This is a genomic window from Sulfitobacter sp. SH24 (genome assembly GCF_965641895.1).
In the GTDB taxonomy this organism is placed as follows: domain Bacteria; phylum Pseudomonadota; class Alphaproteobacteria; order Rhodobacterales; family Rhodobacteraceae; genus Sulfitobacter; species Sulfitobacter dubius.
On the sequence record NZ_OZ282575.1, the window covers coordinates 3121988 to 3235390 of the forward strand.

Consider the following 113403-nt stretch of genomic DNA (forward strand, 5'->3'; position numbering starts at 1 on the left):
AGATGGAAGCGACGCTCAAAGGCGCGGGTGGCGATGCCGCGGTGCAGGTAGGTCTTGGCCTCATCCTCATCCGCCTTGCGGGCCGAAACGATCAGCGCCTTCTCACGTACTTCGACGCTCAGGTCGCTGTCAGAGAAACCAGCCACGGCGATGGAGATGCGGTAGGCATCGTTATCGAGCTTTTCGATATTGTAGGGGGGATAGCTGGGGGTGGCCCCATCATTTGTCAGAACCCGGTCCATCATATTGGCGATCTGGTCAAAACCAACGCTGGAGCGGTAAAGGGGTGCGAAATCAAAGCTACGCATGTGTTCATCCTCATCTTTGAGCGATTGACATATCGGGCCTTCCACCATTGGACAGACCCGGTTTTTCAAGCGCCGAAGCCCTATAGAGGCACTTCGGCAAAGCTCATGTGGGAAGGGTTTTGCGCGCTTTCAAGTCTTGGGTCGCAGATTTAGGGCCGGATAAATTTCGCCCCGGTGCCGCGCTCTTCTCCGACCCGGATGCGCTTGCCCGCGGGGTTGGAATCCAGAAACACACCTTTGCCCGCCACCAATTCCGCTTGCAGCAGCGCCAAGGGCGCGCCCAAAGCGGTGCCGAGCGAGACCTGCGTGCCTTCGACCTCCGCCTTGGCCGAAACAACCGAGACGATATGCGCCTCGCCCGCGACAATGCTAAAGATCGGCGCGCCACTGGAGCCGAAATCGACCGCGCAGGAGGTCACCAGAACCCCTTCTTGCTGCGCCAAAACCTTACAAACCTCTTGCAGGGACGGCGCTTCGGCCCGGTCGCGGGCATAGCTAACCACGCCGACGCTGTCGCCGGGACGCGGCCGCGCGGCGGTGCCAAAGGGGCGGATCGTCGTGTTGCGGATGGGGCGGGAGAGTTCCAAGAGCGCCAGATCATTGCGTACCCGACCCGAGGATACCTCTCCGTCATAGACGTAGTCGGGGTGCACCACGGCGCGGCGGATATCGCGGTAGGCCCCCGCGCGGCCATTGCGCCAGCCGGCGAGGAACTGCACTTCGCCATGGTCGATCCGGGCTTTAGTTTCGCGGTCAAAAAGACAATGCGCTGCGGTCAGGACAAGACGCGGCGCGATCAGCGTGCCGGTGCAAAAGCCAGTGCCGCCGATGTCGAGACGGCCCACGGCCTCCCAAGCGGCGGCGTCGACACCGTTGTCGAGCGCTTTGAGCGCGCTGTCTTGGGCCATCGCCGTCGTTGCGAAGGTAAAGACCCCGAGAATAGCCGCCAACAATTGTCGCAAAATGCACCTCAAAACCATGTCCACTTTGGCGGATATAGGGGAGTTGCGGCGAAAATACGGCGCAGGCTTAACGCAAACGCGGCACCTGCGCAGGCGCGTCGGGATCACGGCTGAGTGCAGGCGGTTTCGGCCCGCCGCAGGCCCAATCAAGCAGTTCGACGCTATGCACCACAGGCACCCCGGTGCCCGAGCCGATCTGCATCATGCAACCGATATTGCCCGCCGCGATGACATCCGGCGATTTCGCCTCCAACGTCTTGATCTTGCGCTCTTTAAGCTTGGCCGAAATCTCGGGCTGCATGAGGTTATACGTGCCCGCCGAGCCGCAGCAGAGGTGACTGTCCGCCGGCTCCACAACCGTAAATCCCGCCTGTTTCAGCAGCGTTTTCGGCGTGGCCTTGATCTGCTGCCCATGTTGCAGTGAACAAGCCGCGTGATAGGCGACGACCATGCCTTGCTCCGCAGGTTCAGCGAAAGGCAGGTCCAACTCCGCGAGCAGCTCCGTCACATCCTTTGCCAAGGCCGAAACCCGCGCGGCATCTTCGGCCAGCGGATCATTGCGGAACATATGGCCGTAGTCCTTGACCGTGGTGCCACAGCCCGAGGTGTTGATCACGATGGCATCCAGCCCTTTGCCGTCCATCTCAGCACACCACGCGCTGATGTTGCGGGCGGCGTGGGCGTGGCTTTCATTGGTTTTACCCATGTGATGGGTCAGCGCGCCGCAACAGCCCGCGCCTTCGGCCACCACCACCTCGCAGCCCGCACGGGTCAGCAGCCGGATTGTGGCATCATTGATATCGGTGTTCAGCGCCTTTTGCGCGCAACCGGTCATCAGGGCCACACGCCGCAGCGGTTTGCCCTGAGCCGGGAAGCTTTGCGGATCGTCATTGCGGCTGACCGGGGGGATCGTTTTTGGCGCCATCTCAAGCATGGCGCGCAGCCGGGCGTCGGGCATCAGACGGGCGAAGGGCCGCCCGATCTTGGCCCCTAAAAGCGCCAGTCGAAAGCGTGTCGCATAGGGCAGGATCCGCGCCAGCATCCAACGCAGCGCGCGTTCGCCTATGGGCCGTTTATACCGTTCCTCGATATAAGCACGGGCGTGATCGACCAGATGCATGTAATGCACGCCCGAGGGGCAGGTCGTCATACAGGCAAGGCAAGAGAGGCAACGGTCGATATGCTGAACCGTCTTTGGGTCGGGGTCGCGGTCGTTCTCAAGCATGTCCTTGATCAGGTAGATACGCCCGCGCGGGCTGTCCAACTCATCGCCCAAGACCTGATAGGTCGGGCAGGTCGCCGTGCAGAAGCCGCAGTGTACACAGGCGCGCAGAATGTCGTTGCTGCGCTGCGTGTCAGGATCCTGCAACTGTTCGGGGGTGAATGTAGTTTGCATGGATGCTCCGAAATTATGTGCTGCGCATCAGATTGGCGAGGACGAGACCGAACCAAGGAACGGTCGTGCCCACGGCCCCCAGAACCCCGCTCCATCGGCGCATGGCGGGGCTCGGGTCGGCGCGACGGAGCGCTTGGACCACCAGCGCAATCACCCCGATCCAAGCGGCCCAGAGTGCGAGGGCCACGGCTCCGAGCAACCACAGGCTGTCGCTCCAATAGCGCAAGAAGCCGTAGCGCAGGCCGATGGCGATCAGAAAGGCGGCCAGAACCACGGCCCCCAAGGCACGGATGGCCTGCAGGGAGGGTGGCATGGCGACCAGCGCTTTGAACAGAAACGGGCCGATCAGAAAAACGATGAGAAAGATCAGCAGCAATGTCATGGGGCCAGCGCCAAGGCTTCGGCGTTGAAGATACCGCGCGGGTCGAACTTAGCCCTCAGCCCCGCCGTCAACCGCGCCACGCCCGGCGCTTCAGGTTCCTGCCGGGGCAGTGCCTGCGCTACGTCATTGGCCCGCGATAGGGTCGCGTGACCGTCATACCGCCCCAACCGCGCGCGCAGGTCGGTGCCGGGGGCCATGCGCAACCAGATCAGCCCCCCGGCCCAGTCATAAAGATGTGCCTCGGCCCCGGCCTTTGCCGCCAGCGCGGCGGCCACGGTCGGGCGGCAATGCACCCGCCAGACATCCCCCGCCGCCCCATGAAAGGCCGCTACATCACGCAGGTCGCGCCAGAGGGTCGCGGAGGGATTCGCCGCGAGACTCTCAAGCGCGGCACCGGTTGCCGAGAGCAAATCCTTCAGCCGCCCGATGCGGTAGGTGACTGAGGTCTCAAACCCCTCCAATCGTAGATACGTTCGGCGCTGTGCCGGGTCATGGGCGGCTGCGGTAACCTCGAAAGGGCTGCGCATCGCCTGTGCCATGGCGGCAATGGCTGCGGGGTCGTCCAGATCACAAAGCACAAGCGTCGCGCTGGTTTCCGGTTCGGGCAAAACCTTGAGCGAGACTTCGGTCAGCGCGCCTAATGTTCCGCGCGACCCGGCCAGCAACTTTACCAGATCATAGCCGGTAACGTTTTTCATCACCCGGCCCCCGTTTTTGATGACGTTCCCTTGCCCATCGACAAAGCGCACACCCAACAGGAAATCCCGCGCGGCCCCAACAGCAAGCCGCCGCGGGCCGCTGACATTGGCGGCAAAGACCCCGCCGATGGTCGGCGTGCCACTGCAGCCCATAAGCGCGCGGTGGTCCGACGGTTCAAAGGCCAGCCGCTGCCCTTCGGCGGCCAATGTCGTCTCAATCTCGGAGACCGGCGTGCCTGCCTGCGCCACCAGCGTCAGCGCGCCCGGCTCATAGAGGCTGATGCCCCGCAATCCGGCAAGCGACAGGTCCGCCCCCGGCCCGGCCATGCCGCGCGTATTGCCGCCCCGCAGGGACAAGGGCGCTTGCGCGGCTCGGATCGCATCGACCAATTCTGTCTCTGAGGTTATCGTCACGCAGCCACCGATGCGCCGCTGCCGCGCCGCCCTTCCGTGACATCCAAAGGAAAGACCTTGGCCGGGTTCAACAGCCACGCCGGGTCAAACACATCTTTCACCGCCAACTGCGCCTCCAGATCCGCCGCGGCATATTGCACATGCATCAGATCGCGCTTCTCGATCCCGACGCCATGCTCCCCGGTCAGGCAACCGCCCGCCTCAACACAAAGCCGCAGGATATCCGCACCAAAGGCCTCGCATTTTTCCAGATCGCCGGGTTTGTTGGCGTCAAACAGGATCAGCGGGTGCATATTGCCGTCGCCTGCGTGAAAGACGTTGCCGACTTTAAGGCCATAGCTGTCCGACATCTCGGCAATGCGCCGCAGCACCATCGGCAGTTCGTTCACCGGGATCGTGCCATCAAGACACATGTAATCGTTGATCTGCCCCATCGCGCCAAAAGCCGATTTTCGCCCGAGCCAGATGGCGGCGCTTTCCTCGGCACTGGTGCTTTCGCGCAGTTCGACCGGATTGTGACGCCGCGCGATCTCGGTAATCAGCGCAAGCTGGTGGTGAATCTCCGCATCGGAGCCTTCGACCTCAACGATCAACAAGGCCTCGCACATCGGGTAGCCTGCATGGGCGAAAGCCTCCGTCGCCTCGATGCAGGGGCGGTCCATGAATTCGATCGCCACGGGCAGCACACCCGCCTTGATGATGTCACTGACACAGGCCCCCGCCACGGCGTTATCGTCAAAGCCCATCAGCACAGGCCGCGCGCCTTCGGGTTTGGGCAGAATCCGCAGCGTCGCCTCTGTCACCACGCCCAGCTGTCCTTCGGAGCCGCAGACCAGCCCCAGAAGGTCCAGCCCGCCTGCATCCATATAGCCGCCGCCGATTTCAACCACTTCGCCATCCATCATCACCATCGTGACGCCCAGCAGGTTGTTGGTGGTGACCCCGTATTTCAGACAATGCGCCCCGCCCGAGTTCATTGCGATATTGCCCGCGATGGCGCAGGCCAGCTGGCTGGAGGGATCGGGCGCGTAGAAAAACCCATCCTCCTCAACCGCGCCGGTCACGCTGAGGTTGGTGCGCCCGGTCTGCACCCGCATGAGCCGGTTGTCATAGTCGACCTCAAGCACCTCGGCCATGCGGGCGACCCCCAGCACAACACTATCGGCCGTGGGCAAGGCCCCACCGGCAAGCGAGGTGCCCGACCCGCGCGGCACGACCGGCACGCCTTCCTCATGGCAGATGCGCAGCACGGTCGAGACTTCTTCGGTGCTGGCAGGCAAGGTGACAACGAGGGGCGGACATTTATAGGCGGTTAGCGCGTCGCATTCATAGGCGCGAGTCTCATGCACATCGTCGATCACAGCGGCCTGCGGCAAGGCCGCGCGCAGCCGCGCAACGATCCGCGCCTTGCGCGCAATGATACCGGCATCTGGTTTTGGCATGTCCATCGCGATCCTCCCCCTACCGCGCAGCATAGGTATCGTGGCGCGGGTTTGACCAGTCTGCCGCGTGTTTGGTGCAATTGCACCACGAATTCACGGTATCACAGTGATTTGCGCAGCCCAAGTTCGGCCAAGCTTGGAACCGCGGCCAAATGCTCTATATAAAGCTTGTTATTTTAGGTGGTGTCATATGTTAAATCGCAGCCTCATCTTTGCCATATTGGCTTTTGCCACACCGGCCTTGGCCGATCCTCCCGCCATTTTGAATGTCAGGGTCGATCAACTTGGTGACCTGTGGAAGTTTGACGTAACCATCCGCCATAACGACAGCGGTTGGGATCACTATGCTGACGCTTGGCGCGTTCTTGACCCCGATGGGAAACCTCTGGGCACGCGCAATCTGGCGCATCCACATGTTCAGGAACAGCCCTTTACCCGGTCCCTGTCGGGCGTACGTATCCCCGAGGGTGTGACCGAAGTCAGCATTCAAGCGCGCGACAGTGTAGATGGCTGGGCGTCGGAAATCGTCCGCGTTCCACTGCGCTAAGCCAAGACGGGCCTAGACCCGGTGATAGGGTCCGCCCGATAGGATCGCCGCCGCGCGGTAAAGCTGTTCGGCCAGCATCACTCGCACCAGCATATGCGGCCAGACCATCTTGCCAAATGACAGCGCGTGATCCGCCTGCGCCCGCAGGCTGGGATCAATGCCATCTGCCCCGCCGATGACAAAGGCCAAATCGCCCCGCCCGGCATCACGCCATGTGCCAAGACGTTCGGCGAAAGCGGGGGAAGTTTCGACCTTGCCGCGTTCGTCCAGCACACAGATCACCGCCCCTTGGGGGATCGCGCGCTGCAACAACACCGCCTCGGCGGCCATGCCACCGCCTTTCTTGTCTTCCATCTCGACCACGCGCGCAGGGCCAAGGCCCAGACCGCGCCCGGTCCGGTCAAACCGGGTGAGATAGTCATCGACAAGAGATTTTTCGGGACCGGCGCGAAGCCGGCCCATAGCGCAGATATGTACCCGCATGGCTTAGTCCCGCGAAAGCGGGATCAGTGCGGCATGACCGCGGCCGCGTCTTCGCCGCCCAGCCACATCTTTTCGAGCTGGTAGAACTCACGCACTTCGGGGCGGAAGACATGCACAACAACGTCGCCTGTGTCGATCAAGACCCAGTCGCCGGTTTCGCGGCCTTCCATCTTGGACGTACGTCCGGTGGCGTCTTTGACGGCCTGTGCCAGCTTTTCCGAGATCGCCGAAACCTGCCGCGTGGAGCGGCCCGAGCAGATCACCATATAGTCGCCGATGGCCGTTTTGCCGCGCAGATCGATCTGCACGATGTCTTCGGCCTTGTCGTCATTCAGCGAGGAAAGGATAAGCGCCAGCAGGTCGTCGCTGGTTGCGATTTGCGAGGCAGCAGTCATTGCGGCCCCATGGTCAGCAGCCTGCGCTGCGTCAACGTTAAGAGACAGGACATTGTCCTCCTTCGTAATGCACCGCCAATGCTGAACGCTTGCCCCGGTGCCGAGCCCCCCTAATTTAGCGATATAGGCCAGATTTTTCAATGGACCCTATGCGTTCCGCGCCAACCGTGGCGCAAATCCCCGCTTAGTCAGGCAAATTCTGCGTCGCTGCGGCCCGTGAGAGCGCCAATTCACTGTCTTCGATGATCTTCACCTCGCGCTGCGGGAAGGGGATCGAGATGTCGTTTTCCTTGAACGCATCCCAAAGCGCCAGATAGACATTGCCGCGAATGTTGGTCAGCCCGCCGGTCGGATCCTTGATCCAGAAGCGCAGGATGTAATCCACCGACGAATCGCCAAAGCCTACGATGTGGCAGACCGGCGCCTTATAGCTCAACACCCGGTCGACGCCCTTGGCCGCATCAACGGCCAGTTTGCGCACCACATGCGGATCATCCGAATAGGCCGTGCCAAAATAGATATCGAGGCGCACAAAGTCATTGGAATGCGACCAGTTCACCACTTGTCCGGTGATCAGGTCTTCGTTCGGGATCAGGTATTCTTTGCCGTCGCGCGTGACCACAGACGCATAGCGCGCGCCGAGCGTTTGGATCCAGCCAAAGGTCTCCCCCAGACTGATCACGTCGCCGGGTTTGATCGATTTATCCAACAGGATGATCACGCCCGAGACGAGGTTCGACACCACCTTTTGCAGGCCGAAACCAAGGCCCACACCGATCGCACCTGACAGCACTGCAAGCCCGGTCAGGTCGATCCCCACGGCTCGCACCCCGATGAAGAACGCCAGACCATAGAGTAGGATCTGCACCCCCTTCACGGCCAGCACCTGCATGGAAGGGCTGATGTCTTCGTTCTTGCGGATCGTCGCGGCGGTGGTGGTGCTCACCAGCCGCGCCATGGTCAACAACGCGCCTACCACGACCAGCGCGGTGAGAACGGTCAGCACCGAAAGCCGGAATTCACCGATGGTCAGCGCCACGCCATCCAGAAACACCGCCACATCATCGGCGACATTAAGCATGTAGAGCGTGGCGTAGATCCACAGCCCCCATGTCACCATGCGTCGCAGCGGGCGGTTGCGCACCAGACGCGCGGCAAAGGCGATGCCGACATAGATCGCCGCAAGTGTCGCCGCCAAGCCGATGAGATACGACCGCGATGGCCAAGTGACGTTCTGCATCACCTGATACAAAAGCCCCGCCAGCAGCGCGAACCACATCAGCCCCAGCCGTCGCTTGACCTGCACCACCACCCGCAACTGCCACTTGGACCACCCTTCGCGCGAGCGGACCCAGTTTTGCAGCATCACGCCGGTGACCCGATGCAGGATCCACGCCAGCGCAACCAAGGCCAGCAAGATCAAAATCTGGTTCTGCCGCCAACCGGGGCTCAGGACGCTTTCACCAAAGCCGAGCACCCCATCAAACAAAGCCTGAAGCGATAGAAGGAAGTTCGAGAAAGGGTGGGACTCAGGGATCATGTACGGCCTTTGCAACTCAGGAAGATCACGGTTGCACAGGCTCCTCGCCAGAGCAAGAACCGCCGCGCGACCTGCCCCGCACACCGCCCCACGATGCCACCTTGCGAGACTCGCTCAGGGTCTATATCCAAGGCCCCATGATACTGGTGTTTGATCTTTGCGACCGTGCGCGTCTGCGCGAACGCTTTTTCGGCGCGACGCATAGCGTTCTGGCGCGACTATAAGCCAGCCCTCTCAGCCAGACCCTTAGCCATTCCAAACCACGGGAGAGGACCATCATGTCCCCCAAGACGCTTTACGATAAAATCTGGGACGCCCATGTCGTCCACGAAGCCGATGACGGCACCTGCTTGCTTTATATCGACCGTCACCTCGTCCACGAAGTGACCAGCCCGCAAGCCTTTGAAGGGCTGCGCATGTCGGGCCGCACCGTCCGCGCACCGGACAAGACCATCGCCGTGCCGGATCACAACGTGCCGACCACCGAGGGCCGCGAAGACCCCGCCGCGATGACCGAAGACAGCCGCATTCAGGTCTCTGCGTTGGATAAGAACGCGCGCGAGTTCGGCGTGCACTACTACCCCGTCTCGGACGTCCGCCAAGGCATCGTGCATATCGTCGGCCCCGAACAGGGCTGGACCCTGCCCGGCATGACCGTCGTCTGCGGCGACAGCCACACCGCGACCCACGGCGCTTTCGGCGCGCTGGCGCATGGCATCGGCACATCGGAGGTCGAACATGTTCTCGCCACCCAGACGCTGATCCAGCGCAAGGGCAAGAACATGAAGGTCGAGATCACCGGCAAACTGCGCCCCGGCGTGACCGCCAAGGATATTACCCTATCGGTCATCGGCAAGACCGGCACCGCCGGCGGCACCGGTTATGTCATCGAATATTGCGGCGAAGCGATCCGCGACCTGTCGATGGAAGGCCGCATGACCGTCTGCAACATGGCGATTGAAGGCGGCGCACGCGCGGGCCTCATCGCGCCGGACGAAAAGACATTCGAATACTGTAAAGGCCGTCCCCATGCGCCGAAGGGTGCCCAGTGGGAAGCGGCGATGGACTGGTGGAAGACCCTCTTCTCTGACGAAGACGCCCATTGGGACAAGGTCGTGACGCTGAAAGGCGAAGACATTGCGCCGGTTGTGACTTGGGGCACCTCGCCCGAGGACGTGCTGCCGATCACTTCGGTCGTTCCTGCGCCCGAAGACTTCAAAGGCGGCAAGGTCGACGCGGTGAAACGTGCGCTGGAATATATGGACCTGAAGCCCGGCCAGAAACTGACCGACATCCAGATCGACACGGTCTTTATCGGGTCGTGCACAAATGGCCGCATCGAAGACCTTCGCGCTGCCGCCGCGGTGCTGAAAGGCAAAAAGATCAAAGATGGTTTGCGTGCGATGGTCGTGCCCGGCTCCGGTCTGGTACGTGCACAGGCCGAGGAAGAAGGGCTGGCAGATATTTTCCGCGAGGCCGGTTTCGAATGGCGTCTGGCGGGCTGCTCCATGTGCCTGGCGATGAACCCCGACCAGCTCGCCCCCGGCGAACGCTGCGCGGCCACGTCAAACCGCAACTTTGAGGGGCGTCAGGGCTATAAAGGCCGCACGCACCTCGTATCGCCCGGCATGGCCGCGGCGGCGGCTCTCACTGGTCACCTGACCGACGTGCGCGAATTGGCGTGACCGACCGGGACGTGGATACCGGGCGCGTTGCGCAGGGCTCAGTCGGCCTTGCGCAACTCGCTGCCGGACTTCAGCACTTCGCTGCCGTCGTCCTGTTCGATCTTATAGGCCGGTTCGTCATCGCTCGCTTTGCGGGTCACCTCGCTGCCCTGCAGCTTCAGCGTGATCTTCTGCGTGTATTTCTTGACGATCTTGCCGGTCCCGGTGCCATTGCCCCAGTCCCACTCTACTTTCGTGCCGGTTTGGTACGACATGCCATGCCCTCCTGATACCCATTTGCTTAGAACGCGCCGTTCAGCAGCGCGGTTCCCGCACTCTCCGAAGGATACCCCGATGGAAAAGTTTACAGAAATCACCGGCACCGCAGCCCCCATGCCGCTGGTGAACATCGACACCGACATGATCATCCCCAAGGTCTTTCTCAAAACGATCAAACGCTCCGGCCTTGGCGTGAACCTGTTCGACGAAATGCGCTATGACCGCGAAGGCAACGAAATCCCCGATTTCGTGCTGAACCAACCGCAATACCGCGACGCTCAGATCCTCGTGGCGGGCGACAACTTCGGCTGCGGCTCTTCGCGCGAACACGCCCCTTGGGCGATCAAGGATTTCGGCATTCGCTGCGTCATCGCACCCAGCTTTGCCGATATCTTTCACAACAACTGCTTCAAGAACGGCATCCTGCCGATCGTTCTCCCGCAAGAGCAAGTCGACGTGCTGATGAAAGACGCCGAGAAGGGCTCCAACGCGCGAATGACTATTGATCTGGAAGGCCAGACTGTCACCACTTCGGACGGTGAGAAGTTCCCCTTCGAAGTCGATGCATTTAAAAAGCATTGCCTGCTCAACGGCCTGGACGACATCGGTCTGACGCTTGAGAAGGGCGCGGCGATCGACAGCTATGAGGATTCGCTCGGCCAAAGCCGTCCTTGGGTCTAAGAGCAGCTTCCATACTAAACTTGTGGGCGCCAGTTCAGTGCCCACAAGATGTTGCGACTTGCCATTAAACCGCCATCTAATTGATGCAAGATCGCACCACCCTTTCCCTCAAAATACCCCATAACCCTGCTGTTCTCCACGCGGAGCCTTGAGGCGCGCTCGGAAAGAAGGCAAAAATTGGACAAGAATGAGGCGATCCCCAGAAACCGGGGTCATCAAGTTGGAACAAGCACGCGGCAATGTATCGCGGCTGGCCAGTTTGAAAGGGCAGAGCAGTGATCGGACGTATGACAGGCGCGGCGACGCGTGGCCTATTGGTGGCGCTATTGATAGCCACCCCTGCCCTGCTTTTGCCGGGAGCCGATGCGGAATCGAGCCAGATCACCGTGCTTCTCGCTTTTGTCGCGGCAATCTTAACGTTCTTAGAGTACAACTCGCGCCAGCCTAGCATCGTCGAATTCCGAGATGCGCCGCCGTTCAATCGCTTGCGGTTTATCAGCCTGCTTTTTACCATAGTCGTGCTGTCGCTGATCGCACGGGGCCAAGTCACTCCCACTCTGCTGACAGGCGCGCTGGCCTCACTCGGCACGATCTTGGGCAATGCGCTCGACTTTCCCTATTCTCCGGTACGGCTCGTAGTGCTAATGATGCCCGCCGATGCGCCCTATGAGTCCGTCAATCTGATCCGCACGGCAGCGGGGCTGGCCTATCTCGTTTCGCTCATCGCACTAGCAACCTTCGTGGTCTTGGTGCGCGTCATGGGCTGGCCCGCCCGCCATGGTGCATTTAACGTTTGGGTAAACTTGCCGCTTTTTGATCCGACTGCAGGTGGCGACGTGCTCTACCGCTTGCAACGCGACGCCCGGATCAACATCGCGCTTGGCTTCCTGCTGCCCTTCATCATCCCCGCAGTGGTCAAAGCCACTGCCGATCTGCTAGATCCAATCTCACTGAGCAATCCGCAAACCATGATCTGGACAATAAGCGCATGGGCATTCCTTCCGGCCAGTATGATCATGCGGGGCATCGCCATGGGGCGCGTGGCCGAGATGATCCACGACAAACGCCGCCGCGCTTATGCCGAAGCGCATATGCAGGCCGCCTGATCCGGCTGCTGCTGCCAGCGCTGTTGCTGCTGGCCAGTTTCGCGCAGGCCGAGCCGTTGCGCATCGCCACCTTCAACACCGAACTTTCACGCAAAGGGCCCGGCATTCTGCTGCGCGATATCCTGCGCGATGATGACCCAAGCATCGCATCGGTGGTGCAAACCATCACCGCTGCCAATCCCGATATCATCGCCCTCCAAGGCATCGACTACGATCTCGAACTCAGCGCCCTTAATGCCCTCGCCGATGCCCTCACCGCTGCTGGTGCGCCCTACCCACACCACTTCGCCGCGCCGCCCAATGCAGGCCGTCAAAGCGGTGTCGACCTAGACGGCGATGGCAAGCGCGGCGGCCCCCGCGACGCGCAAGGTTACGGCCGTTTCTTTGGCCAAGGCGCCATGGCCATCCTCTCGCGCTACCCGATCATGACGGCGCAGCTCCAAGACTTCAGCACCCTCCTCTGGCGCGACCTCCCCGGATCACTTTACCCGATCATCGACGGCACCCCCTTCGCCGGAACCGAGGCGCACGCCACGCAGCGCCTGTCGTCCAACAGCCACTGGTCCCTACCTATCCAGACACCCAACGGCCCCATCACCCTGCTGACATACCACGCCACCCCGCCTGTCTTCGACGGCCCCGAAGACCGCAATGGCCGGCGCAACCGTGATGAAACCGCTTTTTGGGTGCACCATCTAGCCGGAGAGATCGGCACCCCGCCCCAAGATGCTTTCATCCTCCTCGGCGATGCCAACCTTGATCCCACCCGCGGCGACGGTCGCGGCAAAGCCATTGCCGCCCTGCTGGCCCACCCCGCCTTGCAAGACCCGCTTCCCGAACACCCCACAGCCAGCTGGTCACAAACCGGCCCGATGCGTGTCGACTATGTCCTGCCCTCCCGCGACTGGCAGGTGCTCGACGCTGGCCTCATCTGGCCTCAGGGTGACGCCGCCAGCCGCCATGCCCTCGTCTGGGTCGACCTCACCCGCTAGGCCCCGCTATCTTGACCCTCCGGAACCCGCAGGCTACCCATCAGCAATCGTATTTTCAGGAGTTCCCCATGGCCAACCCATCCTTGCTCATCCTTCCCGGCGACGGCATCGGCCCCGAGGTCATGGCGCAGGTCACGCGCATCATCGATTGGTTCGGCGAAAAGCGAGATTTGGCCTTCGACGTAGAGCATGATCTGGTCGGCGGTGCCGCCTATGACAAACACGGCACCCCCCTGCACGACGACACGATGGCCCGGGCTCTCGAAGTCGACGCGGTGCTCTTAGGCGCGGTGGGCGGTCCAAAATACGACGACCTCGATTTCTCCGTGAAACCCGAACGTGGCCTTTTGCGTCTGCGCAAAGAGATGGACCTTTTCTCCAACCTGCGCCCAGCACAATGCTTTGACGCGCTGGCCGATTTCTCCTCGCTGAAAAAAGACATCGTCGCGGGCCTCGACATCATGATCGTGCGCGAACTGACCTCAGGCGTCTATTTCGGCGAACCGCGCGGCATCTTCGAGGAAGGCAACGAGCGCGTCGGCATCAACACACAGCGCTACACCGAAAGCGAGATCGAGCGCGTCGCCCGCTCCGCCTTTGAACTCGCCCGCCGCCGGGGCAACAAAGTCTGCTCCATGGAAAAAGCCAACGTCATGGAAAGCGGCATCCTGTGGCGCGAAGTCACCCAACGGGTCCGTGACGCTGAATATCCCGATGTCGAACTTAGCCACATGTATGCCGACAACGGCGCCATGCAGCTGGTCCGCGCGCCGAAGCAGTTCGACGTGATCGTCACCGATAACCTTTTCGGCGACATCCTCAGCGACTGCGCCGCCATGCTTACCGGCAGCCTCGGTATGCTGCCTTCCGCCAGCCTCGGCGCGCCCAATGCCGATGGCCGGCCCAAAGCCCTCTACGAGCCCGTCCACGGCTCCGCCCCCGATATTGCAGGTCAAGGCAAAGCCAACCCGATCGCCTGTATCCTCAGCTTCGCCATGGCACTGCGCTACTCCTTCGACCAAGGCGAAGAAGCCGCACGTCTGGAAAAAGCCGTCGAACAGGCACTGGCCGACGGCGCCCGCACCCCCGATCTGATGGGCCCCGAAGGCGGCACCCCCATCACGACCGAGGAAATGGGCAACGCGATCCTCAAAGCGCTCGACGCGAGCCTCTAAAGAACCGCGGCGGGGTTCACGCCCTGCCCCTTCCCCCTTCATTCTTTCTTAAATACCCTCGGGGGAGCAGCCGAAGGCTGCGGGGGCAGCGCCCCCTGCCCACACATACGGGGCCGCTCGACAATCGCCGCTTACGTCAGGTCTTGATTAGATAATAGTGCGGCGGATCACGGCTGAGACCCATTCGCTCACAACCACAGTCGCAAGGATCAGCAGCAGGATCACCGCCACCTGATCCCAGGCCAAAATCGCCATTGAGGCGTTCAGCTTCAGCCCGATGCCGCCCGCGCCCACCAACCCGAGGATGGCGCTTTCGCGGATGTTGATGTCCCAGCGGAAAACCGAAATACCCCAGAGAGCGGGCATGACCTGCGGAACCACCCCATATGTTAAAACCTGCGCAGGGCCGGCACCCGTGGCCTGGATCGCCTCGATCTGCTTGGGATCGGTTTCCTCAATTGCCTCGTAGAACAGCTTGCCGATGAAGCCGATGGAGCGCAGGGCGATGGCGATGATGCCAGCCAGCAATCCGGGGCCGATAATCGTCACCAGTAACAGCGCCCAGATCAGCGAATTGATTGACCGGGAGGCCACGATGATGAACAGCGCGATAGGCCGCAGGAAGGTCGCCGAAGGCGTGGTGTTGCGGGCCGCCAGCAGGGCGACCGGCACGGCCATGATCACGCCACCAATGGTGCCAAGAGTCGCGATGTTCAGCGTGTCCCAGAGTGGCTGCATCAGCTCGGGCAGGTAGCCCCATTCAGGCGGCAACATGCGCCCGCCAATGTCCTGCGCCTGACGCGGCGCGTCCCAGACAAAGGCCCAGATCGTGGTTTCTGTCATGATCTGCCAGCACCACACAAAAAGTGCAACAAGCGCCAGCCAGCCCATCCAGATCGCGATCCGCTTGGCGCGGCTGCGCAGGCACCAGTCCACCGGAAGCATTGAAATGTCGCTCATTGCAGGAACTTTCTGAGATAGCTGGAGCTATATTCGGCCACCATCACAATCGCGATGATGATAAGCAGGATCGCCCCTGCACTGTCGTACTCGTAGCGGTCAATCGAAGTATTCAGCGTGGCGCCGATGCCGCCCGCGCCAACGATGCCGATCACCGCGCTTTCACGGAAGTTGATGTCGAGCCGATAAAGCGACAGGCCAATCAGTCGCGGCATGATCTGCGGCTTGATGGCGTAGTCCAGCAGTTGAAACCAGGTCCCCCCGGTAGCGCGGATCGCTTCTGCTTGGGTTTCGTCGATCTCTTCGATGTCGTCAGCTAACAGCTTGGCGATAAATCCAATGGTGGCAAAGGTCAGTGTCAGGAAGCCAGCAAAGGGGCCAAAGCCGAACATCGCGACAAGGAAGATCGCCACAATCACTTCTTGCAGGGACCGGCTTACCGCAACGATGGCGCGGCAGACCAGATAGACTGGTCGTGGCACAAGGTTGCGTGCCGCGCCAATCCCGATGGGCACAGAGATCAACACGCCTACGACCGTAGAGGTCAAAGTCATGGTCAGGCTCTCGATCAACCCTTGGCTGATGTCGCGCCAACGGCTGGTGAAATCAGGCTGTAGGAACCCCATGATGAATCGCTGCCCACGTTCCATCCCTTCGGTGACACGCTGCCAGTTTACCTCAACCGTGCTGAAGGCCAGCACAAGGTACACAAGCACCCCGATTTGCAGCGCAATGCGGAGCCGTCGGTCGGGAACGATCTGATGCGGTCGTCGCCAAGTGGTGGGGTACTGCGCGGTCATGCGCCGACCTCGGCAAGCTGGCGCAGGGCGTCGCTTTCGGCTTCGGCCTGCTCATCGTCGCCCTTACGCATGGCGTCCCAATCTTCGGCGCCGTAGATCTCGGTCAGCGCGTCCTCGGTCAAGGCACTGGGGGCGTCATCAAAGACAACCGTGCCGGCCCGCAGCCCGACGATGCGCTGCATGAACTGGCGCGCAAGCGGGACGTCATGGATGTTGACGATGGCGGGTAGGTTACGCTCTGCGCAGATCTCGGTCAGCAGGCGCATAATCTGGCGGCTGGTCTTGGGATCAAGGCTCGCTGTGGGTTCATCCACCAACAGCAAATCAGGGTCTTGGGCCAAGGCGCGGGCGATGCCGACCCGTTGGCGCTGACCACCCGAGAGCGCATCGGCGCGTTTATTGGCATGGGCGAGCAAACCAACCCGATCAAGCAATTGATAAGCGCGCTGAATGTCCGCGCCCTCATAGCGGCGGAGAAAGCTCCGCCAGAAGGGGACATAGCCAAGCCGCCCGGACAGAACGTTCTCCATCACCGTCAGCCGTTCGACCAAAGCGTATTCCTGAAAGATCATGCCGATCCGGCGGCGCTGTCGACGCAAATCGCGCCCACCCAGCGACACGAGGCTCTTGCCGCCAAGAACGATGTCACCCGCGGTCGGCTCCACCAGCCGGTTGATGCAGCGGATAAGCGTCGATTTGCCAGCGCCAGATGGACCGATCAGCCCCACGATCTGGCCTTTGGGCACTTGCAATGAGACATCTGACAAGGCGGCGTCGCCAGTTCGATAGGTCTTGGAGACGGAGCTGAGTTCAAGCATGAATGGGGCTTTCGATAAAGATGGTCAGGCGGCGCACAGGCCGCCTGACTGGTTTTCCGTCAGAAGTGTTTATTGGCAGTCGTATGCGACGCCGTTGGCCTCGTCGATCTTGCGGATCACGGCCCAATCTTCCTTGAAGGTGATGTCGATAAACTGCGCTTCGCCGTTCTTGCCGAACTCTTCTTCAAGGCCGGTGCCGGACCAGTCAAAGGAGAAGAACGCCTCGCGGATGCTCTCCTGCAGGGCCGGTGTGAGGTTGTAGGCGGTGCCGTAACCCGTGGTCGGGAAAGTCTGCGAGGTATAGATCACCTTCATTTGGTCTTCGGTGACAACGTCACGCTCAATCATGCGCGCCTTGACCGAATTGGCGATCGCCGCTGCGGGGTAGTCTTTGTTGGCGACGCCAAGGATCGAGTTATCGTGTTTGCCAGAGAAGACAGGCTCAAAATCGCTGCCCGCTTCCATGCCGAAATCGGCTTTCAAGATCGCGGAGGGCGCTTTGAAGCCTGAGTTCGAAGTCTCGGAAGTGAAGGCCATTTGGCCACCATTGATGTCTTCGACAGCTTCAATCCCAGAACCCGGATGCGTGATGATCTCCATTTCGTAACCGAAAGAGCCGTCTTCCGCCGCCATCATGGCAAAGGGGCGAAAGCCTGCACAGGCCACGGCCAACGGATTGGAGCCGGTGTTGAAGCCCGCAACATGCAAGCGACCTGCGCGCATCGCTTCGATCTGCGCAGCGTTCGACTGAACGGGGAAGAATTGCACTTCTTTGCCGGTAACCTCGCTCATATGCGCAAGGAACTCAGACCAAACATCAGCGTAAACGGCAGGGTCTTCGACCGGGGTATAGGCGAAGATAAGTGTCGAGGGATCGATCTGATCAGCGGCATCTTGTGGGATGTCGGCGATCAAGTCGCCATCCGCGTCAGAATAACGCTCTCCAAGTTGAAATTCAGCCATAGCCGGTACGGCGCAAAAGGCCGCGATGGTTGCGCCTGCGATGCTATTGGAAAGAAGGGACATGATATCTCCGTCGGATGTGCGGTCGGTGCCGCGTAAGGAAAATGGCAGTCTTCCCGCGCCCTGCCGAACAGCGAGGCGCGTGACCACGCCAGATTGGGCGCAGTCATTTTGTTATTTCACGTAGAGTAGATTTATCAAGCTCACCGTAGCGCGAATTCGCCAAAAAACCGTTTTTTTACAAAAACTTCACATTCAGGAACTCTTCCAGCGGCGTTGTATTACGATCAAAGCACAGGTGCCAAAATGAACGGCAATGCATGAAAATGGCGATTTTTCCCTCGGCCAGTTCTGTTTATAAATTTTTCAATTCAATATTTCATGAATTCACAAAACTGAAACAAACTTTCGTTAGCCCGACGCTGAGCTGCAAACATCGACAGGAGAATATCTGCTCATGCGTACTCTATCCCTCACCACCCTTGCCCTTGCTTTGCCGGGTATGGCTTTCGCCCAAGACGCCGTCCAGGTTGACGGCTCTTCCACGGTTTTTCCGGTGTCCGAAGCCTTTGCCGAAGAATACCAAATCGCAACTGGCAACCGCGTGGTGGTCGGTGTTTCCGGCACCGGCGGCGGCTTTAAGAAATTCTGCCGTGGCGAGACCAGCTTCTCGGGTGCCTCGCGCCCAATCAAAACCGAAGAAGCCGACCTTTGCGCGGAAAACGGCATCGAGTTTCTGGAAATGCCGGTCGCGATGGACGCGCTTGCCGTCATCGTAAACCCAGAAAACCCGCTAACCTGTATGAGCATCGAAGAGCTGAAGACAGCCTATGAGACCGAAGCGCAGGGCAAGATCGATAACTGGAACCAGTTGAATACGGAATACCCGGATCAGCCGCTGACCCTATTCGGGGCAGGCACAGACTCAGGCACCTATGACTATTTCACCTTTGCTGTGATCGGTGAAGAAGGTGCTTCGCGCGGGGATTTCACTGCGACCGAGGATGACAACATTACTATTCAAGGTGTGTCGACCGACCCCGATGCCATCGGCTTTCTTGGTCTAGCCTATGTCGAAGAAAACCGCGGCCGCGTGAAGCCTTTGGAAATCTCCTACAACGGCGGCGATTGTGTTGAGCCTTCGACCGAGAATGCAGCATCGGGCACCTACCAGCCGCTGACGCGGCCGCTGTTCATGTATGTGAACAAAGCCCACCTTGATGAGATGCCGAATGTCGAGGATTTCGCCAAGTTCTTCTTCGATCCGGCCCATGCCATCGATTTGGTATCCTCCACCGGCTACCTCGCACTTCCCGAAGCGGCCTTTACCGCAGCGGAAAAAAAGATTGCGGCCCGCAAGACCGGCTCATTCTTTGACGGCGGCTCCAAGGTTGGCGTGACACCTGACGATCTTCTGGCGGCGAACTAAGCATCGCGCCTTTGCGGCGGGCCGCTGGGTCCGCCGCGCATTTCTTCACGACCGAACGAGGACACGCGTGCCTAATTCTTCCATCCCCACCTCTGCCGAGTTGATCCAAAGCGGTTTCGTCCGACGCCGAAAATGGATCGCGCGCGGTATGAAGACCTTTTTGTTCCTTTGCGCGGCCCTGTCTGTCTTTGTGACCACGGCCATTGTCTTTGTTCTGGTCCGCGACTCTTGGGACTTTTTCGCGAATGTCCCGTTGTTTGATTTCCTCTTCGGCACAATGTGGACGCCGGTATTTGCCAACCCTCAATTTGGCGTGCTGCCGCTCTTGGCTGCGACGCTGCAAACCGCAGGGCTGGCAATGGCAATCGCCGTCCCCTTCGGCCTGATCATGGCGATTTACCTCAGCGAATATGCGCGGCCCGCAGTGCGCGAAACGATCAAACCTGCGCTAGAGATGTTGGAGGCCGTGCCAACGGTGGTTTATGGCTATTTCGCCCTTTTGGTCATGACACCTTTCTTGCAGGGCTTCGTTCCTGGGTTGAAAGGCATCAATTTGTTGGTGCCGGGCATCATACTTGGCATCATGATCCTGCCTTACGTCGTTTCTGTCAGCGAAGACGCGATGCGCGCCGTGCCCAACAGCCTGCGCGAAGGCGGCTATGGGCTGGGTATGGCGAAATGGCAGGTGGCCACACGGATCGTCATTCCCGGTGCCTTTTCCGGTATCACTGCGGCCTTCATTCTTGGGATGTCACGCGCGGTGGGCGAAACCATGGTGCTGGCTGTCGCGGCAGGGCAGAACCCGAACCTGACATGGGATCCCCGCGAAGGGGCCGCGACCATCACCGCCTATATTGTGCAGATGAGCCTCGGCGACGTGGCCCATGGTTCGATCGCCTATCAGTCGATCTTTGCCGTCGGATTGCTGCTTTTCGTCATCACGCTGCTTTTCAACATCATCGGCTTCTATCTGCGCCGTAAATTCCGCGAGGCGTATTGAGATGAGCACGACTACCAAAGGCGCGTTGAGCGCCGCAACCACCAACCAAACCGCCTTTGATGCCGTTCGCAAGGCCAAGCAAAAAGACATCCTTTTCGCCACCGGCGGGCTTGTTGTTATGGCGCTGGCCATGACGCTGCTGCTGGCGCTGATTGGGGATTTGGTCATTCGCGGCGCCACGCGCATCGACTATGGTTTCTTAACCAGCTACCCCTCTCGGTTGCCTGAACGGGCGGGCATTCTATCGGCATGGGTCGGCTCATTGCTGGTGATGCTGGTGACCGCATTTCTCGCCATCCCCATCGGCATTGGCGCGGGGCTCTATCTTGAGGAATATGCCCGCAAAGGGTGGCTGTCGAATTTCATTGAGATCAACGTATCAAACCTCGCTGGGGTGCCGTCGATCATCTATGGCCTGCTCGCGTTGGGCCTGTTTGTCTATGGCTTTAGCTTGGGCAAGACGATCCTTGTCGCAGGGATGACATTGGCCCTGTTGATCCTGCCGATCGTCATCGTTTCAACCCGCGAGGCGGTGCGCACGATCCCCCGGATCATCAAAGAGGGCGCCTACGGGCTTGGGGCAGATCAATGGCAGGTGATGTGGAGCTATATCATCCCTGCCGCCCGCCCAGGCATCCTGACGGGTGCCATCGTCGGGCTGAGCCGCGCCATTGGCGAAACAGCACCAATCATTACCATCGGTGCGCTGACCTTCATCGCCTTTCTTCCCCCTGCTCCGGTGACCGGCGAATTCCCATTCATCTCATTCGCTTGGCTAAACGACGGTTTCACCGTGCTGCCGATCCAGATGTTCAACTGGGTCTCGCGCCCACAAGCGGAATTCCACGTCGCTGCCGCAGCTACCGGCGTGGTTCTGATCGCGCTGACTTTCTCGCTCAACGGGATCGCGATCTGGATCCGCTATCGACTGCGCCAAGGCTATAGGAACTGACCCATGACGGATACCACCATGACCATAGACAAGACAAAGACGGATACGCAGCCGGCGGCCCCCACTAAGGCCGAGCCCGACATGCCGCCCGCCATCAAACCCGCGGCAGAGCGCGATCCGCTGCGCGCACGAATTGAGAACTTTAGCTTTTACTACTCGAACGGCTTTCAGGCGATCAAACAGGTCGACATGCCAATTCTTGATCGCAAGATCACCGCAATCATCGGCCCTTCGGGCTGTGGCAAGTCGACCCTGCTGCGCAGCCTCAATCGGATGCATGACCTCTATCCCGGTAACCGCTATGAGGGCAAAGTGATCCTAGAGCCCGAGGGCGAGAACCTGATCGGGCCTGAGGCCGACCCCGTGCTGGTGCGCCTGCGGGTGGGGATGGTGTTTCAAAAGCCCAACCCCTTTCCAAAGTCGATCTATGAAAATGTTGCTGCCGGGCTCCGCGTGCGGGGGATCAAAAAACGCGCCGTGATTGATGAGGCCGTCGAAACCGCCCTCCGCCGTGCCGCCATTTGGGATGAGGTTAAGGACAAACTGCACGGCTCGGCCTATGACCTTTCTGGCGGACAACAACAGCGCCTTTGCATCGCACGCGGGCTGGCACCCAACCCCGAAATCCTGCTGCTGGATGAGCCGACCTCCGCCCTTGATCCGATCGCCACTGCAAAGGTCGAAGACCTTGTACAGGAGCTGTCGGAAACCGTGACCATCGTGATCGTCACCCACAATATGCAACAGGCCGCGCGGATCTCGCATCGGACGGCGTTTATGTATCTGGGCGAGGCGATCGAGTTTGGGGACACAAACCAGATATTCACCAATCCCAAACACCCCCGCACGGAAAGCTACATCACGGGCCGATACGGGTAAGCATCATCATGTCCCAGCATCCGCATTTCTTGAAATCCTTTGATGCCGCGCTTCAGGTGCTCCGTCAGAACTTCCAGCAAATGGGAAATATGACAGCCGAGAACTGCGTTTTGGCAACCTCCGCATATCTTGCCCATGACGAGGCGCGCGCGCTTGAGGCGATCAACCACGACCTTGATATCGACGAAACCTTTGAACAATTGCGATCGGATTGTTTTGACGTGCTGCTACGGTTTCAGCCCGTCGCAAAGGACCTGCGGCTGGTCATGGGGATTGAACACGCGGTCGGCAATCTGGAACGGGCCGGGGATCACGCCAAGACCATCGCCCGACATGTGATTGCCACACCGAGACAAATGCTAGCCCCCGAGGATCGCATCCGGCTTGACGAAATGGCGGCTTTGGTCGCGCGCACGCTGGGCAAAAGCGTGATCGCGATGACAGATCATTCAACCGAAGCCGCAAAACAGGTTCTGGCTGCGGATCTGCGGGTTGATGCTTATCGCGACGCGGTCTTCGACGCGACGATTGTGGACCTTCAACGGAATGCCGCGCAGGCGCGTGACCACATAGGGCGCATCTTGGTTGCCGTGGCGCTTGAACGGATCGGCGATCACGCCACCAACATCGCAGAAGAGGTGCTATTCGTCTCGCGGGGCGTCGCACCCGGCGCGACCAGAACAGGGTCTGGGATTGGATGACTTGGGGCCGAGCATTGATCGCGGATGAACTCGTATTCGAGTTTGACGACATCGTGCTTGATATAGAATGCCTGCGTGTGCGCCGCGCAGGGCGATTGGTACACCTTGGATCGACTGAGTTCGTCATGCTGGTCGCCTTGATCGAAACCCCCGGCAAGGTCTGGACACGGGCTGCCCTTGTTGATCGCGTTTGGGGCTGGGATGCCAGAGTCGAAGCACGAACGGTTGATGTCCATGTGGCCCGGCTGCGCAAGGCGCTTTGCCAAACCGACAGGTCCTATCCGATCCGAACCGTGCACGGCGTTGGCTATGCCCTCGGCTAAGCGACCCATCGCGCTATTGCGGTTGTCTGGCGGGCCGTTGGGATGCTAAATGCGGTTTCTCGGATGGATTTTCCTCCACGCAAAGCCGCCATCCTACTGTTGTTTTAGGTGTTAAGTCCGGTCAGCCATGAGCGAAAAAGAAAACATTGCGGCACTGGCCGCACTGGCCCACCCGGGGCGCATGGCAGTCTTTCGGCTTTTGGCCCGGCGCACCCCGGATACCGTTTCGGCGGGGGAGCTGAACGAAGCACTTTCGTTAAAACCCAGCACGCTATCGGTTTATCTGGGAATTCTAACGCGCGCGGGCCTTATCCAGCAAACTCGCAGGGGCCGCTCGCTCCACTATAGCATTGATCTCGCGTTAACCGGTTCTTTGATCGAATACCTTGTGACCGATTGCTGCCGTGGTCGCCCAGAACTTTTGACGTCTCTGATATCTCAGCCTCGACCAGACGAAATCACCGGCTCGCAAAAAATCTTTAACGTTCTCTTTGTTTGCACCGGGAATTCCACCCGATCGATCTTTGCCGAAGCGATCCTGAAGGCCGAAGGCGGAGGAAAGTTTCGCGCCTTTTCCGCAGGCACCCGCCCCCGCGCGACCCTTAAGCCCCTCGCAAGTGAGGTGCTGCGTGCCAAAGGGCACGAGATATCGCAGTTCTACCCCAAAAGTTATGACGCCTTCTATGAAGTCTCTGCCCCGCGCATGGATTTTGTCTTTACCGTTTGTGACCGCGCAGCGAACGAAGAATGCCCCCCGCTTTTAGGCCAGCCCGTTACGGCCCATTGGGGCATGACCGACCCCAGCAGGACAGAGGGCACTGAGGCCGAACGCGCCTTAGCCTTCAAGCAGTGCTATGCCACGATGGAGCGCCGTCTAAAGGCATTTACGTCATTGCCGTTTTCCTCCCTTTCGAAGATTTCTTTGCAGCAAGAGCTGGATTTCATCGGACAGACGCCGGAAAAAGTAGACGTTGTTTGAGCGTTGTCTGGTGCGGGGCGTATATTTCTACAATTGCCTATGTAGCTGACAATTAATGGCCGGGCGGTGCCCCTAATTCCGTCGTGTCAACTCAATGCAGCTCTTCCAATCTCTGGCCAGACAGCATTTGCCAAACTTACCTAGTTACGCTATGCGCAGCGCATCGGTCGGGCTGTAGCGCAGCCTGGTAGCGCACCTGCTTCGGGAGCAGGGGGTCGGAGGTTCGAATCCTCTCAGCCCGACCAATTTACCTCTCGCATCACAACGCAGTGTCAGTGTTCGCTCCGTGGCAACGGATTTGCTCAACTATAGACCTTGATCAACATCCAAATCCCCATCCCCAACATCATGACATTCTCGGTAAGCGACACAAACCCCAGCGGGACATTGCTGGACCCGCCCACGCAGGCGCATTTAAGTTCGCGTTTATCGACATAGACCGCCTTGATCACCGACACCGCGCCAATCGAGCCGATGACGATCGCGACCGGGGCCGATAGCCAGGTCAATGCACCCGCGGTCATCAAGATACCCGCCAGTGCCTCGTCAAAGGGATAGATCTTTCCATAGGGCACCCAACGCTGCGCCAGCAGGTCGTAGTTCAAAAACATCGTCGAAAAGCTCTCGGACGTCCTGCAGCTTTTGCACGGCTAAGAAACACATAGATATTGAGATGAACCACTCAAAGGCGCGCAAGGTAAGGATAGTGTCAAAAACATACCACGACAGGCCCAACGCCATCAGAAAAGCCACACCAAAAATCGCGATAACAGGCTGATAGCTTGTGCCTGATTGTTCGTCTTTGGGTTTATCCAAGCCAAAATGGACGCGCAGATCATCGTAGCCACCGATCCGCTCGCCGTCGATATAGGTTTGCGAAGTGGTATCGACCCCTTCTTTCGCCATGAAGGCATCCGTCTCTTCACGGGTCGTAAGGTGGTGATCGTCAATGGTATAGCCTTGCCGTTCCAAGAGGTCTTTCGACTTCAATCCGTAAGGGCAGAGATGTTGCTCCATCACCATCCGGTAAAGGGATGCAGTCTTGCTATGTCCATTGGCCATCATATCCTCCAGTTTACGCGCTTAGGGCGCGCTGCTAAGGAGGAAACAAGTTTCCAGCGCAGGAGAGTTCCGCAACCTGTGCAAATAGTTCCGCGGGAAACGGATTGCGCTCAGCCTGTCGCACGCGACAGACACGTCCTTTCCAACGGCTTTCAGCAGGGGCTACTTAGATGCGCAGCCGGGATCGTGACCGTCCATGTCAGTGTGTTTTCACTGGTCACTGTCTCTGCTGACCCGTTGACCATGGCAGGTGCCAGCACCGAAAGGACTTTGCTGCCAAAGCCTGTCGTTTTCTTGAGCGAAGGATCAAGGGTGATCCCCGTCTCAGCCCAATGAAAGTGCAGCCCGCCCTTTTCTGTATGAGACCAATGGCAGAAGATATGCCCGTTTCCGTCGCTCATCACGCCGTATTTTGTGGAATTGGTCGCCAATTCATGCAGCGCCATACCGATCAGTTGCAAAGCTTGCGGGCCCAGCGAAACAGGAGGGCCGGCCACATCGACAACGTCGTCTTGTCCGTGCAAAAATGGATCTAACTGCGCCCGAACCAGCTGATCAAGGTCAACGGACGACCACCCCCCATCGACCAATAGGTCGGTCGAACGGGCAAGCGCTTGAATGCGATCCCCGAAGGATTTGTTAAACTCGGCCAGTGATTTGGCAGATTTGGCCGTTTGACGCTGCATCGCTGTGACCAATGACAGCATGTTCTTTGCGCGATGAATAACTTCGCGCGAGACCAGATCGCGCACCTCCTCAGCCTTCCGCGTGGCCGTCACATCATGGTGAATATTTGAGATCGAAACGATGTCACCAGAGAGCGTGCGAATGGGCGTGCAGGCAATCGTCACATGGCGCTTTGTGCCATCTTTCGCGACACGTACCGCATCGAACTGGCGCAGATTGCCCGCCACGATCTGATCGCGATACTCAAGCACGCTGGTTGGCCAATCCCGCGGATAGAGCAACTCAACCGACTGGCCCAAAGCCTCCTGTTCGGTATAGCCATAAAGCCGCTCTGCCGCCGGGTTCCAACTGATGATGCACCCTTCCAGATCATAGGTCAGAATCGCTTCGCCCGTGGTGGCGACCAGCGCGGCGAAGGTCTCGGCCTGCAGATGGGCGCGTTCAATGTCATCATGGGCCATGCGTCGGGTGGTCACATTGCGGTGCTGAAGCAGCAAACAAGGCACCCCCCGGATCGCCATACGGTTGGCATTCAGTTGAAACCAACGCCGCACACCCGGCCCATCACAGGGGTATTCACCCTCAAAGGGCGCGCCGGTTTTGAGCGCTGTCCGAAGCCCGTCCAAAACGGCCTCGGCCTGCACTACGGCGTCCAACACAGCCAATTTGCAGATGTCGAAGTAATTGGCCCCCACATAATGCGACTTCAGGTCACCGCCGTTTTCTTCGCAAAAGAGTTTCCAAGCCGTATTGGCCGCCACAATCGTTCCCGTGGCGTCAAGGATCACGACCTCATCGGTCATTGCCTCTATCAATTCAAAATGGCTGGCGTCGAGCGCTACGCTCTGAGTGCTTTGCAACATATCAGTACAATAGCCCAGTTCCGGGACTGGCTAAAGTTAACATAGGTATAATCACCAAGCGCAAACCCGTTGTTCTATCGGGCACCAATGGCCTCAGTCGTGCCAAAAACCGTGTGTTTTAGATCACATTTGCTTTAGCAAACACCTTCTTCCTTGAACCTCCAGCGGGGAAAGGCCGTTAGTCCCTCATACACGCATATGCGTCTGCCTCCGGCAGTGGCGCAATTACGGAGCGAATACATGCTAACACGACGACATTTCATTCAAACAACCACCGCGCTGTTTTCCAGTGCCATCGCCACGCCGCTGATGGCCCGCACCCGCCCCACTAGCGCCGAGAAGGCTGCGTGGGACGCGCGGATCACCCCCGCAGGCTTTGACCCCGCGACCAGCAACCCTTGGGGTGTACACCCCCGCTTCTTGCCGCAGCGCGTGGTTGCCAATGATAACCTACGGGTCGGCGACGTTCACGTGGACGCCGTTGCGCGCTATGTTTACCACATCGAAGAAGGTGGCACCGCGATGCGTTACGGCGTGGCGATTGCGCGCGGCAACCTTTACGAGCCCGGTACTTATACGATCAAGCGCAAGGTGGAATGGCCGCATTGGACACCCACCCAAAACATGATTAAGCGCGATCCTGAACTCTATGCTGGCCTTGAAGACGGCGTACCACCCGGCCCGGAAAACCCGCTCGGCTCGCGTGCGCTGTATCTATTCGAAGGCAACCGCGACACCTATCTGCGCATCCACGGCACCCCTCAGCCGCAAAGCATCGGTGGCCGGGCAAGCTCGGGCTGTGTGCGGATGATCATGGCGCATATCAATCAGCTTTACCCGAATGTGCGGACCGGCTCGACCGCCTACCTCTATTCGGCGGAAGAAAGCGTTGTCGCGCGCAGTTAAGCGCTGGCGACAAGCGGGGGGCCACCCAGTAGCGGCCCCCCGTTAGCAATTCAGACCTTAATTCAAGCCGCGCTTTTGGTGCAGATCGGGTTGCCGCCCACCGCACGGAGCGGCACCAGAGTTGTCTCAACCGGGCCGTTATGTTCGTACCAGTAACAACCATCTTCGGGCCGCAAACGCGCCGTCGACAAGTCTTGGTTTGGCGCGGCAAGGTTAACCACCGCCTCTGACACTTTGCCTACGCGGGCAGGTTTGCCCTCTGGCCCTGTCGCGGGTACCGTACAGCCGGCGACGACCAGCAATGCCGCCCCGATCACATATGTTCCTGTCTTCATCGAAGCCTCTGCCATTCATAATTATATCGCGGGCAATCTGACAGACCGGGTGGGGATTTCAAGCAGCAAGGGGCGCTGGCCTGCTGTTTGAGGCACAAGCTCACACCCTTGTTAAGCCTGCGCCCCCTGTTATGCCGCTTGAAGACCGTTGCCGCATCGCAAAACGCCTGCAAAGCACGGGCCCACCCTACCGCCAACCAACAGGCTCCAAGCGCCCTCTACAGCAGATTAGGTCTGTTCCGCCGCGAACCCTTTCCCGATGATCGGTCCCGTCGGACGGCCGGTCGGAGACCCACCAAGGGGTTCAAGCGTGACCTCATAAAGCTGCTCGGCGCTTGGGTCCGGCAGATCGTCAAAGGACAACTGCGCCGCCCCCGCGCCGGTCAATACACCAAGGGATGTGGGGCCCATGTCGGTTGATGGCAGGGTCCAGACTTGCAAACTTCGATCTGCGGGCACGGGCACATCCGCCACGAAGCGGACGGTGGCCGTATCATTCCCGTAATCGTCGACAACCGCCTGCGGCACGCCTTGGGCATCCATCAAAACGGCAACGACCTTGGGCGCTGGCGCCGGCTGCATCCACGCAACCCCAAAGCCCACTGCAATACCCGCCAAGGAGGCGGCCAGCATCCCGGCCAGCCACGGCTTGGGCGCGGCGGGCTGGTTCGCGGGATTTTCTGTCTGAACCCCGGCAAATTGCATCTTGGGCAGTTGGTCTTTGTTGGCCAACTGTTCTGCAACTTGCACGCCAAAGCCTTCTGGCAGGTCCACCGGGGCCGCAGACAGATCAAGCGGCAGCAGACGGTCGCGCAGATCACCGACACGCTGTGCCAGCTCGAGATCGCGGGCCATGATCTCTTCCACCAGCGCGGCTTCGGTAGGCGTCAAAAGGCCCAGAACATATTCGTCTGAAAGGGCGATGATCTCTGCTGATAGATCGGTCATGACAAACACTCCTTCAGAGCCTGTAAACCCCTACGGATCAAAGACTTGATCGTACCAAGAGGCACATCCTGCCTCGTTGAGATTTCGGCGTGACTGTAGCCTGCGACATGGGCCAGTAGAATGGCATGGCGGCTTTGACTGTCTAACCCGCCAAGGCAATCACGAATGCGGCTGGGCCCGGCAAGGATTTCCCAGCCTTCTTCGGGCACGATCTGCTGGCGGCTTTCTTGCAATGTCGCAAGATCGGCCGGAGCCAGCGTGCTGAGCCGCTTGCCCCCCCGCAGAATATTCAGACAACGATTGCGCAATATCGCATAGATCCAGCCCCGTGCAGAGCCGCTACTGGCGTTGAACTGCTTGGCCATACGCCACACTTGCAGCATGGCATCCTGAAGCGCCTCTTCGGCCAGATCGCGACGGGCCAGAATACGCTGCGCGACACCCAAAAGCTGTCTACCCTCGCTCTCAAGAATGGCATCGACACCAGCCTGATTACCCGCAGCACAATCGGCAAGCGCCCGCGAAAGCAGAGTGGACCGCGCGTCTGCGTCCGTATCTTTAGCCAAAATGGACTCCTCCCTGAATTCCCACACCGTAATGGGCAACCCCGCCGGAATGAAAGGGAAAGCCTGTCGTGGCAACGCTAATGCGACCGTTAAATTCTGCATAGATTTAACCTCTCTTACCCCTGAAGACACCCGGCGGAGCGATGCGGATGCAATTTTTTCAAAAAACCTGCATCCAATTTTCGGGCTGGCGTGTCTTCGAGATATGGACGGCGATAACCGCCGTGCTTTTGAAGTCCAAACAAAGGGAATTTAACCATGCTTCGTATCGCAGCTTTCTCCACCACAGCTTTGACCCTGTCGCTTTCGGCCGCCGTCGCGGCACCGGCGGTTGGCCTTGTCGGTGAAAAGACTTTGGTCATGTTCGACACAGAAACCCTAGCCGTTTCGGGCACGATGGATGTAACCGGCGTTGACAGCCTGCTTGGCCTTGACCTGCGCCCTTCCAACAACACATTGGTCGGCGTCACACCTGACATGCAGATCGTGAGCATTGATCCCGCGTCTGGCGAAGCGACAGAAATGTCGATGATGGACACGCCGCTGCCGGTCGAAGATCAGCCCGTCATCGTTGATTTCAATCCAATGGCCGACAAACTGCGCTTTATGACCGGCACGACCAACCACCGCGTTGACGTCGATACCGGTGCCGTGACCGTCGATGGCAGCCTTGATTGGGAAACCGGTGACATGCACGTCGGCGAAACACCCGCAATTGCCGCCGCCGCCTACATCAACAGCTACGGCAAACCCGACAGCACCGCGATGTTTGACATCGACTCGACCATCGTTGCCGTGATCCAACAGGTCTCCCCCAACGACGGGACATTGGGCGCGATCGGCAAGCTGGGCATCGACGCTCCCGAAGCGGCCTATGCATTCGACATCCAAACCACTGCCGAGATGGAAAACATGGCATGGTTGGTCAACGGCAACACGCTTTACTCCGTTGATCTGGAGACAGGTGCCGCCACCGAAACAGGCATGATCGAAGGTGTCGACGGCATGATCCGCGACATCACCATCCTGCCAGCAATGTAATCTGCGGCGATACCATAGTAGCGGGCCCAAACTGGGGCCCGCTACACGAAACGACTTCTGGATACCTACGCGGACCGTGTAGAAGCTTCGCGTTTGGAGCGATCAGCCAGCGTTGCAGCGCCTATGATGTGCCCCCTCCTGCAGCAGACGCCCCTCGCGCCTTGCGACGTAGGCGGAGCTCCAACTCCACCGTTTCAAGACTGGAAAACGCAGGCTGCAAGCTGCTTTTGATAAGCGCGAAGACGGCTCAACTCAGGCAATGGCCCTCATTCAGGACCAGAGCGTAAGCGTCACCATAAAAAATAAGGCTCAAGCTGTTTGCTTGAGCCCCATAGTTTTACAATGGCATCCTGAAAGAAGCTTCGATCAATTATTGCCGATTGCTTCGTTCATGATTTGGGTCGCTTCGTTTACCCATTCCTCACCGCCGATATCAGCGGCAAAGCTTGGCCAAAGCGCTTTGGCGGCTTCTTGCCATTTTTCTTCGTCCTCAGGCGCACCCGTTAAGGTCATACCGAGTTCCACCAGTTTCTCTTTGGCAGCGGCAGTTTCCTTGGCGGAAACCTCACGCTCATAAGAAGCTGCCTCTTCGCCCGCCTTGTCGAGAGCAGCTTGCAGGTCTTCCGGCAGCCCCTGATAGAACCGATCAGATACGATGATGGGTCCTGACCAGATCAGGTAGTGAACCTCGGTGATATACTTCTGAACTTCGTAGAATTTCGAAGAGATCGCCGTGGTATAGGGGTTTTCTTGCCCGTCGATCACACCCTGCTGCAACGCGGGGAAAACTTCGGCCCAAGCCATTGGGATTGGGTCCAGACCCCAAGATTTGAACGTCTCAATGGCGATGTTGTTCTTTGACACGCGAATTTTCAGACCCTTAAGGTCTTCAAGTGTTTTTACTTCGCGTTCTCCATTGGTCAGAACACGAAACCCTTTTTCGAAATAGCCCAGCACACGCACACCAGCCTCTTTCGGCAGACGCTCGTTAAGCGGGCCTTTGAGGGCATCCATCGCGGCATGCGCTTCCTCGTTCGACGTGAAAGCATAGGGCAGCATCATCACGCCAACGGATGGGGCCAGCGGGACGAGGTTACCTGTATAAAGGATCTCAGACTCAATCGACCCCATCCGCAGCGCCTGCGCTACTTCCTGTTCCGAGCCAAGCTGGTTCGAGGGGAAAATCTGCACATCAATCCGACCGTCGGAGTATTTCTCGACAAGCTCTTCAAATTTCAACGCGCCCTTGTGGGTCGGGTTGTTTTCGTTGTCACCATGGCTCAGGCGCATGGTGTACTCGGCTGCTGCCGCTGGTAGTGCGACCAACAGGGCAAGCGCCGCCGTGGATAGTCTCTTGGTTAGGTAGTTCATGGTTCTCTCCTCCAGTAAAAAATCAATTGATGAAGCCCATCAGTCTGGGCAGCCATAGCGTCAGTTCTGGGATGAAAGCGACGAGCACCATCACCAGTATTTCTGCGCAAAGGAATGGAATTGATGCTTTCGATACGCGCTCGACCGTGGTGTTCCCAATCTCTGCCGCAACAAAGAGGTTCACCCCCAATGGCGGTGTGGAGTAACCGATCTCACAAGCGATGACGAAGATGATGCCAAACTGAATCGGATCGATCCCGACATTTGCCACCACGGGCAGAAGCAGCGGAGTGAGGATAATGATCTGCGTGAGCGTCTCCATCCACATCCCGATGAAGACCAGCATCAGCAACACCAGCAGGATCAGCAGGATCGGATTCGAAACGGCATCAATCAGATAGCCAGACACCATCTGCGGCACTTGAAACATCGACAACATCCGCCCGATGATCCGCCCTGTGACCAGCACCAGCATCACCGTCCCAGTGATTCGCACCGCATAGACCACGGCATCAAAGAACAATCCGAGCTTGATTTCACGGTAGACGAATACACCGACCAGCAACGCATAAAGCACGGCCACGACCGATGCTTCGGTCACTGTAAAGACACCGGTATAAATTCCGCCCAAAATGAGGATGGGCGCGGCCAAGGCCCATTTTGCTTCCCATGCGGCCTGCCGGATATGGGACAGGCTGCGCTCATTCACGCCACCCGAGCTATATCCCCGCTTGACCGAGATGAAGCGGCTGGTCATCCAAAGCGCCACGGCCAGCATCAGCCCGGGCACGACGCCCGCCACAAACAACGCGCTGATCGACGTTTCCGAGGTGATGCCATAGATAATCATCGGGATCGAAGGCGGGATGACCACCCCAATCCCCCCCGCCGAAGAGGTGATCGCCGCGCCAAACCCCTTGTCATAGCCATCTTTAATCATAGCGGGGATCATGATTGACCCGATGGCGGCCGTCGTCGCCGGACCAGACCCCGAGATTGCCGCAAAGAAGGTACACGCGACGATTGTCACGGTCGCCAAACCGCCCGGCGCAGGGCCAACGATTGCCCGGCTAAAGCCGATAAGCCTGCTCGTCAGGCCGCCCTTCTCCATCAAGGTGCCCGCCAGAATGAACATCGGCACGGCGATGATGGTGAATTCGTCCACCGCTGAGTAAGCGGTCTGTACGAGGTAAGACATGGGCATATTGGCCGAAGCCATAGTGACCACGGCGGCAAATCCGATGGAGACCGCCACAGGAACGCCCAGCAGCAGCAGAACAACGAAAGAGCCTGCCATCAAGAGTGTCGGATCCATCGTTATTCTCCGATCCGCGAGTCGACGGGCCCTTGCCCGGTTCGCCATCTACGCAGCATGACCTGCACGATGCGGACCGACATAAAGGCAAAGCCCAGCGGCACGATCATCTGAACCCAAACGAGATTGATGCCCGTCGTTTGCGAAATATAGGGGAACTCAAACATTGATACCGTGAAATGGTAACCGTGCCAGATCACCACCGCATTGAAGGCAAGCCAGATCAAATCTGCCAGCGTTAACATGACCAATCGGGCCTTGGGCGGCAGCATTTCAATATGCAGCGACACACGGATGTGCCGGTCACCTGCAGCAGCAATGACAAAACCGAAATAGACAGCCCAGACAAAGGCAAAACGGCTTACTTCTTCAAGCCAGCTAAACGACCGCCCCATGCCGAACCGAGCAATAACCTGAAAGCCGAGCAACACGACCACAAGGGTCATCAGAAGCGCCCCCAACCATTCTTCAGGCGTGCGGCCCCCAAGATACCTACGCATTCATTCTCTCCTTTGAAAACGCGCCTATCTCTGCGCGGCAGGTGGCCGGGTCTGCGCAGGCAAGGGTCTTCACCCATTTAGCGACGTTGGCAGAAAACCCGCTATCCGCCTGCAAGCGCGGAGACCAGATCGGCAGGGCAAGAACTGCCTGCGCAAGATCTGTGGCAGAACCGTTATGGCGCTCTCTTAATTCGGCGACCGTTCGGCCCAGCGGATCTTGAGTGACCACGCCGTCTGCATCGGGGGTCATATTGCCTGCTTGCAAGGCCCACCCTGCCAAGACCATGGCCTGCGGTTCAGCGCAGAGGCCGCGTTCGATCCGCTCGGCGGCTGGCGCCCCAATTCGCTGGGGCAACTTGAAACTCGCGTCGCTGGCGATCTGGTTGAGCGGGTGATGAATGGTCGGGTTTTGCAAGCGCTTTAGGCTGGTGCCCGCATAGTCCGAAAGGTTCTCGCCAGCGGGGCATTCCAATGTGTCAGACTGCGACGGAAAGAAGATTGCGGCCCAATTCTGCAAGACAGGATCCATTGCGGCGCCATGCGAACTCTCGTGTCCACAAAGACGCCCCAGTTCGGCATAGGAAGATTGGATGCCGTTCAGCAGGCGGTGCTTCATATGCTCATAAGGCGCCAGCACATCAACGATCTGTACGCCGACATCCTCAAAGACTGGGCGGTCAGAAGCGAAACGATTTTCAATGACCCACTGCCGGAACGGTTCAGCGACCACGCCAAGCGAACTGCGATGACCACAAGCTGCCTCGAGCCGTGCGCGCCCCGCGTCTGACATAGCCGGAACGATGCGATCCACCATCGACGTGGGGAATGCCACATTCTCTTCAAGCCATTTGGAGAGGTTCGGGAAAACACGTGCTGCATAGTCCCGCAGGACAGAGCCCAGCAAAACCCCGTTGTCGGCGACGTTGTCACAGCTTGCCAAGGTGATTGGGCGCCCGCCACTGCGGCGACGTTGTTCCAGCATCCATGCAAGATAGCCAATCGCTGTAGTGGGCGTTTCCGGATTGGCCAAATCCGCCCCAACGGCATTCAGATCAAGGTCCATGCTACCTGATAAGTGGCAATATCCCTTTTCAGTGATCGTCAGCGTGGCGAATTCAATATCGCTCCAATCGACGCCACGGGCGTCTTGCGCATCCCAAAGCTGAAGCAACGTGCCGATCGGTCGACAAACGGCGCCATCGTCATCTTCTTTAAGAAGTACATAGTTCGCGCCTTCAGCCGCATGGGTGCCTGCGATATCCGGTGGCGTCAGATTGATGCCCACCACGCCCCAGCTTGGGCCGTTCGCTTCACGTGCAAGATCGTCATAGTACTCTTCCTGGTGCGCGCGGTGAAATGCACCAACCCCGATATGCGCGGCGCGCGGGCGCAGTTTTCTGCGATCATAAGGGAAGTTACTACTCATCAGAAATGCACCATGACCTTTAGCGCGTCGGTCTTATCCAAGGCGCGGTCAAAGGCGGCATCCGGATCGTCGAGCGACATATCTGCCGATATCATCGGGCGCAGATCGACCTCTTCCGCAACAATCTGGCGGACGGCCTCTGCAAATTCATCGATAAACCGATATGTGCCAACCAGCTTGATCTCTCGGGTTAGCAGTTTGGCGAAATCTACCGGCGCTTTCGGAGGCAAGAAGCCGACCTGAACCACTGTGCCGCGCGGTTTTGACACCGAGATTGCCATGCTGAGAGCGGGCGCCGCGCCTGACGCCTCGAAAACAGCATCGCAGCGGGGCGTATCGGTTAGGCCAGCCATCGCCGCTGGATCAGCCGCATCAAACAATTCATCTATACCAAGTGCTTTGGCGCGCTTGAGCGCTGCCGGTGCAATATCACTCATTAAAATACGCGCGGCACCCGCTGCGCGTGCAGCGGTGGCACACATTTGCCCTATCACCCCTGCCCCGGTGACCAACACAGTGGCTCCGCGCAAATCGCCCGCCATAGAGACCGCATGCAGGGCGACGGCATAAGGCTCAGCCATCGCCACGTGGCGCATGTCAGTGTCCTCTGGCAGCTTGATGCACTGGCGCGCTTCCACCACCAAGTCGCTGGCGAACCCACCGTCGCAATGCGGAAAACGTGCTGCGCTACCCATAAAAGACATGTCAGTGCACAAGTTGGACAGACCCCGCTGGCAATAATCGCATGTCTGGCAGGGCAGCGCGGGAGTTACCGCGACTTTATCGCCGGGCGCGAAATCTGCCACGCCCTCGCCCACACCGGAAACGACAGCGGAAAACTCATGGCCCAAAACCATCGGGCCGCGCAGGATCGAATCGCCAACTTGCCCGTGCTCGTAATAGTGAAGATCTGACCCGCAGATGCCACCGTAAGCGAATGAAAGTAGAAGCTGACCCGCCATTGGAGAAGGCGTCGGACGCGTTTCTATCGCGATATTTCGCGCCCCGTGAATCACACACGCGTTCATAAATCCCCCTCCTCGTTCATCAAACTTTGCCCTTGATGTGTGACGTCTTAGAACATAAAGTTCACACACAGGTCAATATAGAATACAAATTCTAAAACAGAAAACGGAGGGCCGGGAAGTCAGTGGGAAACAAGATGGCAACCGACGAGGACACCCCTCAACGCGATTTCAAAGCGCTGCGTGAAGATATCGCCGCATCTTACGATGATCTCAGCAACCGACTGAAACTTATCGCGGATTTCACACTGCGCGACCCATCCGGCTTTGCCCTGCGCACGGCTGCGGTATTGGGGGATGAGATCGGCGTCGCACCATCAGCCATTATTCGTTTTGCCAAGCACTTCGGGTTTTCAGGCTTCTCAGAGCTTCAGTCGGTCTTCCGCGACGAGCTTCAAGCCAGCTCCACGCCCTATCAGGACCGGATCAGAAACCTAGAAAAAAGCGGCGCTGCCCGTGATACGGCTGAGATGACCGACCGTTTTGTCGAAGCGGGCATCGCATCTCTGCGGGAGTTGCAGCGCAGCACGCCCATCGACAAGATTGAGACAGCAGCCCGTTTACTGGCAGATGCCCGCATCGTGCATGTTCTGGCACAAAAACGGACATTCACCGCCGCCACTTACCTTGTCTATAATCTGGCACGCCTCGAAGTCCCCGCCAACCTTCTGGATGGCAGCGGGGGGACCTTGGACCAACAGATGATGATGATCAGCCCCGAAGACACCGTGGTGGCCATCTCATTTCATCCAAGTGCCGAAGACACAGTACGGTCTTTCGAGCGCGCCCGCGCCATCGGCGCCCGCACGATTTCGATCACTGATCTGCCTCGCGCTCCATTCACAAATGCCGATAGCTGCTTCCAAATTTCCGAGGCGAGCGTCGACGGCTTTAGATCGCTAAACGCAACGATTTCACTCGCACTCATTCTGGCGATCCGCGCCGGAACGCTTTGCGGCGAAGAACGACCCAAAGAAGATTAAGGACCCACCATGGCCACACAGCCTATGCCCATTTATGATATCATCACAATCGGTCGTTCCTGCGCCGATCTTTATGCTGACCAAATTGGCTGTCGCATGGAAGATGCACGTAGCTTCTCTAAATATGTTGGGGGATGCCCGACCAATATCGCAGTCGGGGGTGCCCGTCTCGGCCTCAAAACCGCGCTTCTAAGCCGGGTCGGTGACGATCAGATCGGTCGGTTCGTCCTTGAAACACTTAAGGCCGAAGGCGTGGAGACCCGCGGTGTGGCCACCGATCCAGAACGGTTGACCGCAATGGCCTTTCTCGGGATCGAAGACGATCGGAATTTCCCCTTGCTCTTCGTTCGCACGGATTGCGCCGACGCTGCATTGTGCGAGGATGACGTCGACCCGGATTTCATCCGGTCCGCCAAAGCCATTGTCGTATCAGGCACACATTTCTCGAAACCTCATTTGGAAGCCGCAAGCTTCAAAGCGATGCGGATAGCCAAAGAGGCTGGCCGCAAGATCATCTTTGACATCGACTATCGCCCCAATCTCTGGGGGCTTTTGGGCGCAGGCGCAGGCGACGTTCGCTTCATCGCCGATGCGAAAGTAACTGCCCGGGTCCAGAGCATCCTGCCTGATTGCGACGTTGTCGTAGGCACTGACGAAGAAGTGCATATCGCAGGCGGCTCGACCGACACGCGCGAGGCCCTTCTCAACATCCGCAAACTTACGAAAGCGACGATCGTACTCAAGACCGGCCCCAAAGGGTGTCTGGTTTTCCCTGATGCAATTCCACAGAACATCGAGGACGGAATATCATCCGAGGGTTTCCCCGTCGAAGTGTTTAACGTGCTGGGGGCCGGAGATGGCTTTATGGCGGGCTTCCTTCGTGGGTACGTCCGTGATCTCCCGCTGGAAGACTGCTGCCGCATTGCAAACGCCTGCGGCGCGCTGGCTGTCTCTCGCCACGGCTGCGCGCCATCCTATCCAAGCTGGGAAGAGCTTGAGTTCTTCCTCGACCGCGGCGTGGTAAATCCGCGCCTGCGCGAGGATGCTGACCTTGAGCACGTCCATTGGGCCACCAACCGACGCGGACAGTGGGACAACATTTGCGCCTTTGCCATCGATCACCGCATGCAACTTGAGACGATGGCTAAGGATGTCGGCGCTGATCCAGAGCGTATTGCGAAATTCAAAGATCTCGCACTCGACACAATGCTGAGTGCGCGGCGTCCGGATATGAACCTCGGCACCCTGCTTGATAGCAAATATGGCCGCCAAGCCCTATTCCGCGCCGAAAAGGAAGGCCTGTGGATCGGTCGCCCGGTCGAACTGCCGGGTTCGCGCCCCCTGCAATTTGAAGGCGCACCGTCCCTGGGGGCCGAGGTGGCGTCATGGCCGGACGATCATGTCATCAAATGTCTTGTCTTTTACAATCCCGACGATCCGGAAGCCTTGCGCCGTCAGCAATTGGATCAATTGCACCGCCTTGCCTCCGCGGCCCGTCTCAGCCGCCATGAGTTCCTTATTGAGGTAATCGGAACAGCAGAGGGCAAGGTAGGAGAGATGGCCACCTCAGAGGCCATGCAGCAGATCTATGACGAAGGAATCCGCCCGGACTGGTGGAAGCTAACCGACCAAACCAAGGCAGGTTGGGCGGCGATCAGCGCAGTAATTGAAAGCAATGACAGGTGGTGCCGAGGCATCCTATTGCTCGGCTTGGATGCACCATTCGACAAGCTTGAAAGCAGTATCGCACGCGCGGCAGACAGCCGACATGTTCGTGGCTTCGCAGTAGGGCGCACGATTTTTGGCGATGCAGCGCGGGCTTGGCTTGCAAACGCTATCGACGATGCGACGGCTCAGAAGATGATGAAAGAACGTTTCGAGCGCCTCATCAACTGCTGGGTAAAGGCACGCCGACAAGAAGCGGCCTAAGCCGGTTGACCAGAAGGCAAACGGAGCTGGCAGAGCTTCAGCAGCAGTTCGCTCGCCCCACGGCAGAATGTAGCGGCGAAGCTTCTTTGCCAGCAATCGTGGTGGCCGCAGTGCACCATGCGTAGGCGTGGCCAAATTGAGGAAGGCGCGGGCTCTGAACCGAAGCAGTACGCGGATCGGCCAAGTGAGATCTCTGCTCCCGAGACCATGGGCTGCACCGGTTTGTACGATTGAAGCTCGAAATGAGGGTCAAATACGGCGCCGCATAGTTTAGGCGAACCGAAGAGATTCAATTTTCAGAAACGTGGTATACTGATTTGTAAACAATTCTTGGCGACCCCGGCAGGATTCGAACCTGCAACCTGCCCCTTAGGAGGGGGCTGCTCTATCCAGTTGAGCCACGGGGCCGACAGGGGCGGTTTATCGCAAGCACGGGCCGATGTCATCGGCAGAATGGCAACCGATTGGACCTGCTTCGCAGTACCGCGGCGGCAATGCTTGATCGCGCCTCCCGCTTCGCGCTAACTATGGCAGAGGCAAACAGGAAAACCAAATTGACCACACCCCCCAAACGCCCGTTGACCCTGCGCGATGTATCCGATGCATGTGGCGTTTCCGAGATGACGGTCAGCCGTGTTCTGCGCAAGCGTGGGGACGTATCCGACGCCACCCGCGACCGCGTGCTTGCTGCTGCCAAGGCACTTGGCTATGTGCCCAACCAGATCGCCGGATCGCTGGCCAGCCAACGGGTGAACCTCGTTGCCGTCGTGATCCCTTCGCTGGGCAATATGGTGTTCCCCGAAGTGCTGAACGGCATTAATCAGGTGCTCGAAGATACACCGCTGCAGCCGGTCGTGGGAGTCACCGACTACCTTCCCGAGAAAGAAGAGCGGGTGCTTTACGAGATGCTGTCGTGGCGGCCCTCGGGGGTGATCATCGCAGGGTTAGAGCATTCGGAGGCCACCCGCGCCATGCTGCGCAATGCGGGCATTCCGGTGGTTGAGATCATGGACACCGATGGCAAACCCATTGACGCGATGGTGGGCATTTCGCACCGCCGCGCGGGGCGCGAGATGGCGCAGGCGATCCTGCGCGAAGGCTATGAGCGGATCGGTTTCATGGGCACGAAAATGCCGCTGGATCACCGCGCGCGAAAACGGTTCGAGGGCTTTACCGAAGGGCTGGCCAAGGCAGGGGTGGAGATCGAAGACCGGGCCTTTTACTCCGGCGGCTCCGCGCTGGCTAAGGGGCGCGAGATGACGCAAGAGATGCTGGAACGCTCGCCCGACCTAGATTTTCTCTATTACTCCAACGATATGATCGGCGCGGGCGGCTTGCTGCACCTGATCGACCGAGGCATCGACATTCCCGGTCAGATTGGCCTTGCCGGGTTTAACAACGTCGAACTGCTACAGGGTCTGCCGCGTCAATTGGCGACGATGGACGCCTGCCGGAACGAGATCGGTCAGGCCGCCGCGCGGATCATCCTCAATCAGACGGTCCCCGAACCCGACCCCGATCTGCAGACCCAGGTCACCCTGACCCCGACGCTGTCGCTGGGCGATACCCTGCGCCGTCGCCGTCGGGGGTGAGCCGCCCGACGCTTGGCAATGCCGCCGCGCGGCGGTTGTTTCTGGCGCGTCACCTGCTGTCTGAGCCGCCACAGGGCCTGGCCAAGGGCACGGCTCTGCTGAAGGTGATCCATGATCTGGGCTTTGTGCAACTCGACAGCATCAACACGGTGGCGCGGGCGCATGATCTGATCCTCTTTGCCCGCCGCCCACGCTACCGCCCTGCTGCACTGAAACGGCTCTATGAAAAAGACCGCGCGCTGTTTGAGCATTGGACCCATGACGCCGCCGTCATCCCGATGGACTTCTACACTCAATGGCACCTGCGCCGGACCCGCGATGCGGCGAAGCTTTTGGGCCGCTGGAAGGATTGGCAGCGCCATGATTTCGAGGCGCAGATGGAAAGCGTGCTGGCGCAGGTCCGCGCAGAGGGCACCGTTACCTCATCGGATGTGGGCCAGGACGAGCCGCGCAGCAGCGGGGGCTGGTGGGAATGGCATCCCTCGAAAACCGCGCTTGAATATCTCTGGCGCAGCGGTGCGCTGGCCGTGGCCGGGCGTGAGGGGTTTCGCAAGCGTTATGATCTGACCGAACGGGTGGTGCCCGCTGTGCTTCACGATCCGGCCAATGCCCCCGATACCGCGCAGACCATCGACTGGTGCTGCGACCAAGCACTGGCGCGTTTGGGCTTTGCCACGGCCGGAGAGTTGGCAGCCTTCTGGGCACATATTTCCCCCGCCGAGGCGCGCGGATGGTGCGCGGCGGAGCTGGCTGCTGGGCGGTTAGAGGAAGTAAATATCGAGGCTGCCGACGGCAGTTTGCGCCCCGCCTTCCTCCGCCCCGGCTGGGCCGATGACCCTGCCCTCACACGCGATCCACCCAAGCGCCTGAGGGTGCTCAGCCCTTTCGACCCCGTCCTGCGGGATCGCAAACGCGCGGCACGGCTCTTCGGTTTTGATTATCGGATCGAGGTCTTCGTGCCAGAGGCGCAGCGCAGATACGGCTACTATGTCTTTCCGCTGCTACAGGGCGACAGGCTGGTGGGCCGCGTCGACATGAAAGCCCATCGTGACGCGGATGAGTTGCGCGTCACCGCGCTTTGGCCCGAGCGTGGCGTCCGCTGGGGCAAGGGACGGCAAGAGGCGTTTGAGGCAGAGTTGCAACGTCTCCTGCCGCTTGCCGGGGTGAGCCAAGTCTGTTTTGCCGACGACTGGTTGCGCGATCCGGTCTAGGCGAAGCTGGGCGGCAGCAACCCTGCGTGAAACCAGTTGAGATAGCTGTGGATCGAATGCACGGGCCGCCCGGTCGCCGCCGCGATGTCGGGGGCATATGGCACCATATTCGTGCATTCCAACAGGATCGCGCCGACATCCGCATAGGCCTCCACCAACCGCTGCGCCGCCTGCACCATCTCAATCCGCGCCTGCGCCACGTCGAGGTCGGGCAGATTGCCAAGAATGGACCGGGCAAAACTGCTGCCTTCCAAACCCATCACCGGGCTCCCCTTGGGCACCCTTGCCGCGCGCAGATGGTTGGGCGAGAGGGAGCTGGCAGAGATCGTCAAAATCCCTACCCTTTGCCCCGGCGGCAGACAGGCCGCGATCTGCCCCGCCTGCTCCAACGCCGAGGCAGCGACGGGCACGCTCAGCGCCTCGGCCAGACGGGGTCGGATCAGCGCCAAGAAGCCGCAGGTGGTCGCGATGCCGGTGCAGCCTTTGGCGGTTAACTCTCGCCCCACGGCGATAAAGGCCTGCACGAAGGGTTCGATGTCATCGCAGACAATCGCCTCAGGCGTGGCCCCCGGCACCACTGCATAGCGCACCGGAAAGGACCAACTGCCCGCGTTGCCCACATCACCCAGAATTCGAGGAAACCGCGTGTCGAGCATAAGTATCCCCAACCGCGCGCCCGTCTCGTTTGTCATATGCCCTCCGTTTAGACGCAGGGTGCCTTTGCGGGCAGGGCGAGACAAGCGAAACCGGAACGATGACATTTTATCAGCATTTTGTTGACGTGGTGATTTTTTGTGTAAAAGATGCCCCAAAGGAACCAAACCATGACCCAACGCAAAATCGAGAGCTGCCACCCATGAGCCAGCATGTCGTCGTTATCGGCGCCGGAATTGTCGGCGTATCTGCCGCGATCTGGCTGCGCCGCGCCGGGGCGCAGGTGACGCTGTTAGACCGGGCCGAGCCGGGCCGTGGCACTTCGCACGGCAATGGCGGCGTGCTGGCGGCTGCCGGGGTGGCCCCGGTGACCGGGCCGGGTCTGCTGCGCAAGGCACCGGGTATGTTGCGCGATCCTGAGTTCCCACTTTTCCTACGCTGGCCCTATGTCCCGCGTTTGCTGTCATGGTTGCGTCGCTACATGAGTCACGCCAATGATGCCGACACGCGCCGCATATCAGCCGGGCTCGCGCCTATCGTCAGCGACAGCGTGGCCCAGCACAAAGCCCTCTGCGCCGATCTGGGGCTGGAGGATTGGGTTCACGACAGTGACTACTGCTTTGCTTATACCAGCCGCGCTGCCTTCGAAGCCGAGAGCTACACTTGGGCGCTGCGCCGCGAGGCGGGCTTTGTGCCAGAGATCATCGAAGGCAGCGCGGTGCAGGAATTCGACCCAGCTTACGGCCCGCAGATCACCTGCGTCGCCCGGCTGGCCGACCACGGCTTCATCGCCGACCCCGGCGGCTATGTGCGCGCTTTGGCAAAGGCGTTTGAGGGGATGAACGGCACAATTAAACGGGCCGAGGTTGAGGACATCACGATCCTTGATGAAGAGGTCACCTCGGTCTTGACCGATCAAGGTCCCCTGCCCTGCGACGACGTGCTGCTGGCCACGGGCGTCTGGTCGAAACCGCTGATGCGCAAGCTGGGGATCAATGTGCCGCTGGAATCCGAACGCGGCTATCATATCGTGTTCAAGGATGCCGAGGGCGGCCCGTCACGCCCCACCATGATGGCGGCAGGCAAATTTGTCGCCACGCCCATGGCCGAGGGGCTGCGCTGCGCCGGGATCGTCGAGTTCGGCGGATTAGAAGCAGGCGCCTCCAAAGCGCCACTGGCGCTGCTGCGCCGTCAGGCCAAAGCCGCGTTTCCCAACCTCACCGCCGAGGAAGAGATCGAATGGCTGGGGCACCGACCCGCCCCCAGCGACTCGCTGCCCCTGATCGGGCAGATCGGGACGAGCCGGGTCTATACCGCCTTCGGGCATCACCACATCGGGTTGACGGGCGGGCCGAAAACGGGCCGACTGATCGCCGGATTGATCACGGGGCAGCCGCCAAACACGGATCTAACCCCGTATCACCCCCAGCGCTTTGACAGATAACGCCAAGCGCGCACGCAAATAAACAAGGGAGAAACCAAATGACACTGACAGCAAGACTGATGGCCGGCGCGGCGATGACCGCCCTGACACTCGGCACCGCCATGCCCGCCTTCGCGGCCGAGAAATGGGATATGCCTATGGCCTATTCGGCCTCGAACTTCCATTCCGAGAACGGCGTGCAATTCGCCGAATGCGTGACCGAAGCCACCGGCGGCGAGATCGAGATCACCGTGCATCCGGGCGGCGCGCTCTTTGCGGGTGCCGACATCAAACGCGCGATCCAGACCGGTCAGGTTCAGATCGGCGAGCGTCTGCTCTCTGGCCACCAAAACGAAAACGCAGTCTTCGGCTTTGACTCCATCCCCTTCCTCGCGCCTTCTTTCGAGGCGAGCGCAAAGCTCTGGGAAGCCGCCAAGCCCAAGGTCGAAGCCGTGCTGGAAGAGCAAAACCTCGTCCTGCTTTATAACGTGCCATGGCCGCCCCAAGGGCTCTACTTCAAGAAGGAAGTCGGCTCGGTCGAGGACATGAAGGGCGTGAAATTCCGCTCCTACAACAACACCACCGCGCGTCTGGCCGAACTGACCGGCATGTCGCCCGTCACCATCGAGGCCGCCGAAGTCAGCCAAGCCTTCGCCACCGGTGTCGCGGAATCGATGATTTCTTCGGGTGCCACCGGCTATGACCAGAAAGTCTGGGAAAGCCTGACGCATTTCTACGAAGTCGACGCATGGCTGCCGCGCAACTATGTGATGGTGAACGCCGATGTCTGGGCCGAAGTCACGGACGCCAACAAAGAAGCGATCACCACCTGCGCGACCGCAGCCGAAGAGCGCGGCCTTCAAGCCGCCAAGGACTACACCCAGTTTACCTATGACGGGTTGCGCGAAGGCGGCATGAATGTGGAGCCAGCCAGCGAGGAGCTGATGTCCGGCCTGCGTGAAGTGGGTGAAACAATGACGCAAGAGTGGCTTGAAGCCGCTGGCGAAGACGGCGCAGCAATCGTCGATGACTATAAGGCGATGCAATAATCGCACAACTTGCGGCGGTCCTGTTTGGGGCCGCCGTTCTCATGCCGGTGCATGATTTAGGGAGGGTCGGATGAAGACGCTGCGCAGACTATTGGACGGGCTTTATACCGGGGCGGGGGCGCTTGCGGCGCTCTGTCTTGTGGCCATCCTTACCTTGATCGTGACCCAGATGGTCGCCCGTTGGACCGGCAATGTCTTTCCGGGCGCTGCCAGCTATGCAGGCTACGCCATGGCCGGGGCCAGTTTCCTTGCCTTCGCCAATGCGCTGAACCGCGGCTCGCATATCCGCGTGTCGATCCTGCTCAACGCGCTGAGCACGGGCGGGAAGCGGCTGCTTAATATCTGGTGCTTCGCCGTGGCGGCGGCGGTCGCGTGGTATTTCACCTATTACGCCTATTGGTTCGTCTATTGGTCTTGGAAGTTCAACGAGGTCAGCCAAGACCAAGACGCCACGGCGCTGTGGATACCGCAATCTGTCATGGTGATCGGCGGCGGCATTCTCGCAATCGCGCTAACGGACAACCTTTTGCACCTCATCTTCAAGGGTGACCACCGCGTCACCCGTGACCTGGTCGACCAAAGCTTCGGGGAATGACGCCATGACCGAGATTTATGCCATTACCCTGTTTCTGATCGTCCTGTTCTTCCTCCTCGGCACCGGTGTCTGGGTTGGCCTAGCCCTGATGGGCGTGGCCTGGGTCGGGATGGAGCTTTTCACCACCCGCCCCGTGGGCGATGCAATGATCACCACGATCTGGGCCAGCTCTTCTAGCTGGACGCTGACCGCCCTGCCGCTTTTTGTCTGGATGGGCGAAATCCTTTACCGCACGCGATTGTCGCAAGACATGTTCCGCGGGCTGTCGCCTTGGCTCGCGAAACTGCCGGGCGGGCTGGTGCATACCAATATCGTCGGCTGCACGGTTTTTGCCGCCGTGTCGGGGTCTTCTGCCGCGACACTGACAACCGTCGGTAAGATGTCGATCCCGGAGCTTCGGGCGCGCAACTATCCCGAGAAGATGATCATCGGCACGCTGGCCGGGGCCGCGACACTGGGCCTGATGATCCCGCCTTCGCTGGCGCTGATTGTCTACGGCGTCACGGTGAACGAAAGCATCACCAAGCTCTTCTTTGCCGGCGTCATGCCCGGCCTGCTGCTGGCGCTGATGTTCATGGGCTATGTCGCGATCACCAGCAAGCTGTCGAAAGACTGGAACCCCGATGTCGAGACCGACATGAGCTTTGCCGACAAGCTGCGCAACTCGCGCTTCCTGCTGCCGGTCTTTGCGCTGATCTCGGTCGTGATTGGGTCGATGTACCTCGGCTTTGCCACGGCGACCGAAGCCGCCGCGATCGGCGTCATCGGTTCGCTGACGCTGGCGCTGTTCCAGGGCTCGCTGAACTGGCACAGCTTCCGCGAGAGCCTGATGGGCGCGATGCGCACCTCCGCCATGATCGCGCTGATCCTTGCCGGTGCGGCCTTCCTGAAACTGTCGATGGGGTTCACCGGCCTGCCCCGCGCCTTGGCCGATGGGATCGCGGCGATGGAACTGTCGCGCTTCGAGCTGCTGATGGCGCTTTTGGTCTTCTACATCGTGCTCGGCATGTTCCTCGATGGTATCTCCTCGGTCGTGCTGACCATGGCGGTAGTGGAACCGATGGTGCGCGGCGCAGGCATCGACCTGATCTGGTTCGGTATCTTCGTAGTCGTGGTCGTCGAAATGGCGCAGATCACCCCGCCGATTGGCTTCAACCTCTTTGTGCTGCAAGGCATGACCAATCACGAGATGGGCTATATCACCAAGGCCGCCCTGCCGATGTTTGCGATCATGGTCTTCATGGTTTTCGTGCTGATCTGGTTCCCCGAAGTGGCCACATGGTTGCCCGAGAACCTGCGCGGCGCACCGGTTTAGCGGTGAAGGGCCATGCGCTATATGCTGAGACTGGCCTCGCGCCATGCGCGGGTCTGCCTGATCCTCGGGCTGCTGGCGGGGCTGGCCCTGCCCAGCCTTGCGGCGGCGCTGGCCGGGTGGCTGCCGCAGATGGTGGCGGCGCTGCTGACAATCACCGCGCTCAGGATCGGGCATCGCGCCGCCCTTGGTGCGGTGCGCGATCTCATCTGGGGGCTGGCTTCGGTGCTGGCCTTGCAGACGCTGCTGCCTTTGCTGCTGTTGGGGGGCTTCGTACTGGCCGGGCTGGGGCAGACCCCTGCGGCACTGGCCGTGACCCTTGCCGCCGCCGCCCCGGCGCTCACGGGCAGCGTGAACCTCGCCCTGTTGATGCGGCTCGATGCGGGGCGGATGATGCAGCTGATGGTGCTGGGCACCGCCGCCTTTCCCTTGACCGTCCTGCCGGTGCTGGCGGCCCTGCCGCAACTCGGCCCGGCCTCGGAAATCGCCCTCGCCGCCCTGCGGCTCTTGGCCGTGATCCTTGGCGCGACGGGGCTGGGCTTTGCCCTGCGCCATGTTTTCCTGCAACATCCCACCCCCCGCCAGACCGAGGCGCTGGATGGCGCATCGGTGCTCGCCTTCTCGGTCATCGTGGTGGGGTTGATGGCCGCGCTGAACCCCGCGCTGCGCAGCGATCCATGGGCGGTGGCGGGCTGGACGCTGCTGGCCTTCGCCCTAAGCTATCTGTTGCAAGCGGGCACGTTGCTGCTGACCCGGCGCGGCCCGCTGCGCGCCGTGGCCGGACCATTGGCGATCGGCGCGGGCAACCGCAATATTGCGCTGTTTCTCGTGGCGCTGCCTGCGGATGTCATCGCGCCGATGATGATCTTTATCGGCTGCTGGCAACTGCCGATGTATCTGACCCCGGTGCTGCTGCCGCGCCTTTACGAAAGGATGCTTCGCAATGACTGACTGGCCCCGCATCCGCAGTGTCGGCCTCTCTGGCCTGTTGATCACCTTCGCCGAGAAGATGTCCGAACCCGCCAACCGCGCCGCGCTGGCATTTCGCGCGGCGGTCGAGGAACAGGACTGGCCCGAGGTGCGCGAGACCAGCTCCTCGCTGGTGTCGACTTTTGTGCAGTTTGAGGTCAGCCAAGAGGCGATCACCACGATGACCGACCGCCTGCGCGACCTGCTCGAAACCCGCGACTGGTTCGCCGAAGCCCTCCCCGCCGGGCGCAGCCTGTGGCATGCGCCCACGGTCTATGGCACCGACCTCGCCCCGCAGTTGGAGGAGGCCGCCGAGGCTGCGGGCCTCGACCCCGACGTGGCGATTGCGGAACTGTCTCAAACGCGGGTGCGGGTGCTGACCATCGGTTTTGCCCCCGGCCAGCCCTATATGGGCGAACTGCCCCCGCATTGGGATATTCCACGTCAACAGGGGCTGACGAAATCGGTGCCGCCGGGGGCGCTGGTCGTGGCAATCCGGCAGTTAATTATCTTCACCAATGCCTCCCCCACCGGCTGGCGGCACATTGGGCAAACTGCTTTCCGCACCTTCCGCCCCGGCAGCGATATGCCCTTTCCGCTGTCGCCGGGCGATGAGCTGATCTTCCCCTCCATCACCCGGCAAGAGTTCGACCGGATCGCCGACGACCCCACCGGCGGGGCCGAGCGGGAGGCGCTGACATGAGCGGCACGCTGACCATCCTCCAAGCTGGTCCGGCCATGACCATCCAAGACCTTGGCCGCCCCGGCTACCGCGCCGTTGGACTGACCCATGGCGGCGCGGCGGACCCGACCGCCCTGCACGAAGGTGCCGCCTTGCTGGGCCAAGACCCGAACTGTGCGGCACTTGAAATGGCGGGCAGCGGCGGCAGTTTCGAGGTCGATGAAGACATCCGCATCGCGCTGACCGGGGCGCAGATGCAAGTGAGCATCGACGGCGAGCCGGTCGCGTGGAACGCCAGCCACCTCCTGCCCGCCGGGGCGAAACTGGCCGTTGGCGGCGCGCGGGACGGGGCTTATGGCTACCTGCATGTGGGCGGCGGTTTTGATATTGAGCCGGTGATGGAGTCCCGTTCCAGCCATCTGGCCGCTGGCATTGGCGCGCTGCTGCAAAGCGGGGAGACCCTGCCGCTGAGGGCGGACAAGGGCCGTGAGACGAACCTCACCCTGCCCCGCGACAACCGCTTTGGCGCGGAGCGTGTGCGCATCGTCGCCTCCATGCAGACCGACGCGTTCGACGAAGCAACCCGCCAGCGGTTCACCGAAACCACCTTCCGCCGCGATGCCCGCGCCAACCGCATGGGCGCGCGGATGGATCACGACGCCGAAGGCTTCACCACCGGCGGGCAGCTGACCATCGTCTCCGAAGTCATCACACCCGGGGACATCCAAATCACCGGCGACGGCGCGCCCTTCGTGCTGATGTGCGAATGTCAGACCACCGGCGGCTACCCTCGCATCGGCACGGTGATCCCCTGCGACCTGCCGATCGTCGCGCAGGCGCAGCCCGGTACCGCGCTGCAATTCGCGTTCATCGACCTCGACGAAGCGCTGGCCGCCGAGACGCGCCACCGCGCCGACCTTGCCGCCCTGCCCAAACGCCGCCAACCGCTTTTGCGCGATCCCGCGCGCATCCGCGACCTCTTAGGCTATCAACTGATCTCTGGCGTGGTCTCGGCCACCGCCGACCCCTTCGAGAAGGACAAGACATGACCACCGTCGATCTTAATGCCGACATGGGTGAAAGCTTTGGCCCTTGGAAGATGGGCGACGACGCGGCGCTTCTGCGCGTCGTGACCTCGGCCAATATCGCTTGCGGTGGCCATGCGGGTGACGCCGATGTCATGGCGGCAACCATGCGGATGGCGCATGAGAACGGCGTCGGCATCGGCGCGCATCCGGGGTTCATGGACCTCGCCGGTTTTGGTCGCAACCGCATGGCGGTGCCGCGCGGCACCTTGCGGAACCAGATCCGCTATCAGGTCGCGGCAAGTGTCGGCATGGCCCGCAGCGTCGGCGCAGAGGTGCGGCACCTGAAGCTGCACGGCGCGCTGGCAAATATGGCGTCCGAAGATGAAGGCTTGGCCCGCGATCTTTATGAGGCGGCGCTAAGCGTGGCCCCCGATCTCATCGTTATGGTGCTGGCCGCCACGGCGCAGGAACGGGCGGTGAAATCACTGGGCTGCAAATGGGCGGGAGAAATCTTTGCCGACCGCCCCTATAACGACGACGCGACGCTGGTCGACCGCAGCAAACCGGGTGCTGTGATCCATGACGCCAGCACCGCCGCGGCGCGGATGGTCGAGATGGTCAAAGCGGGCGCAATCATCACTGAGAGCGGCAAGCATATCCCCACGCGGATCGACACGATCTGCCTGCATGGCGACACCACAGAGGCCGTTCAAATCGCAACCGCCGTCCGCAAGGGTTTGCAGGACGGCGGGGTAACTTTGGCAAAATTCGGCGGCAGCGTTTAGCTGCGCACCAGCTTTTCATAGTCCAAGGCAATCTCACGGGTCAGCGCGCCGACCTCAAATTTCCAGTCGCCGATCTGCCCCACCGGGGTCACTTCGGCGGCGGTGCCGGTCAGCCAGCACTGCTCGAAGCCGTCAAGTTCCTCGGGCATGATGTGGCGCTCGTGGACGGTGATGCCTTTGTCTTTCAACATGCCAATGACCGTCTGGCGGGTGATGCCATTGAGGAAGCAATCAGGCGTCGGCGTGTGCACTTCGCCATCCTTGACGAAGAAGATATTCGCGCCTGTCGCCTCGGCCACATAACCGCGGTAGTCGTACATCATCGCGTCCGAACAGCCCTTCGCCTCGGCCGCATGTTTGGACATGGTGCAAATCATATAGAGACCCGCCGCCTTGGCATGGCTCGGGATCGTCTCTGGCGAGGGGCGCTTCCATTTGGAGATGTCGAGCTTGGCGCCCTTCATCTTGGCGTCACCGTAATAGGCACCCCATTCCCATGCCGCGATGGCCAAGCGGACCGGGTTGCGGGCCGAGGCGACACCCATGTCTTCGCCCACACCGCGCCATGCGACCGCGCGCACATAGGCGTCTTGCAGACCAGAAGCCGCGAGGACTTCGGCCTTGGCGGCTTCGATCTCTTCAATGGTGTAGGGGATCTCGAAGTCGATCATCTCAGCCGAGCGCTTGAGCCGTTCGGAATGCTCCCGGCTTTTGAAGATTTTGCCGTTGTAGGCGCGCTCGCCCTCGAACACCGAAGACGCATAGTGCAGCGCATGGGTCAGGATGTGGACATTGGCCTCGCGCCACTCGACCATTTTGCCATCCATCCAGATGTGCCCGTCCCGGTTGTCATATCCGCCTGCCATGGTGTTTCCTCTCCAAATGACCCGCTATCTTTCCAAAAATTGCGCAAAAATCGGCAGAAGCAGACATTTAATTGCGCAAAACACGAGATTCGATAGCCTTTCACTATTGGAATGTCAACAAGGCTGACGTAAACTGATCCCCAACAGGCCCGAGAGAGAATGAGACATACTATGGCTGACGGGCGGATGATGGCCCCAAGCAGTGGCGACAGCCTGCTGTTTTTGACCGACGAACAACTGCGGCAGGGGATCGAGGCGATGTTCTTTGCCTATCGCGGTTTCACCGCTGATCCCGACCGGATTCTGGCCGATATGGCCTATGGCCGCGCCCATCACCGCGCCATCCACTTTATCAATCGCGCCCCCGGCACGACCGTGAATAACCTGCTCAACATCCTCGGGGTCACGAAACAATCGCTCAACCGTGTCTTGCGCACATTGATCGCCGATGGTCTGGTGCAAAGCAAGGTTGGCCGCAATGACAAGCGCGAGCGGCATCTGTTCCTGACCGACGAGGGTCGCAAGCTGGAACAGGAGCTATCGGACGCTCAGCGCGCGCGCATGCGGCTGGCCTTTCGCACCGCCGGCCCCGAAGCTGTGGCCGGCTTCAGAACGGTATTGGAGGCCATGATGGACCCCGAAATGCGCCAAAGCTTTGACCGGCTGCGCGAAAGCGCCCCATGAACGAACTCGACGCGCACCTGCTGGTTGTCGACGACGATGAGCGCATCCGCAGCCTGTTGAAGAAATTCTTGATGCGGCATGGCTTTCTGGTCAGCACCGCCCGCGATGCCGCCCATGCCCGCCGGGTGCTGGCCGGGTTGGAATTCGACCTCATCGTGCTCGACGTGATGATGCCCGGCGAAGACGGCATGGCGCTGACCCGATCCCTGCGCGAAAGCCTGCAAACGCCGATCTTGCTGCTGACCGCCAAGGGCGAGACCGACAACCGTATCGAAGGGTTGGAGGCCGGGGCGGATGATTACCTGCCCAAACCTTTTGAGCCGAAAGAACTGCTGCTGCGCATCAATGCGATCCTGCGCCGTATGCCCGATACCTCTGCCGCCGATGCTGCGCCGAAGGTGCTGTCGCTCGGTGTGATCCGTTATGACATGGAGCGGGGCGAGATGTGGCAGGGTGACGATCTGGTACGTCTCACCGCGACCGAAGTGCAGCTGATGAAGATCTTTGCCGCGCAACCCGGTGTCGCGCTCAGCCGGTCAAAACTTGTCGAAGAATTGGGCCGCGACCGGGGGCAAGCGCAGGAACGCGCGGTTGATGTTCAGATCACCCGGTTAAGACGCAAGATCGAGAGCGATCCGAAGCAGCCGCAATACCTGCAAACTGTGCGCGGCGCGGGCTATATGCTGGCCCCGGACTGACCCGGCCCTGCGGCGAAACACATAGGTAAAATTCATAAGGCCAGCCCGCTGGCAATGCCCGACGCGAAGCACTATTGTCGCGCGAAATTCCGACCAACGAGGCGCGCAATGTCTGACACACCCGTAGAAGAGATGAACTTTGAGACCGCCATGGCCGAGCTTGAAAAAGTGTTGGGCCAGCTTGAAAACGGCAATGTCGCGCTGGACGAAAGCATCGCGCTTTACGAACGCGGGGCGAAGCTTAAGGCGCGCTGCGAGACCAAGCTGAAAGAGGCCGAAGAAAAGGTTGCCGCGATCACGCTGGATGGCGATGGCAATCCCAATGGGCTGAAACCCGTCGAAGGGCTTTGACCGCCTGCATGACCTTCCAGCCCACCCCCCTTCCCTTTGCAGCGGCGCTTGCCCATGCCCGTGATCTGGCACAGGCGCAGATCGAAGCGGCCTTGGCCGAGCGCACAGGCCCGGTCGCCGAGGCGATGCGCTATGCCTGCGGCGGCGGCAAGGGGCTGCGCGGCTTTCTGGTGATCGAATCCGCCCGGCTGCATGGCATCGCCCCCGGCATGGCCGCCCCGGCAGCGGCAGCCATCGAGGCGCTGCATGCCTATTCTTTGGTGCATGACGATCTGCCCTGCATGGATGACGACGACCTGCGCCGGGGCCAGCCCACGGTACACCGCAAATGGGATGAGGCCACCGCCGTTCTGGCCGGAGATGCGCTGCAAACGCTGGCCTTTGAACTACTCGGGCAGCTTGCCTGCCCTGCAGAAGCGCGTCTGACCTTGATGACCAGCCTCGCCCAAGCGGCGGGCGTCGGCGGCATGGTCGGCGGCCAAGCGCTGGACATCGCCGCCGAAACCGCCCCCGCGCCGCTGTCGTTGGCCGAGATCACGGCGCTTCAGGCAGGCAAGACCGGCGCGCTGATTGAATGGTCGGCCATGGCTGGCCCACGCATGGCCGGAGCCGATGCCACGGCGCTTGGGGCTTACGCCAAACACCTTGGCCTTGCGTTCCAGATCGCCGATGACATCCTTGACGTTGAAGGCGACGCCGAGACCGTGGGCAAAGCCGTGGGCAAAGACGACGCAGCGGGCAAAGCGACCTTTGTGTCCCACCTTGGGCTGGCCGGGGCCAAGACCCGTGCCGCCGAATTGGTGGACATGGCCTGTGACGCCCTATCTGACTATGGATCAGAGGCGCAGAGCTTGCGAGCGGCTGCCGCCTTCGTTATTGCCCGCGACAGCTAGCCGGGCGGCACATGCGCCAATGCGGCACCAGAGAGGCCCCGATGAGTGACAAACCCGCCACCCCCCTGCTTGATCAGGTGACCCGCCCTGCGGACCTGAAACGCCTGTCCGACGCCGAACTGACCCAAGTCGCGCGTGAACTGCGGGCCGAGACGATCTCGGCCGTGTCGGAAACCGGCGGACACTTGGGCGCGGGGCTTGGTGTGGTGGAGCTGACCGTGGCGCTGCATGCGGTCTTTGACACCCCGCGCGACAAGATCATCTGGGATGTCAGCCACCAGTGCTACCCGCATAAAATCCTTACTGAACGCCGCGACCGTATTCGCAGCCTGCGGATGAAGGACGGGCTGTCAGGCTTCACCAAACGCAGCGAATCCCCCTACGACCCCTTCGGCGCGGCGCATAGTTCGACCTCCATCTCGGCAGCGCTCGGCTTTGCCGTCGGCCGCGATCTGGGCGGTGTGATCCCCGAAGGACTGGGCGACGCGATTGCCGTGATCGGTGACGGCGCGATGAGCGCGGGCATGGCCTATGAGGCGCTTAACAACGCGGGCGATCTGAAAAAACGCCTGATCGTAATCCTCAACGACAATGAGATGTCCATCGCCCCGCCCGTGGGCGCGATGTCGAGCTACCTCAGCCGCCTCTACGCCGAAGCGCCGTTTCAAGATTTCAAGGCCGCCGCCAAGGGCGCAGTGAGCCTGCTGCCCGAACCGTTCCGCGAAGGCGCGAAACGCGCAAAGGATATGCTGAAGGGCATGGCGGTCGGCGGCACCCTGTTCGAGAACCTCGGCTTTTCCTACCTCGGCCCGATCAACGGGCACGACATGGACCAGTTGCTGCCCGTGCTGCGCACCGTTCATCAACGCGCGACGGGGCCGATCCTGATCCACATCCAGACGCAAAAGGGCAAAGGCTATGGCCCTGCCGAAGCCGCGCGGGATCGGGGCCACGCCACGGCCAAGTTCAACGTGGTGACGGGCGAGCAAAAGAAAGCCCCCTCAAACGCGCCGAGCTATACCCGCGTTTTCGCCGACAGCCTGCTGGCCGAGGCCGCCGAGGACGACAAGATCTGCGCCGTGACAGCCGCCATGCCCGACGGCACCGGCCTTGATCTTTTCGCCGAACGCTACCCCAGCCGCTGCTTCGACGTGGGCATTGCCGAACAGCATGGGGTGACCTTCTGCGCAGGGCTGGCGGCGGCGGGGATGAAACCCTTCTGCGCGATGTATTCCACCTTCCTGCAACGCGGTTACGATCAGGTCGTGCATGATGTCGCAATTCAGCGTCTGCCCGTGCGCTTCGCCATCGACCGCGCCGGATTGGTCGGCGCTGACGGGCCAACCCACGCAGGCGCATTTGATGTGGCTTTCCTCGCCAATCTGCCGGGTTTCGTGGTGATGGCCGCCGCAGACGAGGCCGAGTTGCGCCATATGGTCGCCACCGCAGCCGCCCATGACGAAGGCCCCATCGCCTTCCGCTATCCGCGCGGCGAGGGGCGCGGGGTCGAGATGCCAGAGCGCGGCACGCCACTGGAAATCGGCAAGGGGCGGATCATTTCTGAGGGCAGCAAGGTCGCGCTTTTGTCCTTTGGCACGCGGCTCGAAGAAGTCGAGAAAGCCGCCGAACAGCTTAGCGCCAAGGGCATCACCCCCACCATCGCCGATGCGCGTTTCGCCAAGCCGCTGGACCGCGATATGATCCTGAAACTGGCCGCCGAGCACGAAGCGCTCATCACCATCGAAGAGGGTGCCGTAGGCGGCTTTGGCAGCCATGTGGCGCAACTGCTTGCCGATGAGGCGGTCTTTGATAAGGGGCTTAAGTTCCGCTCCATGGTGCTGCCCGATACCTTCATCGATCAGGCCAGCCCGGCGGATATGTACGCCGTGGCGGGGATGAACGCTGAACAGATCACTGCCAAGGTGCTCGATGTGCTCGGCGTCGCTGAGTTAGGCGCGCAGCGCGCCTAACTGGTGGCGGTCAGCACCAGCAGACCGCCCGCGACCAGCGTGATCGCCACGCAGAGATAGCCCAAAAGCACGTAGAGCCCGTCGCGGGTGAACAGGCCGAAAACCAGCAGCGCCACGGTGCCAGCGCCTAGCGATGACATCATCGGAAGCACCTCCATAAAGGGCCAGCCGAAGGGGATAATTGTCACCATGACGAGCGTGATAAAACGCATTTTCCCCGTGGTCAGAAACTGAAGCCGAGGCTTGCAACGCCCATCAACAAAGGCGCAGGGACGGCGCAGAAAACGCACGCAGCCGCTCAACCGATGGCCCGCGACCTCTCGCCGCAATAGAAACTGCGGCATCCATAGCCTGCGCCGCCCGGTCACGGCCTGCACGGCCAGCAGAATGATCGTCACCGCCGCAAGGGTTGACACGCCGGGAATGCCCGACAGGGGCGAGACCAGCAGCAAGGCGACGATCAAGATCAACGGCGTAATCGAGCGGTCGCCGATCTCATGCAATACATCGTTGATCGACACCGCTTCCTTCTCGGCCGCGCGCTCCATACTATCGAGTAGATGGGCCAAGGTGTGTTCGTCTTGACGCATGCAGAGCCTCAGGTTCAGTCATCCGACCCCAAAAGCGCGGCCAGACCAGAGCGGTAGTCGGGGTAGATCGGTTGCCAGCTCAACGCCGCCTTGGCATGATCGTTCCTCACCTTCTTGCTCTCCGCATAGAAACTGCGGGCCATGGGGGTCATCTCGGCGTCGTCGAAATCCACCGCCGGGGGTAAGGGCAGGCCCAAGAGGTCGGCGGCATGGCCGATGACATCCTGCGGCGGCGCGGGATCGTCGTCGCACAGGTTATAGACCGCGCCCGGTTGCGGATTGGCCAGCGACAGTTCCAACGCTTGGGCGATATCCTCCACATGGATGCGGGAAAAGACTTGGCCTTGCTTGATGATCCGCCGTGCCGTGCCCTTGCGCACCTTGGCAAATGGCCCGCGTCCGGGGCCGTAGATGCCCGCCAGCCGAAAGATATGCAGCGGCAGGTCTGGGATCGCGCCCCATGCGGCCTCGGCTTGCACCCGCGCTGCACCGCGTCGGGTTGAGGGGGCGAGAGGTGTATTTTCATCCACCCAATCGCCGCCGTGATCGCCGTAGACACCGGTGGTCGACAGATAGCCGACCCATCGCAGATGAGGGGCCGCGGCGGCGATTTCATTGTGCAGGTCCAACAGCACCGGGTCGCCCTCTGGCCCCGGCCCGGCCGAGACCAAGAGGTTAGGAACCTGCTGCAAAAGCGGGATCACATCGTCGCCGGGCCAAAGCATAGACTCCACCCCGGTCGCAGCGATTTCATCCAATTTTTCAGGGCTGCGGGTGGTCCCAATGACGCGCCAGCCTTGCGGGATCAGCCGCGCCGCCAATGCGCGGGCGCTATAGCCGTGGCCAAGTGATAGAAGCGTCTTATCCATGCCGTCAAAGTGGCCCACGCGGGCTCTGGTCACAAGCACCAAGCGGTGAATTTAATCTTTCAAAAGATCAATCGCCATATAGCCAAACTGCGGCCCGGCCCATTGCCGCGAGCGGCGGATTTTGCCTGTGCCAGCCTCTACCCAATAGTCATTGCTGAAGGTGGTCTCGCCATAGGCGCAGTCTTCGCGGAAGTGACGGGCCGACAGGCGCCGATCCACGATCTGGATCGTCTCGGACCCCAGATGTGTCACATCGCAGGCGAAGGGCACCGTCTGCGCCGTGCCATCCAGCCGCGCAAGCGTAATCAGCCGTTCGCCCCCGCCGCCCTGTCCGTCGCGCGCCGCGATCACCGTCTGAGCCTCAGCAGACCGCATGTCACCGCCCAGCCCCTTGGTGCCCACCAGAGCGCCTTCCCGCAGGATGACCTGTATTTGATCGGACGATTGCCAGACTTCGACCGTGCCAGGTGTGCCATCGGATCGCTGAGCAACCCGCTGGAGGAAGTCTTGCAACCCTGTCTTTTCGGGCACCACCTGCAAAACCGCGCCGGGCGTCTTATCGAGCAGCGCACGGGTCACGGTGACCTTGCCTTTGGCGGGTGCCTCTGGCCCCGTGCGGGCCTTGAGAATGGTGAACAGCGTGCTGCCCGCGCTGAACAGCGGGCTGCGTTCCGCTTCGCGCCCGCCACCGGCACAGGCGGTCAAAGCAAGGCTGGCGATCAGAAGAAGGCCGGTTGCAAGATGCTTCATTCCCAGACCCTCGACCATTGATCTTCTAATGCGTTGCGGTGGCCACTGCGCACCTGTTCATACAAACGACCCGGCACTTCAAGCCGCGCCCCGCCATCGCGTTGGATGGGCCGGATCGTGGTCGAAACGCTGCGCTTGTCCGGTTCGCCAAGGAACCAACCGATTGGGATCGTCAGGTTGATCCCTTTGTCAAAGGAGCCTTCGCCGAAGTCATCAGCCGAAACATCCGTGATGGTGAAGAACCCACCGACCTTCCAGCCGTTGGCGAATTCGCGTGTCAGGGTCACCGTCGCGCCGACGTCCCCTGCCAGATAGCGGCCTACGTCCAACTGCCCGTGATAGCCGCCGCCCATCTCGTAATAGGCCGAAACATGGCCCGTCGCGACGCTGTAGTCGAGAAAACCCAAACCGCCATCATAGTCGCGTTGCTTAACGTAGTTTGCTTCAACCCCAAGGGCGAGGTTGCTGCTCACAGGCTTCCACAAAAGCTCAGCCGAGACGCCGCCGAACATCCGCTCTAGATAGCCCGCTGAGACCCGCGCATATAGATCGTTTCCGGCCTTCCATTGCTTGCTTACATAGGCGTTGTCGATGAACGTATCGCCTTCGTTGGCATAGCGCGGCCCATCGGTGCGAACATGTGGCAGAACGGAATTACTTTCTTGGGATTTATCGCCGACATTGCCAAACAAGCGATGCTTTAGTCCGCCCGCGATCGTCCAACCCGGTGCAGGTCGATAGGCCGCCGTGGCCTCTATGCCGCCATCAAGGCGAACCGGCTCTTCCGGGTCGAAATAGCTGGGGGATACATAGGGGCCGATGGACCAAGCAAAATCGGGATAGAGGTCATCATTCTCTAGAGCATCCGGAAGGCGCGGTGCCGCCTCTCCTATGCCGGCCACGGCCAAAAGCGCATCTGCCGCCTGCGGATCATATGCCAAAGCCTCAAGGTCGGAACGCCGCACGGTCACCGCCGATTGCGCCAGCCCCCCTTCGACCAGAACGATACGGAACGTCTCAACCGATGCGGGCAATACCCACGCCAAGGCCCGCGCAGCACGGCCCACCGCGACCGCCGGAGCCTGATACTGATCATTGCGCAGTCGCAGCTCGGCCTGCGCGGAATCAAGCTTTAGCGCCACCAATGACAGATCACTGGCAGCCAAAACCTCTTTGACCTGATCGCGCAGGCTGCGCTGCTGGTTGGTGCTCGCAGCCCATTGCGTATCCCAAGCTGCCGGGGATGCCGCGCGGTTTGGCCGTACTTTCAGCGGTGCAACGGGGGTGATTTTAACGGGATTAAGCGGTTTGCGGGGGTTTAGCTGGTATTGCAGGTTAACCCCAATTTCCGATCCATAAAGGTAATAGGCGCCCAAGCGCAGCCCATCGGAGTATTGGTACTCTGTGCCGAAGTTGAACTGGGATTTGCGCGTAAAAATCTCGCGCGAGCCGTCTTCGGTTTCATAGGCGTCGGAACTGTATTCTGCTTTGACGGTCCAGCGGTCATTCACCGCCCATTCGACCCCAGCGAACGGGGCAGCTTCCCCGCGAAACCACTGATCGAAAGAGGGTTCGCCCCCCGTGTCGCCCGCATCAAATGCCCCGCGGTTGCCACCGAAAGGCGTACCGATGCTGCCATGACTTCCCAGCCGTCCCCAGCCCAAACCGCCGGTCACCTTGATGCTGCCGGGCAACACTGTGTTGTCAAAGCTCTTGGTGGCGACGACATATTCGCCAGCGTAAATGCCGGTGCCTGCAAAATCTTGCAGGCCGACGGTGATCGCGGGCCAAAAATCGTCTTCTTTCTTCAAAAGGTAGCGGACGTCAAAGCTGCGGTCGCGGTAGGTGTCAAAGTTGCTGCGAACAACGTCGTTCCAATCCCGTAGCCCAACATAACGGAAACTCGCCGATAGGCGCGGTGTGGCCTGAAAGGTAATCGTGCTGCGGGTCATGCCTGCAAAGCTTGATACGCCGACCGTAAACTGCCCATCTGGCAGCGCATGAGCAGTGGGCATATCAACCAAGCCCGGCGAGCCATAGAAGTTCAAAGAAGGCCGGTCTGGAGTTTCGAATATGTGGTAGGTCGGGTCGGCCAGCGCGATGCTGGGCAGCGCCACGCCCGCCAAAAGCATAGACACTGCAGGGCCACGGCGCAGCTTGCGCGTTCTCAATTCCGTCCCATGATCCACGAGCCGCCCCTTACCTGCACTATTTGTTGCCCTGATTTGGCACGGACGCGGCCTGCAAATCAATGTCTGTCCCGCCGCTCATTTGTTGCGCCGCAAATGCGCGGCAATATCGCGACATGTACCGCCCGGTCAGGAGGACTTTCTCAGGGCCTCTGGCGCGGCAAAGCCTTCGACCCAGCGATAAACCACCTGACGGGCCAAATCCTCATCGTTAGCGACAAGCGCTTCGCGTAGATCCCGCAGGACCGAGGCGATTTCAAGTTCGTTCAACCCATCTTCCCGAGCCGAGTAGATCTTGGGGTGGGCCGTGTTAAGAAGCACACCGCTGAGCGTCAGTTCCTCGGTCATCTTTTCGCCGGGGCGCAGGCCGGTGATCTCGATCTCAATATCGCCATCTGGGTTATCTTCATCCCGCACAGTGTAACCGGCGGTTTCGATAACCTGACGGGCCAGTTTGAGGATGGGAACAGGCTTGCCCATGTCCAGAACAAAGACCTCCCCCCCCTGAGCCAAGGATCCGGCCTGCAACACCAGGCGCACGGCCTCTTCGACGGTCATGAAATAACGCGCCACGCCACGGTCGGTCACTGTCAACGGTCCGCCCCGGCTGACCTGCTCTTGAAACAGCGGCACGACAGACCCAGATGACCCCAGCACATTACCAAAGCGCACCATGGAAAAGATGACGCCAGCCTCGCCACCATATTTGCGTGCCATGTCTTGAATGACGAGTTCAGCAAGCCGCTTGGACCCGCCCATGATATTCGTCGGGCGCACGGCTTTGTCGGTCGAGATGAGGATAAAACGTTCCACACCCGCGCGGGCGGCCTGTTCGGCCAATGACTGCGTGCCCAGTACATTGTTCACCAACCCAGAAAGCGGGTTCGCCTCGACCAGTGGGACATGCTTATAGGCTGCTGCATGGAGGATCACATTGACCTTATGCTGCGACAATACTTTGCGCAGTTGCCGAGAATCGGTCACTGTGCCCAAGACTGAAACGATCTCGATGTCGCTAACTTCGGCAAGCTGCCGGATTTCCATGTCAGCGTTATAAAGCGCAAGCTCACTCAGTTCAAAAAGAACCAATTTGGTCGGACGGCAAAGCAATACCTGGCGGCAAAGTTCAGACCCGATCGAGCCGCCTGCACCAGAGACAAAAACCACCTTATCTGCATAGCTGCCCACCCCTTCATCAATCCGAGAGGCGATCTCATCCCGGTTGAGAAAACGGCGCGGAGCCACGGGAGAGAGTTTGTCGACCAAGGCTTCTTCGCCGATCAATTGGGCGAATGAAGGAAGGGTCTGCACCTCAAGCCCCAGCTTCTCCAACCGCCGCGCGATCTGCGCCTGCTTCGGCGTGCTCAGCGACGGCACGGCCAACAGCACGCGGTCGATTTGCTTTTCAACGACCAACTCAGCAATGCCCAGCGGAGAGTAAACCGGAAGCTTGGACACGTTGAGCCCTTGCAGGCCGATATTATCATCGACAAAGGCGATAGGTTCGATGATTTCATGTCCACGCAGCGCCGACACCAACTGCGTTCCCGTGGTGCCCGCGCCATAGATCAATACCCGGCAGCGCCCGTCTCCCAAACGATAGATTTTCAGCACGATGTGCAGCAGCACTACGCGCGAAAGCACCACGAGGGAGAAAAAGATCGCCCCGAACATAATGTGCACGCCGAGCGGAAAATCGAGCTCCAGAACAGACGCAGAAAGTAGGGAAACGGCAGACAGGATTGTCGCCAATATCGCCGTGCTTCCGACCGCTGCGGTCTCATAAGCGTTCAACTGGGTGCTACAAACCCCAAGCCGGATCGAGACAAATATACCGACGATTACAGTGACTGGCAGAACCGGGGCATAGCCGCCTAGAGTGTCGAGGAAATGTTCGGGTAGTCCGCGTACTGCCAAGGCAAAAATAGTCGCACAAACGATCAGGAGCGAATCCAGCGTCAGCATAATCATACGCTTTTGCCGTTTGGTCAGCGACTTGATAATGCTCAGCATGCGCCGTTCCCTTACTTGCGACTATTTCTGCGAGCGCACGGCGCTCGGAGCGCGACGTTAATGTCTATCGTCCATGCATCCCCTAGCGCATAGCATCAAGCACGAAATATACTACCTGTGCGCGTTAAATCCTTAAACGAATCTAAAACTGCTTAATTATGCAGCACACAATGCCATGGTTTCCTTGGAAAAACCAATTCTTTAACATTTGTGACCAAAGATGCGCCACATTCTCACCCCGGCGTCACCCCCGCTTGAACAGATTCCCAATCGTTTGGAACACCAAATCAAAATCGTAACAGGTGCTTTGGTGGCGCTGGTAAATCAGATCAAGCTGAGCTTTGCGCGGCACACAGATTAGACTGTATATCCTATCCGTCTCTTCTGGCGTTTCGCAGCGCGAAAGAAGTCGCTCTTCATGTTTGTGAAAGCGGATCGTGGCCAAACCAGTCACGCCGGGGCGGGATTTGAGGACGTCGGCGTAAACTTTGGGGAAACGCTCCACATACTCGCGCAGTGGCGGGCGCGGTCCAACAAAGCTTAGATCGCCGCGAAGAATGTTCCAAAGTTGTGGAAACTCATCCAGACGCCGGGCCCGCAGCCAAGCCCCGGTGGGAGTGATCCGCCCGTTTTTGTTGCCACCTGACACGCCTTGATCCTCGTCGACCACTGTCATCGTGCGCAGCTTCCATAGCTTAAAGCTCTGCTCAGGCGTTTTCATCCGTTCGGCCACGTGAAACAGCGGCCGCCCTTCTTTCAGCAGCAGCCAGACCAGCAACCCCAGCAGGATCGGTCCAAGGATGATGACCAGCAAGCTGGCAAAAAACAGATCGAAGATGCGCTTGCGCCACGTCATAGAAGGGTCTTCATAGTTTTTTCATATCCTGCTGCCATTCACTTACCAATCCGGCGGGCGTTTGGTTTTCTGGCGCAAAATAGACATGGCGTTCAAGTGTATTCGTATCGAGCCGCACCTCTGGAATGGCAGAGGCAGGTGCGGGTTTGGGCTGCCAATCCAGCCCCGCCGCATCCAATAGTGCACCCATCTGTACCGCGCCGGGGGCGGCGATATTAAGAATGCGCGGCAGCCCCTCTACAAAACAGAGATGATGCATCACCCGCGCCGAGGTGATCGGCCCGATATAACTGCGGCTTGGCGTACGTCCATCAGGGAACCGATCAATTCGCATCTCTGGCTGCCAGCCGCCGAGGATCGCATCCGCGCCAGCGACATTTCCGATGCGAAGGATGGTCACCGCTGCGGCGGCGGATGCTTCCAGCAGCGCGCGCTCCATCGCGAGTTTCTGCTTGCCGTAATCTGATACCGGCATGCAGGTCACATCCTCGGTCAATGGTCCTTCCCCCGCGCCGTAAACCGCCGCCGAAGAGGCCGCTAGAAACCGGGGCACGCCGGCGGACTCCGCCAAGTTCAAGGCGCCGAGGGCGAGGCTGATGTTATCATTCAACGATGCCCCGCTTGCCCCCGCCCGCGCCGGGGTTATGCCAGCCAAGCAGATAATCGCCTGTGCCCCGCGAGCGGCAGCGATTGCCGCATCGCTGGGCTGCTCCCCGATTGCGGGCAAGTCAAACTGCACAAAACCGGGCAAAGATTGCCGAGATTGACAGCACAGCGTGTCAGCAGCAGGCCAGTGGCGACGCAGCATGCCCCCCAAACGTCCCGTCGCCCCGATCAGCAGAACCTCGCCAAACCTCTCAGCTCTGCTAGAAACCTTACCACTTTTCGTAATCATTGACGCCATGGGTTCAGTCACTATCCTGCGGGACGAGAATTTCAAATGAGGGCTGGGGGTCACAACATCCTTTGCAACCCGCCAATTAACGCTGCATACAAGCACAAATACTCCGGTCAACCGGCGAAACACCAGAAAGCGATTGCGCATTTTATGAAGTACCTGAGCAAGCTTTTCCTCGCGGCCCTGATGGCACTTTCGCTGGCAGCATGCAGCAACCTACCACGTGGCGCTGCGATCCAAAAAGAAGTCACTCAAGAGGCGACAACGCCGGATGCCGATATAGCCGTCTATCCCGTGACCCGCGCTTTTCTGCCCAGCGTCGCCCAGTGGCCTCGTACCGGGGATGCCCGGCATGGCTGGATTGGGGCAAGCCGGGGGTCAAACGCGCAGGTCATCCGCCCCGGTGATCGGTTGGACGTGCTGGTTTGGGACAGCGGCGACAATTCATTGCTGACCTCCCCGACCCAACAGATGGCCACGCTGCCGGGGATCCGCGTCTCGGAAAGCGGGACGATCTTTATGCCCTACATCGGCAAGGTTCAGGTTTCTGGCCGGACCCCGGATTCGGCGCGGCAATTGCTTCAGCGAAAATTGGAAACAATCATTCCATCCGCGCAGGTACAGCTGGCCATGACCGAAGGCCGTGGCAACTCCATCGACCTTGTGGGCGGCGTGAATAGTCCCGGTAATGTTGTGATGCCAGATAACAACTTCTCGGTTCTTGCGGCCATTTCCGCAGGCGGAGGGGTACAAAGCAGCATCGAAAACCCGCAGGTCAAACTGGTCCGGGGCTCGAACATCTATAGCACCTCCATTGATCGACTGTATGAGAACCCAAGCCTCGACACACGCCTGATCGGCGGTGACAAACTTATCGTCGAGAAAGATCGGCGTTATTTCCTGTCGCTGGGTGCCGCAGGAAGCGAGGCACAGTTTCCCTTTAACCGCGATGATGTCTCGGCGTTGGATGCGCTAGCGATCATTGGGGGCGTGAACGATTCCCGTGCCGACCCCGAAGGCATCTTGATCCTGCGCGAATACCCTGCCAGCGCGGTCAGTGCCGGCGTGCGCGGCCCACGCCGCACGCGGGTTGTTTTCACGCTTGATCTGACAAGTTCTGACGGGCTTTTCTCGGCCCGAAATTTTCATATTCAATCCGGCGATCTGGTACTGGCGACCGAGACACCTCTATCCGATACACGCACCATTCTCGGCATCGTCGGATCGGTCTTTGGCCTTGTGAACACAGCCGGAAACCTCTGAAACCAAGCTCAGCTGATCTGCTTGTCCTCGGGTACCAGCGCGTTAATCTGCGCAAGGTGCTCGGGCAGGCAGCGGGTCAGAAAATCATAATTTTCGACCACATGCGTCCGTGCAGCCGGGCCAAGATGCGCATGGTCCTGAGGATTGGCCAGCACATCGACCACCTGCGCGGCCAAGGCATCAGGATCAAAGAAATCCACCAAAAGCCCGGTCTCTCCATGGGTCACCGCTTCGCGTACCGGGGCCACATCAGCGGCGACGATCGTCGCTTGCATCGACATGGATTCTAGCAGCGACCATGACAGCACAAAGGGCATCGTCAGGTAGATGTGGCAGCGACTGATCTGCACAAGTTTCATGAAATCAGGGTAAGGCACTTTGCCCACGAAATGCACCCGCTCCCAGTCGATGGTATCGCCCAGTTCCGTTGCCATCTCTCCGCGCAGCCCGCCGGGGTGGTCGCTTTGCTTGCCATAGGACACCTCATTGCCGCCGACGATCACCACCCGCGCATTGGGTCGCTCGCGCAGGATACGCGGCAAGGCACGCATCATCGTATGAAAGCCCCGCGTCTTTTCCAGATTGCGCGCCACATAGGTCACAATCTCATCATCGCGCGTCACCGGTTGCGCCAACCGCCCCAGCCTTAGACTGACATCCGGGTTCGGCAGCAACTGATCGGTGCGGATACCATCGTGACAGACATACAGCTTGCGGTGAAAGCTTTCCGGGAAACGATCACGCTGCCAATAGGTCGGGCAATGGCCCAGATCGACGGTTTCTATATTCGCCAGCGGCACAAGGTTGCGCGCGTGATTCAGATAGGGCGCATGGGCCGAGATTTTCTCGGCAGGGTCAAATCCCACCATGCCGCCGGTCATGTTATAGTAATATTCGAAATAGCCAACGATCGGCACATCGTGCCAAAGCTGTTTGAAAAAGCTCAACTCCCCCCAGCCAATATGGCCGATGATAATATCGGGACGAAAGCCTTCTTTCTCTTCGATCTGCTGCGCGGCCATGACGGCCCCAAATCCATTGCCTGCGGCCTCTTCCCAAACGGTTGACAGACCGTAGGCTTTGGCGTCCGGCCGATGATGCGAAGGGTAGACACGGGTTTCGACCCCCGAAAGCTTTGGCGCGTTTTGACGTTGGGTGAGGAAATAAATGCGATGGCCGCCCGCTTGGGCCAACCATTGCAGCAATTCCCGGTACTGACCGGGCATGTTCTGATGCACAAAGAGAAAATTCATCCGACCGTCCCGTCATTACCTTGGCCCACAGTTAGCCCCAAGCGTCGCGCTCTGGCAACATGTCGCGCCTTTTCCTCCTGCCCGCCTGCTTGAACCTCCCTCGCCCCTATGTCACCTTTGGCCATGACAGATAAAACATTCCCCTCTTGGCCCGATGTGGCCGCGCAATTGGTCGAAGTCGCCGCCGGACGGCGCCCTGCTGACACGATCATCACCCGGGGCATCTGGGTAAATGTGCACACCCGCGAATGCCTGCCCGATCATGACATCGCCATTGCCGCCGGGCGCATCGCCTTTGTCGGACCGGATGCCAGCCATTGCCGTGGCGACAACACCCAGATCATCGAAGCAAAGGGCCGCTATTTGGTCCCCGGACTCTGTGACGGGCATATGCATATCGAGAGCACCATGCTCACCCCAGCCGAGTTCGCCCGCGCGGTGATCCCGCATGGCACAACATCGGCCTTCACTGACCCACATGAGATCGCCAATGTGCTAGGCCTGAACGGCGTGCGCATGATGCATGATGAAGCGCTGATGCAGCCGATCAACATCTTCACCCAGATGCCCTCCTGCGCCCCCTCTGCACCGGGGCTTGAGACGACAGGCTTTGAGGTCACCGCCGAGGATGTGGCCGAAGCCATGGCATGGCCCGGTATTATCGGCTTGGGCGAGATGATGAATTTCCCCGGTGTCAGCAATGCCGACCCGCAAATGCTGGCCGAGATTGCAGCGACGCAACGCGCGGGCAAGACCGTCGGCGGGCATTATGCCTCCCCCGACCTCGGCCCCGCCTTTGCCGCCTATGTCGCAGGCGGTCCGGCGGATGACCACGAAGGCACCTGTGAGGCCGATGCGGTGGCGCGGATGCGGCAGGGGATGCGGTCAATGATCCGGTTGGGGAGCGCGTGGTATGACGTCAAAACCCAAATTACCGCGATTACCGAAAAGGGCCTCGACCCGCGCAATATGATCTTGTGCACCGATGACAGCCACTCCGGCACCATCACGAACGAAGGGCATATGAACCGGGTGGTGCGTCATGCCATTGATTGCGGCTGCGACCCGTTGATTGCCTTGCAAATGGCAACGATCAACACCGCCACCCACTTTGGATTAGAACGTGAGATCGGCTCGCTGACACCGGGCCGCCGTGCCGATGTGATCCTGTCGTCGGACCTTAAGACACTGCCCGTCGAAATGGTCATTGCCCGTGGCGAGGTTGTCGCGGAAGACGGCAAATGCCTCGTCGATTGCCCGCATTACGACTGGCCTGACATGGCTCGCAACACTGTGAACATGGCACGCGACCTAAGCGCCGATGACTTCGACATCCCCGCCCCCGAAGGCGCAAACGCCGTCACCGCCAATGTCATCGGTGTAGTCGAAAACCAAGCCCCCACACGCGCGTTGAAGTTTGAACTGCCGGTCACCGAAGGCCGGGTGCAGGCCACAGGCGAGGTCTGCCAGATCGCGCTGGTCGAACGCCACCGCGCTACCGGCACAGTCACCAACGCTTTCGTTTCAGGCTTTGGCTATGAAGGCTGTATGGCCATGGCCTCTACCGTGGCGCATGACAGCCACCATATGATCGTGGTGGGTACCGATGCCGAGCAGATGGCCCTCGCCGCCAACCGGCTGCGCGAGGTTGGCGGCGGCATCACCATTTTCCGAGACGGCGAAGAATTGGCGCTTGTCGCCCTGCCCATCGCCGGGCTCATGTCGGACCGCCCCGCCGCTGAGGTCGCCGCCGATGCCGAAGCACTTGTGCAGGCGATGATCGACTGTGGCTGCAAGCTGAACAACGCCTATATGCAGCACTCGCTCTTGGCCCTTGTGGTGATCCCGGAACTGCGGATCTCGGACCTTGGGCTGATCGATGTGCAGAAGTTTGAAATTATTCCATTGTTAGAGCCGCAAACATGACCACGATCCTGACCCCGGATACCCCGAACCCCGAAGAGTTTCGCGATGCCACCGCCGCCGTGGACCGGCTGACCGAACTGTACACCAACGCCACCCAGTTCCTGCGCGATGGCTTTGCCAAGGCGATGCAAACCACGGCTCCCGAGGCCCGCATTCGCGCCTTTTATCCTGAAGTGCGTTTTCGCACTTCCTCCTATGCCCATGTCGATACGCGGCTGTCTTTTGGCCATGTCTCCTCTCCCGGCAGTTTTTCCGCGACGATCACCCGGCCTGATCTGTTTCGGAATTACCTGATCCAGCAGATTGGGCTGCTTATCGAAAACCACGACCAACCGGTGATTATCGGCCCCTCCAGCACGCCGATCCCGGTGCATTTCGCCATGGGCGGCGATAATGCCATGAATGTGCCGCAAGAGGGTGCCGCCGATTTCACCCTGCGCGATGTCTTTGATGTGCCGGATCTGAGCACCACCAACGACGATATCGTAAACGGCACCTATGTTCCCGAAGATGATGTGCGTCCGCTTGCGCCCTTTACCGCGCAGCGGGTCGACTACTCGCTCGCTCGGCTGGCGCATTACACCGCCACCGATCCAGAGCATTTTCAGACTCACGTACTCTTCACCAACTACCAGTTCTATGTGACCGAGTTCGAGCAATACGCCCGCACCATGCTGCGCGACCCGGAGAGCGGCTACACGTCGTTCGTCTCAACCGGCAATGCAGAGATCAGCGACCCCGACGCGCCACTGCCCGAGACGTTGAAGACCCCGCAAATGCCGACCTATCACCTGAAACGGGCGGATGGCTCTGGGATCACGCTGGTCAACATCGGTGTCGGCCCATCCAATGCCAAAACAGCGACCGATCATATCGCCGTGCTGCGCCCCCATGCGTGGCTGATGGTCGGCCACTGCGCCGGGCTGCGCAACACGCAGGCTTTGGGCGACTTCGTCTTGGCGCATGGCTACCTGCGCGAGGACCACGTTCTGGATGATGACCTGCCCGTCTGGGTGCCGATCCCGGCGCTGGCCGAGATTCAGATCGCGCTAGAGCAGTCGGTGGCGCAGGTCACCCAGCTCGAAGGCTATGAGCTGAAACGCATCATGCGCACCGGCACGGTCGCCACGATCGACAACCGCAACTGGGAATTGCGCGATCAATCCGGCCCGGTGCAACGCCTCAGCCAGTCCCGCGCCGTGGCGCTGGATATGGAAAGTGCGACCATCGCCGCCAATGGCTACCGTTTCCGCGTGCCCTACGGCACGCTGCTATGCGTTTCTGACAAGCCGCTTCATGGCGAGTTGAAACTGCCCGGAATGGCCTCGGACTTCTATAAATCGCAGGTTGCACGGCATTTGATGATCGGCATTCGCGCCATGGAACTGTTGCGCCGCATGCCGCTAGAGAGAATTCACAGCCGAAAATTGCGTTCCTTCGACGAAACTGCGTTCCTGTAAGGCTAAAAACAGCGGAAAATCGCATGTTTTCGCGTTTAGAGCGCCACAATTCGTTGTGTTATCCCACAACATACCGTTACATTCCGGCCATGAGGCCCTAAAAGCGGGCAGTCTAAGGAGAATAAAATGGCAAAACCGATGACCAAGACCCAGCTCGTTGCTGCTCTGGCAGAAGAGATGGACACCGACAAGAAATCCGCAGGCGCAGCGCTCGACGCCGTTTGCAACCTGATCACCCGTGAAGTGTCCGCCGGCGGTGCCGTGACCCTGCCGGGCGTTGGCAAAATCTATTGCCGTGAGCGCCCCGAGCGGATGGTCCGCAACCCCGCCACTGGCGAGCAGTTCAAGAAAGACGCCGACAAAGTGGTCAAGATGACCATCGCGAAGGCGCTGAAGGACAGCGTGAACGAGTAAGCCTTTGGCTGATTGTTTGCGAAAGGGTCGCCCTCGGGCGGCCCTTTTTTGTTGGCCTTGAGGGCCATCGCCTGCCCGCGGGTCGGCGATCCAACGCTAGCTTCGTGCCACTTTATGGCTCAGCCATGATGTGCGGTCGCGAGGTTCTAACCCAGCCTCGCCATATCGCCTACCCGGGGGGCGGGCAGGCGATGGCCCGGCGCCTACGGCTTGCCTCCGGGCCGGGTGGTATACATTAAAACCGGACATTCCTACCCCCCCCTCCACAACATCCCACCAAACCCACCTTGTCCTCCTCCCACAAACCCGCCATTGCTTAGCAAGTTCAGCACAGGAGGCACCTCATGGACATCCGCGCAATTCTCATGGGTCTGGCCTTTGCCGTGATGTGGTCCTCGGCCTTCACCTCTGCGCGGATCATCGTCATGGACGCCTCACCTCTGCTGGCCCTGTCGCTGCGCTATCTGATCTCTGGCCTGATCGGCGTCGGCATCGCGCTGGCCTTGGGGCAAAGCTGGCGGCTCACCCCCGCGCAATGGCGAGCGACGATCATCTTTGGCGTGCTGCAAAACGCGGTCTACCTCGGCCTCAACTTCATCGCCATGCAGACCATTGAGGCCTCCCTCGCCGCGATCATCGCCTCCACCATGCCGCTTCTTGTGGGCTTCGCCGCATGGGCGTTCTTGGGCGAAAAGCTGCGCCCCTTGGGCATTGCGGGACTGTTTGCCGGTGTCATTGGCGTCGCCATCATCATGGGCGCGCGCCTCGGCGGGCAAGTCGACCTCTATGGCCTCATCCTTTGCGCCATCGGCGTGGTGGCCCTCACCGCGGCCACCCTGCTTGTGCGTGGCGCGACCTCGGGCGGCAACTTCCTCATGGTGGTGGGCCTGCAAATGCTTGTCGGCTGCGTGGCCCTCTCCATCGCCACCCTGCTGTTTGAGACCCCCCGCATCGACCCGAGCCTGCGCCTGACTCTCGCCTTTGCCTATACCTGTCTTGTCCCCGGCCTTGCCGCCACCGTGGTCTGGTTCTGGCTGGTCAACCGCATCGGCGCCACGCGGGCGGCGACCTTCCACTTCCTCAACCCGTTCTTCGGCGTGGCCATCGCGGCCCTGCTGCTGGGCGAAACACTGGGACCGCGCGACATCCTTGGCGTTGCGATCATCGCGGGCGGCATCCTTGCGGTGCAGATTTCGCGTCAACGAAAGCGGTGAGCCGCCTCACGCCGCTGTTACCGCGCCCGCGCAAACCCTTTGAATTTCGCCGCCACACCCCATCTAATAGGCCAAGCCCATGAATGGAGGACGCCATGCCCCGCTACGAAAAAACCAACGAAGCGCTTGATGCGCTGAGCCCCGAAGAATTTCACGTCACCCAACGCAGCGGCACCGAACGCCCCGGCACCGGTAAATACCTGAGCAACAAAGAGCCGGGCATCTATGTCGATATCGTCTCGGGCGAGCCCCTGTTCGCCAGCGGTGACAAATACGAGAGCGGCTGCGGCTGGCCGAGCTTTACCAAACCGATCGAGCCCGCCTATGTTGAAGAGCTTCAAGACGCCTCGCTCGGCATGGTCCGCACCGAGGTGCGCAGCAAGCACGGCGATAGCCACCTTGGCCACGTCTTTCCCGATGGCCCGCCTGACCGAGGCGGGCTGCGCTACTGTATCAACTCCGCCTCCCTGCGCTTCATCCACCGCGACGACATGGAAGCCGAAGGCTATGGCGAGTACCTTAACCAAGTGGAGAATGTGACATGACAACCGAACGTGCAGTATTGGCCGGTGGCTGTTTCTGGGGCATGCAGGACCTGATCCGCCGGCGCCCCGGCGTGGTCTCGACACGCGTCGGCTATACCGGCGGCGACGTGCCCAATGCAACCTATCGCAACCACGGCACCCATGCTGAGGGGATCGAAATTAACTTTGACCCCGAAAAGACCTCCTACCGTGAGCTGCTGGAGTTCTTCTTTCAAATCCATGACCCCACCACGGCGAACCGCCAAGGCAATGATGTCGGTATGAGCTATCGCTCTGCGATCTACTACACCAACGACGACCAAAAAGCCATGGCCGAAGACACCATCGCGGATGTGGAAGCCTCCGGCCTCTGGCCGGGCAAAGTGGTGACCGAAGTCGAGCCGATCGGTGATTTCTGGGAAGCGGAGCCGGAGCATCAGGACTATCTTGAACGTCTGCCCAACGGCTACACCTGCCACTTCCCTCGCGCGGATTGGGTGCTACCAAAACGCGAAGCAGCCGAGTAACGCCGCAGCCCCCGGCCCCGCGCCGGGGGTTAGCCTACCGCCACTCGTGGCCGTCCCGAGGCCTCGACCGTAAGCTCTGCCTCCACGAAAACCTCCCGCCCTTCGACTCCCGCCGTGCGAATATCGCGTGTGACTTGGCATTCGATCTCAACCGCCCCTGCGGATTTCGCGCGGGCGCGGGCGGCCTTGGTCAGAACTATCTCTACATGGGCCAAGGCGCTCTCCGCATCTGGGAAATCCTTTGGCCCTTCAGCTAGATGCACCCGGAACTTGCCTTCGCCCGGCGATGTCACAATGCCGCTTTCGCGCGTGATGACCCGCCCCACCACCGCGCCAATGGCGTTGGCGACGGCGGCATGTTCAGGCAAGATCATCTGGGTGCCCAAGGCCTCTCCGACTGCCGGGTAATAGGTCAATGCCGAAGCGCCAAGTCCGACAATCGGCAGGTTCAGACCCGCATCGATCCGCAACACTCCCCGGTGCCCCGCCAGCCCGCGTTGCAATAACACATGGCGCGCCAAGGTTTCCGGGGAAAGGTTAAAATCAGCGTCTTCCTCAGCAAAAGCAGTCTCTAACAACGCCAGATTGGTTTGATATGTCAGACGGGCAACAATGATCTGCGCAAGCGCTTCGGGTTCAGGGCAGAACCGTAGTCCAGACCCACCGCGCTTGCGCCCGAAAAGCTCAAGCGTCTTACGGGCGGCACCGCGATCCCATGCCAAAAGCTGCCCGGTCACATGGCTCGCGTCCGATGGGGTGACCCCGGCGACCTGAACCAGCCCACGCGCCACCAGCCGCGCCAGTGCGCCCTGCTCCATCCGATTGCGCAGCACATCTCCCAACGGGCGCACCGTGTCACCGATCCGATCCAGCAAGGCCAATTCCCGCCCCGCCAGCCCTTCGGTCGCCTGCCCCGGTACGGCGCGGACAAAGCGGCCGTCATGCTCCCCCGGAACGTTGCGGCGCAACTGTGCGTCTAGCGCGGTATGCACCACCTCTGGCGCATCGACAGCGATCAGAGAGACAGGCAGCAAGCGTTTCGGCCCAAGCGTCACCCCTGCCGTCAGCCCTTCGGCTATGAAATGCACTTCGCTGTCACCGCCCAGACCGTGGGTGCGCATCGCCACGGCCTCGACCATGGTGCGGTATGGCCCCACTTGCGCGCCTGCCGGATCAATCGCCGGACGCCCATCACGCAGCAACGCCACATCCGTCGTCGTGCCGCCGATGTCAGAAACCATCGCCGTCTCGGCCCCAGTCAACCAGCGCGCACCCACCAGTGACGCCGCCGGGCCACTGAGGATCGTCTCTATCGGCCTTTGGCGGGCCTGCGCGCTCGACATCAGGGCCCCATCGCCGCGCACCACCATCATCGGAGCGTTGATGCCCAAGGCACGCAATTGGTCTTCGGTGCGCCCGATCAGCTGGTCAATCATGCCGATCAACCGCGCGTTTAACAGGGCAGTTAAGGCACGTTTCGGGCCATTAAGCTTGGCGGAAAGAGTGTGGGAGGCAGAAACCGGGCGGCCCGTCCTCTGCGCCACCAGTTCCACCACCCGCAACTCATGCGCCGGATTGCGCGTGGCGAATTGGCTGGCCACTGCGAAACCGCTTACCTCATGCTTATGTGTCTCTAAAAACGCGATTAGCGCAGTTTCGTCCAGCGCCGCAGCCTCGGCCCCGGCGTGGTCATGGCCCCCGGCCAGCAAGAGGAACGGATCGCCGCGCAGCGCGTCAGATAGGCCATGTGCCTCCAGATCACGCGCGGGAAACCCAACATAAATCAGCGCCACGCGGCCGCCCTGCCCTTCGACCAGCGCGTTGGTGGCAAGGGTCGTCGACAGCGACGCCATTGCGATCTCGGCCGCTGCCACACCGGATTGCGCCAGCACCGCGCTCACCGCTTTGCCAACGCCAATTGCCAAATCTTGACGGGTTGTCAGGGCCTTGGCCGACGCGATCACCTCGACTTCATCCCGGATCAGCACTGCATCCGTATAGGTGCCGCCCGTGTCTACGCCCAATAAAACCGCCAATGGCGCACCCCTATGCCAACCGCTCTACCGCCCAACGCGCTGCATCAGCAACAGTCGGATCAGCATCTTCGGTCAAAGATTGCGCCGCACTGCGCAGCGGTGCCAGCCCCGAATTCCCTATCGCATAAAGCACGTTGCGCACAAAGCGGTCCCGCCCAATCCGCTTGATCGGAGAACCAGAGTAACGCGCACGAAAGGCGGTATCGTCTAGTGCGGCAAGCTCGGCCAGATCGGCGGGCTGCACTGCTAGCCCGTGATAGCGCATATCGCTCGCCGTCACGGCGAACTTGTTCCATGGGCAGGCGGCAAGGCAATCGTCACAGCCATAGATCCTGTTGCCCAGCTTTTCGCGGAGCTCCAGATCAACGGGGCCTTTATGCTCAATCGTCAGATAGGAGATGCAGCGCCGCGCGTCGAGTTGGTAGGGGCCGGGAAAGGCATCTGTCGGGCAGACATCAAGGCAGGCCCGACAAGAGCCGCAGTGATCGACCTCTTGCGCGTCTGGGGCAAGGTCCAGCGTGGTAAAAACAGAGCCTAAAAAGGCCCAGTTGCCGAACTTACGGCTCAGCAGATTGGTGTGTTTGCCCTGCCAGCCCAGCCCCGCCGCCTGCGCTAAGGCTTTTTCGGGCACCGGGGCGGTATCGACAAAAACCTTCACCTCAGGCTCTGCCGCGCGCGCCTCTTCCATCAGCCAACGCGCCAGCCGCTTCAGCCGTTTCTTGACGATATCGTGGTAGTCGCGCCCCTGCGCATAGACCGAGATTGCCCCCTTGTCGGGATGTTCCAACACCGCGCGGGGGTCATGTTCGGGGGTATAGCTTTCGGCCAGCATGATGACCGACCGCGCCTCAGGCCAGAGGGCGGCAGGATTGCCGCGCCAGTGCATCCGGTCCTCCATCCAGCCCATTTGCCCGTGATATCCAGCTTCGACAAAACGGGCGAGGCGTTCGGGCACTTCCGGCACATCCGCAGGGCGGCAAATGCGGCAGGCAACAAAGCCTTCTTCGAACGCTCGCGCGACCAGTCGTACCTTCAGATCTTCGCTGTCCACGGTCACCCTCTTGGCGCCCCGGACGCCATCAGAAATCCAAGTTGTTGTATTGCCTTGGCGGCGGGAAACCCGGCACTTGATCGGCAAGGATCGAGCGGAAAGCCGGGCGGGATTTGATCTTGGCGTACCAGTCTTTGACCACGTCCGACCGATTCCAATCAACATCGGAAATATAGTCCAGCGAGGACAGATGTGCCGCAGCCGCAAAATCGGCCAACGTCATCACGTCGCCCGCCAACCACCGGCGGTGATCCAGCAGCCACGTCATGTAATCCAGATGGTACTTGATCGCCTTGGCCCCGGCTTTGACGTTTTTACTGTCCGGATAGCCCTGTTTGGTGACTTTCTTGTTCACCCGTTCATACAGCAGCTTGGAGGTGACCTCATGGTGGAACTTATCATCGAACCAACTGACCAATCGGCGCACCTCAAGCCGCTGCACCGGGTCGCTGGGCAGCAGCGACGCTTCGGGGCGGGTCTCTTCGATATATTCGCAGATCGCGGCGCTTTCGGACATCATGATCCCGTCGAGCCGCAGAACGGGTACCTTGCCCGCCGGGTTACGGCGCAGAAAATCCGGGTCTTGCTCCCAGTAACGTTCCTCAACCAGTTCCACCTCGATCTTCTTCTCCCCAAGGCTGAGCCGCACCTTGCGACAGAAGGGGGACAAGGGAACGTGAAACAAGCGAGCCGTCATAAGAAGTCCGTGTGATTAAAGGGATTGCACTCTTCCATGCCTGCTGGCGCAGGGATTTTCAACTGTCGAAACAGGCGGCACGACCGTCCGCGCGGATGGTCGCCGCCCCATCCATAATCTGCGCCGTGCGCTTGCGGGTAAAGTCACTAGGGCGCGAGGCAGAGCGGTCTTTGGGCGCGGGTAGAATAGCGGCGAGCCGCGCCGCCTGTGTCGCACTAAGCTCTGCGGCGCTGACCCCAAAGTAATGCGGAGCCGCCGCGCCGACGCCAAACACGCCTTCGTCAAACTCTGCCACGTTCAGGTAAACCTCAATAATCCGCCGCTTGGGCCAAAGCGCTTCGACCAACGGCGTCATCCCCGCCTCCATCGCTTTGCGTATCCACGATCGGCCATGCCAGAGATAGACATTCTTGACCGTCTGCTGGCTGATCGTCGATGCCCCGCGCTCAGAGCCGTTCTCGATCGCGGTGCGGATCGCCTCCATGTCAAAGCCCCAATGGTTGCAGAAATTCGCATCCTCCGCTGCCACGGCAGAGCGGGCCATGACCGGGGCAATCTGGTTCAGCGGCACCCAATCGCGCTGAACCCCGCCCAAACGGCGGCTTTCGGAAAACATGTAGACCCCGGTGGGCGGGTTAACGAACCGAAAAAGCAGCACCAGCAAAACCACCAGCGCGCCAGACACAAGGGCTGCACCAAACAGCCAGCGGGTGACCCGTTTTTTCAACGTGATTTTTGGCGCGGCTTTGCGGCGGGTTTGGCCTTTTGAGGCGGTCTTTTTGCGCGTGGTCATGAATTAGCTATAGGCTGCTCGCAGGGATTTGTGAACTTTTCTCACGCGCGGTGATCTCTTGCGCGAGATAGGCACCGATCCGGGCCGATCCACGGGCGGAGGGATGCACGTTGTCCCCGGCAAAAAGCCCGCGGTCCCCCCGGTCGATCACGTCTTCGGAATCGACGAAATGGATCCCCGGGCGGCCTGCGGCGAAAGTGGCGATGCGGGATTCGATTTCGACCAGATCATCGCGGCATCCGGCAAAGGAGCCCGAGCCGGAGCCTGCGTAATAGCCCATCCACATGACCTGCGCCCTGGTTTGGGCACGAAGGCGTTGCAAGAAGGCGGGGATGCTACCGCTTTGACCGTTCGGTGCGATTAGCGCACTCACCGAGGCCCCGCAGGCCCCGCAGCCGCAATCGGCGCTCAGATCGTTGGCACCGCCATTCACCACCACCCAGTTCCAGCGCCCGCCGGGGAACTGCTGCTGGATGTCAAAGCCAACGGCAGAGGCGATGGTCGAGCCATTGTCGAACTGCGCGCCGGGCACGGCACGGCTGGTGACGCTGCGGCGCGTTTGGTTGGCAATGACATCGGGTATCGAGCGGCCTCCATTCCACGCCATGATGGAATCGCCCAGCACCAGGATATCGCCTCCGCCACGCGGTGCGGTGTCGGTGCAGGCGCTTAGGCCTGTGATTATCAGCAATACCGCTAGAATTCTTCGCATGATCTGCCTCCCGTGGAGAGGCAGAGGTAGCGCAGACACTTTTGAATACCACCCTAGCCCGGAATCAAGCCGCAGGCGCCGGGCCATCGCCTGCCCGTCCCGGCGGGCTGGCGATGGCCCTCCCGCGCGACCGAAGCCGCGCGGGGGATAACTTACTCCGCCGGAACTGCCGCCTCTTCCACCGACAGCGGCGCAGGCAGATGCACCAGCATCTCCTTCGGGCAGACCTGCAAGAAGTTGTGCTTCTCCGTGTCCCAATGCTGGAGGATATCCGCGCCCTTGCGGCTGTTGGTCTCCGCTACATGACGCTCAATCAACCCATGCAACTGATTCAGCCAATGCTCTACAGTGACCGCACAGGTCACAATGGTTTCGGCATTCATCAGCTTCGGTGCAAGCCCTTCGGGATCATACAAATAGGCCATCCCCCCGGTCATCCCGGCGGCAAAGTTTGCGCCGATCTCACCAAGGATCACCGCCACACCGCCGGTCATATATTCACAACCGTTGCTGCCGCAGCCTTCGATCACCACATGGGCGCCTGAGTTGCGCACCGCAAAACGCTCGCCCGCCCGGCCCGCGGCGAACAAATAGCCTGCCGTCGCACCGTAAAGCACCGTGTTGCCGATGATCGTATTCTCTGACGCCACAATCGGGCTCGCCATCGTTGGCCGTACCACAATCGTGCCGCCCGACAGGCCTTTACCGACATAGTCGTTGGCATCGCCCGAGACTTCCAGTTTCAACCCCGGTGCTGCAAAGGCCCCCAAGGACTGCCCGGCGCTGCCGGTCAGCTTCACCGTCAGGTGGTCCGGCTGCAGCGAATTGCGCATCCCGAACCGCTTGACGATATGGCTGCTGACCCGCGTGCCCACGGTCCGATGCGTGTTTTGCACCGCATAGGAGAGTTGCATCTTCTCGCCGTCTTCCAAGAACCGCGCTGCATCGCGCACGATCTGAGAGTCCAGCGTATCGAGCACCACCTGACGCGGCTTGTCGCGGTCGTAGACGTTTTCATGCGCCCCATCGACGGTAATGAGCAACGGGTTCAGGTCCAGATCATCAAGATGCGACGAACCTCGGCTGACCTGCGTCAACAGGTCCGCGCGGCCGATGACTTCATCAAGGCTGCGCGCCCCGATGCTGGCCAGAATCTCGCGCACTTCGGTCGCGTAGAAGGTAATCAGGTTCACCACTTTGTCCGCATTGCCGGTGAACTTGCCGCGCAGCGCTTCGTCTTGGGTACAGACGCCCACGGGGCAGGTGTTCGACTGGCACTGGCGCACCATGATACAGCCCATGGCGATCAGCGCGGCGGTGCCGATGCCGTATTCCTCGGCTCCCATCATCGCCGCCATGACGATGTCGCGCCCGGTGCGCAGCCCGCCATCGGTGCGCAATGTCACCCGGTCGCGCAGGTTGTTCATCGACAGAACCTGATGCGCTTCGGTCAGGCCCATCTCCCACGGCAGACCGGCATATTTGATCGAGGTCGCAGGCGAGGCCCCGGTGCCACCGTTATGGCCCGAGATCAGGATGATATCGGCCTTGGCCTTCGCCACCCCGGCGGCAATCGTGCCAACGCCCGAAGAGGCCACCAGTTTCACCGTCACCTTGCAGCGCGGGTTGATCTGCTTGAGGTCATAGATCAGCTGCGCGAGGTCTTCGATCGAGTAGATGTCATGGTGCGGCGGCGGCGAGATCAGCGTCACGCCTTTGGTCGAATGCCGCAGCCGCGCGATCAGGTCGGTGACCTTCATGCCCGGAAGCTGGCCACCCTCACCGGGCTTGGCGCCCTGCGCGACCTTGATCTCCAACTCTTCGCACTGGTTCAGATATTCCGCCGTCACGCCAAAGCGGCCCGAGGCGACCTGTTTGATCTTGGCCGACGGATTGTCGCCGTTGCTTTCTGGCACGAAATGCGCCGGATCTTCGCCGCCCTCGCCGCTGTCGGACTTCGCACCGATGCGGTTCATCGCCACGTTCAGCGTTTTATGCGCCTCGGGCGACAGCGCTCCCAGCGACATGCCCGGCGTTACGAACCGCTTGCGGATCGAGGTGATGCTTTCCACCTCTTCCAGCGGCACAGGATTGCCGCGCGGCTTGATGTCGAGCAGATCGCGCAGATGGATCGGCGGGTTGCTCTGCATCTTCTTCGAATACTGCTGCCACATCTGATAAGAGGCGCGGTTGCAGGCCATTTGCAACATATGCATGCTGCTGGCTTCCCACGCATGTTTCTCGCCAGTTTTGCGCTGCTTGTAAAAGCCGCCGATAGGCATGACGACGCCATCACCCTGCCAGCCACGCGCGTGGACTTCTTCGGCTTTGCGTTGAATGCCTACGACGCCGATGCCGCTGATGCGGCTGGTCATGCCGGGGAAATACTCCGCGCACATGGCGCGGCTCAGGCCTACGGCTTCAAAGTTCAAACCACCACGGTAGGAGGAGATCACGCTGATCCCCATCTTCGCCATGATCTTGAGCAAGCCTTGGTCAATCGCCTCGCGGTACTTCTGCACCGCTTGCGTCAACGTCATATCCAGCAGGCCGCGCCCGATACGGTCGGCCAAGGAATCCTCGGCCAGATAAGCATTCACGACGGTCGCACCGCAACCCACCAACACGGCAAAGTAATGCGGATCAACACATTCCGCCGCGCGCACGTTCAGCGACGTAAAGGTCCGCAAGCCTTTGCGCACCAAATGGCTGTGCACCGCACTGGTGGCAAGGATCATCGGCATCGCGACTTTGTCTGCGTCGCTGTACTGATCGGTCAGCACCAAATGCCCCGCGCCAGAGCGTACTGCATCCTCGGCCTCGGCCCGAATGCGCGCCAGCCCGGCGCTCAGGTTACTGCTGCCCGCCTCAAAGGTACAATCAATGGTGACGGTATGAACCTTAAACTGCGACATCAGTTCTTCGAACTGAGCGTTGCCGACAAAGGGGCTGTCGAGCACCAGAATCTCGGTCTGGCTGCTGTCTTCGTCCAACACGTTCTTTAGGTTCCCGAACCGTGTCTTAAGGCTCATCACCCGGAATTCGCGCAAGCTATCAATCGGCGGGTTGGTGACTTGGCTAAAGTTCTGGCGGAAGAAGTGACTGAGGGGGCGGTATTGCCCGCTCAGAACAGCCGAGGGCGTGTCATCACCCATCGACGCCAGCGTCTCTTTACCGTCCTCGGCCATCGGCGCGAGGATCTGCTCCAACTCTTCGATGGTATAACCCGCCGCAACCTGACGACGGCGCAGGTCATTGCCCTCAAAGAGCGGCTTTTCAGTGACCGCGCTCAGCACGTCATCCAACTCATGGATTTTGCCAACCCAATCGCCAAAGGGCTGGTTGCCTGAAAGCTTGTTTTTAATTTCAGTATCGTGGAACAGCTTGCCCTCAGTCATATCCACGGCGATCATCTGCCCTGGCCCAAGCGCGCCCTTGGCGACAACCCGCGCCTCGTCCAACGGCACCATACCAGCTTCGGAGCCCGCGATCAGCATACCGTCCGAAGTCACCACATAGCGCATCGGACGCAGACCGTTCCGGTCAAGCCCGGCACAAACCCAACGCCCATCGGTCATCGCCAACGCGGCTGGGCCGTCCCATGGTTCCATCACCGAGTTGCAGTAGGAATACATGTCGCGCCACGCTTGGGGCAGCTCCACAGCCAGCTTGGACCACGACTCAGGCACCAGCATCGTCTTGGCCATCGGCGCAGAGCGGCCTGCGCGTACCAATACCTCAAACACCGAATCCAAGGCGGCAGAGTCGCTCGACCCGGCTGCGACAATCGGTTTGATATCTTCGGCCATGTCACCAAAGGTCGAAGATGCCATGCGGATTTCGTGGCTCTTCATCCAGTTGGTGTTGCCTTTCAGTGTGTTAATTTCGCCGTTATGCGCCAACATGCGGAAGGGCTGCGCCAACCACCACTGCGGGAACGTGTTCGTCGAATAGCGCTGGTGATAGATCGCAAAGGCGCTGATGAACTTATCATCTTTCAGGTCGGGATAGAATTCGGCCACCTGTTCGGCCAGCATCATGCCCTTGTAGATGATGCTGCGGCAGGACATCGACGCAATGTACATCTGCGGCACCTGCGCGGCGATGGCGGCTTTCTCAATCCGGCGGCGGATCACGTATAGCTCACGCTCGAATGTCTCTTCATCCACGCCCTTGGCGTTTGAGATCAGGATTTGCTCAATCTCGGGGCGTGTCGCATTGGCCTTATCGCCCAGCACCGAGATATCAACCGGCACATGGCGCCAGCCGTAGATGTAATAGCCCATGCGCAGCACTTCGGTTTCCACGATGGTCCGGCATGTCTCTTGTGCGGCAAAGTTGGTACGCGGCAGGAACACTTGCCCCACGGCAATCAATTCATTCTCGCGCGGAGTATGGCCGGTGCGGCGCACCTGATCGTAAAAGAACGGCACGGGGATCTGCAGGTGAATGCCCGCGCCATCGCCGGTCATCCCATCAGCGTCTACCGCGCCACGGTGCCAGATCGCCTTTAACGCGTTGATCCCGTTCAAGACAACTTCGCGGGTCTTTTCGCCGTTGATGTTAACCACCAGCCCAACACCGCAAGAGGAATGTTCCTCTTCGAAGCTATACATACCCTTTTCGGCCATCATCGCCCGTTTGGCTTCTTCGCGGGCTACCCAGGCGTCATCATATTTGGTCATGGCTTGGTTCCTTCCACAAATGCCGCAAATCCTGCTGTGACTTCGGCCTTGGTTTTGGTTTTTTGCGTCCCGGCAAAGTCATGACCTGCGGGTTTCGCATCTATGTAAATCTCGGGTTTGGGCAGCAGCCCGCGCCGTCGCTTATTCTGCGGCGATGCGCTGCACCCCATTGAAATCATTCAGGATCGCTTCGGCGCAATCGCGACCGTCTTTAATCGCCCACACCACCAAGCTTGCGCCGCGCACAATGTCACCCACGGCATAAACGCCTTCCAGCGCGGTGGCCCCGGTGACGTAATCCGCCTTGATCGTCCCCCAGCGGTTGACCGGCAGGTCCGGCTCATCCCACAGCACCGGCAGGTCTTCGGGTTCAAAGCCCAGAGCCATGATCACCAGATCGGCGTCTTCGACGTAGTCGGCCCCTTCGATGACTTCGGGTGCCTGACGGCCCGTCACATCGGGCGCACCAAGGCGCATTTTTTGCACCATGACCCCGGTCACCGGATCACCGACAAAACCTTTAGGCGCGCTGAGCCATTCGAAAATCACGCCTTCTTCCTCGGCGTTTTGCACTTCGCGCTGGCTGCCCGGCATATTGGCCCGGTCACGGCGGTAGAGACATTTGACGCTCTCCGCACCCTGACGGATCGAGGTGCGCACGCAGTCCATCGCCGTGTCGCCGCCGCCAATCACGACAACCTTTTTGCCAGCAGCATTCAGGCGGCCATTCTCGAATTCTTCGACCGTGTCGCCAAAGCTTTTGCGGTTGGAGGCGGTCAGAAAATCAATCGCCCGCTCTACGCCAAAGCCACCTACGCCGGGGGCTTCGATCTCGCGCGTTTTATAGACGCCAGTGGCGATGATCACTGCGTCATGTTTGCCACGGATCGCGCCAAAGCTGATGTCGCGGCCTACGTCGCAGTTCAATTCAAAGGTCACGCCGCCATCGACCAGTTGCGCGTTGCGGCGCTCTACCACGTCTTTTTCAAGCTTAAAGCCGGGGATACCGTAGGTCAGCAACCCGCCCGCGCGATCATAGCGGTCATAGATCGTAACCTGCACACCGGTACGGCGCAGCATATCAGCTGCGGCCAAACCGCCGGGGCCAGCCCCGATGATGCCGACACTTTCCTGACGTTCCTCACGCGGGGCGGCGGGTTTGACCCAGCCTTTCTCCCACGCGGTGTCAGTGATGTACTTCTCGATCGAGCCGATGGTCACAGTGCCGTGGCCTGACTGCTCAATCACACAGTTGCCTTCGCACAGACGATCTTGGGGGCAGATACGGCCACAGATCTCGGGGAAGGTGTTTGTCGCCTGGCTGATCTCATAGGCTTCTTCCAACCGGCCTTCGGCGGTTAGGCGCAGCCAGTCGGGGATGTTGTTATGCAGCGGGCAATGGGTCTGGCAATAAGGCACACCGCATTGGCTGCACCGGCTTGATTGCTCGGCGGCTTTGCGGTCAGCGTATTCGGCATAGATCTCGTCGAAATCTGTTCGGCGCAGGTTGGGCGGACGCTTCTCAGGCATGTCCCGCGCCACATCCGTAAATTTCAGCATAACCTGCTTCGCCATATACCCGTCCCTTCGACAAATTCCGTCAGAAGGCCCAAATACAAGAGCTCAAAAATAAATAAAAGACAGTAGTGCTGACCTATTTACCTCTTTCCGGCCAAATGAACCGTCCGGACACCATTTTTATGCACGAATTAAAGTCCGATTCGGACCTATATACTTACAAACCCGCATAGAGCGCGACAATGACGACCCCGCCCACAAAGATTCGCCACCAACCGAACAGCGCGTAGCCATAGCGGCTCACGTAGTCGAGCACCCAACGCACCACGATCACCGCAGAGATGAAGGCCATCGCAAAACCAACCGCGATCTCTCCCATGGCCGAGGCATCCAGCACATCGCGGTTCTTATAGATGTCGTAGGCAAAGGCACCCGCCATGGTCGGCATCGACAAGAAGAACGAAAATTCCGCCGCCGCGCGCTTGCTCGACCCTAACAACAACGCCCCGACGATCGTCGCGCCCGAGCGAGAAGTGCCGGGGATCATAGCGAGGCATTGGATCACCCCAATTTTAAAGGCCATCGAAAGCGGAAATTTAGTTGCGTCAGAATAGGTCGGCGCGGGCGCAATACGGTCAACAACCAAAAGGACCACCCCGCCCAGCACCAGCATGATGGCAATGAGCAGCGGCGTTTCAAAAAGGACTGTCTTGATAAACTCATGCGCCATGACACCAATCACGACCGCAGGCAGAAAGGCCAAAAGCACCGACCATACAAAACGTCGCGCTTGCGGATCATGTGGTGCCGCCGAAAACACGGCCCAAAGCCGTGCTGAGTACACCGTTAGAATTGCCAGCACCGCGCCCAGTTGGATGACAACCTCAAAGGACCGCCCGGCGCTGTGGAAACCCAAAAAATGCCCGGCCAACAAAAGATGCCCAGTCGACGATACGGGAATGAACTCTGTCAGCCCCTCTAGCAAACCCAGAAAGGCGGCGATCAGAGTAGTCGAGTTTTCCATTATCCCTGCCGCAGATTACGTGCCGAAGCTTTGATCGCGTCATATTGCCCGGAGGGCCGGAAGCGCCACAGATAGTCAGGCAGTACCGCATCCATCGCCATTGGGGTGATGCCAAGCTCGGCAAAGCCGCGCGCATCCTCGGCCACGACGTTATCATTGCGCAGGTTTTTGACCTGATCGCGGGTCAGCATCTTATTGGTAAACAGCCCAAAGGTGGCCGATTGCAGCATATCGAAACCAAAGGCCACCATCTTGGCGACGAACCACGGCATGTTCAGCACCAAGCGTCGACGGTGAATCACTTTAAGCATCCGCTGCATCAAGCCACGGAACGTATCCACGTCCGGCCCGCCCAATTCATAGACGCCCGATGCGGCTTGCCCCTCAAGCGCCTTTTCAGCAGCCTTGGCAACATCATCGACAAAGACAGGCTGAAAGCGGGTCGAAGCACCGGCAACAGGCAGGATTGGCCCGGTGCGGGTCATACCTGCAAAGCGGTTAAAGAACTCATCCTCCGGCCCGAACATGATTGATGGGCGCAGGATCACAGCATGGGGCATATGCTTGAGCACCGCCGCCTCGCCTTCGCCCTTTGTACGGGCATAGTCACTGTCGGCTTCCATATCCGCGCCGATGGCAGAGACTTGAACACAGCGATCAACGCCTTCACCCGCGGCCATACGCGCGATGCGCTCTGCCCCTTCGGACTGCACGGCGTCAAAACCGTTTTTGCCGGTCTCAACCAGAATACCCACGCAGTTCACTACCGCATCGGCCCCGCGCAGCGCATCGCGCACAGAGCCATCGTCGCGAACGTTGCACAAAATCGGCTCGACTTGGCCGACCACACCATAGGTGCGCACAAAGAGCGCCTCGTTGGGATGACGCACCGCCACCCGCACCCGCCAGCCAGCTCTGGCCATGCGATACGCGATATAGCGTCCGACAAACCCCGAACCGCCATAAATCGTGACCAGCTTAGACATTTTGCCGCTCCTGTAGATCAAATTCTTTCACAGGATGTACCTGCGCGCCGCCCCTGTCACAAGGCCAAACCCCAATGCACAGCAGCCATCGCGGAGGATTTTAAGGTTTTCGCCCAAATTGCGATTGACAGTCACCCAGCCGAGCCTTAGAGCACCCAACACGATACGTGCCCAGGTGGCGGAATGGTAGACGCGCTAGCTTCAGGTGCTAGTACTGGCAACGGTGTGGAGGTTCGAGTCCTCTCCTGGGCACCAATATCAACAAAAAAACCCTCGAAAACTTCGGTTTTCGAGGGTTTTTTGTTTTCATATCCAACAGCTATCACACAAACTCACTCCCTATGGGGGCCGCGATTATGATGCCCCTTTAAGGAGAATCGCATTGCTCGGACGCGTATGCATTGCCGATCAGTTCACCTGCCGTGCGAAGTCTAGAAAGGTGATTGATCACCACTGCGTCCAAGCTTTGCTCACCTGAATTCTAAATGAGGTCCACCGCATCGATCGGCTTTCCCTCCGCGATAATCGGAACCGCAATCGCCGACAGCAAAGCACCACAATCGACGGCCCGCCTTGCACATATGCGCACGACTATCGGTTCGGGCAGGCAGGAGCTTGTCGCAAGCGCGGCAAGCGAGATTTTGCCGCGACCCTAAAGGCAAAACGCTACGCAGTTCAGCTATCTCTCATACCCCGATTGCGCGTTATTGATGCGCGTGCCTCGCCTTCTGCATACATAGCTGCAACCGTGCTTCGAGTTCTTCCAAACTAAAAGGCTTTTTCAAACAGTCGCTTGCACCTGCCGCCAAGGCACGTCGCAACAGATCATCATTTTTCCGAGTAGAGATCATTACGACAGGGACGCCCTGATAGAACGACAACCTCCGAACACTACTACAAAATTCAAGCCCGTCCATCGCCGGCATCATGAAATCAGTGGTAATGATATCCGTTGCAATGCGCTGTTTTCTCAGATCATCCAAAGCACGGGCCGGACATCCGTATTCCGCCACACATGTAAACCCAACTTCGGCGAGAGACGCCTGAATCACCTGCCGCGCTATATCAGAATCATCGACAATGATAACATTCCAGCTCATTTCACCCGCCCTCGACATTTACGATTACATCCCGAGGTCCTCAGTATATGTAAAAGAGCTAATTTGGAGTGAACCTTCAGATGCGCTTGCCGACGAACATGGCTGACGACGCACGCACGCAAGCGATATCGCCCTTCTGCCAGACAAGCTCACCCTGAGCCGTGGCAAATTTCCCCATGCTGACACAGGCCATGATAGGCGCAATCTTTGTGGCGTTTTGAATAGCTTCGCGGGTGCTGTCGAACTGGATAGTCATGGCTTGTGCTCCTGAGTTGAATTACCTCAACCTTCACACAAGTTGCTGCCCGATGCCTGCTGGCGTTGGCATAAGAACACTACTCTTTGGTATATGAGCAGCCCCTGAAAGGACCGTGTCAGGTCAGCACCCCGCGCATTTGCGCAGAGGACTGACCCCATCAGTCAGGGACGGTTCAGCAGTTTTTCGTACTTCGACACAAAAAGATGCGCGCCTTTCATCTTTTGCGTGACCCAGTCGCCCACGGTGAATAGCATCAAAAAGCTGTTGCCGCGTTTGGGCCCCAAGGGCAGCAGGATCGGCGCTTCGGGGCCCCATGGGCGGTAGGTCTTCATATCTGCCAGCTTGCGGCCCGTGATCAGCCCGGTCAGCGTCTTTTTCAACCACGGCAACTGACGGCTAACCGCAACGATGGTCATATTGTCACCGGGATTCGCAACGTCCCCGGCGGCAAAGACATTGGGCAGCGAGGAGGGGCGCATATAGTCATCGGTTTTGATCCGCTCAGCAGCGGTCACCTCTGCGCCGGGCAGGTTTTTAAGCAGGTCAGAACAGGCCCGCGCACCTAGGACAGGAAAGATCAGGTCAAATGTTCGCTGCGTCCCATCGCCGAGGGTCACACTCCCCGCATGCGGCTCTGTTTTTGATGCAAGCCCTTCGGCCTTTTCGCCAAGGATGATCTCCACACCACTGGCTTTCAATTTCTTGCTGAGCGATGTTCCAAGGCTATCGGGCTTCGCCGCAAAAAGCTTGTCGTCCATCGTGATTAGGGTGATCTTTTTGTCTGGCATTGCATAGGCAATTTCGCCTGCAAGCTCGACGCCCACAGCCCCGGCGCCGATAATGCCGATGGTCTTAGCCGACACCAGCTTTTCCCGCGCCGCTTGGTTTGCCGTGCGCATCCCCTCAATGTCAGCGCCCTTAGGCTTGAACGGAGCCGCATAATCCGAACCGGTGGCGACAACGATATAATCCGCGTCAATCCGCGCGCCATCATCTAACGTGACCCCATTCCCATCAACGCCCGTTGCCCGCGCCTCAACCACCCGGCCGCGCTTTAGCAATCGGTCATAAGGGATCAGCGCCTCTTCGACCAAACCGGGCTGAACCAAGGCACGGATCATCGCTGGCGCATGCACAAAATGGCTGCGCTGTTCGATCAGCGTGACATCGGCTATGTCATCCATCGTCTTGGCGAGCTCAGCGCCCACATATCCGCCACCTATGATTGCGATACGTTTGCCCATCGGTGCTGTCTCCTTCTGGTGATGTCAGGTTTCCGGGCCATTTACCCATGCGGTCAGCTACCTAAGATAGGCACTCTTTAAAAGATTTCCCGCTCTGCCCCCTGAAAACAGTTTCCGCTGCCACAAAAGCAGTCAAATGCCCGCCAGATAAGCCCGGCAAAGGCGAGGCGATTCTCTTAAGCGATACAACATATTGTTTAGAATCATCGCACCTGATTAACTCCCCCCAGCGACAGGGAGAGCCGCGGCACAATGAAAGACACCAAAGCAGAGACTTTTCTGCGTTTTGATAACGTCAAGAAGAGCTACGATCAGGAAAACCTCGTCGTTAAAGGCTTCGACATGGATGTGCAGGAGGGAGAGTTCATCACCCTTCTTGGCCCCTCCGGCTCGGGCAAAACCACCGTGCTGATGATGCTGGCGGGGTTTGAAAGCGTCACCTCGGGCGATATCGCCATCAACGGCAAATCGATCAACAAGACTGCGCCCAATAAGCGCAACATCGGCATGGTGTTCCAGAACTACGCGCTGTTCCCGCATATGACGGTGGCCGAAAACCTCGCCTATCCGCTCAGCGTTCGCAAAATGGCCAAGGCCGATATCAAAGAGCGCGTGGCGGAGTATCTGGCATTGGTCGAACTTTCGGCCTTCGGCGACCGCCGCCCCGGCCAACTGTCGGGCGGTCAGCGGCAGCGCGTGGCACTGGCCCGCGCGATGATCTTCCAGCCGACGCTGATCCTGATGGACGAACCTTTGGGTGCGCTCGACAAGAACCTGCGCGAACAGATGCAGTTCGAGATCACCCGCCTGCACAAGCAGATCGGCTTTACCGTGATCTATGTCACCCACGACCAGACCGAAGCGCTGTCGATGTCCGACCGGATCGCGGTTTTCAACGACGGCGTCGTGCAGCAATGTGCGCCCCCGGCAGAGCTGTATGAGCGCCCGGTCAATGCCTTCGTCGCTGAGTTCATTGGTGAGAATAACTTTGTGCAGGGCAAGGTCAGCCAAATCGAAGGCGAGATCGCCAAGGTCGAGACAGACACCGGCACCATCACGACCCAAACCTCCGAAGGGCTGACCGAGGGCGCGCAATGCCGCGTCTCAATCCGACCCGAGAAGCTGTTTATCCATCCCACAACCCACGCCCATGACAACGCGCTGACGGCGACCTTTGTCACGCGCATCTATGTGGGTGATTTCATCCGCTATTATTTCCGCCTACCCGACGGCACCGACATTATCGTCAAAGTGCTCAATGACCTGTCCGCGCCCGAGTTCGAAGACGGCGCGACGGCGCAGCTGTTGTCCCTGACGAAAGATTGCATCGCCTTTGCCAATTAAGGGCGACCGGGGGCAAACCGGGGCCCCGCAAAAGACCTGGACACAACAAGGAGAGACCTGATGAAGAAACATCTGACGTATCTGGCCACGACGGCGCTGCTTGCCAGCCCTGTTCTGGCCCAGGATCTGACAGTAACATCTTTTGGCGGCGCCTATGGCGCGGCACAGATGGAGCACATGATTGAACCCTACATGAAGGAATCCGGCACCAACGTCCTGTTCGAAGACTACGGCGGCGGCGTGGCCGAGATGAAAGCGCAGGTCGAAGCGGGCAACATCCTGTGGGATGTCGTCGACATCGAAGTGATCGACCTCGAACGCGCCTGTGCCGAGGGCTATCTGGAAGTGATCGACCAATCCGTTCTGCCCGAGGGCGACGATGGCACCGCAGCGGCGGATGACTTCATCGAAGATGCGTTGGCCAATGAGTGTGGCGTCGGCAATATCGTCTGGTCCGTCGTCTTTGCGGTGAACACCGAAAACGGCGAAGGCCCGAAAACCATCGAAGACTTCTTTGACACCGAGAAGTTCCCCGGCAAACGTGGTCTGCGCAAACGCCCCCAAGTGAACATGGAATGGGCGCTGCTGGCCGATGGCGTCGCCCCGGAAGAGGTCTATGAGGTGCTCGCCACCGAAGAGGGCCAAGCCCAAGCCTTTGCCAAGCTCGACACCATCAAGGACGAGATCACTTGGTACGACAGCTGGTCTCAGGCCCCCGTTCTGCTGAACGACGGCGGTGCCGCCATGGTGCAATCCGCCAACGGTCGTATCTTTGCCGCGATCAAGGACGATGGCGCACCCTTCGAGATTGTCTGGGACAGCCACATCTATGACCTCGACGTCTGGGCGATCATGAAAGGCACCGAGAAAAAAGAAGAGGCGATGGAGTTCATCAAATTCGCCACCGGCACCGTGCCGCTGTCGGGCATGCAAGACGTGGCCTATGGCCCGACCCGCGCCTCTGCCCAAGCGCTGCTGCCCGAGGACGTGAAGCAGGACCTGCCCACCGCGCATCTGGACGAAGGTGTCAAAGCCGATGGCATCTTCTGGGCCGACTATGGTGAGACGTTGGGTGAGAAGTTCAACGAATGGCTGCTGCAATAAGCACCCTGCCCCGCGCCTGACCGGGCGCGGGGAACCCAATCCCTATAGAAGAGTAACCGCGTGTCCAGCCTCAGTTCCCAAGACGCCGCCAACGCCCGTCGCCAAATGCGCAGACGCCGCCTGCAGGCGTTTCTTTTCGTGGTGCCGCTGCTACTCTTCATCCTTTTCGCCTTTGTCGCGCCGATCACCACGATGCTGTTTCGCAGTGTCTATAACCCGACCGTCGCAGAACTGGTGCCTGAGACGCTAACCATGCTGGAGGACTGGGACGGCGAAGCCCTGCCCGATCCGGCTGTGGTGACGCAAATGGCCGTCGACATGAAGCGCATGGCGGGCAACCGCACCTCCGGCAAATTCGCCGATGAGATCAACCGCGCCCTGCCGGGCATGTCGAGCGTGATCAAATCCACCGCCCGCGGGCTGCGCCGTGCGGATGATGCAGAACTCGCCGCCAATGGGGCTGAGATGCTGCTGGCCGAGAATGACCGCTGGGCCAAACCCGCCACATGGCGCGCGATCCGCAGCGCCGGGCAGGTCTATACCTCAAGCTATTACCTCACCGCCGTCGATCTGGAGTATGATGCCGAGGGTGAGATCATCATGCGTGACACGCAGATCTACAAACAACTCTATACCAAGACGCTGAAGATGGCGCTGATTATCACCGGGCTGACCATGTTGCTCGGCTATCCGCTGGCCTTCTACATGTCCCAAGCCTCTCCCGCGATGGCGAACTTCCTCATGGTCTTTGTGCTGCTGCCCTTCTGGACCTCGCTTCTAGTGCGCACGACCGCTTGGATCGCGCTGCTGCAAGCGGGCGGCGTGGTGAACTCGACGCTCATCTGGGCGGGGCTAATCAATGAGCCGATCGAGCTTCTCTACAACGAGTTTTCCACCATCCTCGCCATGACCCACATCCTGCTGCCCTTCATGGTGCTTCCGCTCTATGCGGTGATGCGCGGGATCGACGCGAGCTTCATGCGGGCCGCAATTTCCATGGGCTCGAACCCCATCGGCGCGTGGTACAAAATCTACCTACCGATGAGCCTGCCGGGTCTGTCTGCCGGGGCGCTGTTGGTCTTCATCATCTCGGTCGGCTATTACATCACGCCCGCGCTGGTGGGCGGCACCGACGGTCAGATGATCTCGAACATCATCGCCTTCCACATGCAGGTGTCCAACAACTGGGAACTGGCGGCGGCCTTGGGCTCGCTCCTGCTGATCCTGATCCTCGTTCTCTACTGGCTGTTCGACCGTTTCGTCGGCACCGACAACCTCAAGCTGGGATGACGCCATGAGCCCATTGCCCGACTATTACACGATCTGGCACAAAGCGGGCCACTACGGCCTGCGCATCATGGCGGCCTTGGTGCTCATCTTTCTGATGCTGCCGATCCTCGTGATCATGCCGCTATCGTTCAATGCCGAGCCCTTCTTTACCTTTACCCAAGGCATGCTGTCGCTCGACCCCGACGCCTATTCGACGCGCTGGTATCAAGAGATTGTCGACGACCAAAAATGGCGCATCGCGATCCGCAACAGCTTCCTTGTCGGCATTGCAGCCGCCAGTATCGCTACGGTGCTGGGGACACTGGCCGCCGTCGGCCTTGCCTCTCCTTGGATGCCGTTCAAACGGGTCATTACCGCGCTGTTGCTATCGCCGATGATCGTGCCACTGATCATCATCGCGGCAGGCATGTTCTTTTTCTACACGCAGTTCAACCTCGTCGGCACCTTCACCGGGTTGATCATCGCCCATGCGGCGCTTGGCGTGCCCTTTGTCATCATCACCGTCACCGCCACGCTCAGCGGCTTTGACCGCTCACTCTTCGTGGCGGGGCTGAGCCTTGGCGCTTCGCCGATCAAGGTGTTCTGGGACGTGGTGATTCCGCTCATCCGCCCCGGCGTGATCTCGGGCGGGCTTTTTGCCTTTGTCACATCCTTCGACGAGGTGGTGCTGGTGCTCTTCCTTGCAGGGCCAGAGCAGCGCACGATTCCGCGGCAGATGTTCTCGGGCCTGCGCGAGCAGATCAACCCGACGATTTTGGCGGTGGCGACGCTGCTGGTGGTGCTCTCGGCGACGATGCTCTTCGTGCTGGAAGCCCTGCGCCGACGCTCGGCCCGACTGCGCGGTCAAGAATAGGCAAAACCGCCCGAGGGCGGCACCAAACACCTGATCCATAACAATTTAGGGAGGGGGGTGATTGGTGAGCCGTGATGGGTTCGAACCATCGACCTACTGATTAAAAGTCAGTTGCTCTACCAACTGAGCTAACGGCCCACTAGGCGGGTAACTAGAAATTACGGGCGGCAGGGTCAAGCCCTTTATTACGAAAATAATGCGAGATGCTGGATTAGTTTTCATGCCGGGGTTATATGCCCCGAATGTACAGCGATCAGACCCCCGGATTGCCCTTCATGAAAATGCATGGGCTAGGCAATGACTTCGTCGTGTTTGATGCACGCGCGGAGGCAATCGACGTGACCCCGGCGATGGCGCAGGCCATCGGGCACCGGCAATTTGGCGTGGGATTCGATCAGCTTGCGGTGATTACACAAGGGGCGGGCGACGCGCATCTGACCTTTTACAACAGCGACGGCTCGCTCTCCGCCGCCTGCGGCAATGCCACCCGCTGCATCGCGCGCTATCTGATGGACGAGACAGGCCGCGATTCGCTGCATTTGACCACCGCGCGGGGCGATCTGGCGGCGAAGGACGCCGGGGGCGGCTTGACCTCCGTCAACATGGGCCACCCGCAGTTGAATTGGGACGAGGTGCCACTGGCGCGCGAAATGGACACGCTGCACCTGCCGATTGACGGCGACCCCGTCGCCACCGGCATGGGCAACCCGCATTGCACCTTTTTTGTCGATGATGCCGAGGCGGTGGATCTCTCCGATCTCGGCCCCCGCGCCGAGCATGACCCGCTTTATCCTGAGCGCACCAACGTCCAAGTGGCGCAAATCGTCGGGCCGGACCATATCCGCATGCGCGTTTGGGAGCGCGGCGTGGGCGTGACGCTGGCCTCGGGCTCGTCCTCCTGCGCCACAGCCGTCGCCGCCGCCCGTCGGGGCCTCACGGGCCGCGCCGTGCGCATCGACCTCGACGGCGGCACACTGCACATCGACTGGCGCGAGGATGGCGTCTGGATGACGGGGCCGACCACCCATGTCTTTTCCGGCACCTTCACCCCCGAGTTTCTGGAGAGCCTGACATGAGCGCCCCGATCTTCAGCACCATGGGCTGCCGTCTCAACGCCTATGAGACCGAGGCGATGAAGGAACTGGCCGAACAGGCCGGGCTTCAGAACGCCGTGGTGGTCAACACCTGCGCCGTCACCGCCGAGGCTGTGCGCAAAGCCCGCCAAGACATCCGCAAGCTGCGCAAGGCGCACCCCGATGCGCGGCTGATCGTCACCGGCTGCGCCGCCCAGACCGAGCCCGAGACCTTTAACGCCATGCCCGAGGTCGACGTCGTGATCGGCAACACCGAAAAAATGCAGGGCGCGACGTGGCAGGGTATGGCCGCCGATTTCATCGGCGAGACCGAGACCGTGCAGGTCGACGACATTATGTCTGTCACTGAAACAGCAGGCCATCTGATCGACGGGTTCGGCACCCGGAGCCGCGCCTATGTGCAGGTGCAAAACGGCTGCGACCACCGCTGCACCTTCTGCATCATTCCTTACGGTCGCGGCAATTCCCGGTCCGTCCCCGCAGGGGTCGTGGTGGATCAGATCAAGCGGTTGGTGGACAGGGGTTTTAACGAAGTGGTGCTGACCGGGGTCGATCTGACATCTTGGGGGGCCGATCTGCCCGCCACGCCAAAGCTCGGCGATCTGGTAATGCGCATCCTGAAACTGGTGCCCGATTTGCCGCGGCTGCGGATCTCCTCAATCGATTCGATTGAGGTGGATGAAAACCTAATGCAGGCCATCGCCACCGAGCCACGCCTGATGCCGCATCTGCACCTGTCGTTGCAGCATGGCGACGACATGATCCTCAAGCGCATGAAGCGCCGTCATCTGCGCGACGACGCGATCCGTTTTGCCCAAGATGCTCGCGCCCTGCGTCCCGACATGACCTTCGGCGCCGACATCATCGCCGGTTTCCCGACCGAGACCGAAGCGATGTTCGAAAACTCGATGAAACTGGTCGAAGAATGCGATCTGACATGGCTGCATGTCTTCCCCTACTCTGCCCGCCCCGGCACCCCCGCGGCGCGGATGCCCGCGGTGAATGGTGCTGCGATCAAAACCCGCGCGGCACGGCTGCGCGCGGCGGGTGAGCGGCAAGTGCAGCGGCATCTGGAGGCGCAGGTGGGGCAAACGCACGATGTGCTGATGGAGAACCCTCACATGGGGCGCACGGCGCAGTTCACCGAGGTGAGTTTTGCCGCGCCACAGGTCGAGGGCCAGATCGTGCGGACCGAGATTACCGGGACTTCAGGCACACAGCTGACCGCCTAGCGCGCAGGGCATCGCCCTTCCTGGGGGCGATGTAACGAGGCTGTGGTCGACACGGCTGCCGTACTCAAAACGACTCCGCATCATGAAACCTCGCCAAATCGCCCTCCGAGGGGAGGGAGGGCGATGCCCGGTGTGCCACCGGGCGGACCCTGTTGAGAGGTTTTAGACCAAATGGCCGCCGTCATTAAGCATGGCTAAAAAAAAGGGCGCCGGTTTCCCGACGCCCTTCGCATTTCTAAAAAGCCGTGGCCCGATCAGTCGTCCTTGCGGCGGTTCTTGACCGGCGCCCAGAGCTTTTTATTGGTCAGGTACAGTAGCACCGACAACAGACCCAACAGCACGACCCCGGCAAAGCCAGCCTGCTTGCGTGCGCCCAGCTTGGGTTCGGCGGTCCACATCAGGAAGGCAGAGACATCCTCGGCCATGTGCTGAACGTCATTGGCATGCTCATCCGCAAACTCGACCAGCTCATCCGACAACGGGGGCGCCATGGCGATCCAGCCGCCGGGGAAGACAGTGTTCTCATAAAGAACGGTGCCTGCTTGCTCTTTCTCTTCGCCAGTATAACCGGTCAGCAACGCGGTGATATACTCCGGCCCACCGATCCCTTTCAGGAACTGGTTGATGCCCAGACCGTAAGGACCGTGGAACGCGGCGCGTTTCTTGGCCATCAGCGAAAGGTCAGGTGCGTTGGGCAGGTTGGAGCCGGGGAAGTGATCAACCGGGGTGCCGGGGCGGGTGTCGTCCAGCTCGGCGTCATAGACGTCATAGCCTTTGGCGTATTCGATCACCTGATCTTCGGGCATGTTCGGACCGCTTTCGTCCGCCAATGTCCGCATCGCGACATATTCCAGACCATGGCAGGCCGCGCAAACCTCGGTGTAGATCTGCAGACCGCGCTGAAGCTGGTTTACGTCATAGCCACCGAAAGGCCCATCGAAAGAGAAGTCGATGTTGTCGATATGCGGTGTGGCGTGCGAATCATGCGCGTCGTCACCGTGGTCGCCTTCTTCGGCGTGATCGTCGGCAGCGTGTTCTTCGCCGTGATCATCAGTTTCCATGACACCCACGTTGGGGTCATCGCTATGCGCTTGGCCGTCAACATCATCTTCGGCGATTACGTCGTTCTCGGCGTTTTCCTCAGCTGTCGATTGCACTTCGTCGGTGGCTTCGACCTCTTCGGCGGGCGCTTCTGCCGCATCTTCTTCGGAAACTTCCTCTGTCGCGTCCTCAGCGGGTGCTTCTTCAGTTGTTTCTTCTTCAGCAGCTTCTTCTGCAGGTGCCTCTTCGGTCACAGCTTCGTCAGCTGCAGGGGCTTCTTCAGTCGCCACGGTCTCGGCAGGAGCTTCTTCGCTCGCAGCCTCTTCCGCTGGCGCCTCTTCAGGTGTCACTTCCTCGTCAGGCGCTTCCTCGGCGGGGGCCTCTGCGGTCGTGGGTTCCTCAGCAGGCGCTTCCTCGGCTGCGGGTTCGTCTGCCGGGGCCGCTTCGACTTCTGGTTCAGCCTCAGTCGCCTCGGCTTCCGCCGGTGCTTCTTCGGCAGCTGGTGCCTCAGCCGGTGCAGTCTCAGCCTCGGTCTCCGGCGTTTCCGCCGGAGTTGTTAGCAGTTCTTCTTCTGTCGCTGTGTCCTGCGCCAGCACTGCCGTTCCCGGCAGGGCAAGGCCCAAAGATACCACGGCAGAAAGGAGGTTGGTCTTCATCATGGTCATGATCCTTATTCCGCCGGGTTCACAAGCGTCTTGGTGCCGCCTGCCTTGGGCGCATAATGCGCGTCAAAGTCGGCTTCGATGGTTTCAGGCTGCGCCAGCGGCTTCTCGATCACGCCCAAAAGGGGCAGGATGACGAGGAAGTAGGCGAACCAATAGGCTGCTGCGATCAGCGAGAAGGTCGCATAGGGCTCTTCTGCGGGCATCGCACCCAGCCACATCAGGGCAAAGAAGTCGATCACCAGCAGTGCGAACCACCACTTGAACATCGGACGATACCGGCCCGAACGTACAGAGGATGTGTCCAGCCACGGCACCAGCGCCATGACCGCGATCGCCCCGAACATCGCCAGCACGCCGAAGAACTTGGCGTCGATGATGCCACCGGTCACGAAGGACGCGATTTGTACAACCCAGACCTCGGATGTGAAGGCCCGCAGGATCGCATAGAAGGGCAAGAAGTACCATTCCGGCACGATATGCGCAGGTGTCGCCAGAGCGTTGGCTTCAATGTAGTTGTCCGGGTGGCCCAGATAGTTTGGCATGAAGCCGACGACGGCGAAGAACAGCGTCAAGATCACGGCCAGCGCGAAGAGGTCCTTGATCACGAAGTAGGGCCAAAACGGCAGCGTGTCTTTCTTTGCGTCTTCTTTCGAGGTGCGGCGCACTTCGACCCCGGTGGGGTTGTTGTTGCCAGTCGTGTGGAAGGCCCAGATGTGGAGAACCACAAGGCCCGCAATCACGAAGGGCAGCAAATAGTGCAGCGAGAAGAAACGGTTCAGCGTCGCGTTATCAACCGCAGGCCCACCCAGCAGGAAGGTCTGAAGACCCTCACCGATGAAGGGGATCGCGCCAAAGAGGCCCGTAATAACCGTGGCACCCCAGAAGGACATCTGCCCCCAAGGCAGCACGTAGCCCATAAAGCCGGTGGCCATCATCAGCAAGTAGATCAACATGCCGATGATCCATGTGATCTCACGCGGGGCTTTGTAGGAGCCGTAGTAAAGACCGCGGAAGATGTGCGCATAAACCGCGATAAAGAACAGCGACGCACCGTTCATATGCAGGTAGCGGATCATATAGCCGCCGTTCACGTCACGCATGATGTGCTCGACCGAGGCAAAGGCCAGATCGACATGCGGCGTGTAGTGCATCACCAGAACGATGCCGGTGATAATTTGCAGTGCCAGACAGAAAGTCAGCACGATGCCCCAGATCCACATCCAGTTCAGGTTCTTGGGCGTGGGGATCATCAATGTGTCGTACAACAGGCCAACGATGGGAAGGCGGCGGTGCAGCCACTTTTCGCCGTTCGAATTCGGCTCGTAATGGTCGTGAGGAATTCCAGACATCTCTCTTCCGCTCCCTTAACCCAGTTTGATCGTGGACTCGTCCACGAATTCGGCGACAGGCACCGGCAAGTTGCGTGGCGCCGGCCCTTTACGGATGCGGCCCGCGGTATCGTAATGCGACCCGTGGCAGGGGCAGAACCAGCCGCCAAAGTCGCCAGCATCACCCAAAGGCACGCAGCCAAGGTGCGTGCAGACGCCCATTTGAACCAGCCACTCGCCGTTTTCATCCAAAGCGCGGTTGGCGTCCGTGGCAGGCACGTCGCCGCCAAGGTTCGCGTTCTGCGCGATAGGGTCCGGCAGGCTGGACACGTCTACAGAGTTTGCTTCTTCAATCTCGGCCTCTGTGCGGCGGCGAATGAACACCGGCTTGCCCAGCCATTTCACGGTCAGCTGCGTCCCGACTTCAACGCCGGACACATCCACACGAATGGACGACAGCGCCTTTACATCGGCAGAGGGGTTCATCTGGTTGACCAAAGGCCAGACGGCGGCACCAACGGCGACGGCACCTGTACCGGCTGTCGCGTAATACAGGAAATCCCTCCGGGTGCCTGCGTGTTCTTCTGCTTGGGACACGGGTTTACTCCAATTCTTGGCCAAATCTGGCCGTCAGACATAGGGGTGGCGTCACCTTGCCACCTGACTTCTCGCCGCTATCTACCGGGATGGACCGCGCCCGTCCAGATGTCAAAGCCGCGCATCTGGGATCAACCGCGCCACAACGCGGCAAAAATACCGCGATTGTGGCAATATCATTACGGCCCGATTACTGCGGCGGCACTGTATGGGTCATTGCAGGGCGCGAATCAAAGGCATCGAACCAAGCTGCCAGATCGGGGTTTCCGGCCCGCCAATCCCGCGCGCCATGGCGAAAATCGATATAACCCAAGGCGCAGCCAACCGCGATCTGCCCCATGTCCAAAGGCCCAGCGAGATGCGCAGCCCATTGGTTGTTCAGTGTTTTACAGGCCCGCTCAACCTTGCCCCACTGGCCCTCGACCCATTCCGACATGCGTTTATCTTCGGGGCGCAGCTTGCCCTCATAGACCATGGCAAGCGCTGCATCGAGCATGCCGTCCGCCGTGGCCTCCAGCGTCAAAGTGTCCCACCTGCTTGTGCCTTGGGGGTAAAGCCCCGCCCCCGCGCGGTCATCCAGATAGGCGCAGATCACCCGGCTGTCATAAAGCGTGCAGCCGTCTGGCCGCTCCAGCGCGGGTACTTTGGTCAGCGGGTTGCGCGCGGCAAAGCCCTCGGCCGGGGCCAGCGGCGTGCCCGAGGTCGGCTCCAGCGCGACATCGTCAAGCTGGCCGGTCTCATGCAGCAGCACCATGACCTTGCGGACATAGGGCGAGGTTGGAGAATAAAATAGTTTCACGTGAAGTCCCCCCTTGGTTGCCCGCACTATTCAACGGGGCCGCGCCGGACGCAACGGCGATCACGCCCCGCGCATCAGGGCCACCATCACCGCCGGATCCGTGCCGAACCCATGCGCCGCCATCTGTTCCGCCGCTGCCAGACGCACGGCCGCATCCTTGTTCTGGCCCAGCTTCCACGTGCCGTCGATCCCGGTGACGCGGAGCTGGCAAGGCACAATCATCCGAAGCATCTTGTCCCGCGCCTCGGGGGTCATCTTGTCCAATTTCCACGGGGTCTTGGGCGCAAGCCGCGCCTCATAGACCGCCGATTGCCGTGCCAGCAGATCGGGCAGTTCCTCTGCCGGGGGCAGCTCCAGCGTGCCAGTCAGATGCACGGCCACATAGTTCCATGTCGGCACTTGATCCTCGATCCCGTACCAATCCGGCGAGACATAGCTGTCGGCCCCGGTCACCGCCAATCGCACCGGCTGCGGGGTCTTCAGCGCTCGCGCGATGGGGTTGGAGCGCACCAGATGCAGCTCTGCCAAATCTCCGGCAGCGTTCAGAATGAAGGGCACATGCGCCATCAGCGGTCCCTCTGCCCCGTTGATCGCCAAGACGCCAAAGCCGGTGTCACGGGCAAAGGCAAGGTTCCGGTCACGGCCCTCTTTGCGGTAGATCGGATTGGGGTGCATGGTCACTCCTATGCGTTTCTTTTGGTATTGCAGAGCCTTGTGCAACTTGGCAACCTGACATCATTCTCAGGGCGGGGCGAAATTCCCCACCGGCGGTAAGCGGTCCCCGCAAGCCCGCGAGCGGCCTTTTCGAAGGTGTCAGCAGATCTGGTGCGACTCCAGAGCCGACGGTCACAGTCCGGATGAAAGAGAATGCGAACAAAGACGGGGGCCAAGCCTCGGTCTTTGCGCGTGATCGCCTTGGGTGGACGTGTCTGAACCTAAAGGAGATCACAATGACACAAGATCGTTCCGCCCGTTTCGCCTTTGTGCGCGCAAGTTGGCATGCGGATATTGTCGACCGCGCCTATGACGGGTTTACCGAAGTTATCGACGCCGCGCAGGTGGACAGTTTCGCCGTCCCCGGTGCCTTTCAACTGCCGCTTATGGCGCAGCGTCTGGCCAAGACCGGGCGCTATGATGCCGTGATCTGCGCGGCCTTCGTCGTGGATGGGGGCATCTACCGGCATGACTTCGTGGCGCAGACCGTGGTCGATGGGCTGATGCGCGTGGGGCTGGACTGTGACCTGCCGGTGCTGTCGGTCTCGCTCACCCCGCACCACTATCAGGAAACGGATCATCACAACGCGATCTACCGCGACCACTTCGTCACCAAGGGTCGCGAGGCCGCTCAAGCCGCCCTTGGCATGACCCAGGCGCTAAACACGTTTTCTTCAAAAGAAAACGGCGCGGAAATTTCAAAAATTTCCGCCGCCTAGCCGAGATAGGCGCGCAAGGCCGGTGGCGGGTTGTCGAGCAATTCCACCGCCGGTCCCGGCGCATGGGCGCGCCCGCCTTCGACAAAGATCACCTCATCCGCGATGCGGCGCACGTCATCCGGTGCATGGGTCACCATGATCAGCCCCGCCCCGGTCTCGCGGGCGAGGTCTTGGACCAAATCCAACATCTCGACCCGCAGCGCGGGGCCAAGCGCGGCAAAGGGTTCATCCAGCAGCACCCAAGGCCGCGCCTGCACCAGCACCCGCGCCAGCGCCACGCGGCTTTGCTGCCCACCCGACAGCGCGCCGGGGCGTTTGGCGGCGTGATCGCTCAGCCCCACCCGCGCGAGGGCGGCATCGACCGCCTCCCGATCCGCCGCTTTCAACCGCAAGTCAGGGCGCAGGCCAAGGCCAACGTTCTGACGCACAGTAAGATGAGGGAACAGGTTATTATCCTGAAACAGCATCGTCATGCCGCGCTGGCCGGGATGCTGTTCGGTGATCTCCTCCCCCTCCCGCAACAACCGCCCCGCCGCCACCGGCACAAACCCACAGATCGCCGCCAGCAGGGTCGACTTACCCGACCCCGAGGGGCCGATCACCGCATAGCTGTGCTCCTGCGCCAGCGTCATATCGGCCGTGAGGCTGAAATCGCCCCTCTCAATGCGCATCTTTTCAAGCGTCAGCATGCCAGCGCCCCCATTTGTCGCAGACGAAAAACACCGCCAGCGCCAGGACCAGCAGCAACAGCGCCGCGCCCGCTGCGGCCTCCATCCGGTAGGCGCCCATCAGACGGTACATCTGCAAGGGCAGCGTCGCACGGTCCTGATCGGCGAACAGCGCGATCACGCCGAGATCCCCCACCGACAGCGCCCCGGTCAGCCCGGCGGCAAAGCCCAGTTGCGGGCGCAAACGCGGTAAAACCAGCAAACGCCACAGGGCCCAACCATTCATGCCGAGGGTCTGCGTCAGCGGGCCATAATCCTGCAACGTCTCACGCAGCCGCGGCACCAGAATGCGCAGCACGAAGGGCAACGCCATCAGCGCGTTCACGAGGGCCGTAACGGGAAGGCTCAGCCGCGCCGGGTCGAGCACCGGGTTGATCAGAATGAACCAGCCCGTGCCGATCATCAGCGGAGAGGCGGCGAGCCCCATCAGGCCAATCGCCTCCACCCCGCCGCGCCGCCGGGTGGCGATCCAACCCGCCATCGGCAGCGCCAGCAGGGCCAGCACCGCCACGCTCAACCCCGCTACCAGAACGCTGTTCAACGTGGCCTGCCAAACCGAAGGCGGCAGTTGTCCTAAACCAACCAACCCGCGCAGCATCACAGCCCCTAGAGGCAGCAGCAAAAACAAGGCAGCGAGCATAATTACCACCCCATCCAACACCCGTTGCCCTCCGCCCCGCGCATCCCAGCGGCGCAGGGGGCGATCCAGCCCGCCGCCCATGCTGATCGGCGGGATCAGCCAAAGCGCCGCAACCGCCGCAGCACCCGCGAGCACAAGCTGCACTACCGACAAAAGCGCCGCCCGCCCAAGGTCAAAATCAAACCGAAACGCTTGATAGATCGCTAGCTCGATCGTCGTCGCGCGCGGCCCGCCACCCAGTGTCAGGGCCACGGCAAAACTTGTCAGGCAAATCACGAAAATCAGCGCCGCCACCCCGGGCAACACCTGCCGCAACATCGGCCATTCAAGCGTCAGAAACAGCGCGCGGGGCGTCATCTGTAGCTGTCCGGCCAGCCGAAACCGCTCGGACGGGATGCTTTGCCAGCCTTGTAGCAAAAGCCGTGTCGCCAATGGAAGGTTAAAGAAAACATGGGCCAGAACCACGCCGTGCAGCCCGTAGATCGACACCGACGGCAGGCCTAGAGCCGCACCAAACTGGTTGAGCACGCCCGAACGGCCAAAGACCGTCAGCAGCCCCAGCACCGCCACGATCACCGGCAGGATAAAAGGCGCGCCGAGTAGCGTAATCAACGCCCCCCGCCCCCAGAACCGCCGCCGTGCCAAGGCCCGCGCGACCGGTACCGCGAGCAGAACGGACAACACCGCCGACCACACCGCCTGCGTGACGGTAAAACGCACCGCCGCCCAATCCGCGGCCCCCAGCCCCGCCGCCACATCGGCCGCCATGAAAACGGCGACCAAGGCGGCGAGGATCAGGCCCGCGACCAGAGCGGCGGCGAAAAGCCCCGTCTTGTTGCTTAGCGCGACAGCGCGGTCAGCCATTCGTTCAAGGCCTCTTCCCGGAGCGCAGGTACATCGGCATTGGGCACCAACAGCGCCTTACCGGGCTGGATCATCCCGTCGAACCCTTCGGGCAGACCATCCTGAGGCGTCACGGCAGGATACATCCAGTTGGTCGTCGGCAGCACCGACTGTGCGGCATCAGAGACGAGGTATTGCAGGAATTGATCCGCCAGTTCCGGCTGATCCGACCCCGCAAGTTTCCCCGCCACTTCGATCTGCATGTAGTGGCCTTCGTCAAAGAGCGCGGCAGCCTTGCTGTCATCCTCTTCCGCGATCAGGTGGTAGGCGGGGGAAGTCGTGTAGCTCAGCACCATATCGGCTTCGCCTTCGAGGAAGAGACCGTAGGCTTCGGACCAGCCTTTGGTGACCGTCACGATATTATCCGCCAGCCCCGCCCAAACCTCGGGCGCTTCATCGCCATAGGCCGTCTTGACCCACATCAGCAGCCCCAGGCCGGGCGTCGAAGAGCGCGGGTCTTGGATCACGATTTTCAGATCGCTCTCGGCCAGCGCTTTGAAATCGCCGGGCGCGTCCAGATCGGTGCCGTGGACAAAGGCGAAATAGCCCCAGTCATAGGGGACGAAGACGTCATCTTCCCAAATGATCGGCAGGTCGTATTCGGCTTGCAACCCGCTCGGCGCAAACAACTCTGTCTCCTTGGCGGCGGCGACAAGGCTGGTGTCGAGGCCCAACACGATATCCGCGTCAGAGCGTGCGCCTTCGAGCTTCAGCCGTGCCAGCAAGGCCGCGCCATCGCCCATACCGACAAATTTCAGATCGCAGCCGCATTCGGCCTCAAAACCCTTTTCGATGGCCGGGCCGGGGCCCCATTCGGTGACGAAACTGTCGTAGGTATAGACTGTCAGTTCAGGCGTCTCCGCCCATGCAGCCGATGCGCCCATGACGCCCGCAGCAAGTGTAAGATACTTCATTGCATCCTCCTTTTGCGGCGAAAGGTAAAAGGTGGATGTCTGTCCGGACCTTCCCTCCGCCGGTGTTAACCGGTTCAGGTTCAACGGGTCCGCGCAACACGCACATCTCAGCCCAAAGGCCCCCCGAGGTAGCGTCAGGGGTAGATGCCCCCCACACAATTGGCAAGGCAAATCCCCTTGAGGCAGGGCGCTGCCCCGGCTAAGGGTTTGACAACAGGAGGTCCGCCCATGTCGATCAACAGCTTTGGCCATCTTTACCGGGTCACCACATGGGGCGAGAGCCACGGTCCCGCCCTTGGCGCCACGATTGATGGCTGCCCCCCCGGCGTGCCGATTGACGAGGGCATGATCCAACAGTGGTTGGACAAGCGCAAACCGGGCCAGAACAAATACACCACGCAGCGGCGTGAGGCGGATGAGGTGCGGATTCTGTCGGGCACCTTTGAGGGCGTCACGACAGGCACCCCGATCCAACTAATGATCGAGAACACTGATCAACGCTCAAAAGACTACGGCGACATCAAGGACAAGTTCCGCCCCGGTCACGCCGACATCACCTATTTCCAAAAATACGGCATCCGCGACTATCGCGGGGGTGGGCGTTCCTCGGCGCGCGAGACGGCGGCGCGGGTGGCGGCGGGCGGTCTGGCGCGTGAGGCGATCAAAGCGTTGGCGCCGAACCTGAAAATCACCGGCTATATGGTGCAGATGGGTCCACATAAGATCGACCGGGATGCGTTCGATTGGGACCAGATCGAGCAGAACCCGTTTTGGGTACCCGATGCCAAGGCGGCAGGCGACTGGGCCGCGTATCTCGACGGGCTGCGCAAATCGGGCAGCAGCGTCGGTGCAATCATCGAAGTCACCGCGCGCGGCGTGCCTGCGGGCATCGGCGCGCCGGTCTATGGCAAGCTCGACACCGATCTGGCCGCCGCGATGATGAGCATCAATGCCGTCAAAGGCGTGGAAATTGGCGAAGGCATGTCAGCCGCGATGCTGACCGGAGAGCTGAACGCGGACGAGATCACCATGGGGCCAGAGGGGCCGGAATATTCCTCCAACCACGCGGGCGGTATCTTGGGCGGCATCAGCACCGGACAGGATGTCGTGGTGCGTTTCGCGGTCAAACCGACCTCAAGCATCCTGACCACACGGCGCACCATCACCAAACAGGGCGAAGAAACCGAGATCATCACCAAGGGCCGCCACGATCCTTGCGTCGGCATCCGCGCGGTGCCCGTGGGCGAGGCGATGATGGCCTGTGTGTTGCTGGATCACCTCCTGCTGCACCGCGGGCAGATCGGCACCAACCGCGGACGGATCGGCCCCGAAGCATGAGGACCAGAGCATGAAAGTCGATGATTTCTCCGCCCGCCCCGCCCTTGGCGTCGGGCTGAAAATCACGGCGATCCTGCTCTTCACCTGCATGTCGGCCATCATCAAGTCGCTAGCCGACGACGTGCCCGCGGGCGAGTCCGTCTTCTTCCGCTCTTTCTTTGCCATTCCGGTGATCCTGATCTGGCTGGCACAACGCGGCAAACTGAAAAGCGGGCTCAAGACGAAGAACCCGATGGGCCATGTCTGGCGCGGGCTGTTTGGCACTACTGCGATGGGCCTGACCTTCACTGGCCTTGGCCTGCTGCCCCTGCCAGAGGTCACCGCCATCGGTTTCGCCACGCCGATTTTTACCGTCATCCTTGCCGCCGTGCTGCTGGGCGAGCAGATCCGCCTGATCCGCGTCACCGCCGTCGCGATGGGGCTGGTGGGCGTGATGATCATCCTCTGGCCGCGGTTCAGCAATATCGGCACGATGGAGCAGACGGCCACCATTGGCGCGCTGTTGATCCTGATGGCGACGATGGTGCGCAGCCTTGTGCAGATCCACATTCGCCAGCTGGTGCAGAACGAAGACACCGCCGCGATCGTCTTCTACTTCTCCTGCACCGCGTCGCTGCTGGCCCTTTGCACCCTGCCCTTTGGTTGGGTCATGCCGGATCTGCAAACCTTCGGCCTCTTGGTTCTGGCCGGGCTGATTGGCGGAGTGGCGCAAATTTTGATTACCTCGGCCTATCGCTTTGGTTCGGCCTCAATGCTCGCGCCTTATGACTATACCTCGATGCTTTTCGCCATCGTGCTGGGCTATGTCTTCTTTGCCGAACTGCCGACGATGATGATGCTGGCGGGCGCGGCGCTGGTGATCAGCGCGGGCGCGCTGGTGATCTGGCGCGAGCGGCAGTTGGGGATGGAGCGCGGCAAGGCGCGGTCTGTTACCGATCCGAAGGCATGATCTAATGCGGGCTTTCGCCCGGCTCGCCCTCTGCCTATGGTGCCCCGAAACCGGATAGAGGAGATGACCGATGAGCGACGCGGATCCGAAAGATCACAAGGAAAAGATGCAGCAGCGTCAGGCCGAGCAGCGCGCCAAGGTGGCCGAGCTGCAAGACCCGGACAAGGGTCTGGTGCTGGTTCACACAGGGCCAGGCAAGGGCAAATCCTCTTCTGCTTTTGGCGTTGTCGTACGCGCCCTTGGATGGAAACAGCGCGTCGGCGTGGTGCAATTCATCAAGGGCAAATGGAAGACCGGCGAACGGCTGTTCTTTGAACAGCTGGACGAGGTGACATGGCACACGATGGGCGAAGGTTTCACCTGGGACACCCAAGACCGCAACCGCGACATCGCCGCCGCCGAAGCTGCATTCGGCAAGGCACGCGAAATGATGGCGAGCGGGGACTATGACCTTGTGGTGATGGATGAGATCAACATCGCCATCCGCTATGAATACCTCAAGATCGAAGACGTGATCGCCGGGCTCGACGCGCGCGACAAGCGCACCGCCGTCGTGCTGACAGGCCGCGACGCCCGGCCCGAGCTTTGCGACTATGCCGATCTGGTGACCGAGATGACTGAGGTCAAACATCCGTTTAAAGCGGGCATCAAAGCGCAGCGCGGTGTTGACTACTAACCCCCCTCGCTTTGCATTTCTGAAGATACCAAAGGCTGTCCTTACCCAAGGGCGGCCTTCTTTTAATTCTCTCGCGATCCGGCGTTTCATGACCACACCATACGGCGCGGGTCTCTGCCGCCGATGGCCTCTCTGCACCGCGACATGTTACCGAAATCAACGCCTCAGTTCTATTCCGTAACATTTTGATTGAACCGAATCGCCCTGCTGTGTAAATTGCGTAGCAACAACAGGAGTACCCCCATGCAGGCATTCATCTGCGACGCGCAGCGCACCCCCATTGGACGTTACGGCGGCGCCCTCTCTTCGGTTCGCGCCGACGATCTGGCCGCGATCCCGTTGAAGGCATTGATGGAGCGGAACCCCTCGGTGGATTGGGCGCGTGTCGATGATGTCATCATGGGCTGCGCAAACCAAGCGGGCGAAGACAACCGCAACGTCGCGCGCATGGCCGCCCTGCTGGCAGGCCTGCCCGTCGACGTGCCGGGTGCCACGATCAACCGGCTCTGCGCCAGTGGCATGGATGCCGTCGGCGCCGCCGCCCGAGCGATCCGCGCCGGCGACATGGATCTGGCCATCGCCGGTGGCATCGAGAGCATGTCGCGCGCCCCGTTCGTCATGCCGAAAGCGGAAACCGCGTTTTCGCGCAGCAATGCGGTCTATGACACCACCATCGGCTGGCGCTTTGTGAACCCCAAAATGAAGGCGCAGTTCGGCGTGGATTCCATGCCCGAAACCGCCGACAATGTGGCTGCCGACCATGATGTGTCGCGCGAAGACCAAGACGCTTTCGCCGCCCGCAGCCAGCAACGCTGGGCCGAAGCGGATGAAAAGGGCCTCTTTGCCGAGGAAATCACCCCCGTCACGATCCCGCAGCGGAAAGGCGACGACGTAATCGTCGACCGTGACGAGCACCCCCGCCCCGGCACCACGCCGGATAAACTCGCCAAGCTGCGCGGCATCAATGGCGCTGACCTGACTGTGACTGCTGGCAACGCCTCTGGCGTGAATGACGGTGCGGCAGCGATGCTGCTGGCATCTGAGGCAGGCGTGAAAGACCACGGCCTCACCCCCATCGCCCGCGTTGTTGCCATGTCTGCCGCAGGTGTCGAGCCGCGCGTCATGGGCATCGGCCCGATCCCCGCGGTGCGCAAGGTGCTGGACCGTGCGGGCCTGACCATTGAGCAGATGGACGTGATCGAACTGAATGAGGCTTTCGCCTCCCAAGGCCTCGCTACCCTGCGCGCGCTCGGCGTGCCAGATGACGCACCCCATGTGAACGCCAATGGCGGTGCCATCGCGATCGGCCACCCGCTGGGCATGTCTGGTGCACGTCTGGTGATGACGGCGGCGCTGCAGCTCAAGCGGACAGGCGGCAAATACGCGCTATGTACAATGTGTGTGGGCGTGGGTCAGGGCGTGGCACTGATCCTCGAAAACGCAGGCTGAGACTTCTTTCCCGGAAAGGAACAGACCGATGTATGCACAGATGATCAAATCCACCGGCAAGGGCATCAAATCCCTCGACGAGATGGACCCCGAAGAGCGCGCCTTTCAGGAGCGCATCAATGCGGGTGGCAAGATCGAGCCCAAGGACTGGATGCCCGACGGCTACCGCAAGAACCTGATCCGCCAAATCGGCCAGCATGCGCATAGCGAGATCGTCGGCCAATTGCCCGAAGGCAACTGGATCACACGTGCTCCGACGCTCGAGCGCAAGGCGATCCTCTTGGCCAAGGTACAGGACGAGGCGGGCCACGGCCTCTACCTCTATTGCGCGGCGGAGACGCTCGGCGTGACCCGCGACCAGATGACCCGCGACCTGCTGTCGGGGAAAATGAAGTACTCGTCGATCTTCAATTATCCGACCCTAACATGGGCCGATATGGGCGCGGTCGGTTGGCTGGTCGACGGCGCCGCGATCATGAACCAAGTGCCTTTGCAGCGTACATCCTACGGCCCCTACGCCCGCGCCATGGTGCGGATCTGCAAGGAAGAAAGCTTCCACCAGCGCCAAGGCTTCGACATCATGATGAAGATGGCCAAGGGCACGGCAGCACAGCGCAAGATGGCCCAAGACGCGCTCAACCGTTTCTGGTTCCCGGCGCTGATGATGTTCGGCCCCTCGGACAAAGACTCGGTCCATTCCGCGCAGTCGATGGCGTGGAAGATCAAGATGAACACCAATGATGAGCTGCGCCAAAAGTTCGTCGACGAAACGGTGCCGCAGGCTGAATACCTCGGCCTCACCATCCCCGACGAGACCCTGAAGTTCAACGAAGAGACCGGCCATTACGATTTCGCCGAGCCGGACTGGGAAGAGTTCTTTCAGGTGCTTAAGGGCAATGGCCCCTGCAACACCGAACGGCTGGCGGCGCGCAACAAGGCTTGGGACGAAGGCCGTTGGGTGCGCGAGGGGCTTCTGGCCCACGCCGAGAAAAAGCGCAGCAGACAAATGGCAGCGGAGTAAGCGACATGAGCAGCCCTGAATCCAGCGAATACAAAGGCACCGAGGCCGCCCCCCACGGCAAGGCGCGCTCCACCGAATGGCCGCTGTGGGAAATCTTCATCCGTGGTCAGTACGGGCTGAGCCACCGCCACGTCGGCAGCCTGCACGCGGCAGACGCGGAAATGGCGATCAAGAACGCCCGCGACGTCTATACGCGCCGCAATGAAGGTGTGAGCATCTGGGCGGTCGAGGCCAGCGCCATCGCGGCCTCCTCCCCCGAGGAAAAAGGCGCGCTTTACGAGCCCGCCAATGACAAGGTTTACCGTCATCCGACCTTTTTCGACATTCCCGACGAAGTGGGGGCGATGTGAGCACCGATCCTAAGTTCGAATTCCTCTGCCGCATGGGCGACAACGCCCTTGTGCTGGGCCACCGCGTCTCGGAATGGTGCGGCACGGCTCCGGTGCTGGAAGAAGATATAGCGCTGGCCAATATGGCGCTCGACTTGATCGGGCAAACGCAGCTGTGGCTGGGCATGGCGGGTGAGGTCGAGGGCGCGGGGCGTGACGCCGATAAGCTGGCTTTTCGCCGCGATGTTTGGGATTTTCGCAATGTTTTGCTGGTCGAGCAGCCCAATGGCGACTTCGGCCAAACCATGATGCGGCAGTTCCTGTTCGACGCTTGGCATCTGGCGCAACTGACCGCATTGATCGATTCCAGCGATAAAGAGATCGCCGCCATTGCCGAGAAATCCGCCAAAGAGGTCACCTACCACCTCGAACGTTCCTCCGACACGGTGATCGGCCTTGGCGACGGGACCGAGGAAAGCCATCGTCGGATGCAGGCGGCGCTGGATCTGCTCTGGCCATATGTGGGGGAGATGTTCCTCGGCGATGATGTCGACGCTGCCATGAAAGATGCGGGCATCGCCCCTGATCCAGCCATCCTGCGCGCTGGCTACGACCAACTGGTCCGGGACACGCTCGCGGCAGCGACCCTGACCAAACCCGAAGATGATTTTGCCCATAGGGGCGGGAAAAGCGGCGCACGGCACAGCGAGCATCTGGGCCATATGCTGACCCAGATGCAGTGGCTGCAGCGCGCCTACCCGGACGCCACATGGTAAGATCCGCGCCCCACAGCCGCCCGGCCGCCGCGCCGGTGCCGGGGGTGGTGCGCGATACCGCCCCGCGCGGTGCCGCGTTGGCTGAAAAGCCCGCGTTAGAGACGGTTTGGGCATGGCTTTCGGCGATCCCGGACCCGGAGATCCCGGCCATTTCGCTTACCGATCTCGGCATCATCCGCGATGTGGCATGGGACGGCGATACTCTGGTTGTGACCATCACGCCGACCTATTCGGGGTGCCCGGCCACCAGCATCATCAACCTAGATATCGAGATGGCGTTGCGCGACCACGGCATCGAAAACCTGAACCTGAAACGGCAGCTTTCTCCGCCTTGGACCACCGATTGGATGAGTGACACTGGCCGTGCCAAGCTGGAATCTTACGGCATCGCGCCACCCCGCCCCGCCGGTGGGCCGCAACATTGCCCGCACTGCAAATCCACCGCGGTGGAGCGGATCAGCCAATTCGGCTCGACCCCCTGCAAGGCGCAATGGCGCTGCACCGAATGCCGTGAACCCTTCGACTATTTCAAATGTATCTGAGGCCCCGATGAGCCAGTTTCACCCCCTGTTAGTGACTGATATCCACCACACCATCCGCGATGCGGTGGTGCTGACGCTGAAGCCGGAAAACCCCGAAGCTTTTGCGTTTACCCAAGGCCAATACCTGACCTTCAAGCAAGACTTCGACGGCACCGAGCTGCGCCGGAACTATTCGATCTGCGCAGGTCTGGACGATGGCGAGCTGAAGGTCGGGATCAAGCGCGTCGATGGCGGGGCATTCTCGACCTATGCGAATACCGACTTGAAGGTCGGCGATACGCTCCACGCCATGCCGCCGCAGGGAAAATTCTTCACCGCGATCGAGCCGGAGGTGGCGAAAAATTACCTCGGGTTTGCGGGCGGGTCGGGCATCACGCCGGTGCTTTCGATCCTAAAGACTGTGCTGAAACGCGAGCCGAACTCGACCTTCACGCTGGTCTATGCCAACCGCGCGGTGAACACGATCATGTTCCGCGAGGAGCTTGAAGATCTCAAGAACCGCTACATGGGGCGGTTGACGGTGATCCACATCCTCGAATCCGGGCAGGACATGGAGCTCTTCGAGGGCCGCGTCGATCAGGACAAATGCAACGCGCTGTTCAAGCATTGGATCCAGATCGACACGATCGACACCGCCTTCATCTGCGGACCGGAGCCGATGATGCTGGCGATTGCCGAGGCGCTGAAGACCAATGGTCTCAGCGAGGAACAGATCAAGTTCGAACTGTTCAGCGAAAGCCAGCAGGGCCGTCTGGCGAAACAGGAAATGGCCAAGCGCAGCGAGGGCCAGAAGGGCACCGAAATCACCGTCATCATCGACGGCGCCCGGCGCAGTTTCACCATGCAGAAGGGCCAATCGGTGCTGGAAGCCGCACTAGAGAACGGTCAGGAAGCGCCGTTCTCTTGCAAGGCCGGGGTTTGTTCGACCTGCATGGGCAAGGTGCTTGAGGGCGAGGTCGAGATGATCTCGAACCACGCGCTTGAGGATTACGAGGTCGAGCGCGGTTATGTGTTGACCTGCCAGAGCTACCCGCTGAGCGATACGCTCACCATCGACTACGACACACACTAAAGGAGCCGACATGCGCGATATTCACAGTTACGCAGCAGGCGAGTGGCTGGCCCCGGGCGCGGGCGCCCGCAACATCGCCAGCGCCATCACTGGCGAAGTGATCGCCCAAGCCGGAAACGATGCGCTGAATGTGCAGGCGATGCTGGGCTTTGCCCGCGAGCACGGCGGCCCTTCCTTGCGCGCGATGACCTTCCATGACCGCGCGCGGATGCTCAAAGCGCTGGCGCTGCACCTGATGGAGCACAAACAGGCGCTCTATGACCTGAGCTACGACACCGGCGCCACGCTCTCGGACCACAAGATCGACGTGGACGGCGGCATCGGCACCATGCTGGTCTTCGCCTCCAAAGGCCGTCGCGAGATGCCGGACGCGCATGTCTATCTCGACGGCGCGCCCGAGCAACTGGGCCGCGAAGGGCAGTTCATGGGCCGCCACATCTGCACCCCG

The 113403-nt window shown here is 60.3% G+C and carries 109 protein-coding genes, 4 tRNA genes, 1 pseudogene and 2 riboswitches (2 of these 116 only partly in view); of the genes and pseudogenes, 58 read left to right on the forward strand and 56 right to left on the reverse strand.

Annotated features, from left to right (window positions below; translation table 11 throughout):
- The 6 genes from ACSQ16_RS17970 to ACSQ16_RS17995 form a co-directional block, all read right to left on the reverse strand.
- Positions 1-308, reverse strand: the 5' portion of a protein-coding gene (locus ACSQ16_RS17970; RefSeq protein WP_093927975.1) for an Hsp20 family protein. The gene continues 163 nt to the left of window position 1, outside the view; the window shows 308 of its 471 coding nt (coding positions 1-308); the start codon lies at positions 306-308; its stop codon lies off the left edge, out of view.
- A 149-nt stretch (positions 309-457) separates the two neighbouring features.
- Positions 458-1288: a trypsin-like serine peptidase gene (locus ACSQ16_RS17975; RefSeq protein WP_394805060.1), complete on the reverse strand. Its 831-nt coding sequence runs from the start codon at positions 1286-1288 to the stop codon at positions 458-460.
- 49 nt (positions 1289-1337) lie between these two features.
- The gene (gene glcF / locus ACSQ16_RS17980) at positions 1338-2666 is read right to left on the reverse strand and encodes a glycolate oxidase subunit GlcF (RefSeq protein ID WP_435988575.1); all 1329 of its coding nucleotides are present in this window, start codon (positions 2664-2666) and stop codon (positions 1338-1340) included.
- A gap of 13 nt (positions 2667-2679) precedes the next feature.
- The gene (locus ACSQ16_RS17985) at positions 2680-3048 is read right to left on the reverse strand and encodes a hypothetical protein (RefSeq protein ID WP_243262049.1); all 369 of its coding nucleotides are present in this window, start codon (positions 3046-3048) and stop codon (positions 2680-2682) included.
- Positions 3045-4160, reverse strand: a complete 1116-nt coding sequence (locus ACSQ16_RS17990) for an FAD-binding protein (protein WP_243262047.1) — start codon at positions 4158-4160, stop codon at positions 3045-3047. Before ACSQ16_RS17990 ends, ACSQ16_RS17985 begins: the two co-directional genes overlap by 4 nt.
- A complete protein-coding gene (locus ACSQ16_RS17995) occupies positions 4157-5608 on the reverse strand; it encodes an FAD-linked oxidase C-terminal domain-containing protein (RefSeq protein WP_243262046.1) in 1452 nt (483 codons plus the stop codon). The genes ACSQ16_RS17990 and ACSQ16_RS17995 overlap by 4 nt, the downstream gene beginning before the upstream one ends.
- 184 nt (positions 5609-5792) lie before the next feature.
- Here ACSQ16_RS17995 and ACSQ16_RS18000 point away from each other — a divergent pair, with 184 nt between their 5' ends.
- Positions 5793-6149: a hypothetical protein gene (locus ACSQ16_RS18000; protein WP_093927784.1), complete on the forward strand. Its 357-nt coding sequence runs from the start codon at positions 5793-5795 to the stop codon at positions 6147-6149.
- Between the two features lie 12 nt (positions 6150-6161).
- On the opposite strand, the gene rlmH is transcribed toward ACSQ16_RS18000, so the two are convergent.
- The 3 genes from rlmH to ACSQ16_RS18015 form a co-directional block, all read right to left on the reverse strand.
- Positions 6162-6632, reverse strand: coding sequence for a 23S rRNA (pseudouridine(1915)-N(3))-methyltransferase RlmH (gene rlmH, locus ACSQ16_RS18005; protein WP_243262044.1), 471 nt, complete (start codon positions 6630-6632; stop codon positions 6162-6164).
- Between the two features lie 23 nt (positions 6633-6655).
- Positions 6656-7027: a ribosome silencing factor gene (gene rsfS / locus ACSQ16_RS18010; RefSeq protein WP_067631153.1), complete on the reverse strand. Its 372-nt coding sequence runs from the start codon at positions 7025-7027 to the stop codon at positions 6656-6658.
- A gap of 184 nt (positions 7028-7211) precedes the next feature.
- Positions 7212-8567, reverse strand: coding sequence for a mechanosensitive ion channel family protein (locus ACSQ16_RS18015; protein WP_243262042.1), 1356 nt, complete (start codon positions 8565-8567; stop codon positions 7212-7214).
- Positions 8568-8845: 278 nt separating this feature from the next.
- Between ACSQ16_RS18015 and leuC the strand changes: the two genes are divergently transcribed.
- Positions 8846-10252: a 3-isopropylmalate dehydratase large subunit gene (gene leuC, locus ACSQ16_RS18020; RefSeq protein ID WP_243262041.1), complete on the forward strand. Its 1407-nt coding sequence runs from the start codon at positions 8846-8848 to the stop codon at positions 10250-10252.
- A gap of 38 nt (positions 10253-10290) precedes the next feature.
- On the opposite strand, the gene ACSQ16_RS18025 is transcribed toward leuC, so the two are convergent.
- The gene (locus tag ACSQ16_RS18025; protein WP_067268510.1) at positions 10291-10506 is read right to left on the reverse strand and encodes a DUF2945 domain-containing protein; all 216 of its coding nucleotides are present in this window, start codon (positions 10504-10506) and stop codon (positions 10291-10293) included.
- 79 nt (positions 10507-10585) lie between these two features.
- Between ACSQ16_RS18025 and leuD the strand changes: the two genes are divergently transcribed.
- The 4 genes from leuD to leuB all read left to right on the forward strand — a co-directional run bounded on the left by leuD (position 10586) and on the right by leuB (position 14464).
- Positions 10586-11191 carry a 3-isopropylmalate dehydratase small subunit gene (gene leuD, locus ACSQ16_RS18030; RefSeq protein WP_243262040.1) on the forward strand — a complete coding sequence of 202 codons (606 nt, stop codon included), beginning with the start codon at positions 10586-10588 and terminating at the stop codon, positions 11189-11191.
- A 275-nt stretch (positions 11192-11466) separates the two neighbouring features.
- Complete coding sequence (locus ACSQ16_RS18035) at positions 11467-12297, forward strand: hypothetical protein (RefSeq protein ID WP_093927778.1); 831 nt, start codon at positions 11467-11469, stop codon at positions 12295-12297.
- 23 nt (positions 12298-12320) lie between these two features.
- The gene (locus ACSQ16_RS18040; RefSeq protein ID WP_317406352.1) at positions 12321-13289 is read left to right on the forward strand and encodes an endonuclease/exonuclease/phosphatase family protein; all 969 of its coding nucleotides are present in this window, start codon (positions 12321-12323) and stop codon (positions 13287-13289) included.
- 68 nt (positions 13290-13357) lie between these two features.
- On the forward strand, positions 13358-14464 hold the full coding sequence (gene leuB / locus ACSQ16_RS18045; protein WP_067939242.1) for a 3-isopropylmalate dehydrogenase: 1107 nt from the start codon (positions 13358-13360) through the stop codon (positions 14462-14464).
- A gap of 147 nt (positions 14465-14611) precedes the next feature.
- Here the strand turns inward: leuB and phnE (ACSQ16_RS18050) are convergent, their stop codons facing one another.
- The 4 genes from phnE (ACSQ16_RS18050) to phnD form a co-directional block, all read right to left on the reverse strand.
- The gene (phnE, locus tag ACSQ16_RS18050) at positions 14612-15424 is read right to left on the reverse strand and encodes a phosphonate ABC transporter, permease protein PhnE (protein ID WP_243262039.1); all 813 of its coding nucleotides are present in this window, start codon (positions 15422-15424) and stop codon (positions 14612-14614) included.
- Positions 15421-16224: a phosphonate ABC transporter, permease protein PhnE gene (gene phnE, locus ACSQ16_RS18055; RefSeq protein ID WP_243262038.1), complete on the reverse strand. Its 804-nt coding sequence runs from the start codon at positions 16222-16224 to the stop codon at positions 15421-15423. Before phnE (ACSQ16_RS18055) ends, phnE (ACSQ16_RS18050) begins: the two co-directional genes overlap by 4 nt.
- Positions 16221-17042, reverse strand: coding sequence for a phosphonate ABC transporter ATP-binding protein (gene phnC, locus ACSQ16_RS18060; protein WP_093927773.1), 822 nt, complete (start codon positions 17040-17042; stop codon positions 16221-16223). Before phnC ends, phnE (ACSQ16_RS18055) begins: the two co-directional genes overlap by 4 nt.
- Positions 17043-17111: 69 nt before the next feature.
- Positions 17112-18068, reverse strand: coding sequence for a phosphate/phosphite/phosphonate ABC transporter substrate-binding protein (gene phnD / locus ACSQ16_RS18065; RefSeq protein WP_243262037.1), 957 nt, complete (start codon positions 18066-18068; stop codon positions 17112-17114).
- 394 nt (positions 18069-18462) lie between these two features.
- Between phnD and ACSQ16_RS18070 the strand changes: the two genes are divergently transcribed.
- The 8 genes from ACSQ16_RS18070 to ACSQ16_RS18105 all read left to right on the forward strand — a co-directional run bounded on the left by ACSQ16_RS18070 (position 18463) and on the right by ACSQ16_RS18105 (position 24513).
- Positions 18463-19434 (forward strand): PstS family phosphate ABC transporter substrate-binding protein, encoded by a 972-nt coding sequence (locus ACSQ16_RS18070; RefSeq protein WP_243262036.1) that lies wholly within the window; start codon positions 18463-18465, stop codon positions 19432-19434.
- Positions 19435-19501: 67 nt separating this feature from the next.
- Positions 19502-20434, forward strand: coding sequence for a phosphate ABC transporter permease subunit PstC (gene pstC, locus ACSQ16_RS18075; RefSeq protein ID WP_243262035.1), 933 nt, complete (start codon positions 19502-19504; stop codon positions 20432-20434).
- A 1-nt stretch (position 20435) separates the two neighbouring features.
- Positions 20436-21386 (forward strand): phosphate ABC transporter permease PstA, encoded by a 951-nt coding sequence (pstA, locus tag ACSQ16_RS18080; protein WP_243262034.1) that lies wholly within the window; start codon positions 20436-20438, stop codon positions 21384-21386.
- Between the two features lie 81 nt (positions 21387-21467).
- On the forward strand, positions 21468-22265 hold the full coding sequence (gene pstB / locus ACSQ16_RS18085) for a phosphate ABC transporter ATP-binding protein PstB (RefSeq protein WP_093927973.1): 798 nt from the start codon (positions 21468-21470) through the stop codon (positions 22263-22265).
- Between the two features lie 8 nt (positions 22266-22273).
- On the forward strand, positions 22274-22966 hold the full coding sequence (gene phoU, locus ACSQ16_RS18090) for a phosphate signaling complex protein PhoU (RefSeq protein ID WP_243262033.1): 693 nt from the start codon (positions 22274-22276) through the stop codon (positions 22964-22966).
- A complete protein-coding gene (locus ACSQ16_RS18095) occupies positions 22963-23289 on the forward strand; it encodes a winged helix-turn-helix domain-containing protein (protein WP_243262032.1) in 327 nt (108 codons plus the stop codon). Before phoU ends, ACSQ16_RS18095 begins: the two co-directional genes overlap by 4 nt.
- Before the next feature lie 127 nt (positions 23290-23416).
- Positions 23417-24268 carry a helix-turn-helix domain-containing protein gene (locus ACSQ16_RS18100; protein WP_243262031.1) on the forward strand — a complete coding sequence of 284 codons (852 nt, stop codon included), beginning with the start codon at positions 23417-23419 and terminating at the stop codon, positions 24266-24268.
- A 168-nt stretch (positions 24269-24436) separates the two neighbouring features.
- Positions 24437-24513: transfer RNA gene (locus tag ACSQ16_RS18105), tRNA-Pro, on the forward strand.
- 57 nt (positions 24514-24570) lie between these two features.
- Here ACSQ16_RS18105 and ACSQ16_RS18110 read toward each other — a convergent pair.
- Positions 24571-25333, reverse strand: a pseudogene (locus tag ACSQ16_RS18110) (MauE/DoxX family redox-associated membrane protein).
- 149 nt (positions 25334-25482) lie between these two features.
- Positions 25483-26820 carry a sensor histidine kinase gene (locus ACSQ16_RS18115; RefSeq protein WP_243262030.1) on the reverse strand — a complete coding sequence of 446 codons (1338 nt, stop codon included), beginning with the start codon at positions 26818-26820 and terminating at the stop codon, positions 25483-25485.
- A gap of 300 nt (positions 26821-27120) precedes the next feature.
- Between ACSQ16_RS18115 and ACSQ16_RS18120 the strand changes: the two genes are divergently transcribed.
- Positions 27121-27786, forward strand: a complete 666-nt coding sequence (locus ACSQ16_RS18120; protein WP_093927763.1) for a L,D-transpeptidase — start codon at positions 27121-27123, stop codon at positions 27784-27786.
- Between the two features lie 62 nt (positions 27787-27848).
- Here the strand turns inward: ACSQ16_RS18120 and ACSQ16_RS18125 are convergent, their stop codons facing one another.
- The 3 genes from ACSQ16_RS18125 to ACSQ16_RS18135 all read right to left on the reverse strand — a co-directional run bounded on the left by ACSQ16_RS18125 (position 27849) and on the right by ACSQ16_RS18135 (position 29635).
- Positions 27849-28121 carry a hypothetical protein gene (locus ACSQ16_RS18125; protein WP_243262029.1) on the reverse strand — a complete coding sequence of 91 codons (273 nt, stop codon included), beginning with the start codon at positions 28119-28121 and terminating at the stop codon, positions 27849-27851.
- Between the two features lie 228 nt (positions 28122-28349).
- The gene (locus tag ACSQ16_RS18130) at positions 28350-29069 is read right to left on the reverse strand and encodes an anti-sigma factor (RefSeq protein ID WP_317405587.1); all 720 of its coding nucleotides are present in this window, start codon (positions 29067-29069) and stop codon (positions 28350-28352) included.
- Positions 29066-29635, reverse strand: coding sequence for a sigma-70 family RNA polymerase sigma factor (locus ACSQ16_RS18135; protein ID WP_243262026.1), 570 nt, complete (start codon positions 29633-29635; stop codon positions 29066-29068). Before ACSQ16_RS18135 ends, ACSQ16_RS18130 begins: the two co-directional genes overlap by 4 nt.
- A 258-nt stretch (positions 29636-29893) precedes the next feature.
- Between ACSQ16_RS18135 and ACSQ16_RS18140 the strand changes: the two genes are divergently transcribed.
- The gene (locus tag ACSQ16_RS18140) at positions 29894-30676 is read left to right on the forward strand and encodes a DUF4394 domain-containing protein (RefSeq protein WP_243262024.1); all 783 of its coding nucleotides are present in this window, start codon (positions 29894-29896) and stop codon (positions 30674-30676) included.
- 366 nt (positions 30677-31042) lie between these two features.
- Here the strand turns inward: ACSQ16_RS18140 and ACSQ16_RS18145 are convergent, their stop codons facing one another.
- The 5 genes from ACSQ16_RS18145 to ACSQ16_RS18165 are packed head-to-tail and all read right to left on the reverse strand — an operon-like array spanning position 31043 to position 36250.
- Positions 31043-32047: a TRAP transporter substrate-binding protein gene (locus ACSQ16_RS18145; RefSeq protein WP_243262023.1), complete on the reverse strand. Its 1005-nt coding sequence runs from the start codon at positions 32045-32047 to the stop codon at positions 31043-31045.
- Between the two features lie 22 nt (positions 32048-32069).
- Positions 32070-33362, reverse strand: coding sequence for a TRAP transporter large permease (locus ACSQ16_RS18150; RefSeq protein WP_243262021.1), 1293 nt, complete (start codon positions 33360-33362; stop codon positions 32070-32072).
- Positions 33363-33364: 2 nt separating this feature from the next.
- Positions 33365-33862 carry a TRAP transporter small permease gene (locus tag ACSQ16_RS18155; protein ID WP_243262020.1) on the reverse strand — a complete coding sequence of 166 codons (498 nt, stop codon included), beginning with the start codon at positions 33860-33862 and terminating at the stop codon, positions 33365-33367.
- The gene (locus ACSQ16_RS18160; RefSeq protein WP_243262018.1) at positions 33855-35288 is read right to left on the reverse strand and encodes a mannitol dehydrogenase family protein; all 1434 of its coding nucleotides are present in this window, start codon (positions 35286-35288) and stop codon (positions 33855-33857) included. The genes ACSQ16_RS18155 and ACSQ16_RS18160 overlap by 8 nt, the downstream gene beginning before the upstream one ends.
- Complete coding sequence (locus tag ACSQ16_RS18165) at positions 35288-36250, reverse strand: L-idonate 5-dehydrogenase (protein ID WP_243262017.1); 963 nt, start codon at positions 36248-36250, stop codon at positions 35288-35290. The genes ACSQ16_RS18160 and ACSQ16_RS18165 overlap by 1 nt, the downstream gene beginning before the upstream one ends.
- A 200-nt stretch (positions 36251-36450) precedes the next feature.
- Between ACSQ16_RS18165 and ACSQ16_RS18170 the strand changes: the two genes are divergently transcribed.
- Together ACSQ16_RS18170 and ACSQ16_RS18175 are read left to right on the forward strand one after the other, a co-directional pair.
- The gene (locus ACSQ16_RS18170; RefSeq protein WP_243262016.1) at positions 36451-37296 is read left to right on the forward strand and encodes a MurR/RpiR family transcriptional regulator; all 846 of its coding nucleotides are present in this window, start codon (positions 36451-36453) and stop codon (positions 37294-37296) included.
- Positions 37297-37305: 9 nt separating this feature from the next.
- The gene (locus tag ACSQ16_RS18175; protein ID WP_243262015.1) at positions 37306-39225 is read left to right on the forward strand and encodes a bifunctional 5-dehydro-2-deoxygluconokinase/5-dehydro-2-deoxyphosphogluconate aldolase; all 1920 of its coding nucleotides are present in this window, start codon (positions 37306-37308) and stop codon (positions 39223-39225) included.
- A gap of 331 nt (positions 39226-39556) precedes the next feature.
- On the opposite strand, the gene ACSQ16_RS18180 is transcribed toward ACSQ16_RS18175, so the two are convergent.
- A tRNA-Arg gene (locus tag ACSQ16_RS18180) sits at positions 39557-39633 on the reverse strand.
- Between the two features lie 146 nt (positions 39634-39779).
- Between ACSQ16_RS18180 and ACSQ16_RS18185 the strand changes: the two genes are divergently transcribed.
- Together ACSQ16_RS18185 and ACSQ16_RS18190 are read left to right on the forward strand one after the other, a co-directional pair.
- Complete coding sequence (locus ACSQ16_RS18185) at positions 39780-40817, forward strand: LacI family DNA-binding transcriptional regulator (protein WP_243262014.1); 1038 nt, start codon at positions 39780-39782, stop codon at positions 40815-40817.
- A complete protein-coding gene (locus ACSQ16_RS18190; protein ID WP_243262013.1) occupies positions 40814-42028 on the forward strand; it encodes a winged helix-turn-helix domain-containing protein in 1215 nt (404 codons plus the stop codon). The genes ACSQ16_RS18185 and ACSQ16_RS18190 overlap by 4 nt, the downstream gene beginning before the upstream one ends.
- Here ACSQ16_RS18190 and ACSQ16_RS18195 read toward each other — a convergent pair.
- The gene (locus ACSQ16_RS18195; protein ID WP_243262012.1) at positions 42025-42720 is read right to left on the reverse strand and encodes an aspartate/glutamate racemase family protein; all 696 of its coding nucleotides are present in this window, start codon (positions 42718-42720) and stop codon (positions 42025-42027) included. The genes ACSQ16_RS18190 and ACSQ16_RS18195 overlap by 4 nt on opposite strands.
- Before the next feature lie 164 nt (positions 42721-42884).
- On the opposite strand from ACSQ16_RS18195, the gene ACSQ16_RS18200 reads away from it, so the two are divergent.
- From ACSQ16_RS18200 to ACSQ16_RS18235, 8 genes are all read left to right on the forward strand, one after another.
- Positions 42885-44126, forward strand: coding sequence for an NAD(P)/FAD-dependent oxidoreductase (locus tag ACSQ16_RS18200; RefSeq protein ID WP_243262011.1), 1242 nt, complete (start codon positions 42885-42887; stop codon positions 44124-44126).
- A 38-nt stretch (positions 44127-44164) separates the two neighbouring features.
- A complete protein-coding gene (locus ACSQ16_RS18205) occupies positions 44165-45154 on the forward strand; it encodes a TRAP transporter substrate-binding protein (protein ID WP_243262010.1) in 990 nt (329 codons plus the stop codon).
- 70 nt (positions 45155-45224) lie between these two features.
- Positions 45225-45749, forward strand: a complete 525-nt coding sequence (locus ACSQ16_RS18210) for a TRAP transporter small permease (protein ID WP_243262009.1) — start codon at positions 45225-45227, stop codon at positions 45747-45749.
- A 4-nt stretch (positions 45750-45753) separates the two neighbouring features.
- Positions 45754-47064 (forward strand): TRAP transporter large permease, encoded by a 1311-nt coding sequence (locus ACSQ16_RS18215; protein WP_243262008.1) that lies wholly within the window; start codon positions 45754-45756, stop codon positions 47062-47064.
- Between the two features lie 12 nt (positions 47065-47076).
- Positions 47077-48012: a hypothetical protein gene (locus tag ACSQ16_RS18220; RefSeq protein ID WP_435988576.1), complete on the forward strand. Its 936-nt coding sequence runs from the start codon at positions 47077-47079 to the stop codon at positions 48010-48012.
- Complete coding sequence (locus tag ACSQ16_RS18225; protein WP_243262006.1) at positions 48005-48733, forward strand: 5-oxoprolinase subunit B family protein; 729 nt, start codon at positions 48005-48007, stop codon at positions 48731-48733. The genes ACSQ16_RS18220 and ACSQ16_RS18225 overlap by 8 nt, the downstream gene beginning before the upstream one ends.
- Positions 48730-49761, forward strand: coding sequence for a biotin-dependent carboxyltransferase family protein (locus ACSQ16_RS18230; RefSeq protein ID WP_243262005.1), 1032 nt, complete (start codon positions 48730-48732; stop codon positions 49759-49761). Before ACSQ16_RS18225 ends, ACSQ16_RS18230 begins: the two co-directional genes overlap by 4 nt.
- The gene (locus ACSQ16_RS18235; RefSeq protein ID WP_243262003.1) at positions 49758-50525 is read left to right on the forward strand and encodes a LamB/YcsF family protein; all 768 of its coding nucleotides are present in this window, start codon (positions 49758-49760) and stop codon (positions 50523-50525) included. The genes ACSQ16_RS18230 and ACSQ16_RS18235 overlap by 4 nt, the downstream gene beginning before the upstream one ends.
- Here the strand turns inward: ACSQ16_RS18235 and ACSQ16_RS18240 are convergent.
- Complete coding sequence (locus ACSQ16_RS18240; RefSeq protein ID WP_243262002.1) at positions 50522-51391, reverse strand: branched-chain amino acid aminotransferase; 870 nt, start codon at positions 51389-51391, stop codon at positions 50522-50524. The genes ACSQ16_RS18235 and ACSQ16_RS18240 overlap by 4 nt on opposite strands.
- Positions 51392-51562: 171 nt before the next feature.
- Between ACSQ16_RS18240 and ACSQ16_RS18245 the strand changes: the two genes are divergently transcribed.
- The 5 genes from ACSQ16_RS18245 to dxs all read left to right on the forward strand — a co-directional run bounded on the left by ACSQ16_RS18245 (position 51563) and on the right by dxs (position 55987).
- On the forward strand, positions 51563-52075 hold the full coding sequence (locus ACSQ16_RS18245) for a MarR family winged helix-turn-helix transcriptional regulator (protein WP_067264985.1): 513 nt from the start codon (positions 51563-51565) through the stop codon (positions 52073-52075).
- The gene (locus ACSQ16_RS18250) at positions 52072-52773 is read left to right on the forward strand and encodes a response regulator (RefSeq protein WP_243262000.1); all 702 of its coding nucleotides are present in this window, start codon (positions 52072-52074) and stop codon (positions 52771-52773) included. The genes ACSQ16_RS18245 and ACSQ16_RS18250 overlap by 4 nt, the downstream gene beginning before the upstream one ends.
- A 108-nt stretch (positions 52774-52881) precedes the next feature.
- Positions 52882-53124, forward strand: a complete 243-nt coding sequence (locus tag ACSQ16_RS18255) for an exodeoxyribonuclease VII small subunit (RefSeq protein ID WP_067264990.1) — start codon at positions 52882-52884, stop codon at positions 53122-53124.
- An 8-nt stretch (positions 53125-53132) separates the two neighbouring features.
- Positions 53133-54017 carry a polyprenyl synthetase family protein gene (locus tag ACSQ16_RS18260; protein ID WP_243261999.1) on the forward strand — a complete coding sequence of 295 codons (885 nt, stop codon included), beginning with the start codon at positions 53133-53135 and terminating at the stop codon, positions 54015-54017.
- A 41-nt stretch (positions 54018-54058) separates the two neighbouring features.
- Positions 54059-55987 (forward strand): 1-deoxy-D-xylulose-5-phosphate synthase, encoded by a 1929-nt coding sequence (dxs, locus tag ACSQ16_RS18265; protein ID WP_243261997.1) that lies wholly within the window; start codon positions 54059-54061, stop codon positions 55985-55987.
- On the opposite strand, the gene ACSQ16_RS18270 is transcribed toward dxs, so the two are convergent.
- The 7 genes from ACSQ16_RS18270 to ACSQ16_RS18300 form a co-directional block, all read right to left on the reverse strand.
- Positions 55984-56577: an exopolysaccharide biosynthesis protein gene (locus ACSQ16_RS18270; protein ID WP_243261996.1), complete on the reverse strand. Its 594-nt coding sequence runs from the start codon at positions 56575-56577 to the stop codon at positions 55984-55986. The two genes, dxs and ACSQ16_RS18270, sit on opposite strands and share 4 nt — an antisense overlap.
- 14 nt (positions 56578-56591) lie before the next feature.
- Positions 56592-57446, reverse strand: coding sequence for an SDR family oxidoreductase (locus tag ACSQ16_RS18275; protein ID WP_243261995.1), 855 nt, complete (start codon positions 57444-57446; stop codon positions 56592-56594).
- 51 nt (positions 57447-57497) lie between these two features.
- Positions 57498-58196 carry a YjbF family lipoprotein gene (locus ACSQ16_RS18280; protein WP_243261994.1) on the reverse strand — a complete coding sequence of 233 codons (699 nt, stop codon included), beginning with the start codon at positions 58194-58196 and terminating at the stop codon, positions 57498-57500.
- Positions 58193-60385 (reverse strand): YjbH domain-containing protein, encoded by a 2193-nt coding sequence (locus ACSQ16_RS18285; protein WP_317405580.1) that lies wholly within the window; start codon positions 60383-60385, stop codon positions 58193-58195. The genes ACSQ16_RS18280 and ACSQ16_RS18285 overlap by 4 nt, the downstream gene beginning before the upstream one ends.
- Positions 60386-60514: 129 nt before the next feature.
- A complete protein-coding gene (locus ACSQ16_RS18290) occupies positions 60515-62398 on the reverse strand; it encodes a polysaccharide biosynthesis protein (protein WP_243261992.1) in 1884 nt (627 codons plus the stop codon).
- Positions 62399-62642: 244 nt separating this feature from the next.
- Positions 62643-63254 (reverse strand): sugar transferase, encoded by a 612-nt coding sequence (locus ACSQ16_RS18295; RefSeq protein ID WP_243261991.1) that lies wholly within the window; start codon positions 63252-63254, stop codon positions 62643-62645.
- Positions 63255-63264: 10 nt separating this feature from the next.
- Complete coding sequence (locus ACSQ16_RS18300) at positions 63265-64299, reverse strand: NAD-dependent epimerase/dehydratase family protein (RefSeq protein ID WP_435988577.1); 1035 nt, start codon at positions 64297-64299, stop codon at positions 63265-63267.
- A gap of 3 nt (positions 64300-64302) precedes the next feature.
- On the opposite strand from ACSQ16_RS18300, the gene ACSQ16_RS18305 reads away from it, so the two are divergent.
- Complete coding sequence (locus ACSQ16_RS18305; protein WP_093927732.1) at positions 64303-65415, forward strand: polysaccharide biosynthesis/export family protein; 1113 nt, start codon at positions 64303-64305, stop codon at positions 65413-65415.
- An 8-nt stretch (positions 65416-65423) separates the two neighbouring features.
- Here the strand turns inward: ACSQ16_RS18305 and ACSQ16_RS18310 are convergent, their stop codons facing one another.
- Positions 65424-66668, reverse strand: coding sequence for a glycosyltransferase family 4 protein (locus ACSQ16_RS18310; RefSeq protein WP_243261990.1), 1245 nt, complete (start codon positions 66666-66668; stop codon positions 65424-65426).
- Between the two features lie 123 nt (positions 66669-66791).
- Between ACSQ16_RS18310 and ade the strand changes: the two genes are divergently transcribed.
- From ade to msrA, 6 genes are all read left to right on the forward strand, one after another.
- On the forward strand, positions 66792-68594 hold the full coding sequence (gene ade / locus ACSQ16_RS18315) for an adenine deaminase (RefSeq protein ID WP_243261988.1): 1803 nt from the start codon (positions 66792-66794) through the stop codon (positions 68592-68594).
- Complete coding sequence (locus ACSQ16_RS18320; protein ID WP_093927729.1) at positions 68591-70054, forward strand: AMP nucleosidase; 1464 nt, start codon at positions 68591-68593, stop codon at positions 70052-70054. The genes ade and ACSQ16_RS18320 overlap by 4 nt, the downstream gene beginning before the upstream one ends.
- 126 nt (positions 70055-70180) lie before the next feature.
- Positions 70181-70468, forward strand: a complete 288-nt coding sequence (locus ACSQ16_RS18325; RefSeq protein WP_007118569.1) for an HU family DNA-binding protein — start codon at positions 70181-70183, stop codon at positions 70466-70468.
- 344 nt (positions 70469-70812) lie between these two features.
- Positions 70813-71682: a DMT family transporter gene (locus ACSQ16_RS18330; RefSeq protein WP_243261987.1), complete on the forward strand. Its 870-nt coding sequence runs from the start codon at positions 70813-70815 to the stop codon at positions 71680-71682.
- A 95-nt stretch (positions 71683-71777) separates the two neighbouring features.
- Complete coding sequence (gene msrB / locus ACSQ16_RS18335; protein ID WP_243261985.1) at positions 71778-72227, forward strand: peptide-methionine (R)-S-oxide reductase MsrB; 450 nt, start codon at positions 71778-71780, stop codon at positions 72225-72227.
- Positions 72224-72733 (forward strand): peptide-methionine (S)-S-oxide reductase MsrA, encoded by a 510-nt coding sequence (msrA, locus tag ACSQ16_RS18340; protein WP_243261984.1) that lies wholly within the window; start codon positions 72224-72226, stop codon positions 72731-72733. The genes msrB and msrA overlap by 4 nt, the downstream gene beginning before the upstream one ends.
- 29 nt (positions 72734-72762) lie before the next feature.
- Here msrA and ACSQ16_RS18345 read toward each other — a convergent pair whose 3' ends face one another.
- From ACSQ16_RS18345 to ACSQ16_RS18385, 9 genes are all read right to left on the reverse strand, one after another.
- Positions 72763-74769 (reverse strand): hydantoinase/oxoprolinase family protein, encoded by a 2007-nt coding sequence (locus ACSQ16_RS18345; protein ID WP_243261983.1) that lies wholly within the window; start codon positions 74767-74769, stop codon positions 72763-72765.
- A gap of 10 nt (positions 74770-74779) precedes the next feature.
- Entirely contained in the window at positions 74780-75826 is a 1047-nt protein-coding gene (queG, locus tag ACSQ16_RS18350) for a tRNA epoxyqueuosine(34) reductase QueG (RefSeq protein ID WP_243261982.1), read from the reverse strand.
- 22 nt (positions 75827-75848) lie between these two features.
- A complete protein-coding gene (gene fzlA, locus ACSQ16_RS18355; protein WP_093927724.1) occupies positions 75849-76517 on the reverse strand; it encodes an FtsZ-binding protein FzlA in 669 nt (222 codons plus the stop codon).
- A gap of 58 nt (positions 76518-76575) precedes the next feature.
- A complete protein-coding gene (mtgA, locus tag ACSQ16_RS18360; RefSeq protein WP_093927723.1) occupies positions 76576-77310 on the reverse strand; it encodes a monofunctional biosynthetic peptidoglycan transglycosylase in 735 nt (244 codons plus the stop codon).
- A 7-nt stretch (positions 77311-77317) separates the two neighbouring features.
- Positions 77318-78022, reverse strand: coding sequence for an SGNH/GDSL hydrolase family protein (locus ACSQ16_RS18365; RefSeq protein ID WP_243261980.1), 705 nt, complete (start codon positions 78020-78022; stop codon positions 77318-77320).
- 152 nt (positions 78023-78174) lie between these two features.
- A complete protein-coding gene (gene gltB / locus ACSQ16_RS18370) occupies positions 78175-82707 on the reverse strand; it encodes a glutamate synthase large subunit (RefSeq protein WP_243261979.1) in 4533 nt (1510 codons plus the stop codon).
- Positions 82708-82848: 141 nt separating this feature from the next.
- Positions 82849-84282, reverse strand: coding sequence for an NAD(P)-dependent oxidoreductase (locus ACSQ16_RS18375; RefSeq protein ID WP_243261977.1), 1434 nt, complete (start codon positions 84280-84282; stop codon positions 82849-82851).
- Between the two features lie 160 nt (positions 84283-84442).
- Positions 84443-85249, reverse strand: a complete 807-nt coding sequence (locus tag ACSQ16_RS18380) for an undecaprenyl-diphosphate phosphatase (protein ID WP_243261976.1) — start codon at positions 85247-85249, stop codon at positions 84443-84445.
- Positions 85249-86235 carry a complex I NDUFA9 subunit family protein gene (locus tag ACSQ16_RS18385; RefSeq protein ID WP_243261974.1) on the reverse strand — a complete coding sequence of 329 codons (987 nt, stop codon included), beginning with the start codon at positions 86233-86235 and terminating at the stop codon, positions 85249-85251. The genes ACSQ16_RS18380 and ACSQ16_RS18385 overlap by 1 nt, the downstream gene beginning before the upstream one ends.
- Before the next feature lie 169 nt (positions 86236-86404).
- Here ACSQ16_RS18385 and ACSQ16_RS18390 point away from each other — a divergent pair.
- A tRNA-Leu gene (locus tag ACSQ16_RS18390) sits at positions 86405-86490 on the forward strand.
- 449 nt (positions 86491-86939) lie between these two features.
- On the opposite strand, the gene ACSQ16_RS18395 is transcribed toward ACSQ16_RS18390, so the two are convergent.
- The 3 genes from ACSQ16_RS18395 to ACSQ16_RS18405 all read right to left on the reverse strand — a co-directional run bounded on the left by ACSQ16_RS18395 (position 86940) and on the right by ACSQ16_RS18405 (position 88838).
- Positions 86940-87335 carry a response regulator gene (locus tag ACSQ16_RS18395; protein ID WP_243261973.1) on the reverse strand — a complete coding sequence of 132 codons (396 nt, stop codon included), beginning with the start codon at positions 87333-87335 and terminating at the stop codon, positions 86940-86942.
- Positions 87336-87411: 76 nt separating this feature from the next.
- The gene (locus ACSQ16_RS18400) at positions 87412-87591 is read right to left on the reverse strand and encodes a hypothetical protein (protein ID WP_093927716.1); all 180 of its coding nucleotides are present in this window, start codon (positions 87589-87591) and stop codon (positions 87412-87414) included.
- A gap of 164 nt (positions 87592-87755) precedes the next feature.
- A complete protein-coding gene (locus ACSQ16_RS18405) occupies positions 87756-88838 on the reverse strand; it encodes an NAD(P)/FAD-dependent oxidoreductase (RefSeq protein WP_243261972.1) in 1083 nt (360 codons plus the stop codon).
- Between the two features lie 252 nt (positions 88839-89090).
- Here ACSQ16_RS18405 and ACSQ16_RS18410 point away from each other — a divergent pair, with 252 nt between their 5' ends.
- The 4 genes from ACSQ16_RS18410 to ACSQ16_RS18425 are packed head-to-tail and all read left to right on the forward strand — an operon-like array spanning position 89091 to position 93429.
- Positions 89091-90182, forward strand: a complete 1092-nt coding sequence (locus tag ACSQ16_RS18410; RefSeq protein ID WP_243261970.1) for an ABC transporter ATP-binding protein — start codon at positions 89091-89093, stop codon at positions 90180-90182.
- A gap of 60 nt (positions 90183-90242) precedes the next feature.
- Positions 90243-91286: an ABC transporter substrate-binding protein gene (locus tag ACSQ16_RS18415; RefSeq protein ID WP_243261969.1), complete on the forward strand. Its 1044-nt coding sequence runs from the start codon at positions 90243-90245 to the stop codon at positions 91284-91286.
- A gap of 60 nt (positions 91287-91346) precedes the next feature.
- Positions 91347-92576: an ABC transporter permease gene (locus ACSQ16_RS18420; RefSeq protein WP_243261968.1), complete on the forward strand. Its 1230-nt coding sequence runs from the start codon at positions 91347-91349 to the stop codon at positions 92574-92576.
- Positions 92577-92580: 4 nt separating this feature from the next.
- Positions 92581-93429: an ABC transporter permease gene (locus ACSQ16_RS18425; protein WP_174861039.1), complete on the forward strand. Its 849-nt coding sequence runs from the start codon at positions 92581-92583 to the stop codon at positions 93427-93429.
- A gap of 62 nt (positions 93430-93491) precedes the next feature.
- Here the strand turns inward: ACSQ16_RS18425 and ACSQ16_RS18430 are convergent.
- Positions 93492-93567: transfer RNA gene (locus ACSQ16_RS18430), tRNA-Lys, on the reverse strand.
- 104 nt (positions 93568-93671) lie between these two features.
- On the opposite strand from ACSQ16_RS18430, the gene dapF reads away from it, so the two are divergent.
- Positions 93672-94505 (forward strand): diaminopimelate epimerase, encoded by an 834-nt coding sequence (dapF, locus tag ACSQ16_RS18435; protein WP_243263107.1) that lies wholly within the window; start codon positions 93672-93674, stop codon positions 94503-94505.
- A complete protein-coding gene (mtaB, locus tag ACSQ16_RS18440; RefSeq protein WP_243261967.1) occupies positions 94502-95755 on the forward strand; it encodes a tRNA (N(6)-L-threonylcarbamoyladenosine(37)-C(2))-methylthiotransferase MtaB in 1254 nt (417 codons plus the stop codon). The genes dapF and mtaB overlap by 4 nt, the downstream gene beginning before the upstream one ends.
- A gap of 254 nt (positions 95756-96009) precedes the next feature.
- On the opposite strand, the gene ACSQ16_RS18445 is transcribed toward mtaB, so the two are convergent.
- From ACSQ16_RS18445 to ACSQ16_RS18465, 5 genes are all read right to left on the reverse strand, one after another.
- Complete coding sequence (locus ACSQ16_RS18445; protein ID WP_317405572.1) at positions 96010-97455, reverse strand: cytochrome c1; 1446 nt, start codon at positions 97453-97455, stop codon at positions 96010-96012.
- A gap of 11 nt (positions 97456-97466) precedes the next feature.
- Positions 97467-98810 carry a cytochrome b gene (gene petB / locus ACSQ16_RS18450; RefSeq protein ID WP_243261966.1) on the reverse strand — a complete coding sequence of 448 codons (1344 nt, stop codon included), beginning with the start codon at positions 98808-98810 and terminating at the stop codon, positions 97467-97469.
- 15 nt (positions 98811-98825) lie between these two features.
- Positions 98826-99386, reverse strand: a complete 561-nt coding sequence (gene petA / locus ACSQ16_RS18455) for a ubiquinol-cytochrome c reductase iron-sulfur subunit (protein ID WP_093927706.1) — start codon at positions 99384-99386, stop codon at positions 98826-98828.
- Positions 99387-99576: 190 nt separating this feature from the next.
- Positions 99577-100185 (reverse strand): glutathione S-transferase, encoded by a 609-nt coding sequence (locus ACSQ16_RS18460; protein WP_243261965.1) that lies wholly within the window; start codon positions 100183-100185, stop codon positions 99577-99579.
- Between the two features lie 60 nt (positions 100186-100245).
- Positions 100246-100860: an FMN-binding negative transcriptional regulator gene (locus ACSQ16_RS18465; protein WP_243261964.1), complete on the reverse strand. Its 615-nt coding sequence runs from the start codon at positions 100858-100860 to the stop codon at positions 100246-100248.
- A gap of 58 nt (positions 100861-100918) precedes the next feature.
- A riboswitch (FMN riboswitch) is annotated at positions 100919-101058 on the forward strand.
- Positions 101059-101135: 77 nt separating this feature from the next.
- Between ACSQ16_RS18465 and ACSQ16_RS18470 the strand changes: the two genes are divergently transcribed.
- Positions 101136-101618 carry a 6,7-dimethyl-8-ribityllumazine synthase gene (locus ACSQ16_RS18470; protein WP_435988578.1) on the forward strand — a complete coding sequence of 161 codons (483 nt, stop codon included), beginning with the start codon at positions 101136-101138 and terminating at the stop codon, positions 101616-101618.
- Here the strand turns inward: ACSQ16_RS18470 and ACSQ16_RS18475 are convergent.
- Genes ACSQ16_RS18475 through thiB form a run of 3 tightly spaced genes read right to left on the reverse strand, consistent with a single transcriptional unit; the run spans position 101615 to position 104803 of the window.
- Positions 101615-102307: a thiamine ABC transporter ATP-binding protein gene (locus ACSQ16_RS18475; protein WP_243261962.1), complete on the reverse strand. Its 693-nt coding sequence runs from the start codon at positions 102305-102307 to the stop codon at positions 101615-101617. The genes ACSQ16_RS18470 and ACSQ16_RS18475 overlap by 4 nt on opposite strands.
- A complete protein-coding gene (locus tag ACSQ16_RS18480; protein WP_243261961.1) occupies positions 102294-103850 on the reverse strand; it encodes a thiamine/thiamine pyrophosphate ABC transporter permease ThiP in 1557 nt (518 codons plus the stop codon). Before ACSQ16_RS18480 ends, ACSQ16_RS18475 begins: the two co-directional genes overlap by 14 nt.
- Positions 103826-104803: a thiamine ABC transporter substrate binding subunit gene (gene thiB / locus ACSQ16_RS18485; RefSeq protein WP_243261960.1), complete on the reverse strand. Its 978-nt coding sequence runs from the start codon at positions 104801-104803 to the stop codon at positions 103826-103828. Before thiB ends, ACSQ16_RS18480 begins: the two co-directional genes overlap by 25 nt.
- A gap of 34 nt (positions 104804-104837) precedes the next feature.
- A riboswitch (TPP riboswitch) is annotated at positions 104838-104939 on the reverse strand.
- A 92-nt stretch (positions 104940-105031) separates the two neighbouring features.
- On the opposite strand from thiB, the gene aroC reads away from it, so the two are divergent.
- From aroC to paaZ, 10 genes are all read left to right on the forward strand, one after another.
- Positions 105032-106141: a chorismate synthase gene (gene aroC, locus ACSQ16_RS18490; RefSeq protein WP_243261959.1), complete on the forward strand. Its 1110-nt coding sequence runs from the start codon at positions 105032-105034 to the stop codon at positions 106139-106141.
- Between the two features lie 10 nt (positions 106142-106151).
- Positions 106152-107090, forward strand: a complete 939-nt coding sequence (locus ACSQ16_RS18495) for a DMT family transporter (protein WP_243261957.1) — start codon at positions 106152-106154, stop codon at positions 107088-107090.
- A 70-nt stretch (positions 107091-107160) separates the two neighbouring features.
- On the forward strand, positions 107161-107766 hold the full coding sequence (cobO, locus tag ACSQ16_RS18500) for a cob(I)yrinic acid a,c-diamide adenosyltransferase (RefSeq protein ID WP_243261956.1): 606 nt from the start codon (positions 107161-107163) through the stop codon (positions 107764-107766).
- A gap of 243 nt (positions 107767-108009) precedes the next feature.
- Entirely contained in the window at positions 108010-109215 is a 1206-nt protein-coding gene (gene pcaF, locus ACSQ16_RS18505; RefSeq protein ID WP_243261954.1) for a 3-oxoadipyl-CoA thiolase, read from the forward strand.
- 28 nt (positions 109216-109243) lie between these two features.
- Positions 109244-110236: a 1,2-phenylacetyl-CoA epoxidase subunit PaaA gene (gene paaA / locus ACSQ16_RS18510; protein WP_243261952.1), complete on the forward strand. Its 993-nt coding sequence runs from the start codon at positions 109244-109246 to the stop codon at positions 110234-110236.
- A gap of 5 nt (positions 110237-110241) precedes the next feature.
- A complete protein-coding gene (paaB, locus tag ACSQ16_RS18515) occupies positions 110242-110586 on the forward strand; it encodes a 1,2-phenylacetyl-CoA epoxidase subunit PaaB (RefSeq protein ID WP_243261951.1) in 345 nt (114 codons plus the stop codon).
- A gap of 32 nt (positions 110587-110618) precedes the next feature.
- Positions 110619-111341, forward strand: a complete 723-nt coding sequence (gene paaC, locus ACSQ16_RS18520; protein ID WP_243263242.1) for a 1,2-phenylacetyl-CoA epoxidase subunit PaaC — start codon at positions 110619-110621, stop codon at positions 111339-111341.
- On the forward strand, positions 111335-111883 hold the full coding sequence (gene paaD, locus ACSQ16_RS18525) for a 1,2-phenylacetyl-CoA epoxidase subunit PaaD (protein ID WP_243261949.1): 549 nt from the start codon (positions 111335-111337) through the stop codon (positions 111881-111883). The genes paaC and paaD overlap by 7 nt, the downstream gene beginning before the upstream one ends.
- A gap of 7 nt (positions 111884-111890) precedes the next feature.
- A complete protein-coding gene (locus ACSQ16_RS18530) occupies positions 111891-112955 on the forward strand; it encodes a 2Fe-2S iron-sulfur cluster-binding protein (protein WP_243261948.1) in 1065 nt (354 codons plus the stop codon).
- Between the two features lie 10 nt (positions 112956-112965).
- Positions 112966-113403 carry the 5' portion of a phenylacetic acid degradation bifunctional protein PaaZ gene (paaZ, locus tag ACSQ16_RS18535; protein ID WP_317405567.1) on the forward strand. The gene runs 1587 nt beyond the window's last position, so only the first 438 of its 2025 coding nucleotides appear in the window; the start codon lies at positions 112966-112968; the stop codon falls past the right edge of the window.

Excerpts from the sequence above, each read along its gene's own strand:
- ACSQ16_RS17975 (WP_394805060.1), bottom strand. The coding sequence starts at position 1,288 with ATGGTTTTGAGGTGCATTTTGCGACAATTGTTGGCGGCTATTCTCGGG.
- glcF (WP_435988575.1), bottom strand. The coding sequence starts at position 2,666 with ATGCAAACTACATTCACCCCCGAACAGTTGCAGGATCCTGACACGCAG.
- ACSQ16_RS17985 (WP_243262049.1), bottom strand. The coding sequence starts at position 3,048 with ATGACATTGCTGCTGATCTTTCTCATCGTTTTTCTGATCGGCCCGTTT.
- ACSQ16_RS17995 (WP_243262046.1), bottom strand. The coding sequence starts at position 5,608 with ATGGACATGCCAAAACCAGATGCCGGTATCATTGCGCGCAAGGCGCGG.
- ACSQ16_RS18000 (WP_093927784.1), top strand. The coding sequence starts at position 5,793 with ATGTTAAATCGCAGCCTCATCTTTGCCATATTGGCTTTTGCCACACCG.
- rlmH (WP_243262044.1), bottom strand. The coding sequence starts at position 6,632 with ATGCGGGTACATATCTGCGCTATGGGCCGGCTTCGCGCCGGTCCCGAA.
- rsfS (WP_067631153.1), bottom strand. The coding sequence starts at position 7,027 with ATGACTGCTGCCTCGCAAATCGCAACCAGCGACGACCTGCTGGCGCTT.
- ACSQ16_RS18015 (WP_243262042.1), bottom strand. The coding sequence starts at position 8,567 with ATGATCCCTGAGTCCCACCCTTTCTCGAACTTCCTTCTATCGCTTCAG.
- leuC (WP_243262041.1), top strand. The coding sequence starts at position 8,846 with ATGTCCCCCAAGACGCTTTACGATAAAATCTGGGACGCCCATGTCGTC.
- ACSQ16_RS18025 (WP_067268510.1), bottom strand. The coding sequence starts at position 10,506 with ATGTCGTACCAAACCGGCACGAAAGTAGAGTGGGACTGGGGCAATGGC.
- leuD (WP_243262040.1), top strand. The coding sequence starts at position 10,586 with ATGGAAAAGTTTACAGAAATCACCGGCACCGCAGCCCCCATGCCGCTG.
- leuB (WP_067939242.1), top strand. The coding sequence starts at position 13,358 with ATGGCCAACCCATCCTTGCTCATCCTTCCCGGCGACGGCATCGGCCCC.
- phnE (WP_243262039.1), bottom strand. The coding sequence starts at position 15,424 with ATGAGCGACATTTCAATGCTTCCGGTGGACTGGTGCCTGCGCAGCCGC.
- phnE (WP_243262038.1), bottom strand. The coding sequence starts at position 16,224 with ATGACCGCGCAGTACCCCACCACTTGGCGACGACCGCATCAGATCGTT.
- phnC (WP_093927773.1), bottom strand. The coding sequence starts at position 17,042 with ATGCTTGAACTCAGCTCCGTCTCCAAGACCTATCGAACTGGCGACGCC.
- phnD (WP_243262037.1), bottom strand. The coding sequence starts at position 18,068 with ATGTCCCTTCTTTCCAATAGCATCGCAGGCGCAACCATCGCGGCCTTT.
- ACSQ16_RS18070 (WP_243262036.1), top strand. The coding sequence starts at position 18,463 with ATGCGTACTCTATCCCTCACCACCCTTGCCCTTGCTTTGCCGGGTATG.
- pstA (WP_243262034.1), top strand. The coding sequence starts at position 20,436 with ATGAGCACGACTACCAAAGGCGCGTTGAGCGCCGCAACCACCAACCAA.
- pstB (WP_093927973.1), top strand. The coding sequence starts at position 21,468 with ATGCCGCCCGCCATCAAACCCGCGGCAGAGCGCGATCCGCTGCGCGCA.
- phoU (WP_243262033.1), top strand. The coding sequence starts at position 22,274 with ATGTCCCAGCATCCGCATTTCTTGAAATCCTTTGATGCCGCGCTTCAG.
- ACSQ16_RS18095 (WP_243262032.1), top strand. The coding sequence starts at position 22,963 with ATGACTTGGGGCCGAGCATTGATCGCGGATGAACTCGTATTCGAGTTT.
- ACSQ16_RS18100 (WP_243262031.1), top strand. The coding sequence starts at position 23,417 with ATGAGCGAAAAAGAAAACATTGCGGCACTGGCCGCACTGGCCCACCCG.
- ACSQ16_RS18115 (WP_243262030.1), bottom strand. The coding sequence starts at position 26,820 with ATGACCGATGAGGTCGTGATCCTTGACGCCACGGGAACGATTGTGGCG.
- ACSQ16_RS18120 (WP_093927763.1), top strand. The coding sequence starts at position 27,121 with ATGCTAACACGACGACATTTCATTCAAACAACCACCGCGCTGTTTTCC.
- ACSQ16_RS18125 (WP_243262029.1), bottom strand. The coding sequence starts at position 28,121 with ATGAAGACAGGAACATATGTGATCGGGGCGGCATTGCTGGTCGTCGCC.
- ACSQ16_RS18130 (WP_317405587.1), bottom strand. The coding sequence starts at position 29,069 with ATGACCGATCTATCAGCAGAGATCATCGCCCTTTCAGACGAATATGTT.
- ACSQ16_RS18140 (WP_243262024.1), top strand. The coding sequence starts at position 29,894 with ATGCTTCGTATCGCAGCTTTCTCCACCACAGCTTTGACCCTGTCGCTT.
- ACSQ16_RS18145 (WP_243262023.1), bottom strand. The coding sequence starts at position 32,047 with ATGAACTACCTAACCAAGAGACTATCCACGGCGGCGCTTGCCCTGTTG.
- ACSQ16_RS18150 (WP_243262021.1), bottom strand. The coding sequence starts at position 33,362 with ATGGATCCGACACTCTTGATGGCAGGCTCTTTCGTTGTTCTGCTGCTG.
- ACSQ16_RS18155 (WP_243262020.1), bottom strand. The coding sequence starts at position 33,862 with ATGCGTAGGTATCTTGGGGGCCGCACGCCTGAAGAATGGTTGGGGGCG.
- ACSQ16_RS18160 (WP_243262018.1), bottom strand. The coding sequence starts at position 35,288 with ATGAGTAGTAACTTCCCTTATGATCGCAGAAAACTGCGCCCGCGCGCC.
- ACSQ16_RS18165 (WP_243262017.1), bottom strand. The coding sequence starts at position 36,250 with ATGGCGGGTCAGCTTCTACTTTCATTCGCTTACGGTGGCATCTGCGGG.
- ACSQ16_RS18170 (WP_243262016.1), top strand. The coding sequence starts at position 36,451 with ATGGCAACCGACGAGGACACCCCTCAACGCGATTTCAAAGCGCTGCGT.
- ACSQ16_RS18175 (WP_243262015.1), top strand. The coding sequence starts at position 37,306 with ATGGCCACACAGCCTATGCCCATTTATGATATCATCACAATCGGTCGT.
- ACSQ16_RS18195 (WP_243262012.1), bottom strand. The coding sequence starts at position 42,720 with ATGACAAACGAGACGGGCGCGCGGTTGGGGATACTTATGCTCGACACG.
- ACSQ16_RS18200 (WP_243262011.1), top strand. The coding sequence starts at position 42,885 with ATGAGCCAGCATGTCGTCGTTATCGGCGCCGGAATTGTCGGCGTATCT.
- ACSQ16_RS18205 (WP_243262010.1), top strand. The coding sequence starts at position 44,165 with ATGACACTGACAGCAAGACTGATGGCCGGCGCGGCGATGACCGCCCTG.
- ACSQ16_RS18210 (WP_243262009.1), top strand. The coding sequence starts at position 45,225 with ATGAAGACGCTGCGCAGACTATTGGACGGGCTTTATACCGGGGCGGGG.
- ACSQ16_RS18215 (WP_243262008.1), top strand. The coding sequence starts at position 45,754 with ATGACCGAGATTTATGCCATTACCCTGTTTCTGATCGTCCTGTTCTTC.
- ACSQ16_RS18220 (WP_435988576.1), top strand. The coding sequence starts at position 47,077 with ATGCGCTATATGCTGAGACTGGCCTCGCGCCATGCGCGGGTCTGCCTG.
- ACSQ16_RS18225 (WP_243262006.1), top strand. The coding sequence starts at position 48,005 with ATGACTGACTGGCCCCGCATCCGCAGTGTCGGCCTCTCTGGCCTGTTG.
- ACSQ16_RS18230 (WP_243262005.1), top strand. The coding sequence starts at position 48,730 with ATGAGCGGCACGCTGACCATCCTCCAAGCTGGTCCGGCCATGACCATC.
- ACSQ16_RS18235 (WP_243262003.1), top strand. The coding sequence starts at position 49,758 with ATGACCACCGTCGATCTTAATGCCGACATGGGTGAAAGCTTTGGCCCT.
- ACSQ16_RS18240 (WP_243262002.1), bottom strand. The coding sequence starts at position 51,391 with ATGGCAGGCGGATATGACAACCGGGACGGGCACATCTGGATGGATGGC.
- ACSQ16_RS18245 (WP_067264985.1), top strand. The coding sequence starts at position 51,563 with ATGGCTGACGGGCGGATGATGGCCCCAAGCAGTGGCGACAGCCTGCTG.
- ACSQ16_RS18250 (WP_243262000.1), top strand. The coding sequence starts at position 52,072 with ATGAACGAACTCGACGCGCACCTGCTGGTTGTCGACGACGATGAGCGC.
- ACSQ16_RS18255 (WP_067264990.1), top strand. The coding sequence starts at position 52,882 with ATGTCTGACACACCCGTAGAAGAGATGAACTTTGAGACCGCCATGGCC.
- ACSQ16_RS18260 (WP_243261999.1), top strand. The coding sequence starts at position 53,133 with ATGACCTTCCAGCCCACCCCCCTTCCCTTTGCAGCGGCGCTTGCCCAT.
- dxs (WP_243261997.1), top strand. The coding sequence starts at position 54,059 with ATGAGTGACAAACCCGCCACCCCCCTGCTTGATCAGGTGACCCGCCCT.
- ACSQ16_RS18270 (WP_243261996.1), bottom strand. The coding sequence starts at position 56,577 with ATGCGTCAAGACGAACACACCTTGGCCCATCTACTCGATAGTATGGAG.
- ACSQ16_RS18275 (WP_243261995.1), bottom strand. The coding sequence starts at position 57,446 with ATGGATAAGACGCTTCTATCACTTGGCCACGGCTATAGCGCCCGCGCA.
- ACSQ16_RS18280 (WP_243261994.1), bottom strand. The coding sequence starts at position 58,196 with ATGAAGCATCTTGCAACCGGCCTTCTTCTGATCGCCAGCCTTGCTTTG.
- ACSQ16_RS18290 (WP_243261992.1), bottom strand. The coding sequence starts at position 62,398 with ATGCTGAGCATTATCAAGTCGCTGACCAAACGGCAAAAGCGTATGATT.
- ACSQ16_RS18295 (WP_243261991.1), bottom strand. The coding sequence starts at position 63,254 with ATGACGTGGCGCAAGCGCATCTTCGATCTGTTTTTTGCCAGCTTGCTG.
- ACSQ16_RS18300 (WP_435988577.1), bottom strand. The coding sequence starts at position 64,299 with ATGCGCAATCGCTTTCTGGTGTTTCGCCGGTTGACCGGAGTATTTGTG.
- ACSQ16_RS18305 (WP_093927732.1), top strand. The coding sequence starts at position 64,303 with ATGAAGTACCTGAGCAAGCTTTTCCTCGCGGCCCTGATGGCACTTTCG.
- ACSQ16_RS18310 (WP_243261990.1), bottom strand. The coding sequence starts at position 66,668 with ATGAATTTTCTCTTTGTGCATCAGAACATGCCCGGTCAGTACCGGGAA.
- ade (WP_243261988.1), top strand. The coding sequence starts at position 66,792 with ATGACAGATAAAACATTCCCCTCTTGGCCCGATGTGGCCGCGCAATTG.
- ACSQ16_RS18320 (WP_093927729.1), top strand. The coding sequence starts at position 68,591 with ATGACCACGATCCTGACCCCGGATACCCCGAACCCCGAAGAGTTTCGC.
- ACSQ16_RS18325 (WP_007118569.1), top strand. The coding sequence starts at position 70,181 with ATGGCAAAACCGATGACCAAGACCCAGCTCGTTGCTGCTCTGGCAGAA.
- ACSQ16_RS18330 (WP_243261987.1), top strand. The coding sequence starts at position 70,813 with ATGGACATCCGCGCAATTCTCATGGGTCTGGCCTTTGCCGTGATGTGG.
- msrB (WP_243261985.1), top strand. The coding sequence starts at position 71,778 with ATGCCCCGCTACGAAAAAACCAACGAAGCGCTTGATGCGCTGAGCCCC.
- msrA (WP_243261984.1), top strand. The coding sequence starts at position 72,224 with ATGACAACCGAACGTGCAGTATTGGCCGGTGGCTGTTTCTGGGGCATG.
- fzlA (WP_093927724.1), bottom strand. The coding sequence starts at position 76,517 with ATGACGGCTCGCTTGTTTCACGTTCCCTTGTCCCCCTTCTGTCGCAAG.
- mtgA (WP_093927723.1), bottom strand. The coding sequence starts at position 77,310 with ATGACCACGCGCAAAAAGACCGCCTCAAAAGGCCAAACCCGCCGCAAA.
- ACSQ16_RS18365 (WP_243261980.1), bottom strand. The coding sequence starts at position 78,022 with ATGCGAAGAATTCTAGCGGTATTGCTGATAATCACAGGCCTAAGCGCC.
- gltB (WP_243261979.1), bottom strand. The coding sequence starts at position 82,707 with ATGACCAAATATGATGACGCCTGGGTAGCCCGCGAAGAAGCCAAACGG.
- ACSQ16_RS18375 (WP_243261977.1), bottom strand. The coding sequence starts at position 84,282 with ATGGCGAAGCAGGTTATGCTGAAATTTACGGATGTGGCGCGGGACATG.
- ACSQ16_RS18380 (WP_243261976.1), bottom strand. The coding sequence starts at position 85,249 with ATGGAAAACTCGACTACTCTGATCGCCGCCTTTCTGGGTTTGCTAGAG.
- ACSQ16_RS18385 (WP_243261974.1), bottom strand. The coding sequence starts at position 86,235 with ATGTCTAAGCTGGTCACGATTTATGGCGGTTCGGGGTTTGTCGGACGC.
- ACSQ16_RS18395 (WP_243261973.1), bottom strand. The coding sequence starts at position 87,335 with ATGAGCTGGAATGTTATCATTGTCGATGATTCTGATATAGCGCGGCAG.
- ACSQ16_RS18400 (WP_093927716.1), bottom strand. The coding sequence starts at position 87,591 with ATGACTATCCAGTTCGACAGCACCCGCGAAGCTATTCAAAACGCCACA.
- ACSQ16_RS18405 (WP_243261972.1), bottom strand. The coding sequence starts at position 88,838 with ATGGGCAAACGTATCGCAATCATAGGTGGCGGATATGTGGGCGCTGAG.
- ACSQ16_RS18410 (WP_243261970.1), top strand. The coding sequence starts at position 89,091 with ATGAAAGACACCAAAGCAGAGACTTTTCTGCGTTTTGATAACGTCAAG.
- ACSQ16_RS18415 (WP_243261969.1), top strand. The coding sequence starts at position 90,243 with ATGAAGAAACATCTGACGTATCTGGCCACGACGGCGCTGCTTGCCAGC.
- ACSQ16_RS18425 (WP_174861039.1), top strand. The coding sequence starts at position 92,581 with ATGAGCCCATTGCCCGACTATTACACGATCTGGCACAAAGCGGGCCAC.
- dapF (WP_243263107.1), top strand. The coding sequence starts at position 93,672 with ATGTACAGCGATCAGACCCCCGGATTGCCCTTCATGAAAATGCATGGG.
- mtaB (WP_243261967.1), top strand. The coding sequence starts at position 94,502 with ATGAGCGCCCCGATCTTCAGCACCATGGGCTGCCGTCTCAACGCCTAT.
- ACSQ16_RS18445 (WP_317405572.1), bottom strand. The coding sequence starts at position 97,455 with ATGATGAAGACCAACCTCCTTTCTGCCGTGGTATCTTTGGGCCTTGCC.
- petB (WP_243261966.1), bottom strand. The coding sequence starts at position 98,810 with ATGTCTGGAATTCCTCACGACCATTACGAGCCGAATTCGAACGGCGAA.
- ACSQ16_RS18465 (WP_243261964.1), bottom strand. The coding sequence starts at position 100,860 with ATGCACCCCAATCCGATCTACCGCAAAGAGGGCCGTGACCGGAACCTT.
- ACSQ16_RS18470 (WP_435988578.1), top strand. The coding sequence starts at position 101,136 with ATGACACAAGATCGTTCCGCCCGTTTCGCCTTTGTGCGCGCAAGTTGG.
- ACSQ16_RS18475 (WP_243261962.1), bottom strand. The coding sequence starts at position 102,307 with ATGCTGACGCTTGAAAAGATGCGCATTGAGAGGGGCGATTTCAGCCTC.
- ACSQ16_RS18480 (WP_243261961.1), bottom strand. The coding sequence starts at position 103,850 with ATGGCTGACCGCGCTGTCGCGCTAAGCAACAAGACGGGGCTTTTCGCC.
- thiB (WP_243261960.1), bottom strand. The coding sequence starts at position 104,803 with ATGAAGTATCTTACACTTGCTGCGGGCGTCATGGGCGCATCGGCTGCA.
- aroC (WP_243261959.1), top strand. The coding sequence starts at position 105,032 with ATGTCGATCAACAGCTTTGGCCATCTTTACCGGGTCACCACATGGGGC.
- ACSQ16_RS18495 (WP_243261957.1), top strand. The coding sequence starts at position 106,152 with ATGAAAGTCGATGATTTCTCCGCCCGCCCCGCCCTTGGCGTCGGGCTG.
- cobO (WP_243261956.1), top strand. The coding sequence starts at position 107,161 with ATGAGCGACGCGGATCCGAAAGATCACAAGGAAAAGATGCAGCAGCGT.
- pcaF (WP_243261954.1), top strand. The coding sequence starts at position 108,010 with ATGCAGGCATTCATCTGCGACGCGCAGCGCACCCCCATTGGACGTTAC.
- paaA (WP_243261952.1), top strand. The coding sequence starts at position 109,244 with ATGTATGCACAGATGATCAAATCCACCGGCAAGGGCATCAAATCCCTC.
- paaB (WP_243261951.1), top strand. The coding sequence starts at position 110,242 with ATGAGCAGCCCTGAATCCAGCGAATACAAAGGCACCGAGGCCGCCCCC.
- paaC (WP_243263242.1), top strand. The coding sequence starts at position 110,619 with ATGGGCGACAACGCCCTTGTGCTGGGCCACCGCGTCTCGGAATGGTGC.
- paaD (WP_243261949.1), top strand. The coding sequence starts at position 111,335 with ATGGTAAGATCCGCGCCCCACAGCCGCCCGGCCGCCGCGCCGGTGCCG.
- ACSQ16_RS18530 (WP_243261948.1), top strand. The coding sequence starts at position 111,891 with ATGAGCCAGTTTCACCCCCTGTTAGTGACTGATATCCACCACACCATC.